Here is a 112,377-nt window from a genome sequence, read left to right as displayed (position 1 = left end):
ACGTAGCGGGATTTATCTGCCGGGAGCTCAAAGTACTCGCCGCGGAAGGGGATGATCTGCACGTCGATATCCAAGCCGGCCAGCTCCGCGAGCCGGTCCGACTGCAGCCCGGCGCAGGCCACAAGTTTGCCGCAGCTGTAGCGTTTTTCGGCGGTCCCCGCCTCAACCCTGTCCACATGTTCGGTGATGGAGGTGACCCTGGCGCCGGTGATGACCTGTCCACCTGCGGCGGTGATGAGCTCCGCGAGCTTCCCGGCTACTGCTTTATAGTCAACAATCCCCGTGCTCGGGATGAACAATGCGGCGAGCCCTGAAACGTTGGGCTCCCGCCGGTGCAGCTCCGCCTGGTCAACGCGAGCGCACTCCAGGTGATGGATACCGGCACGCTCTTCCAGTTGGTCCAGCCGCTCCACCTCCAGGGGAGTGGTGGCGACGAGCAGCTTGCCTGGTTCCCGGTAGGGGATCCCGTTTTCTCGGCAGAATTCCTTGGTCTGCTTGGCGCCGGCCTTGCTGAAGCGCGCCTTGAGGCTGTCCGGCGCATAGTAGATGCCCGAGTGGATCACCCCGCTGTTGTGGCCGGTCTGGTGCGAGGCCAGCGTATCCGCGGCCTCCAGCAGGATCAGCGAAGCTCCGGGCTCCTTGCACAGCAGCTGGTAGGCCGTGGCGAGCCCCACGATGCCGCCCCCAACAATGCAGTAGTCAGCTTGCTCCACGGGTCCACCCATCTGCCAAGGTCCGTCGGCCGCAAAGCGGCCGCTTGTTCCTGCGATTCTGCAACACCACCGGCGCCCCAGCCAGCGTAGGCAGTACTCGATTTTTGTGGATTCGCCGCCGGCGGTTGGCCCGAACTTCAACACGCGGCAGGAGGGCCGTGGGGAATGCCCCGGGTGCCAGGGCAGTTATGGGATGTATGGAGCGCATCGGATTCCTTTCATTCGGCCACTGGGGCCCAGGCCAGGGCTCACAAACGCGGACGGCCGCAGATGCCCTCCTCCAGGCCATTGACCTTGCCGTCGCTGCTGAAGAGTTGGGGGTGGACGGAGCGTTTTTCCGGGTTCACCACTTCGCCCGGCAGCAGGCCTCGCCGTTCCCCTTGCTGTCTGCCATTGGCGCCCGGACCAGCCGGATCGAAATCGGCACCGGCGTGATCGACATGCGTTATGAAAATCCCCTGTACATGGCGGAGGAAGCCGCGGCTGCAGACCTGATCAGCGGCGGCAGGCTTCAACTCGGCATCAGCCGGGGCTCACCCGAACCGGCGCGGCAAGGTGCGGCGGCGTTTGGCTACCGCCCGGAGCCGGGGGAGGCCGACGCCGACATGGCACGCCGGCACACCGCGCTTTTCCGGAAGGCCATCGCCGGTGCGGGAGTGGCCGAAGCGGACCCCCGCTACGCCGGCGGTGCCACCGGATTGCTTCCCATTCAGCCGCAGTCGCCAGGACTGGCCGAACGCATCTGGTGGGGAGCCGGCAGCCGGAAGACGGCCGTCTGGGCCGCCGAAATGGGCATGAACCTGATGAGCTCCACCCTCCTGACCGAGGACACGGGCGTTCCCTTCCATGAACTCCAGGCAGAACAGATCCAGCTCTTTCGGGATGCCTGGGCAGCAGCGGGCCACCGCCACACACCCCGGGTCTCGGTCAGCCGCAGCGTCCTTCCCATCGTTGATGCGGAGGACAGCCGCTACTTTGCCGGCAGTGCGCTGCGGGACAGCCGCGACCAGGTTGGCATCATCGATGGACTGACCGCACGATTCGGGAAAAGCTACGTGGGCGCTCCAGATGCCCTGGCCGAAGAGCTCGCTGCCGATACCGCCGTCCAGGCCGCGGACACGCTGCTGCTCACGGTCCCCAACCAGCTCGGCGTCGAGTTCAACGCCAAGCTCCTGGGCAGCGTGGCCCGCTACATCGCCCCGGCCCTTGGCTGGAAGTCGGCCCGGCCCTGACCCGGTAAGTTCAGGCCGCCATGTCGCCGCCGACCCTTAAGTAATAACCTGCCCATCCGTATCCTTGGGTATGATAAGTATGCTTAGTGAAGTTGAGGGAACCTTCTGCACACCGCAGCCGTTACTCTTAGAGTGCGGCTTTGGGGGCTTAGCGCCCGAATTACAGCGTGACTGCGGAACGGTCATATGACGGAGAGAGAGAAATATGGCCCGCGCCGTTTTAGGCTTTATCGCATGATCCGGCTACGTCAGCTGGCCCAGGCGGCCTCTGTGCTTACTACCCCTTTGGCGCCCGAGGACATCCTGGCGCTGTTCAACCCTGTCTACTCTGCCCGGCAACTCCGCGGCGTCGTCACCCGGGTGGTCCAGGAGACCGCGCAGTCAGCGACCATCTTCTTCCGGCCCGGCCGCGGCTGGCACTCGCACCTCGCGGGCCAATGGGCGCGCATCGGCGTCGAACTCGACGGCGTGCGCCACTGGCGGTCCTACTCGCTCAGCGCCCCTGCAGGCAAGGACCCGGCCATCACGGTCACCGACGTCGGCGCAGTGTCCGGCACCCTGGTGCGCACCACCAAACCCGGCGACGTCCTCTTCCTCGCACCCCCGCAGGGCGACTTTGTGCTCCCGGAGCACCCCCGCCCCCTGCTGATGGTCACGGCGGGCAGCGGCATCACTCCGGTGATGTCCATGATCCGCACCCTTGTTCCGCGGCGTCCGGATGCCGACGTCGTCCTGGTCCACTCGGCCCGCACCCCCGGTGACAGCCTCTTCCGCGAGGAACTCGCCGAGCTCGCCGACCAGTTCCCCAACTTCCGCCTGGCCCACTGGTTTACCGGCGAGCAGGGCCGGATGGACCTGACCAACACGGATCAGCTGGACGAGATCTGCCCGGACTGGAAGGAACGCGCCGCCTACGCCTGCGGCCCGGACAGCTTCCTGGACGACGCCGAGGCGCTGTGGAAGCGCGCCGCGCTCACCACAGCGGCGCCCGGCACTGATGTGGCAGAGGTCGGCGCACCGGGAAACCTCATGATCGAGCGCTTCAACACCACGTTCGAAGGTGGCGTCGGGCACGACGGCGGGCTGGTCACCTTTGAAGCCTCCGACCGGGAAGTGGAAGCCGACGGCGACACACCTATCCTGGACGTGGGCGAGGACGCCGGGGTGCTGATGCCCAGCGGCTGCCGGATGGGCATCTGCCACAGCTGCCTGACCCCGCTCCTGTCGGGGCAGGTCCGCGATCTCCGCACCGGAGAAGTCCATGGCGAGCCCGGCCAATTGATCCAAACGTGTGTCTCGGCAGCCGCCGGACCCGTCAACCTCGAAATCTGAGGAGTACTACGGTATGTCTGTAATTACACCCAGCAAGGCCACCCCTGCCGGAGGCGGTTCAACCAACAGTTCGAGGACGCGCCCCGGGAAGCTTGCCGAATCCGGCAGCCCCACTGTGCGTCCGCCGGCGGCCGCCCACCTCAGTGATGAGCAGGTGGCAGAGCTCGGACGCGAACTCGACGCGATCCGCGACGAAATCCTCGCCAAGCGCGGGGCGGAAGACGCCGCCTACATCCGGCGGATGATCAAGATCCAGCGTGGCCTTGAGATTTCGGGCCGGGCTGCCCTGCTCGTCAGCAAGAACAAGGCCGCCTGGGTCACTGGAACCACGCTGCTGAGCCTGGCCAAGATCCTCGAGAACATGGAACTGGGCCACAACATCCTGCACGGCCAGTGGGACTGGATGCGGGATCCTGACATCCACTCCACCACGTGGGAGTGGGACTTCGTCACCCCCTCACGCTCCTGGCAGCACACCCACAACGACCTCCATCACCGCTGGACCAATGTGGTGGGCAAGGACAACGACGTCGGATACAACCTCCTGCGGATGGACGAAGAACAGCCCTGGAAGCCCATCAACCTGGCAAACCCCCTGTTCAACGCCATCCTGGCCCCGGTCTTCGAGTGGGGCATCGCCATCTACGACCTTGAGCTCACCGAGTACAAGGAAGGCACCAAGTCCAAGGAAGCGCTGCTCAAGGACCTCAAGGCCCTGGGCAAGAAGGTGGTCACCCAGTTCACCAAGGACTACGCCGCCACGCCCGCCGTCGCCATGCTGACCGGCTCCGGGAAGCAGGCGCTCTACGGCACCCTTGCCGCCAACGCCGTACGCAACGTCTGGGCCCACGCAGTCATCTTCTGCGGCCACTTCCCGGAAGGCACCGACACCTTCACCGAGGAAATGGTTGAGGGGGAAACCCGCGGCGACTGGTACGTCCGCCAGATGATTGGCTCGGCCAACATCTCCGGCTCGAAGTTCATGCACCTGATGACCGGAAACCTGTCACACCAGATCGAGCACCACCTCTTCCCGGACCTGCCCTCCAACCGGTATGCCGAAGTGGCGCCGAGGGTCCGTGAAATCTGCCAGCGCTACGGCCTGAAGTACACCACCGGGCCGCTGCTGAAGCAGGTGGGCTCTTCCTGGGCGAAGGTCTTCAAGCTGGCCCTCCCGGGTAAGGCCGCGCGGGCCTAGGCACAGTCCGCCCGGGCCCCGCCCCTACTCGTAAGCACTGACTGCGCCTCCGGCTCCGGTAACCACCGGGACCGGAGGTGCATTCTTTTCTCCGCCGCATCAGACGCTCTCTCACTTTCCGCGCGTTTTCCACGAACGCTCTCTCACTTTCCGCGTCCACCGCGCATAATTGATCCCACAGCCGCTGCGGCCTACGGAGGAATCATGCGGATTCTCGGAGTACTTATCGTCATCTGGCTGATCATCGGCGGCGTCGCCGCCTGGCAGCGCGGCTACTTCGGTTCAGCGCCGGGAAATTGCGCCGAAGCCGGCACCATAGCAATCACTATTGCCGCGGGCGCATTGAACTACATGGGCGCCAACCCCCAAATATCCTGCGAGCTGCCGCAGCCTTCCCAGTAGCCCACGGCACGGCGGACCACCTTGGAGTCGGGAACTTCGCGCCAGGAGTCGGGACCTGCGCGCCTAGAGTAGGAACTGCGCGGGCAAGGCAGCTTCCACGCCCGCTCCGCTCCCACAGTCTCGAAAGGACCGCCGCGATGGCTTTCATCACCGTTGGAACCGAAAACAGCACCGACATCGAGCTTTACTATGAGGACCACGGCTCGGGCCAGCCCATAGTGCTGATCCACGGCTACCCACTGGACGGCGCCTCCTGGGAGAAACAGGCCACCGCCCTTCTGGATGCCGGCTACCGCGTGATCACCTACGACCGCCGCGGCTTCGGGAAATCGAGCAAGACCACGGAAGGTTATGACTACGACACCTTCGCCGCGGACCTCAACACCCTCCTGACCGCCCTGGACCTGAGCGACGCCGTGCTGGTGGGCTTCTCGATGGGCACCGGCGAAGTGGCTAGGTACCTGGGCAATTACGGCTCCGCGCGCGTTGCAAAGGCTGCATTCCTGGGTTCCCTGGAACCGTTCCTGCTGAAGACCGGGGACAACCCCGAGGGTGTTCCACAGGACGTCTTCGACGGGCTGAAAGAGGCTGTCACGGCAGACCGGTATGCCTTCTTCACCGAGTTCTTCAAGAACTTCTACAACAGCGACACGTTCCTCGGCACGCCCCGCCTCAGCCAGGAGGCCGTCAATGCCAGCTGGAACACAGCCTCCAACGCAGGCGCCACAGCATCCGTTGCGGCACCGGCTACTTGGATCACGGACTTCCGCGGGGACATCCCCAAGATCGACGTCCCTGCACTGATCCTCCATGGCACCGCCGACAACATCCTCCCCATCGATTCCACCGGGCGGCTGTTCGCCAAGGCCCTGCCCGTCGCCGAGTACGTGGAGATCGAGGGCGCCCCGCACGGCCTGCTGCTGACCCACGCCGCGGAGGTTAACGAAGCGCTGCTGCGTTTCCTCGCAAAGTAGCCCCTGCTTAACGCTCAAAGACCCGGCGACGGCGGGAGGCCGCCGTCGCCGGAAGTGAGCGAGCGTTGGGTTAATCGTTGCGTTAAGTGAGAGAGCGTTGGGGGTTACCAGCGCGGGCCGCCGCCGCCTACCCCCGGGCCCTGCGCCGCAGCGTACTCGCCGGCTGTGACGGTGCCCTGTTCCTTGGCGCCGTCCAATGAGCCTTCGCCCAGTCCCGCGCTCACTGTTGCGGTGCCTCCGGTGTACACCGTGTATTGCTCGCCATCCGTGATCGCGGCGGAGGAGAACACCAGCGAGGCCGTGGCCTTGGCGGTAACGAACGCGGCGACTACGTTCCCGGTTGAATCGGCAAGCTGGATGACGGTCCCGGCCGGAACCGACGACCCCAGCGTCACCTGGACCCCGGACTGGGTGGAGGACTCGCCGGGCGTGACCACCATCCCCGCGCTTCCGGCGGCGGCAACAGTTCCACCGGTCACGTCCAGCTCGCCGTTGACGTCCAGCGCACCGTTTCCGCTGTTGGTGGGGCCGTTCACCACCACCGTTCCGCCCGAGATGCTGGCGTTGCCGTTGGAATCCAGACCATCGCCCTGGGCGTTGATGGTGAGCAGGCCGCCGGTAACCGCCACGGTGTAGTCGCCCACTTCCATGCCCCCGCCGCCCATTCCGCCGCCGCCCTGTGCGGACGTGCCGGCGGTGGAGCTGCCGCCCGAGGCGTTCACGCCGTCGTCGTTGGATGTGACGGTTGCGATGCCGCCGGAAACCACGATGTGCTGGGCTTCGAGGCCTTCTTCCGATTCCTCCACGGTGGACGTGCCGGCCGCGATGGTCAGGGTGTTGTACGCCTTGATGCCGTCATCGCCGGCGCTGACGTTGATGGTTCCGCCGTTGATCAGGAGCCAGCCGCGGCCCTCTTCCTCGTCGTTGTCCGACTTGAAGCCGTCTCCGGCCGCGGTCACCTGGTAGGCGCCGTCCAGCAGCACGGCGTAGTCCTTGCCCACGATGCCGTCATCAGCGGCGTCCACGGTCACGGTGCCGGCGGCGAGGACCAGGCCGTCCTTCGAAGAGATCCCGTCGTTGTACTTGCCGTCCACGGTCAAGGATCCGCTGCCGGCGATGGTCAGGTCCGCCATGGAGTACAGGGCTGCGTTGGGTGCGTCCGTCCCTTGGTCCGCATAGGTGGCCGCGTCAGTGAGCGTATTGGTGGTGCCGTCCTGGAGGTAGACGATGGCCTCATTGGCGCTCTGCACAACGAAGGGGGAACCGGTGGAGCTGGTGACGTTGGCACCGTCCAGGATGATCCGCACCACGTCCTTTTCACCGGCGGCCACTACCACCTGGCCGTTTGAGAGTGACCCGCTGAGGCGGTACGTGCCTGCCGCGGTGATGGTGACCGTGTCGCCGTCGACCGTTACGGCGTCCGACGACGAGCCGCCGGTTTTGCTGGTACCGTCCGCCAGTGTCACGGCTACTTCGGAGGCGGCGTCCCAGGTGAGGTCGTCGGCGTCGTAATGCGTGTCCTCGGCCAGGGTGTCCAGGGAAACTGCCTGCGTGGTGCTGGAAGTGGTGCCCGAAGTGGCAGCGGACGACGTGCTGCTGATGGCGGAAACACCGGTGGGTGTGGTGCCGGCAACGGAGCAGCCGGTGAGCCCGAGTGCGGTGGCCAGGGCGGCGACAGAGAGGTAGGTACGGAGGTTCTTCATGGCAAGGGTCCTTTGGGAAAGTGGGGAAGCAGTTGAGGTGGTCTAGCGGCGGGGCTGGCTGAGCGGCCGGGCTGGGACTAAGCCGCAGGCCGGAGGGACAGGCTGCACCGCAGCGTCCGGTTCCAGCGGTTGGCGGGCAGGTCCGGGCAGAGTGCCGCCATCCCGGTGGCGAACTTGGAGATCCGGGACGGCCGCACGCCGTGGGCCCAGAGATGCCGGTCGAGCGGACCGGCGGTGGAGCCTGACTTGGTCTCAAGGATTACCGCATCGTCCAGCAGCCAGGCCGGCTGGTCGGGCCGCTGCCAGGTCACGCCACTGTCGATCGTGGCCCGGCTGCCGGACTCCGGGAGGAACAAGGTGGTCCGGTTGTACCTGGTTTCCAGCACCGGCTCAAGGCGGCCGGAAGGCATGGCGCCGACGGAAGCCGTCAGCGTTTCACGGACGTAGTCCAGTCCTTCCTCGGTCAGGCGGGCGCGGTCGGCCAGGTGGTAGGGGATGCGTTCCTTGACGGTTGCCTCGCGGGCGCCTTCGGTCTTGACCTCCAGGAAGCTCACGGCGCTGTCCACATAGGTCCTGGTGCGGATCTTGTAGCGGCGCCGGCGGCCGTGGGCTGCCAGCAGGTAGCTGTCCAAGGCGGCGGTGTCGAAGTAGACGGAGTCATAGGCGAAGCTACGGGCACCGTCCATCTCGAGCACCCGCACGTCCGTGCGGAACGAGACCAGGAGCTGGCGGGCGAGCCCTGAGGGAACCACATACTTCCGGTCCACCCGGATCTGTAGTGCCGCTTCGCTGTTGAGCTCTTCCAGGCCTACCGGGGGAAGGAAGCGGAGGTTGCCGACGACGTCTGTTCCGGTGGTGCTCATGCGGCACCTGCCTGGGAATGGACCATGGATGCGGGCTCAGTGTGGGCGTGTGCGGGTTGGGTGAGCCGGTGGGCTGCCGAAGTAGCCGCCGGGATGGTCACCTGGGTGGGAAAGGCTGCGGGGGAGTAGGCAAACCGGACGTCCACGATGGTTTTGTCATTGACCAGGTCCAGTTGCTGGATGGTGGCGGAGTGGACCTTGCCGTGCAGGACTTCTTCCAGCCGGGCGTAGAGTTCGCCGTCTTCGGCTATGGCGCGGTCCAGGATGACGGTCTGGTGGCGGTAGGCGGGCAGGACGCGGGGGTGGTCTCCCACGAACATCACCAGCAGGATCAGGGCCATGAGGGATACCGTCAGCCAGAGCGGCTCGATGCCAAGGCCGGCGATGAGGCCCATGGCCAGGGCCGAGAAGTAGTAGGCCACCTCGTGCTGGGCCAGCTCGGTGGAGCGGAGCCGGATGATGGACAGGACGCCGAAGAGCCCCAGCCCAAGTCCCAGGCCGGCAGCCGACCCGGACAACGCGGTGGCCACGGCCAGGACGCCGACGTTCATGCCCAGGTAGGACACCACCAGGTCGCGGCGGCGGTGCCGGCGGAGGTACAGGGCGAAGGTCAGGATGCTGATGGCCGCGAGGTCGGCGAGGATAAAAATCAGTGAGTTCATGGGATTCTCCGGGATGTTTTCGGTGGGCTTGTCTTTACTTTCCGGCCCCAAGCTGTGCAGGTGCTGTGCGGCGACCTAGCCGGGTATATGAGTGCGGGCTGGTGTTTCGCTGGGCGTGCTGTCAGTACTTTGACGGGCTGTTTTGCCGGCGAAGAGCCAGCGCTGCTGTGCGGCGAAGCTGGCCGCCAGCAGGAGGACCTCGGCCAGGATCTTGGCCGGCAGGGCAGGCAGCCCGGCGGCTTCGAGCAGCCAGATCAGGCCGAAATTCGCGGCCAGCAGCATGGCAGCCAGGCTGAAATAGCGCACCCCGGCAGTAGCGGCCGGTTTGTCCCTGCCGCGTTCGAAGACGACGTTCCGGTTGACCAGGAAATTCACCGCGGAGCTTACGACGCGGGCGCCCAGCACAGCCAGGAGCAGCGAATCGATGGCCAGCGTGAGCAGCAGGAACAGTACCGTGTCCAGCACGAAGGCCGTGAAGGAGGAAGCGAGGAACTTCAGCAACGGAGCATAGATGCGCACTGAATCTGCAAGGGGCCGGAAATGCGAGCCCGAGTTGTGGTCCAGGTAGAGAGTGGCGATCTCCACCGACTGGATGGAATAGCCGCCGTTCCGGGCTTCCAGCAGCAGGTTCAGCTCATACTCGTAGCGGTCGCCACGGACCGACCTCAGCCAAGGGATCATCGCGGCGGGGTAGCCGCGGAGGCCTGTCTGGGTATCGGCGATGCGCTCGCCGGTGGCAAGAGTGAAGAGTGCCCTGGTGGCGCTGTTGCCGAGCCGGCTCCGTACGGGGACGTTGCCGGTGAAGGACCGGCTGCCGAGGACCATGGTGGCCCAGCGCTGTTCCGCCCGGTTCTCCTGCAAAGCCGCTCCCACGCGGAGGATGTCCACCACCATGTGCTGGCCGTCGCTGTCGGCGCAGACCACATCGTGGCCGGGAAGGTTGTCCGCAATATAGCCGAAACCGGTTTTGAGGGCGAAGCCCTTCCCGCGGTTGCGCCCGTAACTGACGATGTGGCACCCAAGTGCCCTGGCGCCGTCGAACACGTCACGGTAGTCCGGCCCACTTCCGTCATCCACCACCAGGATGGGAACCCAGGGTGCCGCGTCCCGGATGCTGCGGATCAGGGCGGGGAGCTGCTGGTCCGGCTCGTAGGCCGGGATCAGGATGATCATGGCCGGGCCTACTGCCCGATGTACAGGATGTCGGAGGTGCCGCGTTCCTTGTTTTCACCCAGCGGGTTGTTGACCAGGCCGCCGTTGAAATACATCGTGGAGGAGCCGCCGCCGTCAATGTTGTAGGCAGTGGTGGCACCAAGGCCCTGCATGATTTCGGCGAGCCCGGTCATGGTGACGCCGGCGCTGTAGCCGGGGCTGCGGCCGTCCACCACCACAAATACCAGGTGGTTTTCATCAATAATTCCGACGGCGGTGCGCGGCTGTTCGCCCTGGATGGAGTGGTTGCCGAAGTTGGTGTCCACTTCAACGTCCTCGATGTCCGCGGCCACCTCGCCGTTGTCCAGCAGGGAGGGACCGAAGGAGAGGGTGTTCCAGACGCCGTCCGCCACGAGCTGTTCGGCGGTGGTGGCGGTTTCGTCGTAAACCTTTACCGTTCCGTCGCGGTAAAAGGCCAGGCCCTGGCGGGCGCGCTCGTCCCGGAACACCACGCCGTTGCGGATCACGATGCCGGTATCGCGGAAGCCGTAGTAGTCGCCGTTGATGGCGAAAACCGCGTTGTTGGCTTCGGCGATGGCTGACGTGGTTTCGGTGATGTTTTCACCGAAACTGTCATTGGCGAAGGCGGATTGCAGGGTGGTGGCGTCATCGAGTACGACGTCGGCCACGTAGAAGGTGACCATGCTGTCGCCGCTGCCGGTGGTCACGGTCGAGATGTTGATGTTGGAGCTGTCTGACACGTAGGAGGTGTCAGTGGTGACGGCACTCGTGGAGGACGTGTCCGACGTCGTGCTGGTGGAAGTGCCGTTGGACGTTCCTGCGGAGGTGCCCGTGCTGGCCTCGTAGGCGGAGACGTCCGAGATCTCCACATGCTGGATGACGAAGCGGTCCAGGGCCCAAGCGGTGGCGCCGCCGGCTGAAAGGGCGAGGGCAACAGCGCCTGCAACGGCGGCGCGCCGGAAACGGGTGCCTTTACGGGGTTTGTTCTGCTGAGGAGTCATGCCTCATTTCTAGGCAGGCAAACTAGCAGAGGGATTTGCCGGGTATGTGCGGAAGCTGTGAAAGCGGAGCCGGGCACAGCTGTTCGGCCACGTCCCGCAGTTCCCTGGGGCTGAAGGGTTTGGTGAGGTAGGCGGCGGCGCCGGAGACCACGCCTGCCAACACGTCGTCGTTCTCAGACCTGGCCGTGAGGAAAAGGAGCGGAGCCTTGCTCAAGGCGGCTACGGCGCGGGCCACCACGTGCCCGTCCATGTCAGGCAGGCCCAAATCCAGGGTGATCAGTGAGACGGCAGGGTCTGCTGCAGCGGTGATGCCCTCGGCACCGGTGGCCACAGCCTTGACCTCAAATCCTGCGCGTCTCAGGACGACGCTAATCAGTCCGCGGATATCGTCGTCGTCTTCAACCACCACGCAGACGCGTTTCTTTTCCATTGGAGCCCCCGGCGAAAGTTTGCATTAGTCTACCCGTCGTAGTGGGTGCGGGCAGGGCCCTGGCCAAGCGAGTTAACCACTGATGCTGCCACGTCATGCAGCTTGGAATTGCGGGTGCTCGACGCCGTCTTCAGGATCTCAAAAGCGTCATGCTGGCTGCACCTGTTTTGGCCCATGATGATGCCCACGGCCATGTCGATCACTGTCCGTGATTCCAGGGTGGCCCGGAGGTTGGCCGCAGTCTCGCTGTAATTCGCGACGCGCACCGCAAGCCGCAGCGCGAGGGACGTCTGGGAGACGAAGTCCTCAGCAAACTCGAGCACCCGGGACTCAAAGCGGTTGGGGCGGCTCGAGTACAGCAACAGCGCCGCTTTCGTCTCGCCCTCCAGCTCGAACGGAACGGCAAGGACGGAGCGGATGCCCTGGCTCAGCAGGGACGCGGAGTACTCAGGCCAGTGGCCGTCCTCCCGGACGTCGGGCACAGAGACCGTGGCCTGGGACGCGGAAGCCTCCATGCTGGGTGTCTGGCTGAACTCGTACTCAAGCCGCGCGACGGCCTCGGCGGCCGGACTGCTGCTGGTCACCGTGGCAGCCTTCCGTTGCCGCAACAGGGTGATGGCGCAGAGCACCTCGTCGCCGGGCTCGGAGAGATTACGGGCGGACACCTGCGCCAGTTCGTTAAGGAAGTCCTCAACGTCAGAGCTGTTGAGGACGAGTTCATGCAGGTGCTCAGTTATTGAAGTATCGGTTTTTGCTGTTGACTCGCTGGCCACGGTTTCTTGGTGCCATTCGCTCAGGTTAAAACGACCCGGCAACAGAACCCCTTCCACCCGAAGGGGCGGCAAGCGGCTGAAGTCGCTGGATCGAAGAACTTTCCAACGGCCTGCTGCTAAACCGATATGCAGAAGTATATACAGCTCTTGCCTCTGGCAACGCCGCTTTTCGCCACTGGCGCGGCACGTCGCGGGCCTCGTCGATCCCGGTCCGAGGCTGGCATTGTGTTGCCCGTTATGGGCAGAATAGGGCAGCGCCGGGGCTGCCGGCTGCCGACCCGGAAAAGCGCTTGCTGCGCCGCGGAGGGACAGGAACATGACAAGACTGCTCATCATCGGTCCGCCCGGCTCCGGCAAGGGAACCCAGGCCGAACAGTTGGCCCGGCACTTCGGTATTCCAGCGGTCTCCACCGGTGAGATCTTCCGGAGCAATGTCAGCAGGCAGACGGAACTGGGCAACGAAGCTGCCAGGTATCTCGACGGCGGGGATTTTGTGCCGGACCACCTTACCAACGCCTTGGTTAAGGATCGCCTCGAGGATGCCGACGTCCGCGCCGGCTTTCTTTTGGACGGGTACCCCCGCACCGCACCCCAGGTGGTGGAACTGGACAACTTCCTGGTTTCGCAGGGCGGTTCCCTCGATGCAGTGATAGAACTTCGTGCCTCCGACTCCGAGCTGGAACAGCGGATGCTGCAGCGTGCACAAAAGGAGGGCCGCAGGGACGATACGGTGGATGTGTTCCGGCGCCGCCTTGACCTGTATCACCGGGAGACCCACGAAGTGGTGTCTGTCTACGCCGGCCGGGGATTGCTGGTGTCTGTGAACGGCAGCGGAGATCCGGGCGAAATCACCGAACTGGCGATAACCGCCATCGAACGCTTCATCAACGGAAAGGGAGAACGCGCATGAGGGTGGCAGTAACCGGGGGAAGCGGAAAGCTGGGACGGCACGTTGTCCGGCGGCTGGCGGATGACGGACACGAGGTGCTGAACCTGGACCGGGAAGGGGAGCGGAACCCCGGGCTGGTGGTGGTGGACCTGCGCAATTACGGCCAGGTCCTTGACGTCCTGCTGGGCGTCGATGACCGGCACAGCGGATTTGATGCCGTGGTCCACCTCGGTGCCATTCCGGCGCCGGGCATCATCCCGGACGCGGCCACCTTCGAGAACAATATGCTCGCCACCTACAACGTTTTCCAGGCGGCCCGCCGGGCCGGGATCAAGAAGGTGGTGTACGCGTCCAGCGAGACGGTGCTGGGACTGCCTTTCGACGTCGACCCGCCCTACATTCCCGTGGATGAGGAGTACCCGGCACGGCCTGAAAGCACCTACTCCCTGGTGAAGCACCTTGAGGAGCAGATGGCAGTGGAGCTGACCCGCTGGGACCCGGAGCTGAGCATCTCCGGCCTGAGGTTCTCCAACGTCATGGACGCCGGGGACTATGCCAGGTTCCCAAGCTTCGACGCCGACGCAACATTGCGGAAGTGGAACCTCTGGGGCTACATCGACGGGCGCGACGGGGCGCAGGCCGTGGCCCGCGCGCTGGAGAACGGCCAGCCCGGATTCGAGGCGTACATCATCGCAAACGCGGACACGGTAATGAGCCGGTCAAGCGCAAGCCTCGCTGCTGAAGTGTTCCCCGGCGTCAAAGTCACCAAGGAGTTGGGCGAGCACGAGACCATGCTGTCCATTGACAAGGCCCGGCGGCTGCTCGGCTTCGAGCCCGAACACTCCTGGCGGGATCACCTTGCGGGTACCCCCGCAGGCGCCACGAACTAAGGGATTTCTGCCCGGCGCAGGAATAACCCAAGGTTGGCACAGGATCCCGCAAGGACCGGGATCCTGCCCCTTGTGGGGTCCTAATCTCTTGGTAAGGGCGGATGGATGTTTCGCTCACGCAGCCCACAACGCCAAAACAAGGACCCCAAAATTCGTACTCCCGCCTTTGTGCTCTCCGCCGCAGCAGTTCTGGTTTCCGCCGTCGCGCTCGCCGCCACTGCCGTTCCTGCATCGGCAGTCCCACCGGCTGGTACCGGTGCCACCCGCTACATCGTGCAGTACAGCGCGAATGCCGACGTGGCAGCAGAGGCGGCCGGACTGCGGGCGCAGGGCGTCGCCGTCGGCCGTACCTTCTCACACGCCGTCCGCGCCGCGGTGGTCACCGCCAATCCTGCCCAGGCGGCGGCCCTGGCACGTTCCGGCCGCGTGGTCTCGGTGGAAGTGGATCTGCCCGTCACCGTTTCCGCGACCGAGCAGCCGGCACCGTGGGGCCTGGACCGGATCGACCAGAAGTCCTTGCCCCTGTCCGGGTCCTACACCTGGACCTCTTCCGGCGCCGGCGTGACGGCCTACGTGGTGGACACGGGCGTCCTGGCCTCGCACACCGACTTCGGAGGCAGGGTGGCCGCCGGTTGGTCTGCCGTGGCCGATGGCCGTGGATCGAGCGACTGCAACGGACACGGCACGCACGTCGCCGGTTCAGTGGCCGGCTCCACCTACGGTGTGGCAAAGGCTGCCACCGTGGTGCCGGTGAGGGTGCTCGACTGCAACGGTTCCGGCTACAACTCCGACGTGGTGGCCGGGCTCGACTGGGTGGCCGCCAACCACACCGCCGGTACGCCCGCGGTGGCCAACCTGAGCCTGGGCGGCGGCGCGAGCACCACGGTGGATGCGGCCATCCAGGCAGTAATCAACGACGGCGTCACCGCGGTGGTTGCCGCCGGCAACTCCGCCGTGGACGCCTGCAACAGTTCTCCCGCCCGGGTCCCCGCCGCCGTTACGGTGGCTGCCAGCGACTCTGCCGACCGGCAGGCCTCCTTCTCCAACTTCGGCTCCTGCGTGGACCTCTACGCACCCGGTGTTGGCATCACCTCCACCTACTACACCTCGGCCACCGCCACAGCCTCCATGTCCGGGACCTCAATGGCCTCGCCGCACACGGCAGGGGCGGCCGCGCTGCTGCTGTCCCAGAATCCTGCCCTCACCCCGGCCCAGGTGGGTGCTGCGCTGACATCCAACGCCACCGCCGGGGTAATCACCGGTGCCACCAGCGGAACTCCCAACCGCCTGCTGTTCGCCGGCACTGTTGCTGCTGCCCCCGCTCCCGCTCCGGTTGCCCCCGCGCCCACCGTCACCGCGGTTAGGCCGGGGACCGATGCCACAGCCGTGGTGGCCGGAACCAACGTAACGGCCACCTTCAGCGCCGCAGTCCAGGGCGTCACCAGCGGAACGTTCGTGCTCAAAAACGCGGCCGGCAGCGCTATCCCCGCCACCGTCGCTTACAACGCCACCACCCGCACAGCCACCCTCGATCCGGCCGCCAGCCTGGCCGCCGACATGCGCTACACGGCGACACTGGTGGGCGGGACCTCGGCCATCCGTGACAGTGCGGGCACCCCGCTGGCCTCCACCAGCTGGAGCTTCCTGACCGGGCCCGCGCCCCTTGTCACCAGCACCACCCCGGGCAGCAACGCGCTGCTGGTGCGCCGGACCAACAGCATCAGCGTCACCTTCAACGAGGCTGTCCAGGGCGTCACCGGAACCACGTTCACCATCAAGAACGCTGCCACCGGAGCCCTGGTGCCGGCCTCCGTATACCGGAACGGAACCACCAATCAGTGGATCCTGGACCCGTCGCAGTCGCTGGCCGCCAAAACCAAGTACACCGTGACTGTGACCGGCGGCGGCGCCGCAGTGCGCGACCTGGCCGGGAACCCCTTCGCCGGCCGGAGCTGGCAGTTCACCACAGGCTCCTTCTAGGTTCGGTCCAGGCCGTCTCCAGCAGGAACTCGGTGCGCCCGTGCACGGCGCCGTTGATCTGCAGCTCCAGCGCATGCAGTCCTGGATGGTGCACCCGGGTGGTCATCTGCCGGAAGGCGTGGCGTTTGGACAGGCTCCGGCTCTCTCCCGGGGCAAGGGTCAGGGTGGAGATCTTGAAGACCTTCGCGGACAGGCTGCCGTTGGCTTTCCGGTAGTGCACCAGGTAGTCCACCGCGAGCCGCACGTCCTGCGCCCCGGTATTGGAAATCTCAAAGGCGAACGTCAGCTCACCCGGCACGGTGAGTGTTTCCTGGTCAAGCCGCGGCCCGGTAACGGCCACCGACGCCGGGGCGAAGCCCAGCAGTGCCAGCGCGCCGGGATGTCCCTTCTTGACCAGCGTGCGGAGCCCATGGCGGACCACCCACTCTGTGTTGCTGTCCGCTGCGGAGAGCCAGCGCCGGGCGGCGGCAACAACGGCATCCGGGGCGTGCCGGGCAAGGTCGTTGAGGTGGTTCGCCACCGAACGCCGCACGTACTCCGAGGAATCCCGGTAGAGGGCATCAAGGATGGGGAGGGTGGCTTCAGGACGCTGGACGAGGGCGGGAACGCGGACCGCCCACGGCAGATAGGGCCGGGTGCCCTCGCTCGCCAGCCGGCGCACGTGCTCATCCGGGCTCCCCGTCCACGCCTGGACTGCTTCCAGGGCGCGGTCCGGGTCCTTGGCGAGGAGACGCCGGATGGCGAATTCCCCGGTAAGCCTCGGCGTGAGTCCGGCCAGCAGCGCCAGGCTGTCGTCAAAGTCCTCCAAGGCTCCGGAATCCAGGGCGAGGGTGACGGCCGCCTCCGAGACCGGCCACAGGACCCAGCCGGTGAATTCCGGGACGGACAGGGCAGCGCGGAAGCTGCCGGCCGCCGTCGTATACGCCTTGCCGTCGCTGCACTCCCGGATGTCAGCCACGAGCGCCCGGGCCACCAGATCGGTCCGGGCCCGCAAATTGAGGTCACCGAGGCCCGCAGCGGCGGCAGCGGTCCGCTCCCACCGCACTCCCATCGAGGTTTCCCTGAGGATATCGACGAGGTTGGCTATGGCCGGCGGGTCAATCAGTTCGTTCATCACGCCCATGCAGTCAGGCTACCTCCGGGATATGACGATTCCGGCCGCCGCCGAACATCAGCAGGAAAACCGCCTGCCCACTGCCGCCGCGCCATCCCGGCGGAACAGGGATAATCTTCACCCTAGGCAAAATTCACTACCAAGGGATGGACGTGCCGGTGGGACAGCAGGGATCAGCAGGCTCGGGAACCAGCGGGAAGAGTACCGGCAGATGGCGGGCCTTCCACGACAAGTTCGTGGTGGAGGAGCGCTATGTGGACCCGGCCGACAGGCACAGCCTGTACCGCTCGGCTGCCGTCCTGGTGGCGGTGGGGCTGGCGCTCTTCCTCGCCACCCTCATCAGCGTGGTCCAGGCCGACGGACTCTCCGCAGCCGACGTGCCCGTCCGCGACTGGCTGCTCGGGCTGAGGTCCCAGACGCTGACAGTCATCATGATCTTCCTGGCCATAGTCTTTGGTCCGATTGCCCTGCCCATCATCGTGCTGGTGGTGGTTGTCGTATGGGGAATCGCAGCCAAGCACGCCTGGCGTCCCATCGTCCTGGCGTCCGCGATGCTCTCCGGGGTAATCATTTCGCAGATCATCCTCCAGATTGTGCGCCGCTCCCGTCCGCCGGTGGAGCAAATGCTCTTCGGCATAGACCGCACCTTCTCGTTCCCCTCCGGACACGTCCTGGGGGCCTGCGACTTCCTGCTGGTGGGAACGTTCTTGATTTACTCCCGCCGGAAGAACCGGAAGTCCGCGGTTCTGGGGTTCATCGGGGCGGGGATCGGCATTGTGCTGGCCTCCGTCAGCCGGTTGTACCTGGGCTACCACTGGCTTAGCGACGCTCTGGCCTCCCTCTCGCTGTCGCTGGTGATCCTTGGTGGAGTCATTGCCCTGGATACCTGGCGGACGGCAAGGATTCCGGGCGAACGGATCACCGGCGAACTCTCTAAGGCTGAAACTCCGCGGGAATGAATGGCGGCCATTCAGGCGGGCGGCCGGGACCGGGCCCGCTTCAGGGCCCGATGGAGTTTGAGGTTGGCTTCCTCCAGTTCCAGCACTTTGGCGATTCCGGCGAGGTTCAGGCCCTGTTCAAGGAGTTCGCCGATCCTTAGCAGCACGGTGATGTCCGCATCACTGTACTGCCGCGTCCCGCCGGAAGTACGGGACGGGGTCACGAGGCCCCGCGTCTCGTAGAGGCGGATGTTCTGCTGGCCGGTGCCTGCCAGCTTCGCCGCAACGGAAATGGCATACAGTGCACGCCCCTTCGCGGGCACGGGGGCCCGTCCTGCTTCCCGTTCTGCCATCGGTTCTCCAAAATTTCCCTGCGGTGATCTTGCTTCAGTTTCCCATGGGTGCTATAAAAAATCTATATCCACCACTATAGATAAGGACCAGTGGATATGGTACCGAACCGACTTCTGGGAAGCTGAAGGAGTGGGACATGATGTTGAGCCCAACATTCTCACGCTCCGCGCCGAACGCCAGGACCCCACCCAGCCCAAGGTGGAGCTGGTGGCCTCCGAGCGTCCCCGCGATGTTTTCAGCCCCCAGCAGATCCTTGGCGACACGTTGAACACGGACAACATCTAGGCGAGCTGCCACCTGGGCGTCCCGACGCTGAGGGTTCCCATGGCGGAGCAGGCCAAGCCCCGCAAGATCGAAATCCAGGCCAAGCAGAACGAAATGCAACAGACCGGAAGCCAGGACGGTTCCGGCAGCGCGGCGCAACCACGGTGGTTGCCCTGCGCCGCCACCCAATCCGGACAGGTCTGACCGGAAGGCTGACATGAGCGACATCCCGGACTACTACACGGCGTTGCGCGTCCCGCGGGACGCCACGCAACAGCAGATCTCGCGTGCCTACCGGGCCCTTATGCGCAGCCACCACCCGGACCTGTCCGTGGGCCGGGCCAACGCGGCTGAACAAAATCCGGTGGCGGGACTGCCACCACCGGAGGCGGAACTGCTGCGGATTATGCAGGCCTTCGCCGTCCTGCGTGATCCGGCCCGACGGGCAGCCTACGACCGCGAGGTAAAGGCTGCTCCGGTGGCCCGGCCAGCCTCGGCGTCGGAAACTGCGCGGGATATTCCGGTCCGCAAAGTCCAGCGCCGAGGCGGACTTATCGGGAACACGATCAGGATCAGCCCGGTGCATTGGGAAAGCGGACCGTGGGCCTAGCTGCCGGAAGCACCCCGACACCGGGGCGCAACGGCTACCTTCAGCCGCCGCGGGAGCAACCTGTGCGGCGTTTTACCTTGAGGAGGCGGAGAACTGCATGAGCGACTGGCGCCGCTATGATTCACACCTGATGCCGGCGTTCCATGAGCGTTTCGAACAGCGCTGGGGCGAAGGCACCGCGCCGTTCCTGGACCCCGAAGCACATGAGGAACCCCTGCCCCGTGCCCAATGGATCAACCCGGCAACCGGCGCCGCCTTGGCCGTGGTGCCGGTGTGGACAACCGATGAAAAGCAGCAGCGCTCTTTTGGCGTCTTCTATCTTCCGCCCGCGGGAGACATCTGGGTCCTCCGGCCGGGGTACACGGGCTACCTTGAACCGGCCGACGGCGATACCGAGCACCTGGTGACGCTCCGCAACGATGCTTTCCGCAAGGCCGTGGCGCACGCGAAGGACTTCCTGTTCGGCGAGCAGCAGTAGCCGCGCGGGGACCAGCCGCCGCAGGCGGGGAATTGCGTTGAGTCCCCGACCGTGGCAGGACGCCCAGCAAAGAGCCCTGGAATCGTGCGAGGATATGGTCCTGACCTCGCGCGGGCCCTAGCACCGGCGCGGGTACCGTCTGTCCGTAGTAAGGGTTGATTCGATGCATATATCCGCGAGGGACCTCGCTGCACTCATCCCGCAGGGGTTCACGCTTGGCGTGGCCACGGCAGCGTTCCAGATCGAAGGCGCACTGGACGAGGACGGCCGTGGACCCGCCGGCTGGGATGCGTTCGCCGCCAAGCCCGGCGCCATCGTGGAGGACCAAAGCCCTAAGACAGCCTGCGACCACTATCACCGCATGCCCCAGGACGTGGCCCTCATGAAGCAGCTGGGCGTGGACTCGTACCGGTTCTCGTTCGCCTGGCCGCGCATCCAGCCCACCGGCAGCGGTCCGGCGAACCGCGCCGGCCTGGCCTTTTATGACCGGCTCCTGGACGAACTCCTGGCCAACGGAATCTCGCCCATGGCCACCATCTACCACTGGGATACACCGCTGGCGCTGGACGAGGACGGCGGGTGGATGAACCGGGACACGGCCTACCGCCTGGGCGAGTACGCCGCCATCCTCGCCGATGCCTTCGGCGACCGCGTCGCCCGCTGGGTGACCATTAATGAGCCCGCCACGGTGAGTACCAACGGTTACACCCTCGGCCTGCATTCGCCGGGCAAGGAGCTCCTCCTGGGTGCCTTTCCTACCGTCCACCACCAGCTGCTGGGGCACGGACTCGCCGTGCAGGCACTGCGCGCCGCGAAGGTGCCCGGCGAAATTGGCATGACGAACGTCTACTCGCCCATGGTCCCCAACTCCATCAACCCGCTGGACTACCTCAGCGCGGGCCTGATGGACCTGGCCCAGAACCGGCTCTACGCCGACCCCGTGCTCACCGGGAAATATCCGGACCTGATCCGGGCCGCCAAGTTCTTCAGCTCGTTCGAGCACCCCGAAGAGGACATGGAACTCATTTCCCAGCCGCTCGATTTCTACGGGCTCAACTACTACATGCCCACCAAGGTGGCTGTGGGCCCGGGTGGCGGGGCGGTGCCGGCGAGCATGGCGGAGGCCATGGGCAGCGACCTCAGCGCAACGGGCAGCGGCGGCACCCCCTTCCACGTGGAAACCTGGCCGGAAGCGGACATCACGTCCTATGGCTGGCCGGTGAAACCCGAGTACATGGAAGTTGCCCTGAAGGAGATGGCCGAACGGTACCCCAACCTGCCGCCCGTCATCCTCACCGAGGGCGGGGCCAGCTTCGAGGACATCATCGTCCGGGACAAGTCCACCAACACCCGGTTCATCCCTGACGAGCGCCGCCTGAAGTACCTCTCCGACCACCTTCAGGCTGCGCTGCGCGCCACCGCCCCGGGTGGCGAGGCCGAGTCCATCGACCTGCGCGGCTACTACGTGTGGTCGCTGATGGACAATTTCGAGTGGTCCGCGGGCTACAACCAGCCATTTGGGCTGCTGCACGTGGACCGGGAGACCCTGGAGCGGACCCCCAAGGCCTCCTACTTCTGGTACCAGGAGCTCATCGAGGAACGCGACCTTGCCGCCGCGGCGGACGTTGCCATCGCGGCGGCCGCTGCGCCTGACTCACTGGACCGGGAGGTCCTGGATGCGGAATCGCCCGACGACGGCGTCACCCCGTTGGGTGCCAGTGCTTAGGCCGCCGGGTGGGGCTTAGGGCAGCCGCCGCCGGGCCGGGGTGGCCGCCAGAATAGAACTAGAGGACGCCCAGCACGGCCAGCCGTTTGGCGATGCCGGCGCCATCAGGGGAGTAGATCCAGGGCACCCGGGACGTGGTGTGGTCCCCGTCCTCGGAGTGGCCGCCTGCGAATACGGACTCGCTGATGGACAGCTGGCGGATGGCGATGGCGGCCACCTTGTCCGGGTTGTCCTGGGCGAAGCTTGAGTAGATCGCCTCATCGTGCTGGCCGTTGTCGCCGATCAGCAGCCAGCGCATGTCCGGGAATTCCTTGGCGAGCCGCTCGAGGTTGCGCAGCTTGTGGTCCTGGCCGCTGCGGAACCAGCGGTCCTGCGTCAGGCCCCAGTCCGTCAGCAGCAGGGGTCCGGCCGGGTACATGTTGCGGCTCAGGAAGCGGGCCAGTGTGGGCGCTGCGTTCCATGGCCCGGTGGAGAGGTAGATCACCGGAGCGTCCGGGTGCTCAACGGTGAGCCGGTCCAGCAGGACCGCCATCCCGGGCGTGGCCATGCGGGCCCGTTCGCTCAGCACAAAAGTGTTCCAGAGGGCCAGGAAAGGCCGGGGCAGCGCCGTCACCATCACGGTGTCATCAATATCGGAGACGATGCCGAACTTCACGTCCGGCGCAATGACGTGGATCCGCGCCTCGACTGGCTCTGTGCCTTCCGCCCGCAGGATGGCAGTGTGCCAGCCCGGCGAAAGCCGGACGTCCACTTCCGTGTCAACGAGCCCACCCCGGTCCGCACGGACATGGGTGACAACGTCGCCGATGGTGATTTCGACGTCGGTAAACTGCAGCGGGACACTCGTGAAGGCACGCCACCCGCGGATGTTCTGGTTGCCGTTGCGCGCCGCATGATCGGCCTTGCTTCCGGGCAGCGGCTTCTGCGTCAGCAGCACCCGGCCCAACACCCTCACTTGGCTGGTGGAGCCGTAACCCTGGTACGCGACGGTCTGGGGAACGAATTTCCAGCGCCTGGCCAGCCGGATCCGAACCAGGTTAACGGCGTCGGAGAGCCAGTGCGCCAGCCGGAACACCTGGTTCCCGGAGAGCGCGTCCCGAGTCGTGGCGGGCGCTGTGTTCTGTGACGAATCATTCGGAGCCGAGTCCATGGCTCCACTCTGCCACAGGGCGGCACGGGCGGAGGAGAATCCAGGCGCCCGCTGACGCTTCGTGACGTTACCCTTCGCCAAGGATCCCGCGCAGGGTCTCGGCGTTCCGCACGGCGTTCCCGCCGCCGTCGTTGTTGAAATAGGCGAAGACGTCCAGGCCATTGCCCGCCCACTCGCGGATGCGGTCCGCCCACCACTGCAGGTCCGCATCAGAGTAGGAGCCCGCGTAAAGGTGCTGGTGGTCAGGACCATGGAACCGCACGTAGGCGAACGGGGCGGTGGTTCGAAGGATGCAGGGAAGATTCGCACCGCTCATGATGCAGTACGCCGCCTGGTGCCGCTCCAGCAGGGCGAACACCTCCGAGCATTCCCAGCTCGGATGCCGGAACTCCACCGTGACACGTATCCAGTCCGGCGTTGCGGTGAGGAAGTAGTCCAGCCGGGCGTCGTCCCGTTCCATGCCGGGCGGCAGCTGGACTAAAAGGACTGCCCGTTTGTCCCCCAGCACATGCCAGCACCGCGTGATGCGCTCCAGCCAGACGTCCGGCTCGTACAATTTCTTCGCGTGGGTCAGGCCCCGGGGAGCCTTGACGGACATGCTGAAACCGGCGGGCAGGCGCTGGTTCCAGCCGGCAAACGTGGTGTCCCGGGGCCAGCGGTAGAAGCTTGCGTTGAGTTCAACGGTATGGAACCGGGCGACGTAATGCTGCAGCCTGTCCTTCGCGGGCAGCTTGGGCGGGTAGAGGACGTTCTCCCAGTGGTCGTAGCTCCATCCGGAGGTTCCGATGTGGATTGCCATATGTACCTCCGGTCACCGCTGCCGTTATTTGAGGCTACACCCCGCCCACTGGTCCACTCCGGCACTGGCTGTGGCAGGGTAAGGTCATGGCGCGAATTGAAGACTATGCGGTTGTCGGTGACCTCCATACCGGGGCACTGGTCAGCAAGGAAGGTTCCATCGATTGGCTCTGCCTTCCGCGGTTCGATTCGCCTGCCTGCTTCAACGCGCTGCTGGACACACCCGACGCCGGGCGGTGGCTTTTGGCGCCGGCAAGCGGGGGGTCCTGCACCCGCCGCCGGTACCGGGACGGCAGCCTGGTGCTGGAAACGGAGTGGGAAACCGGGGACGGCACGGTGCGGGTCATCGACTTCATGCCGCCGCGCGACTCGGTGGCCGACATTGTCCGCATCGTCGAAGGCGTCACCGGAAGCGTGGAGATGCACGGCGAACTGACCCTCCGCTTCGATTACGGCCACATCATCCCCTGGGTGCGCAAGGACCAGTATGGCCTGCATGCCATCGCCGGTCCGGACGCCGTCTATCTTGTGACCAGTGCTCCGCTGCACGGTGAGAACATGCACACGGTCAGCGATTTCACCGTTAATGCAGGCGAACGTGTCCCATTTGTCCTCACCTGGGCACCGAGCCACGTGGGGCGGCCCCATACCGTCGACGCGGAAGAAGTATTGGGCACCACGTACTCGTTCTGGCGGGGCTGGGCCTCGCAGTGCACGGTGGAGGGAAAGTACGTGGACGCCGTGATCCGCTCGCTGGTAACGCTGAAGGCCCTCACTTATGCACCCACGGGCGGGATCGTGGCGGCCGTGACCACGTCGTTGCCGGAACAGCCCGGCGGCCCCCGCAACTGGGACTACCGTTACTGCTGGCTCCGGGATGCCACCATGACGCTCCAGGCGCTCCTGGCTGCCGGCTACACCGCCGAAGCGGCCGCATGGCGCGACTGGCTGCTCCGGGCCGTGGCCGGCGACCCGTCAGACCTCCAGATCATGTACGGGATCCACGGCGAACGCCGCCTTCCGGAAATGGAGCTGCCCTGGCTGAAGGGCTACGAAAACTCCACCCCGGTGCGCATTGGCAACGGCGCCGCCGAACAGCTCCAGCTGGATGTGTGGGGTGAGGTGCTGGACTGCCTCGCGCTCACCCGAAACTCCCTGCTCACGCACTCCGACGAGGCGTGGGACCTCCAGATTGCGCTGATGGAGCACCTGGAGACCATCTGGGACCAGCCGGACAACGGGCTCTGGGAAATGCGCGGGCCGCGCCGGCACTTCACGCACTCCAAGGTGATGGCCTGGGTTGCAGCGGACCGGATGGTGAAGGGAGTCCGGGACTCGGGGCTTCCAGGGCCGGTGGAGCGCTGGGAGAAGCTGCGGGACACCATCCGCCGGGATGTGATGGCCAACGGGTTCGACGCCGCGCGCAACACTTTTGTGCAGTCGTACGGGCGGCCGGAGCTGGACGCCAGCCTGCTCCTGATTCCGCGGGTGGGCTTCCTGCCACCCGACGATCCCCGGGTGGTCGGGACCATCGAGGCAATCCAACGGGAGTTGACCGAGGACGGGTTTGTGCTCCGCTACCGGCCCGCCGAGTCCGACGACGGCCTGCCGGGCGACGAGGGCGTCTTCCTGGCGTGTTCCTTCTGGCTGGTGGAGGCGCTGCTGGGCGCAGGCCGTCACGAAGAATCCCGGGAACTGTTCGAGCGGCTCCTGGGTTTGCGCAACGATGTGGGGCTCCTGAGCGAGGAATGGGGCGTCCGGCTCGGCCGGCAACTCGGAAATACCCCCCAGGCCTTCAGCCACTTCGCCCTTGTGACTAGCGCTTTGGAGCTGCATCAGGATACGGTTCGGCGAAGCGACATCCCCATTCCGCCGGAAACGGCGCAAACGCGCTGAGGCGGCGCGTTCGGGTTCAGCTTCTCCTTCGCGAAATAGATAAGTATACTTACTAACACCTCATGGAGTGCCCTCAGAAGCACAATCCCGTGACTGATGGAGGAGTGATTGCAATGGCCGGTTATTTTGAGCTCGTGGACGCGCCCGACGGCGGCTACAGGGTCCGGATGATGGACGGTACCGGAAACCTGATGGCCATCTCGGTCACCTTTCCCACTAAGCGGGCGGCCGTTGCCGGGGTGGCAATGGCGCGGGAGATTGCCGGCACAGGCCTCATCAGGGATAAGAGCCACGACGGCGCCGGTACGGTCATCAGGGAACGCGTGCGTCCTGTGAACACTCCCAAGGAGGAGGCCTCCCGGGCTCGGAAAACCGCGGATGCCAAACGGGCTGCGGTCAGCTGATGGCGCCGCAGGAACCCGGATCCCCTGACGGCGGGCGCCGCCGGGGGATTCTCTTTGACGTTGACGGCACCTTGATCGATTCCTCGTACATCCACACCATCTCCTGGTGGGGCGCCTTCCGACAGCAGGGCTACGACATTCCGATGGCGTCGATCCACCATTTTGTGGGTATGGGCGGTGACCGGTTGGTGGACAGCCTCCTGCCGGCCGGCCGGGACAAGTCCCTTGATCCGGAGATCATGGCCAGCCATGCCGCGCTTTACGCCTCGCACTGGCCGGCACTGCGCAGGTTCGATGGCGCTAAGGAGCTGCTGGCCCAGTGCCATGCGGTGGGTCTCGCCGTCGCGCTCGCGTCCTCTGCGCGCAACCAGGACCTGCAGGTCATGAAGTCCACCCTCGACGCCGATGCGTTCATTGATGCCGCCACCAGTGCCAACGACGCCGAGGAAAGCAAGCCGTCCCCCGACATCCTTGCCGCTGCGCTTGAAGCCATCGGCGTTCAAGCAGCGGATGCTGTATTCGTGGGGGACGCCGTGTGGGACATGAAGGCCGCCGCCGCACTGGGGATCCCGGCTATCGGGGTCACCTGCGGCGGGGTCAATGCCGGGGAACTTCGGGAAGCCGGCGCTGTGGAAGTCTACGCGGGGCCGCGCGACCTGCTGGATAACTTGATCACAAGCGCCGTGGGCCGGCTGCTGTCGCCGGCCTCCTGATCCTGCCTCAGAGCGTCTGCCCGCCCGCGACGGCGTCCTCGTCGCCGGCATTGGCCGGCTTGTCCCAGGAAACCGCCACCCGCACGGAACCGTCGTCGCCCCGCTCAATGTCGGTGACGACGTCGGTGGCGCTGGCCCCCATCTCCACAATCCTCTGCCGGTACTCGTTGACGAGCTCCTCCAGGCTGGCCTCCGTCCATTCTCCGGGACGCATCCGCGTGGAAATTTCAACGGGTTCCGGCTGGTAGAGCGACATGGTGTTCCTCTTTCATTCGTCATCTCTGGTGGTCTGGCCCTTCCTACGCTAGGAGCAGCAAGCCGGGACGACAAGACTTTCATCAGCCTGCTTACTTTTTCGTCCGACAGCCGCTAGCGTCGAGGAAAGGGCGTGACGCCCGGATCCAGAGAAAGGGAGACTGTGAAAGCACTGACGTGGCAAGGAAAGCGGTCGGTAAGCGTGGCAGAGGTGCCGGATCCCGTCATCCAGGAGCCCACGGACGCCATTGTCCGGATCACCTCCACGGCGATCTGCGGATCGGACCTGCACCTGTACGAGGTGCTGGGCCCGTACATGCACAAGGGCGATGTGATCGGCCACGAGCCCATGGGCATCGTGGAGGAAGTGGGCAGCGGCGTCAGCAACCTGCGCAAGGGCGACCGCGTGGTGGTCCCCTTCAACATCTCCTGCGGCCACTGTTATATGTGCATGCAGGGCCTGCAGTCGCAATGCGAGACGACCCAGGTTAAGGACAAGGGCTCGGGAGCCGCCCTCTTCGGCTACTCGGAGCTCTACGGTTCCGTTCCCGGCGGCCAGGCCGAGTACCTGCGCGTGCCGCACGCCGACTATGGTCCAATCAAGGTGGGAACAGAGCTTCCGGACGAACGGTACCTGTTCCTCTCCGACATCCTTCCCACCGCGTGGCAGGCCGTTGAATACGCCAACGTCGCCCCTGGCGGCACGCTGGCCGTCTTCGGCCTGGGGCCCGTAGGGCAGTTTTCTGCCCGGATCGGCGTCAACCGTGGTTTCCGGGTAATTGGCGTGGACCCGGTCCGCGAACGGCGCGAGATGGCAGCACGGCACGGGGTGGAAACCCTCGACTACAGCAAGGATGTTGCGGACCAGCTGCGGGACATGACTGCCGGACGGGGACCGGACGCGGTGGTGGACGCCGTCGGCATGGAAGCGCACGGATCCCCTGTGGCCGGGTTCGCGCACCAGGCACTGGGTCTGCTTCCGGATAAGCTGGCGCAGAAGGCGATGGAAACAGCCGGCGTGGACAGGCTGGCAGCGCTGCACACCGCCATTGACGCCGTGCGCCGGGGCGGGACCGTGTCCCTGAGCGGGGTGTATGGCGGCCAGGCCAGCCCAATGCCCATGCTCACCATGTTTGACAAGCAGCTTCAGATGCGGATGGGCCAGTGCAACGTGCGGCACTGGACGGACTACCTGCTGCCCCTGGTGGAGGACGACGCCGATCCGCTGGGTGTGATGGATCTGGTGACCCACCGCTCAGGCCTGGAGGGGGCGCCGGCGCTGTACGAGAAGTTCCAGAAGAAGGAGGACGGCTGCATCAAGGTGGTCCTCAACCCCTAGTTTGCTTCACACAGGCTGTTCAGGGCTTCCTGCGCCACATCCTGCATCTCGTAGATCAACGGGTTGAGCTGGAGGGTTGGCGGCGCGGGCGGGTAGGCGACTGACAAGGTCAGTTGCCTGCTGCCGTCCTCGCTGGTCATGGTGATCATGCCGTAGCCGTCGGTGTCACCGGGCAGGCCGTAGTAGAAACGGTTGTTGCAGGTGTTGTTCCACCGGCGCAGGGCAAAGCCGTAATACTGCGAGTCGCCGCCCTTCATCGCCGTCACCCTGTCCGGCGGGAGCAGGTTGCCCTGCAACAGCGCCGCGTAGAACCTGTTGACGTCCTCCACAGTCGAGACGGCTCCGCCGGAGGGCAGTTCGCCCTGCCAGGCGGGATCCGCCACGTCCAGCCGCTTACCCTCGACGGTGACGTAACCGTGGACCATGGTGGCCGAAGGCCTGCCGCCAAGGCTGGTTTCCGTCAGGCCAAGCGGTTGGGCGATATCTGCAGCCAGCACCCGGCTGATGCTTTGGCCGCGCAGCCGCTCGATCATCAGCCCCAGGGCCGCGTAATCGGACCGCGAGTAGTCGAAAATCTGGGCCAGCCTCCGTTCCCAAGGAATGCTGGCGGCCAGGGCGAGCTGCTGTTCGAGGCTCAGCGGCCGGTTCATTGTCTCCTCCCAGGTGCCGGAGGCCAGAAGGGGGACGGAGAAGTCGGGGAGGCCGGATTCGTGGGTCAGGAGCTGGCGGACGGTGATCGGCCCGGGTGGATGGAGGACGCTGCCGAATTCCGGTAGGTAGTTGCTGGCCTGGCTGTCCAGGTCGAGTTTGCCCTCCTCAACCAGCTTGAGCACCGAAACCGCCACCATGGATTCCGTGACGCCGCCGATGTGGACGGGATCGGACACCATTGCACGCTCACCCGTTTCCACATTCCGGACGCCTGCAGCGTGCGTCCAGCTGTTGCCCTTGTTGCGGACGGCGATCAATACCGCGGGCGCGCCTTCCTCCAGCATCCGGGCGCTGAAGGACTCCAGGAGGGCGAATGCAGCCGGTTTGTCCGGTTCGGGCGGACGCGGTTCCCCGGTGCACCCGGCTGACGGTGCCACCAGCAGGACTGTGCACAGGACTGCTGCGGTCCGCTTCCACTGCCGGCCCTGGGTTGTGCCCATAGGACCCATTTTGCCCCTTGGGGAGGGTTCTAGGTGAGGCGCACCTGCCGGTTCATGTCCTTGTAGAGCAGGTAGCGGAACTCGCCCGGGCCGCCGGCGTAGCAGGCCTGCGGGCAGAAGGCGCGCAACCACATAAAGTCGCCGGCCTCCACTTCAACCCAGTCGTTGTTCAGCAGGTACATGGCCTTGCCCTCCAGGACGTACAGGCCGTGCTCCATCACGTGGGTTTCGGGGAACGGAATGACGCCGCCGGGCTGGAACGTCACGATATTCACCTGCATGTCGTGTGCCAGATCGTTGGAATCCGTGAAGCGGGTAGTCTTCCAGGCGCCGTTGGTGTCCGGCATCGACGTCGGCTCCACGTCTTTTTCATTGGTGACGAAGGACTTGGCCTCGAAACCCTCAAGCCGTTCGTATGCCTTGCGGATCCAATGGAAGGACACGACGTCGTCGGAAACGTTCTCCAGGCCCCACTCTGACCCGGCAGCCAGATAGGCGTAGCCGCCTTCCTCCAGCTGGTGCAGTTCGCCGTCGAGGGTGAGGTTGACCTTGCCCTGGGTCACGAAAATGACGCCTTCCACGCCGGACTCGAACTCAGCCTTGGGTGCGCCGCCACCCGGACCGATCTCCACAATCAGCTGCGAGAACGTGGTGGCGAAGCCGGAGATGGGGCGTGCGATGATCCAGGACCGGGTGTTCGAAAAGCCCGGCAGGTTGGACGTGACGATGTCCGTCATCACGCCCTTCGGGATCACCGTGTACGCCTCGGTGACGATGGCCCGCTCGGTGGTCAGGTGCGTCTGCGGCGGCAGCCCGCCGGTGGGGGAGTAGTACTTGCCCATGGAAGAGATCCTTATCTAGGAGTTGGAAGTGGTGGCGAGCCGCGGGTGCGCCAGTGCCGTGAGCTGGGGGATTCCGACGCCGGCAAGCGCCTGGACTTCCTCGGCACCTACGGCCCCGCACTGGACGCCGCGCAGGACGAAGGCGGCCAGTGCACGGGCAGTGGCCGGTTCGTCCATCACGCCGCCAGCGGTGCCGCCTGCGTTGTCCCGTTCCACGTAGTTCCGCAGGCGGGCGGCGGCGGCCGGAAGGCCTTCCCGGTAGAAGGCGTAGGTGGCGGAGAAGCGGCTGGGCAGCTGGGCCGGATGCAGGTCCCAGCCCTGGTAGAAGCCACGTTCCAGCGACCGGCGGACCAGGCGGCCGTGCAGCTGCCAGGCGTTCTCCACGTTGTCGCCCACAGGAATGATGTTGGTGGAGCCGTCCGAGAGCCGGATGCCGGTGCCGGCCACGGCCAGCTGCATGACTTCCTTCGCGAAGTCCGCCACCGGGTGCTCCATCGACTGGTATTCAGCCGAGATCTGCAGCGATGCCGAGTAATCGTAGGTGCCGTAGTGCAGCCCGCTGATCCGGCCCGGCACGGCGTGCGGCAACTGCGCCACCGGCGATGTCCCGTCCGGCCCGAGAATGAGCTGCGGCGTTTCCACCTGCACCTCGAAACGGAGCCGTCCGGCCGGAAGCGAGTGCACCTCCTCGAGCCGGGACACGGCGTAGTCCATGGCCTGTACCTGGGCCACGGTGGTGACCTTGGGCAGGGTAAGGATCAGCCCTTCGGGCAGTTCGCCGGCCGCGGCCAGGCCGGAGACGAACAGGTCCAGCGTCCGCAGCCCGCGGGCACGGGTGGCCGCTTCGAAGCACTTGAAGCGGATGCCGATGAATGGGGGAGCGGAGCCGGCCGCGGCGGCGGCGGCCACCGCGGAAGCCGCGGCAACCGCGGCGGCGTCCTCGGCGTCGTCGCCCCTGTCCCCGAAACCGTCCTCAAAATCAAGCCGCAGGTCCTCGATCGGTTCGCTGGCGAGCTTGGCTTCGACACGCGAAGCGACCGCCTCGGCCAGTCCGGCGTCCTGGCCCAGCAGCGCGCCGAGCTTTTCCAGCCCGCCCTGGGCGGCAGCCGTAGCCTGTGCCTCCGCGCCCCAGTCCAAGGCGAACGACGGCGTGAACCGGTCCGCGGGAACGTACACCGTGTGCACGGGCTGGCGGGAGCCGTCGTCGCCCGGGTAGTTCTGCTCCAGCAGGCGGTCTGTCGCGGCGAGCTGCCCGTCGATGTGCGCCAGGTCCCCCGGAGACAAAGACGGCTTGGGTGATCCGGCCATGCCTCAGCCCACCAGCTCGTAGGCCGGGGTGGTGAGGAAGTCGGTGTAATCCTCCGAGAGGCAGATGTCCGCAATCAGTTCGCTGGCGGGCTGGTAGTAGCGGCGGAAAGCCTCATCGCCGAACTCCGCGCGCAGCCGTTCGGTTTCCTCACCCAGGATCCGCTCCACCAGTTCGCGGGTGACGGTATTGCCGGTGTCCGCGAGGACCGACTTGTTGCGGATCTGCTGCCACACCTGGGAGCGGGAGATTTCGGCTGTGGCGGCGTCCTCCATGAGGTTGTGGATGGCCACGGCGCCGTTCCCGGACAGCCACACCGCCGTGTAGGCGATGGCCACATAAAGGTTCAGCCGCAGTCCGGCCTCGGTGACCTGGCCCTCAGCGGACGTGACGTCCAGCAGCTGCTCCGCCGTAACGGAAACCTCGGGGCGCTGCTTGTCCAGCTGGTTCGGCTTGTCGCCAAGCACCGCGTCGAACACCTCTCGGCAGGTGGGAACCAGGTCCGGGTGCGCAACCCAGGAACCGTCGAAGCCGTCATTTGCCTCGCGGGTCTTGTCCGCACGGACCTTGGCGAAGGCCGCCTCGGTGACTTCGGGATGCCGGCGGTTGGGGATCACGGCCGCCATGCCGCCCATGGCGAAGGCACCGCGCTTGTGGCAGGTCTTCACCAGCAGTTCGGTATAGGCGCGCATGAACGGCGCGGTCATGGCAACCGAGGCGCGGTCCGGGAGCACAAACTCCTCGCCGGCGTCGCGGAAGTACTTGATGATGCTGAACAGGTAGTCCCACCGGCCGGCGTTCAGGCCGGAGGCGTGATCCCGCAGTTCGTACAGGATCTCCTCCATTTCGAAAGCGGCCGGGATGGTCTCGATCAGCACCGTGGCGCGGATGGTGCCCTGGCCCAATCCCAGGTATTCCTGGGCGAAGACAAAAACATCGTTCCACAGCCGGGCCTCGAGGTGGCTCTCCATCTTGGGCAGGTAGTAGTACGGGCCCTGCCCGTTGAGCACCAGCTGCTTGGCCACATGGAAGAAGTGCAGGCCGAAGTCCACCAGCGCGCCCACGGCAGGTTCACCGTTGAGGAGCAGATGCCTCTCCGGCATGTGCCAGCCGCGGGGACGGGCCACCACGACGGCGAGCGGCGCGTCCGTGCGGAGCCTGTACTCCTTGCCTTCGTCCGAGGTGTAGCTGAGGGTGCCCTGGGCAGCGTCACGGAGGTTCAGGATGGCGTCGATGACGTTGCCCCACGTGGGCGTGCTGGCATCCTCGAGGTCCGCGAGCCACACCTTGGCGCCCGAGTTCAGTGCATTAATGGCCATCTTTGCCGGTGAGGCTGGACCCGTCATCTCAACCCGGCGGTCCTGCAGAGCTGCCGGTGCCGGCGCAACCTTCCAGTCGCCGTCGCGCACGTCCTGCGTCTCCGGCAGGAAATCCAGCTTGCCGGTTTCGGCCACGCGCTGCCGCTTGACGGCACGGGCCGCGAGGAGTTCGTTGCGGGTGCCGGCGAAGCGGTTGTGGAGCTCCTCGATGAAGGCCAGGGCCTTCGGGGTGAGGATTTCCTCCGCGCGGTCAATGGGCCGGGGGTCTGTGACAGTGATGGCCATTTCTGGTCCTTTCCTTGTGCTGAAGTCAGGCGGTGAATCAGGCGCTGGCCAGGGCGGCTTCGGGAACCTGGGCTGCTTCGGCCGAGGTTGCAGCAGCTGCGGTTGCCACGTTTGCGGCGTGGGCGGCAGCGGCAACGGCTGAGGCAACATCGGCGGCGACGTGGGGATCGAAGACGCTGGGGATAATGTAGCTGGCATTGAGCTCGTCGTCAGCTACCCGCTTGGCGATTGCTTCCGCGGCGGCCACCAGCATCTCGGGGGTGATGTCCGAGGCGCCGGCGTCGAGCAGGCCGCGGAAGAAGCCCGGGAAAGCCAGCACGTTGTTGATCTGGTTGGGGAAGTCGCTGCGGCCGGTGGCCACGACGGCGGCGTGCCGGGACGCGATGACGGGGTCGATCTCCGGCGTCGGGTTGGCCATGGCGAACACAATGGCGTCCGTGGCCATGGAGGCCACCTGCTCCTCGCCGATGACGTGCGGGGCGCTGACACCGATGAAGACATCCGCGCCGACGAGTGCCTCGTGGAGCGTGCCGGCGAAGCCTTCCTCGTTCGTGTTGGCCGCGATCCAGCTGCGGTGCTCGTCCCTATAGGTCTCACCGGAATGGATGGCGCCGGCGCGGCCGGCAGCGATGATGTGCTGGGCGCCCTGTGCCTTAAGCAGCTGGATGATGGCGGAGCCGGCTGCGCCCACCCCCGAAACCACAATCTTCACCTCGGCCAGCTTCTTGCCCACCACGCGGAGCGCGTTGACCAGGGCGGCGAGCGTGACGATGGCGGTGCCGTGCTGGTCATCGTGGAATACCGGGATGTCCAGTTCCGCGCGGAGCCGGTTCTCGATTTCGAAGCAGCGCGGGGCGGCGATGTCCTCGAGGTTCACGCCGCCGTAGACGGGTGCGAGGGCCTTGACGATTTTGATGATCTCTTCGGTGTCCTGGGTATCCAGGCAGACCGGCCAGGCGTCCACGTTGGCGAACTGCTTGAACAGGGCCGCTTTGCCCTCCATCACCGGCAGTGCTGCGGCCGGCCCGATGTTGCCCAGGCCCAACACCGCAGAGCCGTCAGTGACCACGGCGATGGTGTTGCGCTTGACGGTCAGGTTGCGCGCCGCCGCAGGGTCCTCAGCGATGGCGAGGCAGACGCGGGCGACGCCGGGAGTGTAGGCCCGGGAAAGGTCGTCGCGGTTGCGCAGGGCTACTTTGGGGACAACTTCCAGTTTGCCGCCCAGGTGCATGAGAAAGGTGCGGTCCGAGACGTGCTGGACCGTGACGCCGTCGAGCGCGTTCAGTGCGTCCTTGACGCGGGCGGCGTGTTCGTCGTCGGTGGTGTTGCAGGTGACGTCCACGACGAGGGTCTCGTGGTGGGATTCGCTGACGTCCAGCGCGGTGATGGCGGCGCCGGCTGCTCCCACAGCTGCGGCGAGCTCGCTGGTGGCGCTGAAGCTCGACGGTGCTTCCACGCGCAGGGTGATCGAATTTCCGGGGCTGGGGTTCGCCATTGAATGTCCTCCTGTTGGGCCTTGCATCGGGCCTTGTCCGGTCTGTCTTTCTGAAACCAAAGTTTTCGTATTATGGATATTATTATCTACAAGATGGAAATACAAGCCTTCGGAATAAGACTGGGATGGATGCATCCCACCGCGTAGCGCCGTGCGGTATGTTGGGTGTTCTAAACACCTCTTTTCACGATGCGGATAAGAGTTGTCGGATTCCGAGCCGTAGGAGACAACGGAATGGCAGAAAAAGCCTCGGGCGGTGTGCAGTCGGTAGAGCGCGTCTTCGAACTGCTGGAGCTCATCACGAACGCGGGCGGGGACGTCACGCTCAGCGAACTGTCCTCGTCCACCGACCTTCCGCTGCCCACTATCCACCGGCTGCTGCGGACGCTGGTGTCCCTTGGGTATGTCCGGCAGCTGCCGAACCGCCGCTACGCACTGGGCCCGCGGCTTATCCGGCTGGGCGAAGGAGCCAGCAAGCAGCTCGGTGCCGTGGCCCGTCCACAGCTGAAAACGCTGGTGGACCGGCTGGGCGAAACCTCCAACATGGCCGTGCTGGACTCGGACATGGTGATCTACGTGGCGCAGGTGCCCTCGCTGCACTCCATGCGCATGTTCACCGAGGTGGGCCGGCGCGCCCATACCCATGCCACCGGCGTCGGCAAGGCCATCCTGGCCCAGCTGGACGACGAGACGGTGCGCGGCATCGTGACCCGTGCCGGGATGCCGACCCCAACCTCCAAGAGCATCGGCGACGTTGACGACCTCCTGGCCGATCTCAAGCTCATCCGGGAACGGGGCTACTCCATCGACGAGGAGGAGCAGGAGCTCGGCGTGCGCTGCTTCGCCATGGCGGTGCCCAATGCTCCCACTCCCACCGCGATCTCGGTTTCCGGACCCGTTTCCCGGGTGGACGAGCACTTCGCCGACAAGGCCGTGCCCGTCCTTCGCCAGGCTGCCGAGGCCATCTCGCTGGAACTGAACCGCACCTGAATCCACTCCTGCGCTGACCACGACGGCGGCCCCCTCCATTCCGGAGCGGGCCGCCGTCGCTATTTTGGTGGTGTTGCTAATGCTCTGAGGCCTTCTCGGACGACTCGACACGGACTTCCTTGCCGTCGCAGTCGATGAGCTTGCCGCCTTCGAAGCGGTCGCCGTCGGCCAGGCATTTCAGGTCCTCTTCCCGCACAACCCGTTCAGTGCCGGCAACAAACACGGACTGGTTCTCGGAGTTGCCGGCCTTGAGGTGGTTGAAGAGCAGGTTCAGCAGGATGGCCATGACCGCCGCGGAGCTGATGCCCGAGTGGAAGATGGTGCCGAACCAGGACGGGAACTTGTCGTAGAAAGCCGGCGCGGCAATCGGGATCATGCCGAACCCGATGGAGGCCGCCACGATGATCAGGTTCATGTTGTTCCGGTACTCCACCTTGGACAGGGTGCGGATGCCGCTGGCGGCCACCGTGCCGAAGAGTACGACGCCGGCACCTCCGAGGACGGGCGTCGGCACCGCTGCCACCACCCGGCCAAGCACCGGCAGCAGGCCGAGGATAACGAGGATCAGGCCGCCGGCGCTGACCACAAAGCGGCTCTTGACACCCGTGATGGCCACCAGGCCCACGTTCTGGGCGAATGCGCTTTGGGTGAAGGAGTTGAACAGCGGCGAGATGGCGCTGGAGAGCATGTCCGCCCGGAGTCCGTCGCCGATCCGCTTGGAATCGACTTTGGTGCCCACGATCTCGCCCACGGCGATGATGTCCGCCGAAGTCTCGGTCAGGGTCACCAGGATGACGATGAGCATGGAGATGATGGCGGCGATCTCGAAGACCGGCGGGCCGAAGGCGAACGGGGTGGGGAAGGCGACGATCTCGCCCTGGCCCACCTTGGAGAAATCGGCCATGCCGAAGGCGAACGCGATCAGGGTGCCCAGGACCATGGCCAGGAGGATCGAGAGGCGCGAGATGGCGGCGCTGCCCACCTTGCTGAGCAGCAGGACGATGGCCATGGTGGCCGCGGCCAGTCCGATGTTGACCATGCTGCCGTAATTATCAGCCTTGCTGTTGCCGCCCATGGCCCAGTTCGCCGCCACTGGCATCAGGGTCAGCCCGATGGTGGTGATGACCGTTCCGGTGACCACGGGCGGAAAGAACCGGATGATCTTCGAAAAGAGCGGTGTGATCAGCAGGCCGATCAATGATGCCGCGATGACGGACCCGAAGACCGCCTGGATCCCGCCGCCGCCGTGAACGATGGCAACCATGGTGGAGACCCCCGCGAAGGAGACGCCCTGGACCAGCGGCAGCTGAGAGCCGAAGAAGCGGATGCCGACGGTCTGCAGGATAGTCGCCAGCCCGCCGACAAAAAGGCATGCCGCGATCAGCAGGCCGATGTCCTGCGAGGACATTCCGGCTGCGGCGCCAATGATCAGGGGCGGGGCGATGATGCCGCCGTACATGGTCAGGACGTGCTGGAAGCCGTAGGCAAATGTGCTGGTGATGGGGAGCCGCTGGTCCTCCGGCCGGGTTGAGCGGGTGCCTTTTCCGGCGGCAGCAGCGGCCGGTTTCTTTCTGATGTTCATGGCAGACTTTCTTGGTTCATGGCAGACGTCATTGTCTGGCTAACGGGGTCTGGCTAACGGTGTGGCTGAAAAGGCGTGGGGTTTCGCTCCCTACCTGCCCCCTAACCTCGCAAGTTCGGTCAGGGAACCCGGCAGGCGGGGCCCCGGTGGTTGAGCTCGTCGAAACCGAGGGATTTCGACGAGCTCAATCATCGGGGGGCGGGTTTAGCAGAAGCCGGCGATGCCGGACCAGGCGATGTCCGCGGGGGTTGCGTCCTCGCGCTGGACGGTGGCCTCGATCAGGCCGTAGGGGCGGTCGGCGGCGTAGAAGACCTCGTTGGGGTTGTCGAGCCCGAACGGCGAGAGGTCCACGAGGAAGTGGTGCTTGTTGGGCATGGAGAACTTGATCTCGTCGATCTCGCTGTGGGCTTCCAGTACCTTGGTGCCCATGTCGAACAGGGTCTGCTGGAGGGCGTGGGAGTACTTCTCCGTGAAGCCTTCGAGCAGGAGTCCCTTGACGTCGTCGTAATTCTTGTTGAAGTCCAGCGCGCTGAAGTCGGTGCCGGTCTTGAACCGCCAGCGGGCCGAGACGTCGGTGGCCAGGATGCGGTCGGTGGTCTCGGGCAGGGTGGTGTATTTGTCCTTCGGGTAGCCCACGAAGCCTGACTGGGTGGATTTGAGGACGGTCAGGTCCTTGAGCCCGGAGATGAGGTGGCTGGCGCCGCCGCCGCGGACCAGGACGGCGGTGCGGACTTCCTGGCCGCTGCGCACGAAGGAGTGGTCGTGCCCGGTGCCGTGGGCCTGGATCCGGTTCCAGCTGTAGGATTCGGCTTCCCAGCGGCCGCCGCTGACCCAGTCGAAGCTGGAGGTGAAGTGCTCGCCGAGGCGAAGCAGGAACGCCTCGGGGGAGCCGACGCCTTCACGGGCGAAGGCGTAGATGGTGTTCTTCTGGGTGTCCGTGGCCACCACGTGGGCGTTGTCGCCTTCGAGGTGGGCGGCCGCGAAGTCTCCGCGCAGTTGCGAGGTGACATTCAGGTCTTCGATTTCGTGGCGGTCGTTGTCGCGGGTGATCTTGACGACCCGGACCTCGGCCTTTCCGTACTGGTTTTCGCCGAGGATGAATTTGCTGCTCATGGTCTGTCCCAACTTCCGGTATGTGGAACCTAGGTTCCATCACTGAGATTAAGCGCGCATTTCAAGCGCGTTTCCGGTGGAGCCGACCCAACAAAAAAGAGCCGGCATCCATTGATGCCAGCTCATTACGACCCTGCCTGCTGCTCCCAGGTTACGTGACATACGCCACGAATTGACATCCAGCGTACCTCCGGATGCCGGTGGTGTACATCACACAGCGAAAATTCACTTTGTGACCGCGGCGGATGCCGACCCTTGACGAAGCGGCGTGGGCCGCCTTAGCCTATTCCACATAGCGAAAGTTGTCTTCCATTTCGCGGAACTATTCCAACGACCTCGAAGGAGGATCGGATGTACCAGCAGGACACCGCGCCGGTTGCACCGGCGCCCGTGGCGGCACCCTCGGTCCAGGAGTTCTACTTTCCCCTCGGCGGCGGGACGGATCCGGATTTTTATCTTCCCGCGGACCGTGAGCACGTTCCCGGACGCTTCTCGCGCTGGGTACATGGGCTCGCGGGGTTCGGCCCGCGCTCGTAGTTGCCGGGGCAGCGACGCAGATATTCATTGGTGATGCCCAAAAGGACTGGCGACACCCAAATTCCGGTGTCGCCAGTCCTTTTCCGCGTCGAAGGCAAATTTGCGCGTCGAGGAAGGTTTCGGCAGCTCCGGAGTCCTACCCGTTCACCAGCCGCCGGGCAGCCGCAGAGTGCTCCGCGATAAGTCTGCCAACATCCAATCCCGGGATCAGGCCGTCCACCACGCGCCACTGCCCGCCCACCATCACCCGGTCGGCCCGATCGGCGGCGCACAACAGCAGTGCGGCAACCGGATCGTGGCTGCCGGAGAAGCGCAGGTCATCGAGCTTGAACAGCGCCAGATCTGCCTGCATTCCGGGAGCAATCTGGCCCAGCCCGGGACGGCCCAGTACTGCAGCCGACCCGCGGGTGGCCCAGGACAGGGCGCGCTCCACCGGCACATCTGCGCCGTAGCGCAGCCGCTGGAGGTAGAGCGCCTGGCGTGCTTCCAGGATCATGTTCGAGGCATCGTTCGACGCCGAGCCGTCCACTCCCAGCCCCACGGGCACTCCCGCGTCCTCCAGTTCCAGGACCCGGGCTGTGCCTGAGGCAAGCCTCATATTTGAGGTGGGGCAGTGCGCGACGGCGGTGCCCGCGGCTCCCAGCCTTGTGATCTCCGCGTCGCTGAAATGGACGCCGTGGCCCAGCCAGGTACGGTCCGTCAGCCAGCCAACGCTTTCCAGGTAGTCCACGGTCCGAAGCCCGAACATCTCCCGGCAAAAGTCCTCCTCATCAAGGGTCTCGGCGAGGTGGGTGTGCAGCCGGACGTCCAGCCGTTCGGCGAGGGCGGCGCTTTCGGCCATGATCTCCCTGGTAACCGAGAATGGCGAGCACGGCGCCAGGGCAACCTGGATCACGGCGTCGTCGCCGCGCTCGTGATACTGCTGGACCAGCCGTTCGCTGTCGGCCAGCACCACCTCTGCTGCCTGCACCGTTGACTGCGGCGGCAGGCCGCCGTCGTCCCTTCCCAGCGTCATGGACCCGCGGGTGAGCGTGGCCCGCATGCCGAGCCGGCGGACCGCCTCCACCTGGATGTCGACCGCGTCCTCAAGGCCCGCGGGGAAGAGGTAGTGGTGGTCGGCAGCCGTGGTGCAGCCGGACAGCAGCAGTTCCGCCAGTGCCACCGTGGTGGCGAGCTCGAGGTCCCGCGGAGTGAGCCGGGCCCACACCGGGTACAGGTTCTGCAGCCAAGGGAATAAGGGGGCGTTCACCACCGGACCCCAGGCGCGGGTGAGGGTCTGGTAGAAGTGGTGGTGCGTGTTGATCAGGCCCGGCAACAGCACATGGTTTCGGGCGTCAAAAGCCTCGTTGCACGGTTCGGACGGCTGCTGCCCGGCCATAAGGACCTCCACGATTTTCCCGCCGCTGACCACCAGTCCGCCCGAGGCGTCGAGATGGTTGGCGGTGAAAGCCGCTTGCGGGTTTTTGATCCACAAGCGGGAATCGGGTGCGTTGGATGGCGTCATGGTTGTCCTTCTCTGAGCGCAATTGATTTATTCCAGCTCAGTGAGACCCTGTCTGCTGATCCAGGTGGCCGCGCCCGCGAAGCAGGCCGCGCCCGCGAAGCAGGCAGTGCCCGCGAAGCAGGAAGTTTCCGGAAGCCGCGCGGCTGGGACCTAGGCTAGAAGGCGCGAGGACCAAGCGTCAACGCCTTGCGGATTATGACCGGGACGGGTGAAGCTCCCGAAACATGGATTTCACATGGCGAAATTAAATTTCCAGAAGACTATGGCGCAGCCCACATTCAGGTGCTAATCTCGATCTTGCCAAAGGCGGGCACCCGGTCACCGGGAAGCTATCTACCAGGCGCAACTTAACCTTCACAGCACATGCTGAAGCCTGGTAACCGTCGCACCTGGTTCTACTGGTCCTGCAAGCGGCATCGGGCTTCCCGGCAAAAGGAAGTCGCATCATGAGTACCACCGTCACGGCCGAACAATTTCTGGCCAGATCCATCAGGTTGGCCACGGCCAACGTCCTGAACAGCGGGGGCCCCTTTGGAGCCATGATCGTTACGGCTGACGGCCGGGCGTTCGAGGGCGTCAACCGCGTCACGGCCGATAACGATCCCACCGCACACGCAGAGGTCACCGCCATCCGCACGGCCTGCCGCGAACTTGGCACCTTCGACCTCACCGGCGCCGTCCTCTACAGCAGCTGCGAGCCATGCCCCATGTGCCTGGCCTCCGCGCTCTGGGCCCGGGTGGGAAAGGTGGTCTTCGCCGCCGACCGGCATGACGCCGCCTCCGCTGGCTTCGATGACGCGGTTTTCTACGAATACTTCGACAACCAGGACAGGGATTCCCTGATGCCGGTCTCGAAGCTGGTGCTGGACGATCCCGAGGCTCCCGCCCCGCTGGAACCGTTCAACAGCTGGAACACACTCGAAACCAGGATCGATTACTAGGCGGCTGGGATGACCATCCTGGACAACTCCCACGAAGAGCATTCGGCTCCCAGTACCCGCACTCGCCAGCCCGCAACAGGCACTCCCAAACCACCGGCGCCGGACTCCTTCCTGGACCGGTTCTTCCAGGTCACCCAGCGCGGTTCCACCCTGGCCCGCGAATTCCGCGGCGGCCTGGTCACCTTCTTCACCATGGCGTACATCGTCATCCTCAACCCCCTGATCCTGGGCGGTTTCAACGCGGACAACGCCCCCACCGACGTCGCCGGGGGATGGCTGTCCGCCGCCCAGGTGGGCGCCGTCACCGGGCTGACCGCCGGTGTGATGACCATCCTCTTCGGGCTCATCGCCAACCTGCCCTTCGGCCTCGCCGCCGGGCTCGGGATCAACTCCTTCCTGGCCGTTTCGGTCATCCAGGAAGTCACCTGGGCCGAGGCCATGGGACTGGTGGTGATCAATGGCATCCTGATCGTGCTCTTCGGGGTCACCGGCGCCCGGACCGCCATTTTCCGGGCGGTGCCCAAGGAGCTCAAGGCCGCCATCACCGTGGGCATCGGCCTGTTCATCGCCTTCATCGGCTTCGTGGATTCCGGCTTCGTGCGGGCGACGGCGGGCGGACCGCCTGTCCAGCTGGGCGACGGCGGCTCCATCACCTCCGTTCCCACCCTGGTGTTCGTCGTCGGCCTGCTGGCCATGGGCATCCTGGTGGCCCGCAAAGTCCAGGGCGGACTGCTGATCGGCATTGTGGCCACCACATTCCTGGCCGCCCTCGTTGAAGCAATATTGAAGCTCGGACCGGCCAGCAGCACCAACCCCGGCGGCTGGCACCTGAACACCCCGGTGCTCTCCGGCCAGCTGGTATCCGCACCGGACCTGGGCCTGGTGGGACAGTTCGACCTCTTCGGAGCATTCGGCCGGATCGGCGGACTGGCGGCCACCATGCTGGTGTTCACCCTGGTGTTCACCAACTTCTTCGACGCCATGGGCACCATGACCGGCCTGGCCAAGAGCGCCGGCGTCGCCCACAAGGACGGAACGTTTCCCCGGCTGAAGTCGGCCTTCATCGTGGAAGGCCTTGGCGCGGTGGCCGGCGGGGCCACCTCGGGCTCGTCCAACACGGTGTACATCGACTCGGCCGCCGGTATCGGCGAAGGCGCCCGGACCGGGCTCGCGTCAGTGGTGACCGGTGTCCTGTTCCTGGGCTCGATGTTCCTCACGCCGCTCACCAGCGTGGTTCCGCTCGAGGTGGCCGCCGCAGCGCTGGTGGTGGTGGGCGCGATGATGATGGCGCAGATCCGGGAGATCAAGTTCAACAAGTTCACGGTTGCGCTGCCGGCGTTCCTCACGATCGTCACCATGCCACTGAGCTACTCGATCGCCAACGGCATCGGCGTGGGCTTCGTCAGCTGGGCCATCATCGGCGCCGCATCCGGCAAGGCGAAGAAGATCCATCCGCTGATGTGGGTGGTCAGTGCCGGCTTCCTGGTGTACTTCGCCCGCGGACCCATCAACCTGCTGCTGGGCGCCTGACCGCACCCGAAACACGGGGGCCGGGCCAAAGCTTGGCCCGGCCCCCGATAGGAACGACAATATGGACACCACCGCAGCGCGGAAGAAGGAGTGCCGCCATGCTTGACCTGATCCCAACACTCGGCGGCTGGGCCCCGGCCCTTGCCCGCCAGCGGTTTGCGGTGGCCACCATCGTGCGGGCCAGCGGCTCCGTTCCCCGGCCGGTGGGCACCTCGATGCTGGTGTCCGAGGATGGCTCGATCCTTGGCAGCCTGTCCGGCGGCTGCGTGGAAGGAGCCGTCGTGGCGGCAGCGCTGGAATCAATGGACGACGGCGCCACCCGCCGTGAGACGTTCGGCTTCAGTGCCGAAGATGCTTTCGCCGTGGGGCTCACCTGCGGGGGAGAGCTGGACGTGCATATTGAACCGGCCAACAGAACCCGTGGATGCCGGCTTGGAGAGGCGGTGCAACAGTTAAGCGCCTGCGCGCCGGACCACCCGGTGGCGCTGGTCCGGAGACTGGACCCGCAGCCCGGTGGTGGCGGCAGCAGCGCCGTCGTGATTCCCGAACCTGGTTCCGCCAGTGTCCCGGGGCATCCGGAACTGGCTGCTCTGCTGGACTCATTGCCGGACACATCGCCGGACACAGGCGGAAACGCCGGCACGCGAAGGGCGCGCGCCGCCCGGCTTGAGTCCTTCCTGCACGCCGGAGGCACCGGCGTCCTGAATCTGGCCGGTGCAGGCCTGTGTGCTGGAGAGGCCATCGTGCTGGTGGAGTCCCGGCTCGCGGCGCCCCGCCTGCTGGTCTTCGGCGCCAACGACTTCAGCGCCGCATTAATACCGGCCGCCAAACCGCTGGGCTACCACGTCACCCTGGTGGACGCCCGCCCGGCCTTTGCCTGCCAGGCACGTTTCGGACCAGCCGACGAAGTAGTCACGGCCTGGCCGCACCAGTACCTTGCAGCAGAAGCGGCCGCAGGACGCGTGGACGGCAGGACCGTCATCTGCGTCCTTACCCACGACCCCAAGTTTGATATTCCCCTGCTCCAAACCGCACTGGCATTGGACACCGCTTTTATCGGAGCACTTGGATCACGGCGCAGCCATGTGCAACGGGTGGACGCACTTCTGGACAGGGGAGTGGGCCCTGAGCGGCTCGCCCGGCTCCATTCACCGCTCGGCCTGGACATCGGGGCAGTAACCCCGGCGGAGGTGGCGGTATCCGTCCTGGCCGAACTCATCGCCGCCCGGAATAAGGCGGCATCGCACCAGCCGTTGAGCGAGACCTCCGGCCCCATCCACCAGCCGGCCGCGCCACCGCTAAACACCCCCGCCCCCGCACCGGCGCCCACCAACGTTAAACAGCAGGAGATCGCATGGACATGAACACCATCGAGGCGGTGGTCCCTACCACCGACCCCGCACAATGGCGCGACGGTGACGCTTGGCTGGCTGGCGGTACCGTGCTGTTCTCCTACGGCAGCTTGGCGTTTGGTCCACGGCCGTTGAGGCGCCTCCTGGACCTGGGCTCCGCCGGCTGGACACCGGTGACTGTTACGGATGCCGGCATCGAGCTCGCCGCCACCTGCACCATTGCTGAGCTTTACAGCCTTCCCGGGCAGCGGGGCCTCTCCCCGGACACCTGGCCGGCACTGGACCTCATCCGCCCCTGCTGCGACTCCTTCGTGGCCTCCTTCAAGGTGTGGAACATGTCCACGGCGGGCGGCAACCTGTGTACGTCCCTGCCCGCCGGCCCCGTCATCTCGCTCTGCGCCGGACTGGATGGCACCGCCACCATCCTCGGCCCCGGCAGCACCACCCGCACCGTCCCGGTGACCGAATTCGTCACCGGCGACGCGACGAACTGCCTGGCACCCGGCGAGCTCCTGCGCAGTATCCGGCTCCCGGCGTCGGCCCTTGCCTCCCGGGTGGCCTTCCGTCGCCTTTCGCTGAGCAACCTCGGCAGGTCCGGGGTGCTGCTGATCGGAAGGCTCGACGCCGGCACCTCCTTTGTCCTCACCGTCACCGCTGCCACCAAGCGGCCCGTGCAGCTGCGCTTCGACGCGCTGCCGAACACGGACACGCTGGCAGGGGCCCTCGACGAGGCGGTCCCCGCCGACCTTTACCACAACGACATCCACGGGCTGCCGGCCTGGCGCAGGGACATGACCTACCGATTGGCCGAGGAGATCCGTGCCGAGCTCGCTGCCCCTGCAGGGGCTCCCGGGTTCCGGGTCTCCGGCGACTTCTGGCCGCCGTCGGACCGTGGACACGACGCCCAGGGACTTTACCCACAGCAGGAAGGGGCCTGATCATGGCCATTGAGATCAACGGCGTATCGGCTGGGATTGCGCCGCGCCCCGGCCAGTGCTTGCGCACCTTCCTGCGGGAGCAAGGCAACCTCGGCGTCAAGAAGGGCTGCGACGGCGGCGACTGCGGAGCCTGCACGGTGCACGTGGACGGCACTCCAGTGCACAGCTGCATCTACCCCGCCATCCGGGCAGAGGGGCACGCTGTCACCACTATCGAGGGTCTGGCTTTAACTGTAGGCGACGGCGCGGAGCTCCACCCTGTCCAGCAGCAGTTTATGGAGCGGCAGGGCTTCCAGTGCGGGTTCTGTACCGCGGGCATGGTGATGACGGCCGCAACGTTCGACGACGAACAGACGGAGAACCTGCCCCGGAACCTCAAGGGAAACCTCTGCCGCTGCACCGGATACCGGGCCATCTCCGACGCAGTCTGCGGACAGGCCGGCCATCCCGATCCGAAAGGGCAGGGCTCAGGGATAGCGGGAGCAGGGCAGCCGGATCCCGAGCCCGGGCAGCTGGGCGACGACGTCCCCGCACCTGCCAGCCGGGCAGTGGTTACCGGCACCGCCCGCTACACCCTGGACGTTCCGGCAGACCAGCTGCAGGGCCTGCTCCACCTCAAACTCCTGCGCTCGCCGCACGCGCACGCCCGGGTGCTGTCCATCAACACTGACGCCGCGATGAAGGTCCCCGGCGTGCTGGCCGTCTTCACCCACCAGGACGCTCCGGAACAGCTGTTTTCAACCGCCCAGCACGAACTGTTTACCGATGACCCTGACGACACGCGTGTGCTCGATGACGTGGTGAGGTTCCGGGGCCAGCGCGTTGCCGCGGTGGTGGCTGAAACAGTAGCCGCCGCCGAAGCTGGAGTGCGGGCACTGGAAGTTGAATACCAGGAACTGCCCGCTGTCTTTACACCGCAGGATGCACTGGTCCCCGGTGCGCCGCTGGTGCACGGGGACAAGGAGGGACCGGTGTCGCGCATTTCCCGCCCGGAACGCAACGTGGTGGCCGAGCTGCACTCCGAACTGGGGAGCGTGGCCGAGGGCTTCGCCCAGGCCGACTTCATCCACGAACAGACGTACCAAACCCAACGCGTCCAGCACGTTGCCCTGGAAACCCACGCGGCCATCGCGTCGGTGGACAGCGAGGGACGCCTTCAGGTCCGCACCTCCAGCCAGGTTCCCTTCTTGGTCCGGCGCACCCTGTGCCGGGTCTTCAAGCTTCCTGAAGAGCAGGTCCACGTGGTGGCTGGCCGGGTGGGCGGCGGTTTTGGCGGCAAGCAGGAAGTCCTGACCGAGGACATCGCGGCGCTCGCGGCCCTGAAATTAGGCCGGCCGGTCCAGCTCGAATTGACCAGGACCGAGCAGTTCACCGCCACCACCACGCGGCATCCGTTCACCATCAAACTCCGCGCCGGCACCAGTAATGACGGCCGGCTGACAGCCCTGGAACTGGATGTCCTGACCAACACCGGCGCCTACGGCAACCACGGGCCGGGTGTGATGTTCCACGGCTGCGGCGAATCCTTGAGCGTCTACAACTGCGCCAACAAAAAGGTGGACGCCCACGCGATGTACACCAACACGGTTCCGGCCGGGGCCTTCCGCGGCTACGGGCTGAGCCAGATGATCTTCGCCATCGAATCCGCCATGGACGAGCTCGCGGCTGGCATCGGGATGGATCCCTCGGAATTCCGCCGCCGGAACATGGTGCGCGAAGGCGACCGGATGCTGTCCACCCAGCCGGACCCCGAGGAGGACGTCCACTATGGGAGCTACGGGCTGGACCAATGCCTGGACCTCGTCCGGGACGCACTGGCCCGCGGCCGCGAGCGTTACCGGGCCGCCGGCCTGGACGAACTGGGGCCGGACTGGCTCACAGGCGAGGGGACGGCGCTGTCCATGATTGACACCGTGCCCCCGCGCGGCCACTTTGCCCACTCCAGGCTCCGGCTCCTGCCGGACGGGACGTACCAGGCTGACGTCGGAACCGCCGAGTTCGGCAACGGCACCACCACCGTCCACGCGCAACTGGCGGCCACGGCGCTGTCCACGGAAGCGGCACGGGTAGCGGTGCGTCAATCCGATACCGACCTGGTGGAGCACGATACCGGTGCGTTCGGTTCGGCCGGGACGGTGGTTGCCGGAAAGGCAACGCTGGCCGCCGCCGAGGAACTGGCCGTGCGGATCCGCGCTTTCGCGGCGGGGATCCACCAGACGCAGGCGTCCGCGTGCGTCCTTGACGGCGACGCCGTCATCATCGACGGAGCGTCCGTGGCACTGGCTGAACTTGCGCGGGCGGCTGCGGAAGCCGGCGTCGAACTCGCAGCGGAAGGGCGCTGGGGCGGGACGCCGAGATCCGTGGCCTTCAACGTGCACGGCTTCCGGGTAGCGGTGAACCGCGGCACCGGCGAGCTGAAAATCCTGCAGAGCGTGCAGGCGGCGGACGCCGGCGTGGTGGTGAACCCGCGCCAGTGCCGCGGCCAGATCGAGGGCGGGATTGCGCAGGCCATCGGTGCGGCTCTGTATGAGGAGGTGGTGGTTGACGACGCCGGCCGGGTCACCACGGACATCCTGAGGCAGTACCACATCCCCACCTTTGCGGACGTGCCGCGCAGCGAAGTGTACTTCGCGGACACCAACGACAAGCTGGGGCCGCTGGGTGCCAAGTCCATGAGCGAAAGCCCCTTCAATCCGGTGGCGCCGGCCTTGGCGAACGCCATCCGCAACGCCACCGGGGTGCGCTTCGCTGCACTGCCCATTGCGCGGGACAAGATCTACCTGGGACTCAAGGAAGCGGGGCTGGTACCCAACCTGCAGCGCTCAGCCATCTGAGGATCAACGTGCGGGCCCGTGCGGCGGCGGCATCATCGGCGCGGCGGGGGCCGTAAGATTCCAGCGGCTGCGCAGCCACACCATATAGTCGAGGGATGGAACATCGGATTTTAGGCAAGACCGGACGGAACATCTCCATCGTGGGGCTGGGAACCTGGCAGCTTGGCGCGGATTGGGGCAATGTGGACCCGGCGCAGGCACAGGCAATCCTGGCTGCTTCCGTTGAAGCGGGAGTGAATTTCTTTGACACCGCCGACGTCTATGGTGACGGCAGGAGCGAGCAGGCTATCGGCAAGTTCCTCGCAGACAACCCGGGGCTGGACATCACGGTAGCCACGAAGATGGGCCGCCGCGTGGACCAGAAGCCGGAGCACTATACGCTGGCCAACTTCCGCCAATGGGTGGACCGGTCACGGAAGAACCTGGGCACCGACACCCTGGACCTGGTCCAGCTGCACTGCCCGCCCACTGCGGTATACAGCAACGCCGAAGTCTATGACGCCCTGGACACCTTGGTGTCCGAGGGCGCCATCCGCAACTACGGCGTCAGCGTGGAGCGCACCGACGAGGCCCTGGAAGCAATCCGCCACGAGGGGACGGCCTCCGTCCAGATCATCCTGAATGCTTTCCGGCTCAAGCCCCTGGATGAGGTCCTTCCGGCGGCGAAGGCAGCCAACGTGGGCATCATTGCGCGTGTGCCGCTCGCGTCCGGCCTGCTCTCCGGCAAATACACCAAAGAGACCACCTTCGCCGAGAACGACCACCGGAACTACAACCGCAACGGCGACTCCTTCGACGTCGGCGAAACGTTCTCGGGCGTGGACTACGAGCTGGGGCTGAAGGCCGTGAAGGAGTTCGAGCAGTTGGTTCCGGCCGGCGCCAGCACTGCCCAGGCGGCCATCGCCTGGATCGCGGCGCAGGACGGCGTCACCACGGTGATCCCCGGGGCACGCAACGTTGAGCAGGCGGCGGCGAATGCTGCCGCGGCATCCGTGGGCGTCACTGAAGAGTTCGACGGCGGCGTCCGCTGGATCTACGACCACTACTTCCGCGAGGCCATCCACCCGCGCTGGTAGCGGAAGGGGTCTCCGGGGCCAGGCGCACGTCGGGGGCGAGGAGGTGACCGGTGACCAAGCGGTCGGATTATCGGGCTGTGCTGGAATCGCTCCCGCCGGGGCAATGGGTGGCCTACCTCGGCGCCGAGTCAGGGCTGCCCGGCCCCCGCGGCAACATCGAACTGGCTGAGGCGTTCGGCGACGTGGCGGATCCTGACCTGATCCGCCTGTTCGCCCAGAGTCCGGACGAGTACCTTGCCGTGTGTGGCGCCGTCGGCTTCGGCCGCCTGGTTGCTGAAGGCGATCCGGACGCTGCCGAAAGCCTGAGGGTGCTGGCCGAAGACGACCGTTGGCGGGTCCGTGAGGGCGTTGCCATGGCCCTCCAGCGGCTGGGGGATGCGGACATGCCGGCGTTGTGGGCTTTAACGGAACAATGGCTGGACGATGGACCCTTGGTGCAGCGCGCCATAGCGGCCGGGATCTGCGAACCCCGCCTGCTCCGCGCGCCGGAAGATGCAGCCAAGGCCGTGGAGGTCCTCGAGCTGATCACGGCTTCAGTCGAAGGAACGGATCCGGCGTCGCGGCGGGCGGAACAGTTCCGCGTGCTGCGCCAGGGGCTCGGCTACTGCTGGAGCGTCGCCGTGGCCGCCTGGCCGGCCACGGGCTTCCCGCGCCTGGAGAGATGGGCAGCCAGCCAGGACAAGGACGTGCGCTGGATCGTGCGCGAAAACCTCCGAAAGGCCCGCCTGGCCAAGGCGGACGCCCCGGCAGCGGACCGCGTGGCCGCCATCCTGAATCACTCCGAAGCATGACCGGCTCTGCCATCGGCGCCTTTATAGACCGGCTGGCGACGGTGGAAACAGGGACTGATTGCAACAACTTTTTTGACCCTGCAGTTCCGGAGAACGCACTGCGCCGTTGGAACCTGGAGCTTTACCTCGAGGAGATGCTGGACCGCTCGCCCAAGGTGCTGCTGCTGGGCGAGGCCCCGGGTTTCAGGGGTATGAGGATCACCGGGGTTCCGTTCACCAACCGCACCATGTTCCAGGGGCCGGCCAACAGCTTCGGCCTGTTCGGCCCGGGCAAGGGCTACTCGCTGCCGCCGGAGGCCGCGGAGGTCGCGGCCGAGCCCACGGCGACCGTGATGTGGGAAGTCCTGGCCGAACTGCAGTTCCTGCCCCTGCTGTGGAGTGCGTGCCCCTGGCATACCCATCTTCCTGGGAAGCCGCAGTCCAGCCGGACGCCGACGGTTGCCGACGCCAGGCTCGGGATCTCGTTCTGGCAGTCGCTCGCGGAGCTGTTCAGCATTAAAACAGTGGTGGCCGTAGGCAACGTGGCACACCGCAGCCTGCTGTCCAGTGGAATGGAGGTGCCAAAAGTCCGGCACCCCTCCCACGGCGGAAGAACCGGTTTCAAGCAGGGCCTGGAGGAGCTGTTAAGCACCGGGGTGATCCGCCGCTAACCCAGGAGGTACAGCTGCGCCGGCGTGTCAACATCCAGTCCGCTGGAGAGGTCGCTGCAGTCCACCTCGTCCACCAGCTCCGGATGGGCCCGTAGGAAGCCGCGCGCCCCGGCGTCGCCCGTTACTGTGACGGCCACGCGGTCCCGGAGCCCGGCGTCGATGACCAGCGGATGCCCCCGGCGGCGGCCTTGGTCGTAAGCGGCTGCGGTGATCCGGCCAGGACGGTGGGCTGCAAGCAGCCGCTCCACCGTCCGGGTGGTTATGCCCGGCTGGTCGACGAGGGCGACCATCAGATGGTCACGGGGATCGGCAAAGGTGTTGCCGAGCAGGAGGGAACTGCCCATCCCTGACGCCCATTCATGGTTCACGACGGTCCGGTAGCGGTCCAGTTCGGCGACGGCCTCGACGTCCCGGGCACCTGCCCCCAGGACCACCACAACCTCCCGGCAGCCGCCGCCGAGCAGCGCCCCGGCGACCGATTCCACGAGCGGCCGGCCGTGATACGGAAGCAGGGCCTTGGGGCCTTTGCCCAGCCTGGTGCCGGCGCCGGCCGCGAGCACAATCCCCGTGGTCCTGGTGGCATCCGTGTTCCCCATAGCTGCACCTTAGCGGAGTTCCTGTCCCTCTAGGCGTCGCCGCCTGCCCCTCCGGTGGTGCCGGCTCTGACGTCCAGTAGCTTGTACCGGTCCATGGCGTACGACGGCGCGCCCTCCTCCACTTCACCCCTCGCCGCGAGCATTTGCAGCGCTTTCACGACGATGGAGTGGATATCGATCTTGAAGAAGCGGCGGGCTGCGGCGCGGGTGTCGGAGAAGCCGAAGCCGTCGGCGCCGAGGGTGGCGAATTCGTTGGGGACGAACTGGCGGATCTGGTCCGGGACTGCCTTCATGTAGTCGGACACGGCGACGACGGGGCCGGTGGCGCCTTCGAGTTGTTGGGTGACGAACGGGACACGGGCGGGCTGGCCGGGGTTGAGGAAGGCTTCCTCTTCGGCGGCGAGGCCGTCGCGGCGCAGTTCGTTCCAGGAGGTGACGGACCAGACGTCGGCGGAGACACCCCAGTCGTCGGCGAGGAGCTGCTGTGCTTCCAGCGCCCAGGGCACCGAAACGCCGGAGGCGAGGATCTGGGTCCCGGGACCGTCGATCTTTGCCGGGTTGAGCAGGTAGATGCCCTTGATGACGCCCTCGACGTCAAGCTCTTCGGGTTCGGCGGGCTGGGTGATCGGCTCGTTGTAGACCGTGAGGTAGTACATGACGTTTTTGTCGGGCGCAGTTCCGGTTCCGCCCTCCCCGTACATGCGTTCCAGGCCGTCGCGGATGATGTGGCCCATTTCGTAGCCGTAGGCGGGGTCGTAGGTGACCACGGCCGGGTTGGTGGAGGCCAGGAGCGGGGAGTGGCCGTCGGCGTGCTGGAGGCCTTCGCCGGTGAGGGTGGTCCGGCCTGCGGTGGCGCCGATGATGAAGCCGCGGGTCATCTGGTCCGCTGCTGCCCAGAAGGCGTCGCCGGTGCGCTGGAAGCCGAACATGGAGTAGAACACGTAGACCGGGACCAGGGGCACGCCGTGGGTGGCGTAGGCGGTGCCGGCGGCGGTGAACGCTGCCACGGCGCCGGCTTCGTTGATGCCGGGGTGGATCAGCTGCCCGGCGGGGGATTCCTTGTAGGCCAGGACCAGGTCACGGTCCACCGAGAGGTAGTTCTGGCCCTTGGGGTTGTAGATCTTCGCGGTGGGGAAGAACGCGTCCATGCCGAAGGTGCGTGCCTCATCCGGGATGATCGGGGCAATGTGCTTGCCGAACTCCTTGTCCCGCATCAGGTCCTTGAGCAACCGCACGAACGCCATGGTGGTGGCGGCCTGCTGCTTGCCCGAACCCCGCTTGGCCACCTCGTAGGACTTCGCATCCGGCAGGGTGATCTGGGCGTGCTTGCTGCGGCGCTCGGGTACCGACCCGCCCAGCGCTGCCCGGCGCTCCAGCATGTACTGGATCTCGGGTGCATCGTTGCCGGGGTGGTAGTACGGCGGCTGGTACGGGTCTTTTTCGAGCTGCTCATCCGTGACCGGAATCCGCAGGTGGTCGCGGAACTTCTTCAGGTCATCGAGGGTGAGTTTTTTCATCTGGTGGGTCGCGTTGCGGCCCTCGAAGTGGGGCCCGAGTCCGTAGCCTTTGACGGTTTTGGCGAGGATGACGGTGGGTTTGCCCTTGAATTCGGTGGCGGCCTTGTACGCGGCATAAACCTTGCGGTAGTCGTGGCCGCCGCGTTTGAGGTTCCAGATCTGGTCATCGGTGAGGTCCGCGACGAGGTCCTTGGTGGCCGGGTCCTTGCCGAAGAAGTGTTCGCGGACGAACCCGCCGGATTCGGCCTTGTAGGTCTGGTAGTCCCCGTCGGGGGTTTCGTTCATGATCTTCACCAGCGACCCGTCGGTGTCGCGGGACAGGAGGTCATCCCATTCCCGGCCCCAGACGACCTTGATCACGTTCCAGCCCGCGCCGCGGAAGAACGCTTCGAGTTCCTGCATGATCTTGCCGTTGCCGCGCACCGGCCCGTCCAGGCGCTGGAGGTTGCAGTTGATCACGAAGTTCAGGTTGTCCAGGTTCTCGTTCGCGGCGAGCTGGAGCAGGCCGCGGGATTCGGGCTCGTCCATTTCCCCGTCGCCCAGGAACGCCCAGACCTGCTGGTCGGAGGTGTCTTTCAGGCCCCGGTTGTGCAGGTACCGGTTGGACTGGGCCTGGTAGATCGCGTTCATCGGCCCGATGCCCATGGACACGGTGGGGAATTCCCAGAACTGCGGCATCAGCCGCGGGTGCGGGTAGGAGGACAGGGCATGGCCCTCGCGGGACTTTTCCTGCCGGAACCCGTCCAGGTCCTCCTCGGAGAGCCGGCCTTCCATAAACGCCCGGGCGTACATGCCGGGGGAGGCGTGGCCCTGGAAGAACACCTGGTCCCCGCCGCCGGGGGCATCCTTGCCGCGGAAGAAGTGGTTGAACCCGACCTCGTACAGGGTCGCAGCACCGGCGTAGGTGGAAATGTGTCCGCCGACGCCGATGTTCGGCCGCTGGGACCGGTGGACCATCACCGCGGCGTTCCACCGCATGTACGCCCGGTACCGGCGCTCGTATTCCTCGTTGCCCGGGAACTCTGCTTCCTGGTCCACCGGGATCGTGTTCACATAATCGGTGGTGGTCACCATCGGCACGCCCACGCTCTGCGCACCCGCGCGCTGCAGCAGGCTCCGCATGATGTATTGGGCACGCTCGGTGCCCTGTTCCCTGATCAGCGAATCCAGGGACTCAACCCACTCGGCGGTCTCTTCCGGATCACGATCAGGCAGCTGGTTAGTCAACCCGCTGAGGATATGGGAGGTATCTTCTCCTGCAGCCATGGCAGCCTCATTTCGTCGTTGAATACTAGGCACTCTTTCTCATATTACGAGAAAACTATTTCGCTTAGTGAGATTAGCTAGACTAGGTGGAATGGTCAATTGTGACCGCGAGAAGGAGAGTGGAATGGGAAGCACGCAGAAGCAGCAGGGCCGGATCGCAGTGGTCACCGGAGCGGGTTCCGGCATCGGCCGGGCGGTCGCCCGCCTCCTCCTGGCCGACGGCTACGCCGTTGCCCTCGCCGGCCGGCGCGAACAGCAGCTGGTGGAGACGGCGGACGGCCATCCGCATGCCCTTCCGGTCACCTGTGACGTCACCCGGCCCGACGACGTCGAGCACCTTTTCCAGGCCACCCGCCAGAGGTGGGGGCGGGTGGACCTGCTGTTCAACAACGCCGGCGTTTTTGGTCCGGCGGCCAGCGTGGACGAGATCTCGCTGGCCGACTGGGACGCTACCCTCGCGGTAAACCTGACGGGGTCCATGCTCTGCGCCGCGGCCGCCGTCCGCGCCATGAAGGCGCAGGATCCGCAGGGCGGCCGGATCATCAACAACGGTTCCATCTCCGCGCACTCGCCGCGCCCACGGACGGTGGCCTACGCCGTTACGAAGCACGCCATGACCGGGCTGACCAAAAGCATCGAACTGGACGGGCGGGGGTTCGGCATCACCTGCGGACAGATCGACATCGGCAACACGGCCACGGAGATCATGGACACCATCGGCGTGGGCGCGGGGGCGCTCCAGGCCGACGGCAGCCGCCGGGTTGAGCCCACTTTCCCGGTGGAGGATGCTGCCCGCGCGGTCCTGATGATGGCCAACATGCCGCCGTCGGCAAGTGTGGGGTCCGTGGTGATCACCGCGGCGGGCATGCCGTTCATCGGCCGCGGCTGACCCCTGGGGCGCAAAACTCCCGCGCTACAGCGGAAGGAGGGCCGAGAGGTCCGCGCGCAGGCCTGAGGCGGCCACCCTGCCGGCCGCGACTGCCTCCGCCCAGTTCAACTGCCCGGTGGCCATCGCAAGCCAGGTGGCGGCGTCGCACTCAATCACGTTGGGCGGTGTTCCGCGGGTATGGCGGGGCCCTTCCACGCATTGCGTGACGCCGAAAGGCGGCACGCGCACCTCCACCGAGTTCCCCGGCGCCCGCGCGGTGACTTCCTCCAGGGTGTACCGCACCGCGGTGGCCAGGACGGCCCGCGGAACGGGAGGAACGTCCGACGACGGCCCGGCAGCATTCCGCCATGCCTCCACCGCCGCAGCGCCTTCCTGGGGGTCAATACGACGGCGGGCTACAGGCATGTTTGCGCGTTCTTTCTTCCAGGCATGAATGGCAAAGGCAGTTGGAGGAAAACCTAGTCGAGGAGCGCGGAAACTGCCGGGCCAAGACGGATCTGGCCAACAGGTTTTCCGCCGCCGAGCACCGGCTCCACCACTTTCTCGAGGACGCTGGCAACCCCCGGAATCTCCACGGCGCCGGCAGCAGCAAGGAGGGTCAGGGCCACCAGGGAAGTGGCACGGACATTCCCGTCCAATATTTTGACGGCCACGGAAACGCCCTGTGGCGTGGCCATGGCGAGGACACCTTCGGCACCAACCTTGGCAATAATCTCCAATTCGTCCATCACCAGGGTGTTGGGCTCGCCTCGGCCTTGCACTGCCCATGGGTAATCAAGCATTGATGTTGCGATGGTGGCGGCCCTGGCGTTGAAGCTCTGGTCGCCGGGCGCCTTGGCCAGCTGTGAGAAACCCCGGGCCAGGCCCTTCAACGAGACGGCGGCCACCGGCGCGCCGCACCCGTCGATTCCCAGGTGGGCTATCTTTTCGCCCGTGTACTCCTCAATAACGCTGCAGACCCGTTGCTGCAGCGGATGATTGGGCTCCAGGTAGCTGTGGGTATCCCAGCCGTTTTCGGTGCAGGCCCACAGGAAGGCGGCGTGCTTTCCCGAACAGTTGAACGCCAGCTTTGATTTGCCGCGTTCGGACCGCACCAGCCAGTTCCGGGCTGTTTCATCCTGCGGCCACCCCTCCGGGCACTGCAGCTGGTCCTCGCGAACCCCGGCCGCCTTCAGCATGCCGGACACCACGTCCATATGGTCCAGTGAACCCACGTGGCTCGCGCACGCCAAGGCCACCTGTGCACCCCGGAGGGGGACGCCGGACTGCATCGAGGCCAGTGCCTGGAACGGTTTTAAGGCGGACCTGGCGAAGATCGGTGTGTTGATGTCGCCAAGCTCTGTGACAACTGACCCGTCCGCTGCAAGCAGTACGGCCGAGCCGATGTGCCGGGACTCCACAAAGCCGCTGCGCTCGATCACGGCCAGTTCGACGGCGGAGTCCACGGTAAAGGTGGCATGCGGGTTATGCGGCATGTTGCCAGTCTATGGGCCTGCATCCCGGATACCCGGCTACTCCACGGTGACCATCACCGACTGCCAGCCGGAGGCGCCGTCAGGAACGGGATCCGCCCGCTGCTCGGTCTGCACCTCGCCGGTGCCGTCCGTGGCACGGACTTTGAGGTAGTGCGGGCCGGGCGTGGCGTCCCACTCATAGGACCATTGGCGCCAGGTGACCAGGGACGCTTCAGCGGAGAGGTCCACTTCCACCCAGTCCGCGTTGTCGATCTGGAGCTCCACCTTGGTGATGCCCCGGGTCTGGGCCCAGGCGGTGCCGCCTACGGCCACCTTCCCCGGGGGTACCTTCGCGAAGGACCGGGGAACATCCAGCCGCGCCATGGTCTTGATGGGCCCCCGCTCGGACCACCCGCGCTCGGTCCAGTAGGCCTTGTTGTCCGCGAACCGTGTCACTTCGAGGTCCACCACCCACTTGGTGGCGGAGACGAATCCGTACAGGCCCGGAACCACCATCCGCACCGGGTAGCCGTGCTCGAGGGGCAGCGGCTCGCCGTTCATCCCGATCGCCAGCATGGCGTCGCGGCCGTCCTGCAGGACCTCCAGCGGTGTGGACGCGCTGAAGCCGTCAATGGAAGTGGAGAGCACCATGTCCGCCCCGTCCTTGGGCCTGGCCCGTGCCAGCACCTCACGGATGGGCAGGCCGAGCCATTTGGCGTTGCCGGCGAGGTTGCCACCCACGGGATTGGAGACACAGGTGAGCGTGACGTGCGATTCGATCAGGTCGGCGTCGAGCAGGTCCCGGAAGGTGAGCCTCACTTCTTCTTCCACCAGCCCGTGCACCCGCAGCTCCCACTCGTCGGCGTTGATTTCAGGGACGCTCAGGGCAGTATCGATGCGGTAGAACTCACCGTTGGGGGTCAGCCACGCAGGCACGCCCGGCACCTGGGATTGGACGCCTGCCGGAAGGGCGGCAGCTGCGTTGGCCGGTGCAGGCAGTTGCAGCGCCTCCCGCGCCTGGGCGATGTTGCTGCGGGCCGCGCCCAGGAGCCGGCCTCCCGTCGCGGCGATGCCGGCAGCAGCCGCGGTGATCCCGGCGGCGGCGAAGAAGCGGCGGCGGGTGGCGCCGCCCGGCACGGCAGAGCCTGTAGTGCCCGCCGGCGCTTCGGGCCACGCCTTCAAGCCCCTCAAACGGGCCACCAGGAGCCGCAGCACAATCAGGCCGGCAATGGTTCCCACAACGGACGGTATGGCATCCGCCGGCCCTACGCCCGCCCGGGTGACCACGCTGGCCACGATGACCGCGCCCATGAACAGGACCCCCAGCACGCCCAGTGCCCACCGCCGGTAAGCCAGCACGCCCAGCACGCACGCCAGGACCGCAATGGTCAGGCCCATGCCCACAAAAAGTGCGGCCTTGTCGTTGGTGCCGAACGTGGCGATCGCGAAGTCCTTCATCCATGACGGCGTGAAGTCGATGAAGGTGGAGCCCAGTGCAAACACAGGGGTGGCGCGGGCCGTAAAAAACGCTCCAACCAGCTCGGCCACGGCAAGCACGACGGCGGCCGCCACCACTCCTGCCAGCGCGGCCATGGCAGGGGAATCCTTGAGCAAGTTGCGAAGCTTTTCCATGCCATGGATTCGGAGCGGACCGCTCCCTGGATTGTTTTGACGGGGCTGACACAGCTTAGGAGCGGGCAGGGTGCACAAAGTACCCTTGGAGACTGTGAAGGTACTCGTCATCGGCCCCGGAGGCCGCGAACACGCCATTGTCCGCTCCCTGCTCGCCGACCCCAACGTGTCCGAGGTCCACGCAGCCCCCGGCAATGCCGGCATCAGCAAGCTGGTCCCCACCCACAGGATCAACGGCAACGATCCCGAAGCCGTTGCCGCCCTGGCCGCCAAGCTCGCCGTTGACCTGGTGGTGGTGGGGCCTGAGGCGCCGCTCGCAGCAGGTGTTTCCGACGCCGTCCGCAGCGCCGGGATCCCGGTGTTCGGCCCCAGCAAGGCCGCAGCCCAACTCGAGGCTTCCAAGGCATTCGCCAAGGAGGTCATGGCGGAAGCGGGCGTCCCCACGGCCATGGCCATGGTGGCCACCAATCCAGACGAAGCCGCATCAGCCCTGGACACCTTCGGCGCACCCTATGTGGTGAAGGACGACGGGCTGGCGGCCGGCAAGGGCGTAGTGGTCACGAAGAACCGGGACGAAGCCATTGCCCACGCACAGTCCTGCTTCGATGCCGGCGGCTCCGTGGTGATAGAGGAGTTTCTCGACGGCCCGGAGGTTTCCCTCTTTGTCCTTTGCGACGGCCAGAACACCGTGCCGTTGTCCCCGGCACAGGACTTCAAACGGATCTTTGACAACGACGAAGGACCCAACACCGGCGGCATGGGCGCCTACACCCCGCTCGAGTGGGCTCCCGAAGGCCTCGTGCAGGAAGTCATTGACCGCGTGGCCCAGCCCACCGTCAACGAGATGGCCCGCCGCGGCACCCCCTTTGTGGGCGTGCTGTTCGTGGGGCTGGCCCTCACCTCGCGCGGCACCCGCGTGATCGAATTCAACGTCCGCTTCGGCGACCCCGAAACCCAGGCCGTGCTGGCACGGCTCCAGACCCCCCTCGGTGCCCTGCTGATGGCAGCCGCCAAGGGCGAACTGGACAAGGCGGAAGAGCTGCGCTGGGCGAAGGAAACTGCTGTCGCCGTCGTCGTCGCTTCCGAGAACTACCCCGGTACTCCTCGCACCGGTGACCGCATCCGCGGGCTGAAGAAGGTGGAGGAACTCGAAGGCGTGCACGTGATCCACGCGGGGACCTCCTTTGACGAGGACGGCAAGGTGATCTCCGCGGGCGGGCGTGTCCTCGCCGTCGTTGCGGTGGGCAGCGACCTGGTGGAGGCGCGTGAAAAGGCGTACGACGGCGTGGAACTGGTTCAGCTTGAAGGCTCGCAGTTCCGCACAGATATTGGCCGCAAGGCCGCGCGCGGCGAGATCAGGGTATCGTCCGGCGCAACCGGATCCCTGCCGATAACGAAGGCGAAGGCATAGCATGAGCGAAACTCCCGCAGCACGCGGATTGAGCACCGGCACCCTGGACCTGCCGGGCTGGAAGCATGTCTACTCCGGCAAGGTGCGCGACCTTTATGAGCCCGCCGACGATTCCATCATCGAACGGGTGGGCCAGGAGTGCGTGCTGGTGGTGGCCAGCGACCGCATCAGCGCCTTCGACCACGTCCTGGCCAGCGAGATTCCGGACAAGGGGCGCATCCTCACCCAGTTGAGCCTCTGGTGGTTCGACCAGCTGGACGTGGAGCACCACGTGCTGGCCTCCACCGTGGAGGCCGGGGTGCCGGCGGCTGTGGAAGGCCGGGCCATGATCTGCAAGAAGCTGGACATGTTCCCGGTGGAGTGCATCGCCCGCGGCTACCTCACCGGATCCGGCCTGCAGGAATACCGCGCGTCCGGAACCGTCTGCGGCATCCCGTTGCCGGAGGGCCTGGTGGACGGTTCGCGGCTGGAGCGCCCCATCTTCACGCCGTCCGCGAAGGCTGAGGTGGGCAAGCATGACGAGAACATCACCTACGACGCCGTTGTGGCCATGGTGGGTGACGACATCGCTGGCCGCCTGAGCGAACTCACTTTGAAGATCTATGCCACTGCGGAGGCAACCGCCCGGGAGCGCGGGATTATCCTCGCCGATACCAAGGTGGAGTTCGGCTACGACGCCGTCTCGGGTTCCATCACCCTTGGTGATGAAGTGCTGACCCCGGACTCCTCGCGGTTCTGGGACGCCGCCACGTACCAGCCGGGACGGGCACAGCCCTCCTACGACAAGCAGTACGTCCGGGACTGGCTCACATCCGCCGAATCGGGCTGGGACAGGTCAACGGACACGCCTCCCCCGGCGCTGCCGGAAGAGGTCGTTTCCCGCACCCGCAGCCGCTACGTTGAGGCGTACGAGAAACTGACCGGGAAAAGCTTCGCCTGACTGATGCCCCACTTGTACGGAGCCCCAGCGGCTCCGGCAAGTGGCGTGCAGCTTAGGCCGTGGCGGCCGCGGCCCGCCGCTGGGCCAGCCGGATTTCCAGCACCGCGTCCAGGGCCTGCTGGACACGGTCCGCTGCTCCTGCCGCGCTGAAGGCCTTCTGGGCTTCCTCAAGGTGGACCAGTGCTTCGTCGGCTTCGCCGGCAGCTTTCAGGGACTTGCCCAGGAGAAGTGAAACCTCGCCTGCCGTGTGCTTGGCGAGGGCGTCGCGTTCAGCGTGGATTTCCCTCAGCTTTTCGACGGCGGCAACAATGTCCCCGGTCAGGTACAGCCAGCGGGCGCGGATGAAGGCGACCTCCAGCTCGTCGCTTTTGGTTCCGCCGACGATGGAGAAGGCGAGCTCTGCCCGTTCGATGGAGGACAGGGTCTCGGGCTCGACAATTCCCGACGACAGGCGGACTGCTGCGGACGCCTTGTTGAACCGCGCCCAGAGCTCGATGTCGTTGGCAGGGGAGAGAAGCTTGGCTGCACGCTCGTGGTGCTTGACCCCTTCGGCGTAGTCATGCCGCATGAAGGCGACGTTGCCAATAACCCAGGCCACCTCTCCGGCCAGCTGCGACATCGCGTGTTCGTCCACCTGTTCGTAAAGGGCCATACAGTACTTCCAGGCTTCGTCGAGCCGCCCGCTTTCAGCCAGTGCTCCAATGAGAATCCGGTGGGCGCCAATGAGCACGGTTGAATTGCGCGGCAATTTAGCTGAAAGTTCTACAGCTTCCAGCCCATGCTGGACCGCCACGGCCAGTTGCCCCTGTCCGTGGCAGACGGCCGCCAACATTTGCCGCGCCCGTACACCCAATCCCACTGATTCTGTCGCCATGGGGTGCTCGAGCAGCCGCTCGACGATCTTCTGGCATTCGAGCAGTTCGCCTTGCTTCATCAGGCACTCGGCCTGCATATAGGTCATGTTCCACCAGGCGCTGGTGTTTTTGCCCTCCAGCGCAATTTGCGCTGCAGTGGCAGCGTGGCTGGCGGCCAAAGGGTAGTCACGCAGATCCCAGGCCTGGCGGGCGTAAAGGCCGGCCAGAACGTACTCTGCGTCACTGACGGTAATTGGCTGGCTCCAGGCTTCCAGGGCCTTTGGCGCCAATTCGAGGCGCCGCGCCAGTTCCTCGATGACCTCGGCCGTCGGTTCCCTCCGACCGGTCTCAAGCAATGAAATATAGCTGGGTGAATACAGGTCTTTGCCCAGTTCGGCCTGTGTTAGTCCCCGTTCGAGCCGCTCCGCCCGGAGCTTCTCCCCGAATCCGTTGCCCACGGGATTTCCTCCTCTTCCGGACAGTCAGTTGACGAATGCTTGACAGTCTCTGTGGAAAACATTTTACAATGGGTGTCAACAAGGACAGTGCTGGCTTTGTAACGAATCCGACTCGTATTGAGGAACTCATATGTTGAAGAAAATTGCTGCTGCCGCCGTGCTGGCGGGGGCGCTGGCATTTTCCGCAGCGGCTCCGGCCGTACTGTCTGCAGGTTCGCTGGCTGACAACTCTCAGACTTCCGTAGCCATTGGGAACTGGCCTGATCCGGCTTCCCAGAAGGTTAAGAAGGAAAAGAGCAACGACACCACGGTCACATACATCGGTAACTGGCCTGATCCTGCGTAACCAGCTTCCTCATCACAGGAGGCGAGGGAGGCCCCGGAGCAACTGCTTCGGGGCCTTTCCCTTTACCAAAAAGTTATCTCTCGCTGTGACCGCCAGGCAGCGCAAAAGAGGGCCTCCCGTGGGAGACCCTCTTCCGCTTTTTGGTCGGGATGACAGGATTTGAACCTGCGACCTCTTCGTCCCGAACGAAGCGCGCTACCAAGCTGCGCTACATCCCGATCCGCTGCAAAAGCAACTTTACAAGGATAGCCGATGCTGGTCCCCGATGCGAAATCCTGAAAGCCCTCGGGTTTCCCCCTGTCAGACCAGCGAGTCCTTCCACGCACCATGCAGGTCCGCGAAACGTCCGCCGCCGCCGATCAGCTCCGCAGGTGAGCCATCCTCGACGATCCGGCCGCCGTGCACTACCAGTACCCGGTCAGCAGTTTCCACTGTGGACAGCCGGTGCGCGATGATCAGTGCTGTCCTGCTGGCCGCGTCCGTCCCCGCCAGAAGGCTGGCCAGCCCGTGCTGCACCAGCCTCTCCGAGGGGATGTCCAGTGAGGACGTGGCCTCATCCAGGATCAGCACGGCCGGGCGGGCCAGGAAGGCCCGGGCGAAACTGATGAGCTGGCGCTGCCCGGACGATACACGGCCGCCCCGCTTATTGACATCAGTGTCATATCCTTCGGGAAGTTCCAGGATGAAGCCATGCGCGCCCACCGCCTTCGCTGCTTCCTCGATTTCGGCGCGCGATGCCTCCGGCCGGCCCAAGGCGATGTTGTCCGCAACGGAACCGCTGAACAGGAAGGCCTCCTGGGTGACCATCACGATGTTCCGCCTCAGGTCGGTGGTGCTGAGGTTGCGCAGATCCACGCCGTCGAGGGTCAAGGACCCGGAGGAAACATCGTAGAAGCGGGCGATCAGCTTGGCGAGGGTGGATTTTCCGGCTCCGGTCTGGCCCACCAGGGCCACTGTTTGGCCGGCAGGTATGTGCAGGTTCAGCTGGGGAACAATGAGCGGGCCGTCGCCGTAGCGGAACTCCACACCCTTGAAATCGATCGCCCCCCTGGCGTTGCCCAAGGCTATCGGGTTCCTGGGCGGGCGGACGGTGGGCACTTCCTCAAGAAGCCCGGACACCTTTTCCAGGGCTGCCTGGGCACTCTGGAAGGAGTTGTAGAACATCGCCATCTGGTCCACGGGCTGGAAGAACCGCTTCGTGGACAGGATGAGCGCCAGCAGCACACCCACCGCAAGGTCCCCGGTGAGGACGCGGAAACCGCCAAAGAGCAGCACCACGGCCACGCAGACGTTTCCGATCAGGACCAGCCCCGGCTGGAAGATGCCGTTGAGGTTGATGGAGCGGACGGTGACCCGGCGGTAGTCCTCGGCAAGCTTCCCGTAGCGGTCAGCATTTTCCTGCTCCTTGCGGAACGCCTTCACCGCGCGGATGCCGGTCATGGTCTCCACGAAGTGCACGATCAGCCGTGCCGAAACCACCCGGGATTCGCGGAACACGATCTGGGAGTGCTTCTGGTACCAGCGGGCCAGGAAGAACATCGGAACACCCGCGGCCAGCACCAGCAGGCCGCTGCGCCAATCCAGGGCGAACACCGTAACGGCAGTGAAGATCATGAACAGCAGGCCTGAGGCCAGTGAGCTGACGCCGGAGTCCAGGAGTTCGCGGAGGGCCTCCAGATCCGAGGTCTGCCGCGCAATGATCCGGCCGGAGGTGTATTTTTCGTGGAACTCCAGGCTCAGCCGCTGCGTCTGGCGGAATACCCGAAGACGCAGGTCCAGGAGCATGGCCTGGCTCAGCTTCGCGGTGGACGTCACGTACAGGGCGGTGAGTCCCGCCGTCGCGATGGCCGCGAGCAGATAAGCGACGCCGGTGAACACCAGGGGGAGGTTGTCTCCGGCCTGCAGGGCGGGCAGCGCGTGGTCGATGCCGAAGGCGATCAGCGCCGGACCGGCCACGCGGGCCGCCTGCGAAAGGATCACCGTGGCTATCGTCAGCCAGAACCGCAGCCGCACCGGCCGGATCAGGCTGCGCAGCAGCGCCAGCGACCGCCGTCGTACAGCCCTGCTGTCACTCTTGCTGAGGTGGGCATTGTCCTCGTTGGCCGTGCCAAAAGTTGTGGTGCTCACCGGGTCACTTCCTCTGCCTGGTCCTCAAGGGCGGACAGTTCGGAATCGAGGTCGCGTGGTTCCTGGTCCAGGCTGGCAATGACGTAGCGGTAGTGGTGGTTGCCCGCCAGCAGTTCGGTGTGGGTGCCGACGGCGGTGATGCGGCCATCTTCCAGCAGCGCCACCCGGTCCGCCAGCGCCACGGTGGACGGGCGGTGGGCCACGATGAGCGTAGTGGTGTCCTTCAGCACGGCCCGGAGCCGCGTTTCCACCAGTTCCTCGGTGTGGACGTCCAGGGCGGACAACGGATCGTCCAGGACCAGTACCCGGGGGCGCGCGGCGATGGCACGCGCCAGGGCGATCCGCTGCCGCTGGCCGCCGGAAAGGCTGAGGCCCTCGTCGCCAATCAGTGTGTCCACTCCCTCGGGCAGGGAGTAGGCGAAGTGCGCCTGCGCCACGTCCAGGGCCTCGTCGAGGACGGCATCAGTGCGCACAGGGGCGCCGAGCAAAACGTTGTCCCGGACCGAATTGGAGAACAGGGTGGTGTCTTCGAAGGCAACTGCGACGATCCGGCGGAGCTCCTCGACTTCGAAGTCCCGCAGGTCCACGCCGTCGATGGTGATGGCCCCGCCGGAGACGTCATAGAGGCGGGGAACGAGCTGGATCAGCGCGCTCTTCCCGCTGCCGGTGATACCCACCAGTGCCATGGTTTCGCCTGGGCGGACGTCGAGATCGATCTCCTTCAGGATGGGCTTGTCCGGTGCATCCTCAAAGGCGAAGGTGGCCTTGTTGAAACGGAGTCCGCCGGCCAGTTGGCCGGGCCGCCGGGGCCCGGGGGGACTGGTGATGGTGTTGGGCGAGTCCATCACTTCGAAGTGGCGGTCCACGGCGGTCTTGGCAGTGAGGGCCATGGCCAGCAGCATTCCCGAAAATTCCACAGGCGAGGCCATGACCGCGGCGGTGGCAAAGAACGCCACGAGCGCGCCAATGCTGAGCTGCCCGCTGGCGCACAGCATCACCCCGACCACCAGGCCGGCGCCGAGGGCGAGCTCGGGAAGCAGGGTGACCACCATGGTGAATGTTGCCTGGTGGCGTGCCTTTTCGATCTCCGTCTGGCGCAGTTCCTCGGCCTGCTCGTTGAAGTTTTCGAGCGCCTCCCGGCTTCGCCCGAACGCTTTGAGCACGCGGATGCCGTGGACTGATTCCTCAACGGTGGTGGCGAGGTCGCCGGCCTGGTCCTGGCTGCGGCGGGTCACCCTGCTGAAGCGGGTCCGGAACCGGAAACTGTAGGCCATGATGGGCACGGCCGCGGCCAGGAAGATGAGGGCAAGCTGCCAGCTCATCACAAACATCACCGTGATGCCGATGATCACCGTGAGGGTGGTGACCACCAGCATGATGGCACCGAACGCCATCCAGCGGCGCAGGAAGTTCAGGTCGGTCATGGCACGCGACAACAACTGGCCGGAGCCCCAGCGGTCGTGGAAGGAGACAGTCAAATCCTGGAGGTGGTCATACAGCGAAACCCGCATCCTGGTTTCCACTGACGTGGCGGGGTTGATGACGAACTGCCGGCGGAGGGCCACCAGTCCTGCCTCGGCCACGCCCAGTACCAGGATGGCGCCCGCGGAAATCCAGACCGCTTCCGATGCACCGCCGGGCTTCAGTGACTCGTTGACCAGCACGCGGAGGACCTGCGGGATGGCGAGTGCAACAACGCTGGCCGACAACGCGCAGAGAAGTCCCAACAGAAGCCGGGGGATGATCGGCCGGACATGCGGGTAGAGGCGACTGATGGATCGAAAAAATGGAGTTTGCTTGGCCATGCCCGCTTCTCAAGCTCTAAAACGAATGTAGTTTCCCGTAGCAACAACCCTATGCCATGGCGTGATCCGATTCACAGGCTTCCGCCCTGCTTGTGAAGCTTGGCCAGTTATTGCAGTCCGCGATGGACCCTTGACCCCCGCCCGCCCACTGCGCTATCAGATGTTGGTGCCCAAAAGCCCTGCTTGGGAACCAAAAGTGATGGCGCAACCGGATCAGTTGGGCGAGGTGAGGGTGAGAAGGACCGCTTCGGGTTTGCAGGCGATACGGACCGGGGCGAAGCGTGAGGTGCCGATACCGCCCGAGACGTTGACCGGCGTCGTACTTCCGTTGCTCTGCCAGTCATTGAGGCCCTTGGCCCGCCAGGTGGGAAGGTCGCAGTTGGACACCAGGGCGCCATACCCGGGGATGCACAACTGGCCGCCGTGGGTATGCCCGGCGAGCAGGAGGTCCGCGCCGTCCTCGGTGAAGTGGTCCAGCACGCGCTGGTAGGGGGCGTGGATAACGGCGACGCGGAGGTGCGCAGCGGCGTTCTGGTTGACGGTGCCGCGGGGCCAGCCGGCGTACCGTTCCCGGTTCAAGTGGGGATCGTCCACACCGGAAAAGTCGAAGCGGATGCCCTTCAGGACCACTGACTGGTGCCGGTTGGTCAGGTCTATCCAGCCGCCCATGCCAAAGCCCGAGCGCAGGCGCGGCCAGTCCAGTTGGGCCGGCTTCGGCTTCACCTGCGAAGGTCCCAGCAGGTAGGACGCCGGGTTCTTCAAGGTGGGAGCGAAGTAGTCGTTGGAACCGGGAACAAAGACGCCAGGGAACTCCAGGAGGGGGCGGAGCGCTGCCAGGAGCGGGTCCACAGCCTTGACGTGGCTGAGGTTGTCCCCGGTGTTGACCACCAGGTCCGGTTCAAGGCCAGCCAGGGACTCCAGCCAGGCTGCCTTCCTGTTCTGCCCCGGGACAAAGTGGATATCACTCAGGTGCAGGATGCGGAACGGTGCCCGCCCGGGTGGGAGGATGCCCAGCGTCTCTTTGCGGAGGACAAACTGGTTTTTCTCCCACAGGCCGTACCCGAACGCAGCCAGTCCCGCTGTCGCTCCTGCCCCGGCGGTGACGGCAAAGCCGCGCCCGATGGTCCGGGCGCGGCTGGCCAAAGCACTGGTCGAGATCATCGGCGGCTAGCCGTTCCCGTTTCCATTGCCGTTACCCTTGTCGTTGTTGCTCGGCGCCGGTGCGGGCTGCGTCGTGGTGGGGGCGGGCGCCTGCGTGGCCTGCGAAGTTGCGGGGCTGGTGCTCCGCGTGGTTCCGTTCAGCAGGTTGCTGGGCGGCGCCGGGAACGGATTGGTGCCGTAGGCCGGTGCGATCTGGGACATGAACCTGGAGAACATGGGCCCGGCGATCATGTAACCGTCAATGCCCTGGTAGAACTTCCCGTTGACCGTGATGTTCTGCCCGGCGCGGCCTTGGTCTCCCAGTGCATCACCGAACCAGGCAGCAGTGGCAAGGCCGGTGGTGTGCCCGACAACCCAAGTGGAGCCGTTGTTGTTTGAGGTACCGGTCTTGGCGCCGATGGGGAAGCTGGTCCGCGTGGAAATCCGTGGCTGGATCAGCGAGCCGGAGCCGCGGTTGAGGACTTCCTGCAGCGCGTGGTTCACACCGCGGGCCACGTCGGGCTTGATGGCGTCCCGGCAGCTGGTGGACTGTGCGGGCAGCTGCTTGCCGCTTCCATCCGTCACCGAGGTGACGGCGATGGCTTCGCAGAATTTGCCGTCGTTCGCGAACGTGGCGAACGCGCTGGCCATGGTCAGCGGGGAGGTCTGCGTGGAACCCAGGAGGTTACCCAGCGTGGACATGTTGACCTTCGGGTTCGGCTCGTCTGCCGACGGCAGGCCGCTGTGGAGTCCGACGGCGTCAACCACCTTCTGGATGCCGCAGAAGTCCAGCTGGGCTGCTGAAGCAAAGGTCACCGTGTTGATGGAGTTGTAGAGGCCTTCCAGGACGGACAGGGGCCGGTACCACTGGGGTTCGGCGTTCTGCAGGTCGTCTGCCGTGCCGAGGCCCTGGTTCTTTTGCGCGGTGCTGTAGCCGCCGGTCACCTTGCCGCAGGTGTTCCGCCACGGGAAGCTCAGGGGGTAGATGCGCTGGGCGGCGTTGACTACCGTGTTCATGGACTTGCCCTCATTGAGCCACTCCGCGAACGTGAACGGCTTCATGGTGGAACCGGGCTGTGCGCCGCCCAGGCCGTTAAGGTCGTTGCCGTCCTTGTCCAGCTTGTCCACGTTGAAGTTCACCTGGGAATCAAAGGAACCCTCGGCCGGCAGGAAGCTGGTGTTCTGCGCCATGGAGATGATCTTGCCGGTGTTGGGCTGCACCGAAACCATGGCAGCACCCCACTTGTCCGGGTTGGCACCGGCGGAGGCGTTGACCTGCTCCTGCGCAACGGCCTGGGCTTTCGGGTCCAGTGTGGTGGTGATGGTGAGGCCGCCGCCATAGATCAGGCGCTGGCGCTCCTTGAGATCCGCGCCGTAGGCCGGGTTGTTCTCCAGCAGGTGCAGCACGTAGTCGCAGAAATAGGGTGCGGTGGACGCGTAGGCACAGCCCTGGCGGGCGGGGGTCACCTTGGTTTCCACCGGAGTGGCGACGGCAGCGTCGTGGTCCGCCTGGTTGATCTTGCCCTGGTTCAACATCAGGCCAAGAACCAGGTCGCGGCGCTCTTTCGAGCTCTCAGGGTTGGAGATCGGGTCGAACGCGGAGGGGCTGTTGACCAGCCCGGCCAGCAGCGCAGCCTGCGGAAGGCTGAGGTCCTTGGCAGAGGTGCTGAAGAAGAACTTGGAGGCAGCCTCGACCCCATACGCGTCACGGTTGAAGAACACGATGTTCAGGTAGCCCTCAAGGATCTGCTCCTTGCTGAACTCCTTCTCCAGGGCAATGGCCAGCTTCATTTCGCGGAGCTTGTCGCCCACGCCCTTGTTGACACCGTTGAGCTTGATCTGGTCCTCGTTGCCCTCGGCGGCGAGATTGGCGTTGAGGACGTTGTTGACGTACTGCTGCGTGACCGTGGAGGCACCCTGCTTGTTGCCGCGCGCGGTGCTGACCAGCGCACGCAGGATGCCGGTGGTGTCCACACCGCCGTGGTCATAAAAACGGCTGTCCTCGACGGCGATGACAGCTTCCTTCATGAACGGCGAAATCTGGTCCAGCGCAACCTTGGTGCGGTTCTCGGTGTAGACGTTGGCTATCTCGCTTCCATCCGCTGCCAGGATCCTGGTGGTCTGGTTGGGCGGGTCAACCTTCAGCTCTGCCGGAAGGGTGTCGAAGAACTCGATCGAACCGCTGGCCGCGCTGCCTGAGACAGCCGCCGCGGGGACCAGCAGGCCTGCTACCAGGACACCACAAATTGCACTCACGCCAAGGAAAACCAGAATCTTTCCGAGGGTGGTGGCAGTGTCGAATAATGGGTTCTTACGAGGAGCCATGTTTTCCACTTTACCGGCAAGGACTAGTCTTTCTCTCATGACCAAATGGGAGTACGCCACGATTCCGCTCATTATCCACGCCACAAAACAGATCCTGGACCAGTGGGGAGATGACGGCTGGGAGCTCGTCCAGGTAGTCCCCGGACCGGACGGAAACGGTTTGGTTGCCTACCTGAAGAGGGAGAAGCAGTAGCATGAGCACCTCCGCAGAAGCCCAGTCCGGCACTGCCGGCGCACCCGTTTCCGCTGTTGAGCAGCGCCTGGCGGATCTTGGGTTGACCCTTCCCGACGTTGCCGCTCCGGTGGCCGCCTACGTTCCTGCCGTGATCTCCGGCAACCACGTCTACACCTCCGGCCAGCTGCCCTTTATTAATGGCAAACTCCCAGCAACCGGGAAAGTTTCCGCCGGCACCGAGGGTTTCGCTGACGAGCCCACAGTTTCCCCCGAAGACGCACAGCAGTACGCCGCGGTCTGTGCCGTCAACGCCCTGGCAGCCGTCAAGAGCGTCATTGGCGACCTCGATCGGATCACCCGCATCGTCAAGGTTGTGGGATTCGTCTCTTCGGACCCGTCCTTCACCGGACAGCCCGGTGTCATCAACGGTGCATCGGAATTGCTGGGCCGCGTCCTCGGTGACGCAGGCCAGCATGCACGTTCCGCCGTCGGCGTTTCTGTGCTGCCGCTCGACTCTCCGGTTGAGGTCGAACTGATCGCCGAATTCAGCTAGGACCGGTCGCTTCCTTTGCCTCACCTTGCCCGACGCCTGTTCGCACTCCCTCAGGACCTTGAAGGGGCAGCGCAGAGCTGGCTCGAACATGGCGAGAGGAGCCCCCGGGCCGCTCGCTTAGCATCATCTGTTGTCCTGCTGCGTGATTCCCCCACCGGCCTGGAAACCTGGCTGGCTTACCGGCCCGGTTCCTCGCCGCTGGGGGTCCTCGCGTTTCCCGGCGGCTCCCTGGACGCCGCCGACGACGACCCTATCGGCTGGCTGGGCCCCTCGCCCCAGCATTGGGCCGAGCAGATGGGAACGGACGACGTCGGACTGGCGCGCCGCCACGTGGTGGGCGCGATCCGCGAACTCTTCGAGGAGACCGGCGTGCTCCTTGCCGGCCCGGACATGGCGACCACGTTTGAAGCGACGTCCACAGCTGAGTGGATGCGGGCCCGCCTCGCCGTGGCCAACCAGGAAAAGACCTTCCCGGAGGTCCTCGGCAAGCGGGGACTGTCCCTCCGGACCGACCTGCTGAAGTCCCTGGTCAACTGGCGCAGCCCGGACTTCGCCCACCGCAGGTTCGATACCCGCTACTTCGCGGCCACCGTGCCGCTGAACCAGCAGCCCGCCCTGCTGGAAGGCAAGGGTGTGTGGGGGCGGTGGGTGAACGCGGCCGACGTCATTGCCGGCCGGGATACCACCGCGCTCGGTGACGAGGTGGGCCAGGAGAACACGGTGGGCCGCACCCTCGGCGAGCTCCTGGTTCCCGGCTCGGAGATCATGCTCGAAAAGATGGCCATGGCCAATGGCTGCATCGCGTACCTCAGTTACAAGCGCAAGGCACACGTGTACCAGCCGCAGCTCGTGGAGGAAGACGGCAAACTGCTGCTCGAGGTCGAAGCCGCCAAGACCGTGGCGGGGGATCCCCAGCGGGAACGCTGAACCGAAGCTGAGCCGGGGGTTGAGCGTGTCGAAACCTGGTGGTTGAGCCTGTCGAAACCCGGTGGTGGGTTTGCGGGAGCCGGGCCGGTGGTTGAGCCGGTCGAAATCCGGTGGTTGAGCCTGTCGAAACCCGGTGGTGGGTTTGCGGGAGCCGGCTTAACCACCAAAGGCCGTCCCCTCGGGACGGCCTTTGTGCTGTGGAATTAGCGGGAGCGCTGGCGGAGGCGCTGCATGTCCAGGATGACCACTGCGCGGGCCTCCAGGCGGAGCCAGCCGCGCTGGACGAACTCGGCGAGGGCCTTGTTGACGGTCTCGCGCGAAGCACCAACCAGCTGGGCCAGCTCTTCCTGGGTGAGCTCGTGGGCCACCAGCACACCATCAGTGGCCGGGCGGCCGAAGCGGTCCGCAAGGTCCAGGAGTGCCTTGGCTACGCGGCCCGGCACGTCGGAGAACACCAGGTCCGACAGGGAGTCGTTGGTGCGGCGAAGCCGGCGGGCGAGGGCCTGCAGCAGCTGCGCGGAAACCTCAGGGCGGGTGCGGAGCAGGTTGTTCAGGCTTTCGTTCTTCAGCCCGGCCAGGCGGGTTTCCGACACGGCGGTGGCGGTGGCGGTACGCGGGCTGGGATCGAACAGGGCCATTTCGCCGAAGAGCTCACCCGGGCCGAGGATGGCAAGGAGCGATTCCCGGCCGTCCGGGGAAGTGCGCCCCAGCTTCACCTTGCCGGAAACGATGAAGTAGAGCTGGTCGCCCTGGTCGCCCTCGCGGAAAACCGAAGCACCGCGGGAAAGGTCCACCTCGGTGAGCTCGTCCGTCAACAAACGGAATGCGTCGTCGTCGAGCGTGGCGAAAAGTGGTGCTCGGCGCAGTACCTCGATGTCCATAAAATCTCCTGAATAAAAGTTTCGGCTGTGGCGCTTGTGCCATTGTTTCAGAATTTTCAAGGTTCTGTGACGAACTTGGCAGCCAAAACGCCCAAACGACGGGCAGGACGGGCAGCAGGGACCACAGAAGATTGTCAGCCTGCGCCACTAGAATGAGCCTACAACTGCTTATAAGGAGCCTTAGTGGTCGGCTTGACTGTCCTGGACCTCGTCCTGATCCTGGCGCTGCTGTCCTACTTCGCCTACGGCCTGCGCAACGGCTTCCTCGTCACTGTCGGCGGCATTGCCGGGTTTGCTGCCGGAGCCATCGCCGCCTTTTTCGCAGTCCCTTTGGTGAGCGGCTTCGTGGCGGACTCCGGTTGGAGGCTGACCGCCATCGTGGCCGCCGCCGTCGCCCTGGTGGTTCTTGGCCATGGCCTCGGAACCATGATCGGCCGCCAAATCCGCGGCGCAGTGCGGATCAGGCCGCTGCGGGCCGTTGACCGGCTGGTGGGCGGCGCAGTGAACCTGGTGGTTTCCGCTCTGGTGATGTCAATGCTGGCCTTCAGCATCGGTTCTTTGGGTGTGCCGTTTGTTTCGCAGCAGCTGGCAGAATCCAAGGTGATCCGCTTCATCGACGGCATGACGCCGGATCCTCTGAAAGCCACCATGGCCCAGTTGCGGTCCGAAGTGATCGGCAACGGCATTCCCACCCTGATTGAAGGCCTGGACCAGGGACAGGCCGTGCCCGTGCCCGACGCCAGCACCGACACCCCTGCCCTGAACCGCGCCGGCGAATCCGTCCTCAAAATTGCCGGAACGGCGTATCAGTGCGGCCAGAACCAGACGGGTACCGGCTTCGTCGTTTCCGAGGACCGGGTAGTGACGAATGCACATGTAGTGGCGGGCGTGTCGGAGCCGGTAGTGGAGATGCCCGACGGCGGAGCGATGCCAGGGCGCGTTGTCTACTTCGACACCCAGCATGACCTCGCCGTGCTTGCCGTGGAGGACCTCCCGGTCCAGCCCCTGCCGCTGAGCACCGATCTGCCCAACGGCAGCCCCGCAGCGTTCGCAGGCTATCCGCACGGCGGCCCCTTCCAGTCCCGGCCCGCCACCATCCAGGACATCACCACGGTGCTGGTGCCGGATATCTACGGCAGCAACCCGTCCCCTGAAGAGATCTACCGGCTGGCCGGAAACGTCCAGCCCGGCAACTCGGGCGGCCCACTCCTGACCACAGAAGGCCAGGTGGCGGGCGTGATCTTCGCGAAAGCGACGTCCGACGCCGAGATGGGCTTTGCCATCACCATGGACGACCTGAGCCCGGTAGCCTCCCAGGCAGGGTCCTTCAGCGCACCCGTGTCCTCGGGGCAGTGCATCCAGAAGTAGCTGGAGCCGGGCCTTAGAGGACTTCCGCGAGGTAGTCGATGGCCAGCTTGTAGCCGAACACCCCTGCGCCCACGATCACGGCGGAGCACACCGGTGACAGGAACGAGTGATGCCGGAATTCCTCGCGCTGGTGCACGTTGGTGATGTGAACTTCCACCGCGGGCAGTTGGACTGCTGCGAGGGCATCGCGAAGTGCCACGGACGTATGCGTGAAAGCCCCGGCGTTGAGAACAATTCCGACGGCGGATCCCCGGGCGGCGTGGATGGCGTCCAGCAGCACGCCCTCGTGGTTTGACTGAACGCATTCGGCGGCGAACCCGTGCGCCTTTGCAGTGCGGGCGGCCAGTTCCTCCACGTCAGCCAGGGTGGACGTTCCGTATTTTTCCGGTTCGCGGGTCCCCAGCAGGTTGAGGTTGGGTCCATTAATTACCAGGATGGTGCCGCGGCCGGCAGCGGTGGTGGCTTCAGTCATGGATGCAAATCTAGTGCTGCGAGGGCTGGGACGCATTTCTTACGGTTCATGCAACAGTCCGCCGGCGGTTGAGCTTGCCGAAATTGGGTTTCGACAAGCTCAACCACCGGGCTGAACCACCAGACTCAACCACCGGTTTCGACAGGCTCAACCGGCGGTTTCGACAGGCTCAACCGGCGGTTTCGACAGGCTCAACCACTACAGCGCGGTGAAGCGCAGCAGCAGCGCGTGCTCAGGGTTGAGGATGGGCATGGGCAGGCCCACCTCGGCCAGGAAGCGGCCGTTGGCCACCGCTCCGTCCGCCAGCCAGGCCGGGGGCTGGACCTGCGTGAAGGTGTGGCCGTAGTCAGCGTCACCGGGTGCCGGGAAGACGGCTTCCACCCGGTAGTCGCGGTCCTGCTCCAGGCCGGGGATGCCCACCTTGCCGGGCTGCTCGGCGAAGGCTGTGCGGGTGCTGACCAAGGCGAACAGGGCCGCCGTCGTACCTGCCCCAGGTGACGTGGCAGCTACGGCGCCGTGCAGCATCAGCGACTCGTCCGGAACGTCCGCCCGGACCATTCGTCCGCTGTGGATGAGGTCCCGGTGCTCCTTGTACAGGCCGATGAACCGCTTGAGTTCCTCCCGCTCGGCACCGCTGACCTGCCGGACGTCCCACTCCATGCCGAAGTGCCCAAAGAGGGCGGTGATGGCCCGGAACGAAAGATCGTGGGTGCGGGCTGTCGTGTGCGAAGTGGTGGGCCCGATGTGCCCGCCCACCAGTTCCGGCGGGACCACCAGGCCGGTCCAGCGCTGGATGCTCTGGCGCTCCAGGGCGTCGTTGCAGTCCGAGGCCCAGATCCGGTCCGTCCGCTCCAGGATCCCCAGGTCCACACGGGCGCCGCCGGAGGAGCAGCTTTCAATTTCGACGCCGGGGTGCGCCTTCTTGAGCTCGTCGAACAGGCGGTAGGCGGCCAGGGTCTGCTCGTGGACGGAGGAGCGGCCGGCGTGGCCGTGTTCCAGCAGGTCCCGGTTCTGGTCCCACTTCAGGTAGCTGATCTTGTTGTCGCGCAGCAGGGCGTCGATGCGGTCAAAGATGTACTGCCAGGCGTCGGGGTTAACGAGGTCGATGACGTGCTGGTTCCGCCATTCCAGCGGCAGGCGGCCGCCGTCCTTGTGGGACAGGGCGGCCGGGCCCACGATCCAGTCCGGGTGCGCCCGGGCAATGTCCGAGTTGAGGTTGACCATTTCGGGCTCCACCCACAGGCCGAATTCCATGCCGCGTGAGGTGACGGCGTCAATCAGCGGGGTCAGCCCGTCCGGCCACAGGGTCTCGTCCACGTACCAGTCGCCGAGTCCGGCGTGGTCGTCGCGGCGTCCGCGGAACCAGCCGTCGTCGAGCACAAAGCGTTCGACGCCGAGCTCCGCGGCGGAGTCGGCCAGCTCGATCAGCGTGGCGAGGTTGTGGTCGAAGTAGACGGCTTCCCACGTGTTCAGCACCACGGGCCGGGGCTTGCCGCCGCCGGCGGTGGGGAGCACGTGGTGGGGACGGGACCTGAACCAGCTGTAGAAGGCTTCGCTGATGCCGTCCAGGCCGCGGTCCGAGTAGGCGGCGAACAGGGCAGGCGTGGTGTACGTCCCCCGGGGTTCAAGGATGACCTCGGCCGGACCCAAAAGCTCCGAACCGCCGATCATGGTGCGGCCATCACCAAGAGTGTCGGTGAACTGCTCGTGGTTTCCACTCCACGCCAGATGCGTGGCCCAGACCCGGCCGTGGCGGTTGCCAAAACCGGCGGTACCGGCGGCCAGCAGGAGGGATGAATCGTGCCCGGTGCGGCCGTGCCGGCCGGTCCGCACCCACGTGCCCTGCTGGATGGCGCGGCGCTGCGGGTGGTTTTCCCGGCACCAGCGGCCGGTCAGGTCGAGGAGTTCGACGGCGTCCGGGGCCACCGGGAGGATGGCCGCCAGTTCGTCCAGCTGGTAAGGGGTGGTGCCGTCATTGGTGATGGTGTGCTGCAGTTCCAGCAGGCCGCCGTCGTGCAGTGTCAGGGTGGACTCAACGCTGAGGCCTGCATCGGCGTCGGCCTGGTTGATGACCGCTGTGTTGCCCTCGGCGCGCGCTGACACCGTGCGCAGGCGCGGGGAGAAGTCGAGTCCGGAGACGCCGTCGGCAAGGCGGTGCCCGCGCAGGCCCGGCCGGCCGCGCCAGCTGGAGGAGGCCTGGGGCAGGAGGCCGGCGGGAACGGTGGCGTCGATGGCGGAGTGCGGGACCGGTTCGCCGAGGATGGCGAGGTCCGGGAGGCTGCTGCCAAGATCCGCGCCCCAATGGATGATCTCGGCCTCCCCGCTGCTGGTGCTGATCACCAGGCTGGTGCCGGCGGAACGGAGGTGGAGGGGGTCCATAGGATCTCTTTCAGTATTCAAGGGGTGCGTCTTAAGTTACGCACGAGCGGAATGCAAGGGAAGGGGTGGCTGGATGCCGCCGCCGCGAGAAGGGGAGCGGCGGCATCCAGCCTGGTGGCTGCGAGCACATACGCAGCTACGAATGGGGGCTACTTGAAGAGGGCGTTGACCTGTTCGTTGGCCTGGGTGAGGGAGCTGGCGGGAGCCTTGCCGGAGACTACGGCGTCCATGGCGGGCTCCATGATGCCCTTGACCTTGGCGGTGTTGTCCGTGATGGGGTACAGGAACGTGGTCTTGTTCTTGACGTGCTCGGTGAAGGCGGTGGCGTCCACGCCCTTGGCGGCGAAGGCTTGCGCAGCCTTGTCCGAGGATGCCTTGAGCGCAGGGAAGACAACGGCCTTGGAGGCTACGACGTCCTGGCAGTCAGCCGACGCAAGGTACTCCACCCACTTGATGGCTGCGTCCTTCTTCTTGGTTCCGGCCCAGATGGAGTCCGCCAGGCCGTTGAACATCGAGGCGCGCTCGCCCTGCGGGCCAACCGGGGTGGGGGCGATGCCAACTTCGATGCCCTTGTAGCCGGTGTACTGGCCGATCATCCACGAGCCGTGTGCGTTGATGGCGGACTTGCCGGCTGCGAAGGTGTCAGCCATGGCGGCGCCCACGGTGGTTTCCAGCTTGGGCATGTAGCCCTTGTCAGCCAGTCCGGCGAACCAGCCCATGCTCTCCTGGAACTTGGGATCGTCGTAGTTGTAGTGCGTGCCCCAAGGGTTCTTGTCCGTGTGGGACCAGCCGGTGGTGTTGGTGAGGTAGCTCCATTCGGTCTGGCCGGAGGAGTCGCCGCCGCCGTTCAGGCCCAGCCCGTATACAGCCACGTTGTTCTTGTCGAAGCCGGGCTCGTCGAGGCGCTTGCCGGCCTTGTCCACGGTGAGGTGGGCAACGACCTTTTCGTAGGTCCCGCCATCTTCGGGGTTCCAGGTGAGGTTCTTCATCTGGTCCTCAGTGACGCCGGCGCCGGCCAGCATGGCCTTGTTGTAGAAGAGGCCGATGGTGTCCCAGTCCTTGGGCAGGCCGTAGCGCTTGCCGTCCTGGCCCACCCAGAGATCGGCGAGGCCTTCGTTGTAGGCGGTCAGGTCGATGTTGTCCTTCTCGACGGCGTCGTCAATCGCCAGCAGCTGCTTGTTTTCTGCCAGTTCGCCGTAACGGCCCAGATGGTTGGTGAACACGTCCGGGGCGGTGCCGCCGACGAAGCCGTTGGTGAGGGTGCTCCAGTAGTCGTCCCAGCCGCGCTGGGTGATCTTGACCTTGATGTCCGGATTGGCCTTGGTGAAGTCGTCAGCGCACTGCTGGTAGGCCGGGAGCTGGTTGGCGTCCCAGAGCCAGTAGCTGACCTCGCCCTTGGACGATTCTGCCGAGGAGGAGGATCCGCCGCAGGCGGACAGGGACAGTGCCACAGCTGCGGCGACGGCGACGGCGCCGAGGGTTTTCTTCATGGTTCTACTTTCCGTTCGGGGGTGGGGTGGAAGGGTGGTCACTTGATGCCGGAGAAGCCGATGGAGTTGACGATCTTCTTTCCGAATGCGGCGAAGAGGATCAGCACCGGCAGGGCGGAGATGAGGGTCGCGGCCATCAGGCCGGACCAGTCCGGCGCTCCCTGCGGAGACTGGGACTTGAAGACGCCCAGGCCCACCTGGAGCACGCGGACGTCGTCCTGGGAGCCCACCAGCAGGGGCCAGAAGTATTCGTTCCACTGGCCGATGAAGGTGAGCAGGGCAAGCGTGGCGATGGGGGCTGCGGCGTTGGGCAGGACGATCTGGAAGAAGATCCGAAGGTGCTTGGCGCCGTCGAGCATTGCTGCCTCCTCCACTTCGCGGGACATGTTCAGGAAGAACTGCCGGAGGAAGAAGATGGCGAACGGCGTCATGAAGAGGTAGGGCAGGACCATGCCGAGCATGGTGTTGAGCAGGTCCAGGTTCTTGATCAGCAGGAAGTTGGGCAGTGCGGTGAAGATCGGCGGCACCAGCATGGTGCCGAGGAAGAGGCTGAAGACGGCGTTCCGGCCCTTCCAGCGCAGCCGGGCGAAGGCGTAGGCGGCCATTGCGCTGAAGAAGACCGCGCCCGCGGTGGTGATGGAGGAAAAGACAATCGAGTTCCGCAGGTAGAGCCAGAAGTCGATCTGTGCCCCGGAGCCGCCTTCTGCCACGGCTTCCGCCGCTGACTGGAGCCCGAACACCCGTTTGAAGGCGCCGAAGCTGAACTCCGCCGGCAGCAGGCTGGCGGCGTTGGTGGCCAAGGCGTTGTTGGTGGACAGTGCCGTGCGCAGTACCCAGAGGAAGGGCAGGACGGAGACGGCGATGGCGAGGACCAGGAGGGCCCAGGCGGCGGCGCGGCGGGGGTTGAAAGGACGACGGCGGCGGCTGGCCGGCTGTGCGAGCGGGGCGCGGCTTGCGGTGGTGGTCATGGGGACTCCTTAGTCCAGGTCCGACTCGTTGCCCTTGAGGAACTTCATCTGGATGAAGGCCACCAGGGCGAGGATGAGGAAGAGGATGACGGCGATGGCGGATCCGTAGCCGAAGTCCGACTCGGTGAAGGCGCGCTGGTAGATGTAGTACTGGATGACCCGGGTGGCGTTGACCGGGCCGCCTCCTGAAGTGACGGCAACGGTATCGAAGACCTGGAAGGAACCGATCACCGTCACCACCAGCACCAGGACCAGGACCGGACGCAGCAGCGGAATGGTGATTTTGCGGAAGGTCTGGAAGGCTGACGCGCCATCCAGTTTCGCTACCTCGTACACATGGCCGGGGATGGCCTGCAGGCCGGCGAAGATCAGCAGCGCGGTGTAGCCCATGTGCCGCCAGGTGTTGATCAGGGCCTGGGTGGGGATGGCCCACGCTTCACTGCCGAAGAACGCCACGCGGGGAAGGCCGCTCCATTCAATGAACTGGTTCACCACGCCGATCTGGTAGTCGAGCATCCAGAACCACAGCAGCGCGGCGATGACGTTGGACATCAGGTACGGCAGCAGCAGGGCTCCCCGGATGATGGTCGATTTGGCCACCTGGTGCATCAGGAGGGCCAGGCCCAGCGCCAGTGCGGTCTGGAGGACGATGTTCAGGAATACGTATTGCCCCGTGACGGCAAGGGAGTTCCAGAAGAGGGGGTCCTTGGCGATGGCCGTGTAGTTCTCCATGCCCACCCACTCGGGGTCTCCCAGGATGTTGTATTCGGTGAAGCTCAGGTACACGCCGCGGAGGGTGGGCACCACGTAGAAAACGATGAACCCGATCATGGCCGGGGCGATGAAAAGCAGTGCGATCTTGAGGTCCCCGAGCCCGCGGAGGCCGCTCTTGGGCCTGGGTTTGACCTCGGCAGGAGCGACAGAGCTTGGGTGTTTGGCAAGGGTGGTCATCTTCGACCCTTTCCTGACTGTGACGGGAGTAACAACTAGGAAAGCAATCTACACGAGTAGATTCGCGGCTGCAAGAGTTAGTTTTTCGGCTGCGGTGAGCCGAATTAGTTTAGGTACTGGCTTATTGACTCGAGTAGAAGCAGGTGTAACACTGGCTTCCTGATGGAGAGTGCCCACCTCGGTGCTCACGCAACGCGGGAAAGGCAGACAATGACGTTTTCGATCGGCGTACTCGGCGCAGGGCAGTTCGGCGGGCAGTTCGCACACCTTTTCAACCTCCACCCCGGCGTCAGTGACGTTTACGTGGTGGACGAGCGTGCTGAGCGGGCGGCCGAGGCCGTGGAGCGGTACCGCCTTGCCGGGTCCAAGGCGAGTTTCGAGGACCTCCTCGCCTCGGACGTGGACGCTGTTGCGATCTTCACGCAGCGCTGGACCCACGGTCCGCTGGTTGAGCAGGCGCTGCGCGCGGGCAAGCATGTGTACTCGGCCGTGCCGATGGCTATCTCCGAAGAAGAGATTGCGCGCATCATCGACGCCGTCCGCGACACCGGCCTGGTGTACATGATGGGGGAGACCAGCTACTACAACCCGGCCACCGTGTACGCCCGCGAGCAGCACGCTGCCGGCCGGTTTGGCCGAATCTTCTATTCTGAGGGCGATTACGTCCACGACATGGACCTGGGCTTTTACGACGCGTACCAGTACAGCGGTGGCGACCGCTGGAAAGAGACGGCCAGTTATCCGCCGATGCTCTACCCCACCCACGCCATCGGGGGTGTGCTCGGTGCCGTCCCTGCGCACGCCGTCAGCGTCAGCTGCGTGGGGGTCCGGGATGACCGGAATGACGGTGTTTTCGATCGGGACGTCAGCATGTTTGGCAACGACTTTTCGAACGCCACCGCGCTCTTTGAACTCAACGACGGCGGCGTGATGCGTACCAACGAGATGCGCCGCGTAGGCTATCCGTCCCACATCCGCGAATCCCGATTCCGGTTCTTCGGGACTGAGGCAAGCTTCGAACAACTCGCCAAGGTCACCGTCTGGCAGGACAAGGTGAACGTCCATGACATTTCGGAGCGGCTGGAAACCCGGCCCAGCATGTCCCTGGATGACCCGTCGCTGGCCAACGTGGCCCCCGAGCTTCGGGACGCCTTCGTCTCCGGGCTCTCACCCGTCCATGACGCGGAGCGGCTGCCGGAAGAGTTCCGGGGCGCGCCCAACGGCCATGAAGGCAGCCACCACTTCCTGGTGGATGACTTCGTTACCTCCGTCAACGCAGGCACGCAGCCGCCGGTCAATGCCTGGGTAGCGGCCCGCTTCACCCTCCCCGGGATCGTGGCCCACCAGTCGGCCCGGCAAAATGGCGCCCGCCTGCCCATCCGCGACTTTGGCGATGCAGCGGGTACTTCTACCTAACATGGACAGCATGACTTCTCCGGCAGCACAAGCCACACGGGGCCCGGTGACCCGCAAGGACGTGGCCAGGTACGCCGGCGTCAGCACCGCCGTCGTAAGTTACGTGGTGAACGGCGGGCCCAAAAAGGTGGCGCCCGCCACCGAGGCGAAGGTCCAGGACGCCATCCGCGTCCTGGGCTACCGTCCCAACGCTGCGGCAAGGGCGCTGAAGCTGGGCTCCAGCGAAACGCTGGGGCTCGTGGTCCCGGATATCTCCAACCCCTTCTTTTCCCTTTTTTCGCACGCGGTGGAGGATGCCGCGGCAGAGTTGGGGTACGCCTTGCTGCTGAGCAACTCGGACGGAAACCTCGCCAAGGAGCGGCGTAACATCCGCAACCTCGCCGCCCGACAGGTGGACGGCGTCCTGCTGGCCAGCGTCCTCTTCGAACCCGACCTGGAGGTCCTGGAAACGGCGGACATCCCTTCGGTCCTGCTGAACCAGGAACGGGATGCCCCCGGGTTCAACAGCATCGGCGTGGATCTTGCAGCCGGCGCCCGGATGGCGGTGGAGCACCTGATCGGCCATGGCCACACCAACATCGGACTGGCAATGGGAACCAACGTTTCCGGCATTACAGACGGCCGTGAAGTGGGCTGGCGGGAGGCTTTGCAGGAGGCGGGCCTGCCGGAGGGGCCGATTGTCTACAATGCCTTTACCCGGCCGGGCGGCTACCTTGCCGGCCAGCGGCTGCTGGCGTCGATCAACCGGCCAACAGCTATCTTTGCCACCTCCGACATGCAGGCGATCGGCCTGTTGCGGGCGGTGCACGAAGCAGGACTCTCCATCCCCGGCGGGATTGCCGTGGCTTCCTTTGACGGTTCCGCTGAATCCGAGTACTCATGGCCCCCGCTGACCACGGTGGAGCAGCCCGTGGCCGCCATGGCGGAAGCTGCGGTGGAAGCGCTGGTGGGAGCCAGCCGCGGCGAGAAGCCCCGTCACCGGATCTTCCCCACCAAGCTGCGTGTCCGGCAATCCTGCGGCTGTCCCTAGGATTTGTCGCCTAGAGGGCGGCGAGCCTCAGTCGGCCCACCTTTTCCTGCAGGATGCGCTGCGCTTCGGTGCCAAGGCCCGGATCGCTGATGAGTTCGTCCACTTCCTCCAGCGAGGCGATGGAGCTGATGCCCAGCACGCCCCACTTGGTGTGATCTGCCAGGACCACGGTTTTTCGCGCGGCCGCCACGAAAGCCCGGTCCGTTTCCGCCTCCAGCAGGTTGGGCGTCGTGAATCCCGCGTCGGCGTCCATTCCATGCACGCCGAGAAACAGCACGTCGAGGTGCAGCTGTTTCAGCGCACCTGTGGCGATGGGACCGACCAGGGCGTCCGACGGCGTGCGCTCGCCGCCGATCAGGATGACAGTGGAAGCGAAGCGGGCGGTGCCGGCGGAGGCGCCATGGTGGAAAAGGTCAGCGATTCGTACCGAGTTGGTGACCACGGTGATCCTGGGCCCGTTGGTGAGTTCCTTCGCCAGAGCCCACGTGGTGGTTCCGGCGCTGAGCCCCACAGCCATGCCCTCCTGCACCAGGCCGGCCGCCTCGACCGCTATGGCACGCTTCTCGGCGGTGAGCTGTGTGGACTTCAGGTCGAATCCGGGCTCGTGAGTGCTGGTGTCGCCCGGGATCTTGGCGCCGCCGTGGATACGCTCGAGGCGCCCGCCTTCCTCCAGCACCTCGATGTCCCGCCGCACCGTCATCAGGGACACTCCCAGCTGCTGGGCCAGGTCCGAGATCCGAACAACCCGTTCGCGCTGGAGAGCGTCCAAAATGGCCTGGTGGCGGGCGACGGCGAGCATCTGGGCGGTTCCTTCGGGGCAGGGATTAGGGCTGCTCCCAGCATACGGCGACGGCGGCGCTGCCCAAGGTGGGCAGCGCCGCCGTCGTAATCCGAAACCCTGTTACTTTCTGAGCGACTGTGCGATCTGCTGCATGATCGTCGGGTCCGAGAGGGTGGTGGCATCGCCCGGGTCGCGGCCTTCTGCGACGTCCTTGAGCAGGCGGCGCATGATCTTGCCGGAGCGGGTCTTGGGCAGCTCGGGGACCACCAGGATGTTCTTCGGCTTGGCGATGGGGCCGATCTCCTTGCCTACGTGGTTGCGGAGTTCCTGGACGATGTCATCCCCGGAGTCCACGGCGTCGCCGCGGAGGATGACGAACGCGACCACGGCCTGCCCGGTGGTTTCGTCCGACGCGCCCACAACGGCGGCTTCGGCCACGGCGGGGTGGGAGACCAGGGCGGATTCGATTTCGGTGGTGGAGAGCCGGTGGCCGGAGATGTTCATGACGTCGTCCACCCGGCCCAGGAGCCAGATGTCGCCGTCCTCGTCCTTCTTGGCGCCGTCGCCGGCGAAGTACATGTTTTCGAAGCGGGACCAGTAGGTGTCCTTGTACCGTTCCGGGTCGCCCCAGATGCCGCGGAGCATCGCCGGCCAGGGTTCGCGGATCACCAGGAAGCCGCCGTGTCCGTTGGGTACGGAATGGCCCATCTCGTCCACCACGTCCACGGCGATGCCCGGCAGCGGGACCTGGGCGGAGCCTGGCTTGGTGGCGGTGACGCCGGGGAGCGGGGCGATCATCTGGGCGCCGGTCTCGGTCTGCCACCAGGTGTCCACGATGGGGGTCTTGTCCCCGCCGATGACCTTCCGGTACCACATCCAGGCCTCGGGGTTGATGGGTTCGCCCACGGAACCGAGCACGCGCAGGGAGGACAAATCGTACTTGTCCGGGATCTCCCGGCCCCACTTCATGAACGTCCTGATCGCGGTGGGGGCGGTGTAGAGGATGGAGACCTTGTACTTCTCCACGATCTCCCACCAGCGGCCCTGGTGCGGGGAATCGGGGGTGCCTTCGTACATCACCTGGGTGGCGCCGTTAATGAGCGGCGCATAGGTGACGTAGGAGTGGCCGGTGACCCAGCCGACGTCGGCCGTGCACCAGTAGACGTCCGTTTCAGGGTGCAGGTCGAAGACGGCCTTGTGGGTGTACGCGTTCTGGGTGAGGTACCCGCCGGTGGTGTGCAGGATGCCCTTGGGCTTGCCCGTGGTGCCGGAGGTGTAGAGGATGAACAGCGGGTGCTCGGAGTCGTGCCCGACGGCCGTGTGCTCGGCGGAAGCTGCCTCCACGGTGTCGGCCCACCAGTGGTCCCGGCCCTCGGTCCAGTCCACGTCCTGGCCGTTGCGCTTGACCACCACCACGTTCTGCACGCTGTGGCCGCTTCCATCTCCGGCGCGGGACAATGCGTCGTCAACGGCACTCTTGAGGGCGCTCGGCTTTCCGCGGCGGTACGTGCCGTCCGCCGTGACCACCAGTTTGGCCTCGGCGTCCTCGATCCTTGACCGCAGCGCGTCCGCGGAGAAACCGCCGAACACCACGGAATGCACGGCCCCGATCCGGGCGCAGGCCAGCAGAGTGATCACGGCCTCCGGAATCATCGGCAGGTACACCGCAACCCGGTCACCCTTGGCCACACCGAGGGACTCGAAGGCATTTGCGGCCTTCTTCACCTCCTCGGTTAGCTGGGCATAGGTGTAAGTTCGGCTATCGCCGGGCTCGCCCTCGAAGTAGATGGCCACCCGGTCACCACGGCCGGCCTCCACATGCCGGTCGAGCGCGTTGTAGGCCGCGTTGACTTCCCCGCCCACGAACCACTTGGCAAACGGCGGGTTGGACCAGTCCAGTGCCTGGTCAAAGTCTTTGCTCCAGGTCAACAGCTCCCGGGCCTGCTTTGCCCAGAAAGCGGGCCGGTCAGCGGCGGCCTCTTCGTATTCCGATGCCTTGACGACGGCGTCAGCGGCGAACTCGGGAGTGGGCGGAAACGTCCGGGTCTCGTGCAGCAGGTTCTCGAAGGCATCGCCCTGCTGGCCGGCCTGCCCGCTTTGTCCGGAGCCGGTGGAAGCGGTGGCCGTGGAGCTTGAAGTGTCCTGGGACATGTGAACCTCATCATTCATCGATCTTTGCTGCGCGGACATCCGCCGCCGGCCCGGCTCCGCCGCCTGCACGGCACCGGGCATCGGCTGGTCACGGATATTCCGCAAAGAGCTGTTCCGGAATCAAGACTAATGCTTGCCCGGCGGCAGGTGTGTGCGCTGTCACAGACGGGCCCGCGAACGGCCTTTATTAAGCGGTGAATGGACATGCTGCGACAGGCAGCTGTCCGCGCCCAGCTAGTGATCGGTCAGGCTCTTGACTAGGCTGAGATGGAATTGTGACTTCACTTCGGACCCTCCCGTCCGGGCCCCCCAGCGGCCGGGACGGAAGGGAACCGCTGTACGACGGCACGGTTTCGGGGCCGCCGTGGCCCCGGTGCCGCCACGCTAAGGAGAACAGAATGAACCAGCAGATCGTCGGCCAGAAGACAGGCCCTGACACCGTGGCGGGTTCCGGCAGCACCACCGCCCCGGCAGCCGGGGCAGGCAAGCCGGCTACGTCCGATGGCAAGGGCGCGAGCGCCCACCAGGCAGTGCTGGGTCCGTTCACCATCCGGGACCTGGCCGTGTTCGCCGCCACCCTCATTTTGTTCATCGCGTCCCTGCTGCCCATATTCGGTGGCAGGTACAACCTCTGGAACCTGAACAACCTCTTCTTCCTGGGCCTGGGAATTGTCCTGCCCCTGGTGGTGAGCGCGCTCTTCGCCGCGCGCAGGCTGTCCCCCGGCACGCAAATCCGGATCGGATCGCTGTCCATTGACCAGTTTGCCTCCGTGGTCGCGTCCTTCGCCGTCGCCTTCTTCTTCCTGTCCGTAGCGGGCGCCTATGTTCCCAGCCTGCTGGTGGGCCTGATCGGCGCCCTGGTCCTGTTCGCCGCGACGGTCCTGGGCCGCTTCCTTCCATACGTCTCACCTGACTTCCAGGGCCGCGCGGAAGCCCCAGCGCATGTGGTGGCGCGGGACGCCGCCGTTCCTGTACAGAAGCCCCGCGCTCCCAAAAAGCCCAAGGCCGGGTCCGCTGCTTCCAAGCCTGCCTCCAGCGGGGGCCTGTTCAGCGGCGCCGGTGCCGGATCTTCCGCCGTCCAGCCCAGTGCTGCGCACCACACGCCCGCCACCGCAGCAGTTCCCACCACCGGTGTTGCTGCTGCCGGGGCACCGGCGGCCGGGCCCGCACCTGTTTCCACCGCCCCCGAAGCCTCCGATTCCGGTGCAGCCAGTGACCTTGGCCCCGCAACCCAGGCGTCCGACGACGTCCGGCCTGCTTCGGCGCCGGCCGCGGAGGAGACGCAGCTGGGAGATGTCCCTTCCGCCAGCGCCGTTGCCACCGGTCCTGCTCCCGGTGCCGGTGCTTCACCGGCTGTCGGTGCCGCGTCGGCTGCGGGCCAGAGGGCGGCCGGCAATCACGACGGCGGTACGGCCCCTTCCGCTGCCTCGGATGCGCAGGGCTCCTGGGAGCCGCCCGCCGCTACGGCCGTCCACCCGCAGGTCCGCGCCGATGTTCCGATCGGGGCAACTGTGGATCCGGCAAGCCGGCCCGAGGAGTCGGACGATCAGCCCATCCATGAAGCCTTCTGGTTCGCCGTTGCACAGCACCGCACCGCGTTCGATCCCCGCACCGGCGCCCCGGCCTTCGTTATCGAGCCCGGCGGCTGGGTGCTGGCTTTGGAGGACCGCGGGCACGAGTTCCTCGTCCAGCACACCGACGGCCGGCTGGGCGTGCTGCGCGACCTCAGCAATATCGAGCGCGGCTAGCACATGGCCCCGCCCCCGGCGGCCAGAGCCCCACGGGCCGCCGTTGCCTCCCAGGCCTCCAAGTCCGGCGCTGTGGCGGCATCTGATGGCCAGTCCGCGGGCATGCCTGTGATTTCCTCGGAGTCCACGCTCGGGCTGAAGAGGCGGGCGCGCCGGATCAACAGGGCGCTGGCCGAGAAGTATCCCTACGCCCATGCGGAACTTGATTTCCGCAATCCGTTCGAACTGCTGGTGGCCACGGTCCTGTCGGCCCAGACCACCGACGTCACCGTTAACCAGGTCACCCCGTTGCTGTTCGCGCGCTATCCGGACGCGAGGTCCATGGCGGAAGCGGATCCGGCCGCGATCGAAGAAATCATCAAGCCCACGGGTTTCTTCCGGGCCAAGACGCGCAGCCTTGTCGCGTTGTGCACCCGGCTGGTGGATGAGTACAACGGCGTGGTTCCCGGCCGGCTGGAGGATCTGGTCACACTGCCGGGGGTTGGCCGGAAGACCGCCAACGTGGTGCTGGGCAACGCCTTCGGCGTCCCGGGCATCACGGTGGACACCCACTTTGGCCGCCTGTCCCGCCGGTTCGGCTGGACCCAGTCCGAGGACCCGGTCCAGATCGAACACGACGTCGCCGAGCTTTTCGAGAAGAGGGACTGGACCATGCTGTCCCACCGGGTGGTGTTCCACGGGCGGCGGGTGTGCCACTCCCGCAAGCCGGCGTGCGGGGCGTGCCCCGTGGCTAACTGGTGCCCCAGCTATGGGATGGGCGAAACAGACCCGGCGAAGGCAGCCAAACTGCTGAAGTACGAACTCGCTCCCGGCAATGAAGCCCTCCTTGCCCAACTGCTGGCCGAAACCCACAGAGCAGCTGAAATCAGGATGGAATCCCAAAAGAGGGCTCCGTGAGCGCGCGCGAAGACCTGATCCGCCTGGCGAAACGGGCGGCGTCCGGATCGGCGTCGGCGCCCGACCCCCTCTGGGCAGCCCTGACCGTTGATGCGCAAACGGCCCGCAGGGCTGCCGTCCTGATGCTGTTCGGGGCGCTCGATGACATTCCGGCTGCCTCGGACAAACCCCTGGCTCCGGCAGACCTGGACGTCCTGCTCCTGGAGCGCGCCCACACGCTGGGTTCCCACCCCGGGCAGGTGGCATTTCCAGGAGGCAGCATTGACGCGCAGGAAACGCCGGTACAGGCAGCACTGCGCGAGGCCGCAGAGGAAACGGGAGTCGAGGCGGGCGGCGTCGAAGTCCTGGGCACCCTGCAGGAGCTGGGCCTGGCCCACAGCAACTTCCTCGTCACCCCTGTCCTGGGGTGGTGGCGCTCGCCGTCGCCCGTCGGGGTGGTGGATTATGCCGAGTCTGCGCAGGTGTTCCGGGTCCCCGTCCGGGACCTGCTCGACCCGGACAACAGGGTCATGGCCACAGTCCACCGGGCCGGGCGTACCTTTGACAGCCCGGCCTTCACCGTCAACGGCGTGGTGGTCTGGGGCTTTACCGGAATCGTCCTGAACGGCCTCTTTGAACAGCTCGGCTGGGCCGTCCCGTGGGATCGGAGCCGGGTGCACCCCATGGGTGTCTAGTTGTTGCCCGGGTTGCACCGGGCCGGGTGTTCCAGGCGTTTTTTCTAGGCCTGTTGTTGGCGGAGATCCACCACTATCCCGGTGGCCGCGTTCTCACGCATGGCCTTGATGCCTTCCAAAAGTGTGTTTACTGACTTGAAGTTTGGCGAAACGGCAACGATGTTGCCTTCGCCGTCCGTAAGCCGAAGCCTGTACGACTCGTCCCCAACCCGATGTATTTCAAACCTGCCCGCCATGTGCCGGACCTCCCCTGGTGTTTGCGTCGTTGCATCAACCTCTGGACCGATCTGTTTCAGTCACCACAAGACTGTAACCCGCCTCACGGGGCCCGAGCGAGCTACTACCGGGTAGGTTACATCTCTCGACAATCGTCGCGCCGGAGGGCCCGCGCGCCTTGCAGAAGGCTGCTCCTACTTGGCGTGGTTGTAGGAATCCACCACCGCCACGCTCACCGGAAACTCGACGGGGATGCGTCCGAACAGCAGTTCCTTTGCTGCGCTGGCGGCATCCTCGATCGCCTTGATGCAAGCCTCCACCTGGTGTACAGGTGCGTGGACCATCACCTCGTCGTGGAGGAAGAAAACCAGCTCCGCCCCCGCTTGGCCTTCCGTGCGCAGGGTGCGCAGCCGCCGTCGTAATTCCGCCAGCCAGCAGGCCGCCCAGTCCGCCGCGGAACCCTGGACCACGAAGTTGCGCGTGAAACGCCCCCTGGAACGGGCTATCGATTCCGCGCGCCGCTGTTCCTCGGCCGACGCCGGGCGCTGGCTCTGGAACCACCGCTCCGATGGGGGAGGACTGCTGCGGCCCAGCCGGGTGGTGACGGTCCCGCCGGACTCGCCGGCGCGGGCGGCCTGCTCCACAAAATCCACTGCCCGCGGATACGTCCTGGCGAGCTGCGGCATGAGGCGCCCGGCCTCGCCCGAGGTGGCGCCGTACATGGCACCGAGCAGCGCCACCTTCGCCTTCGCCCGGTCGCCGCCGAAGCCCTTGGCGGCGATTCCCGCGTACAGGTCCTGGTCCCGGGCGGCCTCGGCCATGATCGAGTCCTGGGCCAGTGCCACCAGGACGCGCGGTTCAAGCTGGGAAGCGTCCGCCACGATCAGCTTGTGTCCGGGATCGGCATGGACGGCGCCGCGGATCTGGCGGGGAATCTGCAATGCGCCTCCGCCCCGCGATGCCCAGCGGCCCGAAACCACCCCGCCCACCACGTATTCCGGCCGGAACCTGCCGCCGGCAACCCACGCGTCGAGCCAGGCCCACCCGTTCGCGCTGTGGAGGCGTGAAAGCTTTTTGTAGGCCAGGAGCGGACCGATGGCCGGGTGGTTTGACTCCTTCAGCTCCCACTGACGGGTGCTTTTCACTTCGATGCCGTTCCGGTGCAGGGCACGGATGAGTTCCTGCGGGGAATCCGGGTTGAGCGTTGGCGCGTTCAGCAGCCCGCGCAGTTCGAGGTTCAGGGCCTCAAGTTTTGCCGGGCGGTGCCCCACGGGCGGGCGCGGGCCCAGGTAACCGGCCAGGATTTCTTCATGCAGGTCCTCCCGCCAGGGAACTCCGGCGTGCTGCATTTCAGCCGCGATCATGGCGCCGGCGGATTCGGCGGCCAGCAGGAGCTGAAGCCGGTTTCGGCGGTTCTCCTCCGGACGGACGGCGGCCAGGGCTTCCTGCTGGGCGGCGTATTCCGCGCGGAGGTCTTCAAGGGTGAGGCGGGGTTCGGAGCCCGGGCGGGGATTATCGAACAGGGCGTCCTGTTCCGGTGGCGGCGGTGGCGGCTGGAGTGCCCTTGGCGGCTGCTGCGGGTCATCAAGGGTGATCTTCTCGGCGTTGCGCGCGTAGCCGGTGTGGGCGGTGAACTGGGAGAGGGCCAGGATGTTCCCGCAGAGGCTGAGGTCGTAGCACCGCTCGAGTTCCACTCCGTGTGCCAGCAGGGAGGGGTACCAGTCCTGGGTGCGGTGCCAGATCCAGCGGGGAGGTTGCCCGGCGCGTGGCCTGCGTTCCAGTCCGAGGACGACGTCGGCCAACTCGCTTGCGGATACCAGCCTGGGTTCCGGATTGGCGGGGTGGGGGTGGCCTCCCTGTGTGAGTTCCTGCAGGGCCGCACCGGAGGGGTGGGCTGCGAGCAGGAGGTACATGCTCCAATTCTGCCTTGTCTTTTCCGGGCGTCTTGCCGCCAGGACTCTTCCTGCACAGGGCTTGTTGCCGCCGGTTTTGTGCACATACGGCTGGGATCTCCTTATCCTTGCCTGGCCGGGGGTGGACAGTGGCTCCATGAGCAGGCACCAGTCAACCCCCTCCCACCCTGATCCGGTCCTTGCCCGGCGTTTATCCCGGAGCCCCGATGAGGAGCTCCTGTCCGGCGCTGCGGGTTTCGCGGCGGGCCTTGCGGCGGGTTTAGGAGGGCCAGCCGATGCCTGGCTGCCGGACAGCGGGGAAGAGGTGCTCCTGGTGACTTCGTCTGCTGTTGTGCGCGCCGAGGTGGAGCGTATCGTCGCGGCGGCGGGTGCCCATCTTCGCGTTGTTGCCGATGCGTTGGAAGGGGCCAGATACTGGGATGGCTCAGCCGCGGTCCTGGTGGGCAGTGACATCCGGGAGCTGCCGCCCCGGCGGCGGGCACCGGCCGTCCTCGTGGGTTTGGACGGTGAAGGCGACAGCCTCTGGCACCTGGCTGCGGCCCTGGGAGCTGAGCGGGTGGCCGTGCTCCCTGATGCCGCGGCCTGGCTGGCGGACCACCTCAGCCGCTCCCGGGCGCCCGGGCCCGGCGGGATCATCCTGGGCGTGACCGGCGGGTGCGGCGGGGCCGGAGCCACCACGGCTGCGATCTGGATAGCCCAGGCGGCGTCCGGAATGGGAGCCCGGGTGCTGCTCGTTGACGGCGACCCCTGGGGCGGCGGGCTGGAACTCGCCATCGCCGCGGAGGAAAGACCGGGCCTGCGCTGGCCCGACCTTTCCGAGGCGCGGGGCAGCATCGATTCCGGCCAGCTGTCCGACTCACTGCCCGTCTCCGGGGGATTCTCGTTCCTCTCCTGGCCGGCCAGCCGTGAACAGCCCGTTCCGGTAGCCGCCCCAACCACCACCGGCGTGCTCGATGCGGCGCGCCGGGGGTATGAACTGGTGGTGCTGGACATCGGCAGGGGTCCCGGGCCGCTTCAGTCCTATGCCTGGGACTGCGACCGCATCATGATGGTGGTTCCCGCGCAGCTGAAGGCTGCCGTGGCGGCGGTGCGGCTGCTCCACGAGTTCCCGCCCGTTGAGGCGGGGCTCCTGGTCCGGGGGCGGCCGGGGGCTGCCCTGGATGGCCCGCTCATTTCCGAGGCCATCGGCCTTCCCGTGCACGGCCGGGTCCCTGAGCTGCGCGGTGTGGGTGGCGCCATGGATTCCGGCCGCCTCCTGGAACTCGGCAAGCGGCGCAGCATCCGGAATTTTGCCGCCTCGGTACTCGATTCCCTCGGCGACGAGCTGCCGGAGGGGGAGTTTGGATGAAACAGCAATCGGCACGAGGATCGGGAGCAGCCGACGGGCTGCGGCGGCGTGCCCGGCTCATGGAAGGCCAGGTCGTGGAAGGCCAGCGCGCGGAAGGCCAACGCCGGGAAGGCCAACGCCGGGATCCACGCCAGGTGGAGCGGCAGGTTGTTGACGCCGGGCTGCTGGAATCGGTTCGCGAGTCCATGATGGCGGAAGCCGGCGTTGTAACGCCTTCACGGGTGGCTGCCGCGGTGCAGGCCACCGGCAAGCTGCTGGGCACGGCCGGCTCGCTCGCGGCGGTGGAACGCATCAGCGCCGAGCTCAACGGGCTGGGACCGCTGCAATCGCTCACCCGGGATCCCGCAGTCACAGACATCTTCGTCAACGCTCCTGACTCCGTATGGGTGGACCGCGGCCGGGGCATCGAGCGCGTCCCGGTGGCTTTCGGCGATGAAGCCCAACTGCGGGCACTGGCCTGCAGGCTGGTTGCCGCCGGAGGGCGGCGTCTTGATGACGGTTCACCCTGCGTGGATGTGCGACTGGCGGGCGGGTACCGGGTCCATGCAGTACTGCCGCCGGTTTCCACGGCGGGAACACTGCTCAGCGTCAGGATCCGCCGGGAGCGGGTATTCAGCATGGACGAACTGGAGGCAGCCGGCATGTTCGGCCCCCTCGTCAAGGACGTCCTGGAACGGGTGCTGGAACTTCGGCTGAGCTTTTTGATCAGTGGTGCCACCGGTTCGGGGAAGACGACCCTGCTGTCCACCTTGCTGGGGCTGTGTGCCCCGGCGGAGCGGCTGGTCCTCATTGAGGATGCTTCCGAGCTGAACCCGGTCCATCCGCATGTGGTCTCCCTCGAATCCCGGCACGGAAACCTTGAAGGCGGCGGGGAAGTGGGGCTCGGCGAGCTCGTCCGGCAGGCCCTGCGCATGAGGCCCGACCGGCTGGTGGTCGGCGAGTGCCGCGGTGCCGAGGTCCGCGAATTGCTGACAGCAATGAACACCGGCCACAGCGGAGGAGGCGGAACGATTCACGCCAATGCTGCGGGTGCCGTCCCTGCCCGTCTCACGGCTTTGGGTGCCCTCGCCGGGTTGAGCCCTGACGGTGTGCGGCTCCAGGCGGCCAGTGCCCTCGACGTGGTGATCCATGTCGAAAGGACCAGCCGCGGCAGGGAAGTGACCTGCCTCGGCGTCATCGAGGACGGTCCTGACGGGCTTCGCGTGCTGTCCGCCCTGGAAGCCTCGGAAAGCGCGGCCGTTCCGGGTCCGGCATGGCAAGCCCTCGCCAACCGGCTGGGGCTTGAACCAGGGCAAGGCCTGTGACTATTTTCCTGGCAGCCGCATTGGTGCTGGCCGCGCTGTTGATTCTCCGCCCGCAGCAGCGTGCGGCAGCAAGGTTCCGCCGCGCAACCGGTGGTGTTGCTTCATCAGCCGCCATCAGGACACGCCTGTTCGGCTGGGCCAGGCCTGGGGCCGGGAAGGCAGCAATCTCCGGCTCGGCGGTACCCATGACTCTGGTGGTGCAGCAACTGGCCGCGCTGCTCAAAGGTGGCCGGACGCCCGCGCACCTATGGGACGAGCTGTGGTTTGTCTACGGCGCGAACAGCCAAACCCGGCCGGACGGACCAACCCCATCGCAGCACGCTGGCGGGCTTACACAGGGGTCAGTCGCCATGCTGGCTGCCGCCCGCGCCGCTGCGGGGACCGGGGCTCCTGTATCGGAGGCCATCACGCGCTCCTTGGCCACGGCTTTTCCCCGGACGGACAGGGAGTGCCGGATCTGGTCCCAGCTGGGTGCCTGCTTCGACATCGCAGAAGCAAGCGGCTGTCCCTTGGCCGACGTTCTGACAAGGTTCGCCGCACAGCTGGAAGCAGAGGACGATGCCGATGCAGCCCGGCAGACGGCACTGGCAGGGCCCAAAGCGACAGTCCGGCTGCTGACCTGGCTTCCGCTGATGGGGCTAGGCCTCGGAATGGCCCTCGGCGTGGATCCGCTGGCCATCCTGCTGGGTACGCCGCTGGGACTGGCAGCGCTCGCGGCCGGGACTGCCCTCACCGTAGCGGGGCGGTTGTGGTCCGCCCGGCTGGTGGCGGCAGCAGCAGGTGCGGGACTGCCATGACCGAACCATTGCTGCAGGCGCTCGCGCTCCTGGCCATATTGGCCACCGCGGCCTGTCTCATAGGCACCGGGAAGGGCCGCGCACGGAAGCGGCTGATCGCGTCCACGTCGCAACACTCTCATCCGCTGAACTATCCAAGGTCGGCAGGCAAACGGCCACGCAACAGGGATGGTCCGGGCGGCCTGCAGGACACCGCCATGATGCTCGAACTCGTCGCCGCGATGCTGGACGCCGGGTCCGGCATTGGCCGTTCCCTCGATCTCGTCTCTGCTTCCGCCTCCTCCCAGTACCGGGACTCGCTCCGTCCGGTCGTTTCCGCACTGGCGATCGGGACGGACTGGGAAACAGCGTGGCGAAGCTCTGCCGTCAGGTTGCCCGGGATTCTGGAGCTGCGGGATGCCTTGGGGTTTGCGGCGCTGACAGGCGCCCCGTCGTCGGCGATCCTCTACGCCCAGGCTGCAACGCTTCGCCGGGAGAGGTTCCGGAAAGCCGAAAAGCGCGCTGCGTCCCTCGGCGTCAAGCTGGTGGTGCCGCTGGGACTGTGTTCGCTGCCTGCCTTTATCTGCCTCGGCGTAGTTCCCGTTTTACTGGCCCTGGTTCCGTCGGGATCGTAAGGTTCCGTCGGGATCGTGGAGTCCCGTCGGGATCGTGGGGTTCCGTCGGGATCGTGGGGTTCCGTCGGGATCGTAGGGTTCCGTCGGGCGCATAGCCCTTCGGCCGCCCTCGCCGGCAGAGGCTTATCACGGCGCGGATTCCGGCAGGACCATAAGGCCCGCTCTTGTCCTCCACAGCAGCCCAAGCGCCCCAACTTTTCCACTTACGCAACAGCCGGCCTTACCGCTTGCGGCAGGGCCCGGAAGAGTCAGACCAGCCGGTAACCCTGCCGGCCCACAGAAAGGAACCACCGCATGTCCATCAACCAGGACCGCGACTACGCCGCCGGAACCGCAGTGCTCGCAGCAGCCCCGTCAAACATCAGACGGCGCGGGGCCGCAGCCCAATCAGCTGATGCATCCCCGACCCGGGCTACATCACTGCCAGCCAACGTGGTGGAGCTCTACCCGGGCATCACCGCCCGGCACCGCACAGGCATCCGAAGACTGTTGGGATCAGAAGCAGGCATGGCAACGGCCGAGTATGCCATCACCACTTTGGCGGCCGTCGGTTTTGCCGGGCTGCTGGTCTTCATCCTTCGCAGCGAGGAAGTGCGCGGCTTCCTGCTGAACCTGATCCGCACGGCGCTGGCCTTGCCATGACCGGTGTCCCGGAGGCGGTGCGCCTTCGGCGAGCGAGAGAGCGCGGCGCCGTTACCGCAGAGTTTGCCGTGGCACTGCCTGCAGTCCTGCTGCTCCTTGCCATGCTGCTCACAGGTGCAGCGGCCGGTGTCACCCAGTTGCGGCTGGAGGAAGGAGCCCGGGCGGGAGCCCGCGCACTGGCCCGCGGGGACGATGCCGCCGCCGTGGAAAGGATCGTGAGGACCCTTTCGGGAGCATCGGTGTCCGCGGCTGTTGCGGCGGAGGGCGAATGGCTCAGCGTCACAGTCACCGGCCGGGTAGGGGGCCCGCTGGGGTCATCGATTCCGTGGACGCTGACGGCCCGCGCCTCAACCCGTAGCGAGACAGCTGCAGCGGGCCCGGCCACGCCGTCGGCGGCTGCGGCTGCGGCAGGCGCCGGATGACTGGGCCCGCCCCCTGCAGCCAAGCGGAACAACAGGAAGGAGCGCTCAGGTGAGAACGACTGTGGAGGCCAGGCACGCCCCGGACGGCACGGAACGCGGCTCGGGCACCGTCCTGGCGGCGGGTCTCGCGTTGATGGTGATGATAGTGATGGCGCTTCTGCTGCTCCTGGCGCAGTCGGCCGTTCTGGCCAGCAGGTCCGCCGCAGCTGCTGATCTTGCTGCACTCGCCGCGGCGGACGCGCTGCGCGGGGTCACTCACGGGGAACCGTGCGGTGCAGCAGCGGAAGTCGCGGCACGCCATGCCGCCACAGTGGTCAGCTGCTCCGAGGGTGCGGGCCAGACTGTGGAAGTCCGGACGGAGCTGATCGAACGGACCATGCTGGGGACGGCAAGCGGCCACGCCCGGGCCGGGCCTCCACCCTGAGCAGGCGAAGGACGGGCGTCAGCGCAGGGCTTCGGCGCTGTCGGAGCTGGCCTCGGTGGAATCTTTCAGCAGGACATCGAGCAGCGTGACCGCGGCCGCCTTGTCCAGCGGGTTGTTCTTGTTCCCGCACTTGGGCGACTGGACGCAGGAGGGACAGCCGGACTCGCATTCGCAGGCCTTGATGGCATCCCGCGTCGCGGCCAGCCACACCTTCGCCTTGTCGAAACCGCGCTCGGCAAAGCCGGCCCCGCCAGGGTGCCCGTCATACACAAAAATGGTGGGCACCCCGGTGTCGGCATGCAAGGCAGTCGAAACACCCCCGATGTCCCACCGGTCGCTCGAAGCCACCAGTGGAAGCAGGCCGATTGCCGCATGCTCCGCCGCATGCAGGGCGCCAGGGAACTGGGCTTCGATCAGGCCGGCGGCAGTGAGCGACCGGTTGTCCACCACAAACCACACTGCCTTCGTGAACAGCTCCCGGGCGCCGAGGTCGAGGGGTTCCTCGCCAAGGATCTCGTTGGAAATCAGGGCCTTGCGCTGGAAGGAAACCACCTGGGTGGTGACCTTTACGTCGCCGAAGTGCAGGGAAACGTTACCCCACATGGCGGTGCGCTGGGTTTCCAGCACCTCGATCTGGGTCACGTCGCGGGCGGTGGTGTAGTAGTCGGGATTGGCGCGGCGGACCACCACACAGTGATCGTCTTCGTTGAGCTCCTCCACCACGTAGCTGTCCCCCTGGTGGATGTAAACGGCGCCGGTGTGCGCCTGGTAGTGGGTCTGGGGCGAGTCCATCGTCCCGAGGAGGGAGCCGGTATCGGCATCAACAATACTGACCGGCCCGCCGCCGTCGGCCCGCAGGTTCACCATGGCGGCCGCACTCTGGGAATGGGTCCAGAACCATCCCGCAGGGCGGCGCCGGAGATACCCCTGGGCCACCAGGCGGTCGAGAAGCATCCCGGCCGTGCTCCCGAACAGGTCCAGCTCAGCCGGTCCAAGCGGCAGTTCGGCGGCCGCAGCGCAAAGATGGGGTCCCAGCACGTAGGGGTTGCCGGGGTCGAAAACAGTGGCTTCCACCGAGACGTCGAAGATGGCCTCCGGATGGTTCACCAGGAAGGTGTCCAGCGGATCGTCACTGGCAACAAAGGCCGCGATAGCGTCCTGTCCTGCCCTGCCGGCCCGCCCGATCTGCTGGAACAGTGAGGCCCTGGTGCCGGGCCAGCCGGCTACCAAAACAGCGTCCAGCCCCGAGATGTCGATCCCCAGTTCCAGCGCTGACGTGCTGGAAACACCCAGCAGCCTGCCGGAGCGCAGCGCCTTCTCCACGGCCCGGCGTTCCTCGGGCAGATACCCGGAGCGGTAGGCCGCCACCCGCTGCGGCAGGCTCGGGTCTACCTCGTCCAGCAGGCGCTTTGTGATGGAGGAGATGGTCTCCGCTCCGCGGCGCGACTTGATGAAGGCAATGGTGCGGATGTGTGCCGACACCAGGTTCGCCAGCAGGTCGGAAGTCTCAGCCACCGCCGTCCGCCGTTCCTTGGCGCCGTTCTCGCCGCGGATTTCCGTCAGCGCCGGTTCCCAGAACGCCACGGTGGTGGCGCCATGCGGCGAACCGTCCTCAGACACGGCCTTCACCGGGGCGCCGATGAGCCGTGCGAAGGAGACGTCCGGTTCAGATGCTGTGGCTGAAGCGGCAATGAACACCGGCTCGGGGAAGGTGGAGCCGGCCCCGTAGTAAGAGCAGATCCGCCGCAACCGGCGCATCAGGTTGGCCACGTGCGAGCCGAAGACGCCCCGGTAGCTGTGGGCCTCGTCCACGATCACATAGCGAAGGCGCCGGAAGAACCCCGCCCACCAGGCGTGGTTGGGAAGGATGCCGAAGTGCAGCATGTCCGGGTTGGCGAGGATGAAATTGGCGTGGTCCCGGATCCATCGCCGGGACGCCGGGTCGGTGTCGCCGTCGTAGGTTTCCGCGCGGACGGTGGGCAGTTGCAGGGCCCGGATGGCGTTCAACTGGTCGGCTGCGAGGGCTTTGGTGGGGGACAGGTAAAGGGTGACGGCGCCGTCGTCATGGATCTTCCCGGGATCGGCGAGAACCCGCAGCTCGGAACGGTGGATGGCATCCAATGCCGGCAGCTGGTAGGCGAGCGACTTTCCGGAAGCCGTGCCGGTGGCCACCACAACGTGTTCGCCGCCGTGGGCGATGTCAGCGGCTGCAACCTGGTGGCGGTAGGGCTGCTGGACGCCGAGCGCACCGTAGGCAGCAACCAAATCCGGGTGGACCCATGACGGCCACGCCTCGTGCACCGCCTCGCGGGCAGGGATGGTGCGGACATGACGCAGCTGTTCCGGGTCCGGGCCGCGGCCCAGCAAGGGAATCAGGGAGTCATGGGGGTTCACCACAACATTGTTTCACCCGCCAGGAGCCGGGCACGCAGGGTTCGCCCTCGGGGGAAACAGGGAAACCGGGAAACGAGGGATACGCCGGGCGTTTAGCTCGACAGGTCGGAGCCCTCGTGGGATGCCGAAAGCATCAGCACGCGCGAAACAGTGCTCCAGCCAAGATGCGAATAAAGCTTCTGGCCGTCAACGGACGCCAGCAGCAGCCCGCTCTGGACATCGTGCCCAAAGGCCTGCGCCGCCAGCGCCCGCATGATGAAACTTCCAAGGCCGCGCCGCTGGAAGGCCGGCTCGGTGATGATTTTGTCGAACACGGCGGTATCGCCCACCACATAAACCCGGCCGCTGGCGGCCACAGTGTCAGCGGAGCGCACCTCCGCGTAGTGCACGCCGTCCTGCTCGTAGGTCGCCAGGGAAAGGTCGTCGTCTGAAAGCCACGGATCTTCGGCGTCCTGGGTTTCCATGTCCACGATCATCATGGCCTGGGAATCGGAGGTCACATTCAGCCCGTGCTGCCGGGCAAGGTCCGAATAACGGGCGGGGTCGTTGGTCAGGACCGTGAGGACCCTGGCCGGCACTTCCGCCGTCTTGGCCGCGAGAACGGCAAACTCGGTATCCGTTGGCTCGGACGCGAAAAATTCCCATTCACCGGTGGTGTCAGAGCGGAGCGCGGCGGGAAAGCGGCCTTCGGAGGATGTCCGGTAACCGCGACAGCCCGCCCAGCCGGCCACCCACACTTCGAGAAGGCCAGTGATGTCGTTAACCATGGTTTCCGGGCTCATGCGATGAGACTATTCCACCCCGATCACAAGCAACAGGGGTTGGCAGGCCGGAAGCCCGGTGCTTATGCAATTGTGATGCAGCACCGTCGCGCGGCTGCCCAGGGAACCGGGGCAGGCCCGGCGAATCCAAGCCGGTACCCTTAAATACGTGGCTTTGAACCGAATCGTCCTTTTTTACGGATTTACCCCCATCGCTGATCCCGACGCCGTGCGGCTCTGGCAGCGTGCCCTCTGCGAAAAGCTGGGACTGACCGGCCGCATCCTGATCTCCACGGACGGCATCAACGCAACTGTCGGCGGCGAGATCGGCGCCGTGAAGCAGTACGTCAAGACCACCCGTGAGTACAAAGGTTTCCACGGCATCGACGTTAAGTGGTCCGACGGCGGCGCGGATGACTTCCCGCGGCTCAGCGTCAAAGTGCGCGACGAGATCGTCTCCTTCGGCGCCCCCGGCGAACTCAAGGTGGACGCCAACGGCGTGGTGGGCGGAGGCAAGCACCTCAAACCCGAAGAGCTGCACGAACTCGTCGACGCCAGGAAACAGGGCGGGGAAGACGTGGTCTTCTTCGACGGCCGGAACGCCTTCGAAGCACAGATCGGCCGCTTCAAGGACGCCATTGTCCCGGACGTCACCACCACCCATGATTTCATCAAGGAGCTCGAGTCCGGGAAATACGACGCCCTCAAGGACAAGCCCGTGGTCACCTACTGCACCGGCGGCATCCGCTGCGAGGTGCTGTCCAGCCTGATGGTCAACCGCGGCTTTAAAGAGGTGTACCAGCTGGACGGCGGGATCGTGCGCTACGGCGAAACCTTCAAGGACCAGGGCCTCTGGGAAGGCTCGCTCTACGTGTTCGACAAACGCATGCACCTCGAGTTCAGCGAGGATGCCAAAACTATCGGCCAATGCACCCGCTGCGCGGCTCCCACCAGCAAGTTCGAAAACTGCTCCAACCCGAGTTGCCGCACCCTCACCCTGTACTGCGCGGAGTGCGCGGCCAGCCCGGACACCCTGCGGTGCCCCGAAGGCTGCACGGCCTAAAGTCCGCGCACCGGCAACAGTCATCACAGACGCCGGAGGCGGTAGGCGTAGTTGGCGCCCGTCCTGGCCTCCACGGTGATGGTCAGCGCAGTTTCGGCGGAGAGATAAATGACGTTCTCCCGGTTGATGCCGCACCGCAGCCCAAGGTCAACCATCGTGAGCGCGTTGCTCCGCACAGTGAAGTTCACCCTGCGCTGGCTCCGGCAGGCCAGCGCCAACGCATAGGTTCCCGTCCCCACCACCGGGGTCGTTTCGCTGCGAAGCTCGCCTGCGGCCAGCAGCCCGGCCGCCGAATGGAGCACCGGATCGCCGGTGTCGGGCAGGGTGCGGGCCACCCAAGACCCCAGCTCGGCCTCGCTGACAGGCTCGCGCTGCAGCGGGTCCCGGGTAAATGCCGGAGCCGGGGCCACGGTCTGCTCCGCATCAGCGGGATCGGCCCAGCGGCCGTCGTCGTACGTGTATTCGCAGCCGCCCAGCGCCAGCCCCGCCGCGAGCACAAGGCCGAGGACGACGGCGGCCGCAGGGTTTCGCGTCAGCGGCGCCGAAGCTGTCCGCACCGGACTGGGCGCGGAGGACTTCCGCACACTGGGCATAGTCCGACTTTAAGCCCGCACGCCCCTGCGGGCCATAGCTATTGGGCCGGCGTCAGCTGGTAGGCGTAAATGAGGGGCGCGTCCACGCTGGAGGTGCTGATTTCCAGTGTCCCTGATCGCGGCAGCGTGATCCTGGTGACCTCTTTGCTGCCGTTGCAGGCCGCTCCGGCATCCACGACGTCTTCCCCGTCCAGCGACACCGCGAAGAAGGCTTTGCCCCCGCCCTCGCAGGTCGCCGTCAGGGTGTAGCGGCCGGCGCTGACGCTGGAAGCCTCCTGGATAATCCGGTCCCGGTTGAGGATTTTTCCGGCATCTTCCAGCACGGCGCCCGGGGCTGGCGGCAGCGCGGTGGCCCGCCATCCGGGCACATCGGCGTTCTCAATCGACACCACCGGCGAGCACCCCGCCAGGGCAACAGCCGCCACGCCGGCCAGCGCCAATGCTTTGCGTGGGAAGCGCCTCGGGTTGGCGGACTGCTTCCGGGCGCGCGGAAGGACGGAAAGCGGTGTTGGCATACCTCAACGCTACCCCGTCCGGCCGGGCGGAATGTTCCACCTGCCGCCCGACCGAATCCGGACCGAAGCCGCCGCACTAAACTTGAGCGGTGCCTAATTCCCCGTACGAGTTCACTGCCGGCAACACCCCCGACGCGCCCCGCAGCGACCTTCCGGACCTGCTCGCCGCCCTTGCCGCGGACCTGCGCGCCGTGGAGTACACGCTCGACGGCGTAGCCAACCTCCTGGGCGAATCGGCCTACACCGCCTTGAACCGGGACCAGACCATCCCCGCACTGCTGGCTGCCGAGCGCGCCGTGCGGCGGGATGACGGCGCGAAGGCGCTTGCCGCCGTCGTCCGCCTGTGGCTCCTCGCCGAGCCGCAGCTGGAGGAAACGCTCGACGCCGCCCTGCCAGGTATCCGCGCCGAAGGCCTGCTGGCACTGGGGCTGGCAGAGCCCGTTCCCGGCAGCGCGCTCCTGGCCGCCAAAGCCGACCTGCGGCCCTACGGCTGGGACGTAAATGAAGACGGCAGCGGCGGCGCCGAACTGTGGGTGGCCAGCGACCTCGCGGCGCACCAGCAGGAAGGGGTGCTCCGGCACGACCACGTCCTGGGCATCGGGCAGGCCTCCACCACCCTGGTGCAGACAACGTTCCGCCGCCACACAGTGCGGGCACTGGATCTAGGCACGGGCTGCGGCATCCAGGCCTTCCACCTGCTGCACCACTGCGAGCACGTGACGGCGACGGACATTTCCGAACGGGCCCTCGCCTTTACCCGCTTCAATATCCTGCTGAACGCAGAGGCCCTGTCCGTGGACCCGGACCGGCTGGAGGACCGGGTAAGCCTGCGCCTCGGCTCGCTGCTGGAGCCGGTGGCCGGCGAGGAATTCGGACTGGTGGTCTCCAACCCGCCCTTCGTCATCACGCCGCGCAGTGCGGGGGAGGACACCTCCGAACAGTTCACCTACCGCGACGGCGGCCTGCCGGGCGATGAAATTGTCTCCTCGCTCGTCAGGACACTGCCGTCCGTCCTCGCCCCTGCCGGAACGGCCCAGCTTTTAGGCAACTGGGAGGTTATAGCGGGAACGTCATGGCAGGAACGGCCGCAAAGCTGGGCCGGTTCGGGCGTGGACGCCTGGTTCATCCAGCGCGAACTGGTCAGCCCGGAGGAGTACGCCGAGACGTGGCTGCGCGACGCCTCCGAGGGCCGGGACCGCCAACACTACCGGGACGCATACGCGGCCTACCTTGCAGACTTCGAGTCCAGGAACGTCGCGGGGATCGGCTTCGGCATGGTGCTGCTGCGCCGGCCGCCCTTGCCGGGGCAAGCCCCCTTTCACCGGTTCGAGGAAATCACGTACCCCATTGAGCAGCCCATCGGCCCGCACCTGGGTGCCGCTTTGGAACGCCAGGACTGGCTGGCGGCCAACAGGATCGAGGACGCGCACCTGCTGGTGGCGGACGACGTGACCGAGGAAAGGCATCAGCGGCCCGGCGCCGAGCACCCGGGCGTGATCCTGCTGCGCCAGGGCGCCGGCCTGCGCCGGACCAACCTGCTCAGCACCGAACTCGCCGGGTTCGTCTCCGCCTGCGACGGTGACCTCACCGCCGGGCAGATCGCCGGTGCGCTGGAGGCGCTGCTGGGCGGGGAGGGAGCGTTCGACGCCGGCACATTCCGGAGCGGTTTGCTCACCGAAGCAGCCAACCTGGTCCGGGACGGCTTCCTGATTCCAGCCACGTATTAAGGAAAGGACGGAGGGGCGGGAGGCAGCCCGGCCAACCCCCCTCTTTTCCACATGGATGCGCACATTTCCCCAAAATATGGTGAACTAGGCCAGTATGGGCGCATCTGCCCGAGCAACCTTTTTCTGTAGGAGCACCGTGCCAAGCAAGGCCAAAACCGGCAAGAAACTCGTGATTGTGGAGTCTCCGGCCAAGAGCAAGACCATCGCCAAGTACCTGGGCGAGGGCTTCATCGTAGAGGCCTCCATTGGTCACATCCGCGACCTGCCGCAGCCGTCCGAACTCCCCGCGGAGCTGAAGAAAACCTCGGTGGGCAAGTTCGCCGTCGACATTGAACACGACTTCAAGCCGTACTACGTGGTGTCCCCGGACAAAAAGAAAAAGGTGACCGAGCTCAAGGCTGCGCTCAAGGACGCCGACGAACTTTACCTCGCAACCGATGGGGACCGCGAGGGCGAAGCCATCGCGTGGCACCTGCTGGAAGTACTCAAACCCAAGGTCCCGGTGTACCGGATGACGTTCGGTGAAATCACCAAGGAAGCCATCCAGCGCGCCATGGGCAATCTGCGCGACGTCGATTCCGCCCTGGTGGACGCGCAGGAAACCCGCCGTGTGCTGGACCGCCTGTACGGCTACGAGATCTCCCCGGTGCTCTGGCGCAAGGTGGCGCGGGGCCTGTCCGCCGGCCGCGTGCAGTCAGTGGTCACGCGCATGGTGGTGGACCGCGAACGCGAGCGCATGGCGTTCAAGGCAGCCTCCTACTGGGACCTCACCGGCCAGTTCGGCGCCGACGCCGGCTCCTTCAAGGCCAAGCTCGCCTCCGTTGACGGCGCCAAGGTGGCCAGCGGCCGGGATTTCAACGACGACGGCGTCCTCACCTCCAAGAACGTCGCGCACCTCAACGAGGAGCTGGCAACGTCGCTGGCCGCCGGGCTGCAGGACGCCGAGTTCCGCGTCCGCTCCGTCGACACCAAGCCCTACACCCGCCGCCCGGCCGCGCCCTTCACCACCTCCACCCTTCAGCAAGAGGCGGGCCGCAAGCTGCGTTTCTCCTCGAAGAGCACCATGCAGGTGGCCCAGCGGCTGTACGAAAACGGCTACATCACCTATATGCGTACGGACTCCTCCTCGCTGAGCGACGAAGCCGTCACGGCTGCCCGGCGCCAGGCCTCCGAGCTGTACGGCCCCGAGTACATCCCGCAGTCGCCCCGCGTGTACACCGGCAAGGCAGCCAACGCCCAGGAAGCCCACGAGGCCATCCGCCCCGCCGGGGACTCCTTCCGCACCCCCGCGCAGGTGGCCAAGCAGCTGTCAGGCGACGAATTCCGGCTCTACGAGCTCATCTGGAAGCGTACGGTCGCCTCGCAGATGGCTGACGCCAAGGGTTCGACGGCGACCATCCGCCTGGGCGCCGTGGCTTCCGACGGGCGCGACGCCGAGTTCTCCGCCTCCGGCACCGTGATCACGTTCCCCGGTTTCCTGGCAGCCTACGAGGAAGGCAAGGACGAGACCCGCGGCGACGACGACTCCGACGAAGCCCGCCGCCTGCCCAACGTTGCCAAGGGCGATGCGCTCACGGCCGCCGACATCATCGCCATCGGCCACGAAACGTCACCGCCGCCGCGCTACACCGAAGCATCACTCACGGCGGAGCTGGAGAAGAAAGGCATCGGCCGCCCCTCCACCTACGCCTCCACTATCTCCACCATCCAGGACCGCGGCTACGTCCGGAAGCAGGGCTCGGCACTCGTTCCCAGCTGGATCGCCTTCTCCGTGATCCGGCTGCTGGAACAGCACTTCAGCGACTACGTGGACTACGAGTTCACCGCTGACATGGAAGGCGACCTGGACAAGATCGCCAACGGCCAGGCCGTGGGAGCCTCCTGGCTCCGGCACTTCTACTTCGGCGAGGACTCCGATCCGGGCCTGCTGAGCATCGTCAACAACCTTGGCGAGATCGACGCGCGGGAAATCAACTCCATTCCCATCACGGACGAGATCACCCTCCGGGTGGGCAAATTCGGGCCGTACCTGGAAAGCTCCGCCGCCACCGTGGACGCCAAGACGGGGGAGATCGTGGAGTCGGCGCGTGCCAACGTGCCGGAGGACCTTGCCCCCGATGAACTGACCGCCGCCAAGGCCATTGAGCTGATGGAGACGGCCGCTCCCGAGGAGCGCGTGCTGGGTACGGACCCGCACACCGGGCACACCGTCGTCGCCAAGAACGGCCGGTACGGTGCGTACGTCACCGAGGTCATCCCGGAGATGACCGAGGAACAGATCGCCGCCCAGCCGGTGGAGTACTACAAGAACGGCAAGCCCAAGCCGCCTAAGAAGCCGGTCAAGGCCAAGCCGCGCACCGGCTCGCTGTTCAAGTCAATGACCGTTGAGTCCGTGACCCTGGACGAGGCACTTCAGCTGATGAGCCTGCCCCGCGTGCTGGGGGAGGACGCCGAAGGCAACCTCATCACCGTGCAGAACGGCCGGTTCGGTCCGTACCTGAAGAAGGGCACCGACTCCCGCTCGATCGGTTCGGAGGAGGAGATCTTCACCATCACGCTGGACCAGGCGCTGGAAATCTACTCGCAGCCGAAGCAGCGCGGCGCCCGTGCCGCCGTCGCGCCACTGGCGGAGTTCGGCCCGGATCCGGTGTCGGAGAAGAACATCGTGGTGAAGGAAGGCCGCTTCGGCCCCTACATCACTGACGGGATCACCAACATCACCGTTCCCCGCGCCACCTCCCTGGAGGAACTCACCCGCGAGCAGGCCGTTGAGCTCCTGGCCGAGAAACGCGCCAAGGGCCCGGTCAAGCGCACCGCCACCCGCAAGGCTCCCGCCAAGAAGAAGGCCGCGGCGAAGAAGTAGGGGCTGGCCCCGGCTGGGCTTGTGACGGTGGTTGAGCTTGTCGCCGATGGTTGAGTTTGTCGAACCCCTCGTTCGACAAGCTCAACCACCGGGGTTTGCATGCGGCACTGCATCATGATCGGGTAGATGTATGACAGAACAGCCTGGAATTGCCGACACCGCTCCGCTGAACGACCTCGAGGAGAAGCTCGCCCAGGGCGGACAGCCTGACGCCAGTCCTGTGGACGTCATCCTGTCCTTCCTGAACAGTGAGGTCTACATCGTGAGCTCGGACAATATCGAAGGCGTCGATTCCCAAGTGGAACCGCTGGTCCTCGCCAACGCCGACGGCGACCCCGTCCTGGCCGTCTTCTCGCACCCCAGCCGCGTTGACCAGCAGTACCTTGAGGCAGCACCCAACGTCCTCGGAACGCAGGGCGCGGCGATCATCGCGAACATCGGCGACGAGCTGGGAATGGTCATCAACCCGGGGGCAGCCTACGGCTTTGAGATCAATCCCGAGGGCGTGGCCAACATCAAGCGCGACTTCAAGCGCGCCGACGGGGAATAATGTCAGCATGCGGCTAGGCGTCCTCGATATCGGGTCCAACACTGTCCATCTTCTCTTGGTGGATGCCCACCCCGGCGCGCGGCCAGTGCCCTTCGCCTCGCACAAGCGTCCGCTTTCCCTGGTCCAGTACCTGAAACCGGACGGCAGCATCAGTGACGCCGGCCAGCACGAACTCACCGAATTCGTCCTGGAAGCCTGGGAATTCGCGGCACGGCACCAGGCCGAGGACCTCCTGGCGTTCTGTACCTCCGCCATCCGCGAAGCCACCAACGGTCCCGAAGTCCTGGCACGCGTTAAGCATGAAACCACCGTTACGCTGCAGGAACTGACGGGAAGCGAAGAAGCGTCCATGACCTTCTTCGCCGTCCGGCGCTGGCACGGCTGGGGCGCGGGACCCATCCTCAACCTCGACATCGGCGGCGGCTCCTTCGAAATGGCTTTTGGCCAGGACGAGCTGCCGGAAGTTGCCACGTCCGTGCCGTTGGGCGCCAGCCGGCTCACCCGGGACTGGCTTGCCGAGGACCCGCCGTCCGCCAAGAGCGTCAAGGAACTCCGGCGCTACATCCGGGCCACACTCAAGCCCGCGGTTCGGGAATTCGACGGGCTGGGCCGGGCAAACGTCGTCGCAGGAACCTCCAAGACCTTCCGGTCCCTGGCGCGGATCGCCGGTGCGGCCCCCAGCGCAGCCGGCCCTTACGTAAAGCGCGAGCTGCACGGGTCCGACCTCGGGGTGTGGGCACAGCGCATCTCGGCCATGAAAGCCGAAGACCGCTTGCATCTGCCCGGCGTATCCGAAGCCCGCGCCCACCAGCTGCTTGCCGGGGCCCTGGTGGCGGAGGCAGCACTGGAGTTGTTCAAGTTCAAGAAGATCAAGATCTGTCCATGGGCGCTGCGGGAAGGACTGATCCTCCGCCGCCTGGACCAGCTGGTGTTCTCCGGGCCCCCGGAGCTGGCACCGCACGTTACGCCGCCGGCCGTCCAGGCAGCCGTCTGAACCCGGAGCTAAGGCAAGGAAGCCGTCTCAAGTACGGGTCTCAAGTATGCGGACAGCCCCAGGGTAAGAAGGCAGCTTTAAAAGCGGAAGCACCGGCGGCCGCGACAGGAAAATGGGGGAAAACCTGTTGCGTACGCCGGTGCCCTGGCAGACATCCCCATGCCTGCCGCATCACTCGCACCCTCAATGAGGTACTAACTACAGTAGGGGCCCTAGTTGTGAAGTACCTGCGCCCAACATGTGAGCCAGCTGTGAAAGCCTTTCGGGAAGTTCCCGGCCGGCAGGAATTGGTGTCTGAAAGCGGCGGGAACGCTTCGCTTAACGCATTTCTGCGCCTGCCGGATCAAACTGCAATGATGGAGCCATGAGCAACCGAATCGCATTCCTTGGCTGTGGGTCCATGAATGAAGCCATCCTCGGAGGTCTGCTGGAAGCCGGGACGGATCCGGCTGACATCGTGGCCACGGTCCGGCGTGCGGAACGTGCCGCGGAACTGGCGGAGCGCCACCACGGCATCACCGCGATCGCCGGAGAGGAGGAACCGGACAACAACAAGCAGGCCAGCAAGGGGTCCGCCGTCGTCATTCTGGGCGTTAAGCCGGTTGGCATCACCGATCTGGCGCGCGAGATCAGTCCGGCACTGTCGCCGGACACAGTAGTGGTAAGTGTGGCGGCGGCCGTTTCGATCGCCCAGCTGGAGGCTGCCCTTCCGGCCGGACAGCCGGTGATCCGCACCATGCCCAACACCCCCGCCAAGCTGGGGCGCGGTGTTGTATCGGTCTCGCCGGGCAGCAACTGCACGCCCGAACAGTTGCAGAAGGTCAAGGGCATCCTGCAGGGCGCCGGAACCGTTGTTGAAGTGCCGGAGGAACAGGTGGACGCCCTTTCCGCCATCAGCGGCTCAGGACCGGCCTACGCCTTCTATCTTGCGGAGGCGATGGCAGCGGCGGGAGAGGAGCTGGGCCTGGACGCGGAACTGTCCCTGCTCCTGGCGCGGGAAACCGTGGCCGGCGCCGGGTTTATGCTTGCGGAACCCGGGGCGGACCCGGCGGCCTTGCGGAAAGCGGTGACCAGCCCAAACGGCACCACCGAGCGGGCTATCGCAACCTTTGACGAGCGCGGCATCCCGTCGATCATCGCCGCCGGCGCGCGCGCAGCGGCGGACCGCGCAGCGGAGATCACCAAACAGCTTGGTTGATCCGGGGGTTTCGACAGGCTCAACCACCGGGGTTTGGACAGGCTCAACCACCTGCCCTTACGGACGGGCGGCGAAGCGTTCCAGCAGGTCCACGTGGCCGGACACGATCAGCATGTCCCGGGAGGACACCTTGGTTTCCGGCCGCGCGTAGGTGAAATCCTCGCCCGGCGACTTGACGCCCACGATCGTGACCCCGTACTTGGACCGGACCTTGGACTCGTCCAGGGTGAACCCCACCGTTTCGCGCGGCGGGTACATCTTCACGATGGCGAAGTCGTCGTCGAACTCGATGAAGTCCAGCATGCGCCCGGAAACCAGGTGGGCGGCGCGGACACCGGCATCGGCCTCCGGGTAGATCACGTGGTTGGCGCCGATCCGGGTGAGGATTTTGCCGTGCGAGGGCGTAATAGCCTTCACCCACAGGTGCTCGATGCCCAGATCCACCAGGTTGACCGTAATGAGCACCGAGGATTCGATGGACGTGCCAACGCCCACCACGGCCGAGCTGAACTCCTGTGCCCCGAGCTGGCGGAGCGCGTCGATGTTGGTGGCGTCGGCCTCCACCACGTGTGTCAGCAGCGGGGCGAACTTCTGCACGAGGCTGCGGTCGCGTTCGATGGCGAGCACTTCCCGGCCTTGCTTGACCAGCTGCTCGGCCGTCGAGGAACCGAACCGGCCCAGGCCGATGACCAGCACTGGAGCGTTGTGGGCGGGCCGCCGGGGGGCGTCTGGGGAACTAGCCAATGATTGGCCTCTCTTCCGGGTAGTGGTACAGCTGGCTGCGCTGGCGCAGGGCCAGGGCGGCGGCGAGGGTTACAGTGCCCACGCGGCCGGCGAACATCAGGGCTGTGAGGACATAAACGCCCGACGGCGGCACTTCGGCACTGAGGTTCGTGCTGAGGCCGCACGTGGCAAAAGCAGAAATGGTTTCGAACAGCACCCGGTCCAGTGATGCACCGCTGATGTGCAACAGGAGGAACGCGGAGACGGAGACCAGGGTGGCGCCTGCGACGATCACCGAGATGGCCACCCTCATGGTGCCCTGCGGGATCGTCCTGCCGTAGACCTTGACGTCGGCGTCACCGCGCGCTTCGGCAATGATGGCCAGGAACATCACCGCGATGGTGGTGACTTTGATGCCGCCCGCCGTCGAGGCTGAGCCGCCGCCGGCGAACATCAGCGCGTCAGTCAGCAGCATGGTGGTGGATTCCATCTGGTTCTGGTCCACCAGGTTGAAGCCGCCGGAGCGCATCATGACGGAAGCAAACAGGGAGTGGGTGATCTTGTCCCCCAGGTCCATCGCCCCAATGGTCCGAAGGTTGTCCCACTCCATCGAGGCCCACAGGAAGGTGCCGGCCAGCAGGAGGATGAGGGACACCTGGATGGTGAGCTTGGTGTGCAGGTTCCACTTTTTCCAGTTCAGGCCGTTCTGCTGCAGGACCATCACCACGGGAAAACCGAGGCTGCCCAGGAAGACGCCCAGCATCAGGGGAACCAGGATCCACAGGTCCGTTTCGTACGGCACGATGCCGTCCGAGTGCGGAGTGAAGCCGGCGTTGTTGAAGGACGAGATGGCGTAGAAGATCCCGTGCCACACCGATTGCCAGAACGGCTCGCCGAGGGCGAGGAACCGGGGGATAAGTGCCAGTGCGAGGATGCCTTCAATGACCACTGACGTGGTGATGACGATCCGCAGCAGGGTGCCCACCTCGCCCAGGCGCCCTGCGTTGTTCATGGATTCCGCTGCAATGATCTTGCCCCGGACCCCGAGGCGCTTACTCACCATCAGCGCGAGCAGTGAGGCCAGGGTCAGGGTTCCGAGTCCACCGATGAAGATGCCGATCAGGATTACCAGCTGGCCGAAGAAGGACCAGTGCACCGCCGTGGAAACCACGGTCAGGCCTGTGACACAGACCGCGGAGACGGCCGTGAACAAAGCCTGGTGGGGCGGTGTGACAGCGCCGGTGGCGGACGAGACGGGCAGGGAGAGCAGGAACGTGAACACCAGGCATACGGCGGCGAATGCGCTCAGCGCGAGCCGGGCCGGCGAGGTGTTGGCAATGTCGTCAATGAAGTCGCGGAGCCGCGTGAGAACCCAGAGGCCCTCCCGCTCCTGGGCAGGATGCCAGCTGGCCGGGTTCCGGGGCCTCGACTGGCTTTGCGTCATGTGTGGCTTTTCCTCGGTTGAATCTGCTTCCCTCAGTAGTAAACCACTTATGCCCACGTAATGGCCGGGCGGGAAGGGCTGTGGGCTCGGGTAGCCTGTGATTGATGACATACCTGCCCGGTCTCAGCCAGCCCGCGCCCCCAACGACGGTGGCGTGGGGCGCTGACATGACTGCCTACAATTTCGGTCCGGGCCACCCGATGGCACCGGAGCGCATGGACCTCACAGCACGCCTGGCCCGCAGCCTGGGACTCTTCGACCTCGACCACGTCACCGTGGAAGCCCCCTACGTCGCAACTGACGCCGAGCTCGAGTCCGTGCACTCTGCTGAATTCGTGGCAGCGGTCCGCAGGGTCAGTGATGACCCCTACGCAACCGACGAATCGCGCGGCCTGGGCACTGAGGACGATCCTGCGTTCGCCGGGATGCATGAGGCCGCCGCCAGGCTGGCCGGCGGCTCGCTGCTCGCCGCTTCAAAAATCCTGGACGGCTCGGCCCTGCACGCGGTTAACTTCGGCGGCGGCATGCACCACGCCGCCCGCGACCGGGCCAGCGGATTCTGCATCTACAACGACGCCGCCCTCGCCGTGCAGAAGCTGCTCGACGGCGGGATCGGCAAGGTTGCGTACCTCGACGTCGATGCCCACCATGGGGACGGAACCGAAAGTATTTTCTGGGATGATCCCCGCGTGCTCACGGTATCCCTGCACGAAAGCGGGCTCACGTTGTTCCCGGGCACCGGGTTCGCCAACGAAATCGGCGGACCCTTAGCGGAAGGAACGGCCGTCAACATCGCCCTGCCCTCAGGGACGGGCGACGCCGGGTGGCTGCGCGCCTTCCACGCGGTGGTGCCGCAGCTTGTGGCAGCGTTCCAGCCGGAGGTGATCGTCAGCCAGCACGGCTGTGACTCCCACCGGACGGACCCGCTCACGCACCTCAACCTCAGCGTCGACGGGCAGCGGGAGGCGGCCACCGCCGTCGGGAACCTTGCCGCCCGCTACTGCGACAACCGCTGGATTGCCACCGGCGGCGGCGGGTACAACGTCCTGCAGGTGGTTCCGCGGTCGTGGAGCCACCTCGTTGCCATCGCAGCGGGCCGGCCGGTGCCGCTGCGGACCGCGGTCCCCGAGGACTGGCGGATGTACGTTGAGGAGAAGTTCGGTGCGTCGGCGCCTGACCTGATGGGCGACGACGTGGAGCTCTGGTGGCGGTCCTGGGAAGTGGGATTCGACCCCAACGACGCCGTGGACCGCACCGTGATGGCTACCCGCAAGGCAGTCTTTCCGCTGCACGGACTGGACCCCTGGTTCGACTAAAATCCCCCTCCGTCCTGCCCTCTTCCCAATGGCTTTGCCCGGCGAAATAGTTGATGCCTTTCGGCGTATATGTCGCTAGGGTGGGAGGCATGGTGACAGACGACGTATTTGCCGTCATAGCGGAATCGACCCGGCGGGACATCCTGACCTCCCTCCGCTCAGGAGACAAGGCCGTAGGGGAGCTCGTGGAGGAACTGGCGGCGAGCCAGCCCACCATTTCCAAGCACCTGAAAGTCCTGCGTGAAGCGCAGCTGGTGAGCATGCGGGCGCAGGGCCAGAAGCGCTACTACGCGCTGAACCGCAAACCGCTGGAGGGGATCGCCAGCTGGCTTGAAACGTTCGACGTCGGCTCGGCAGCGATCGCGGCGAAGTCACCTGCCGCCCCTGCCGCCGTCGCGGGGAGCCGGGACCAGATTCCGGCATTGTCCGCAGGGGAAGCGCCACG

At 65.9% G+C, this 112,377-nt stretch carries 103 protein-coding genes and 1 tRNA gene (2 of these 104 running past the window's edge); 56 read left to right on the top strand and 48 right to left on the bottom strand.

Annotated features, from left to right (window positions below; translation table 11 throughout):
- A protein-coding gene (gene lhgO / locus FBY31_RS10430; RefSeq protein ID WP_235013010.1) for an L-2-hydroxyglutarate oxidase crosses the window boundary here: on the bottom strand, nucleotides 1-713 show its 5' portion. It extends 490 nt beyond the left edge of the window; the window shows 713 of its 1,203 coding nt (coding positions 1-713); the start codon lies at nucleotides 711-713; the stop codon falls past the left edge of the window.
- A gap of 197 nt (nucleotides 714-910) precedes the next feature.
- Here lhgO and FBY31_RS10425 point away from each other — a divergent pair, with 197 nt between their 5' ends.
- The 5 genes from FBY31_RS10425 (at nucleotide 911) to FBY31_RS10405 (ending at nucleotide 5,851) form a co-directional block, all read left to right on the top strand.
- Nucleotides 911-1,945, top strand: coding sequence for an LLM class flavin-dependent oxidoreductase (locus tag FBY31_RS10425; RefSeq protein WP_142040269.1), 1,035 nt, complete (start codon nucleotides 911-913; stop codon nucleotides 1,943-1,945).
- Nucleotides 1,946-2,179: 234 nt separating this feature from the next.
- On the top strand, nucleotides 2,180-3,277 hold the full coding sequence (locus tag FBY31_RS10420) for a ferredoxin reductase (protein WP_142040265.1): 1,098 nt from the start codon (nucleotides 2,180-2,182) through the stop codon (nucleotides 3,275-3,277).
- Between the two features lie 13 nt (nucleotides 3,278-3,290).
- Entirely contained in the window at nucleotides 3,291-4,475 is a 1,185-nt protein-coding gene (locus tag FBY31_RS10415; protein WP_142040263.1) for a fatty acid desaturase family protein, read from the top strand.
- Nucleotides 4,476-4,679: 204 nt separating this feature from the next.
- Nucleotides 4,680-4,877, top strand: a complete 198-nt coding sequence (locus FBY31_RS10410; protein ID WP_142040260.1) for a hypothetical protein — start codon at nucleotides 4,680-4,682, stop codon at nucleotides 4,875-4,877.
- A gap of 137 nt (nucleotides 4,878-5,014) precedes the next feature.
- On the top strand, nucleotides 5,015-5,851 hold the full coding sequence (locus FBY31_RS10405; RefSeq protein WP_142040257.1) for an alpha/beta fold hydrolase: 837 nt from the start codon (nucleotides 5,015-5,017) through the stop codon (nucleotides 5,849-5,851).
- 104 nt (nucleotides 5,852-5,955) lie between these two features.
- Here FBY31_RS10405 and FBY31_RS10400 read toward each other — a convergent pair whose 3' ends face one another.
- The 7 genes from FBY31_RS10400 to FBY31_RS10370 all read right to left on the bottom strand — a co-directional run bounded on the left by FBY31_RS10400 (nucleotide 5,956) and on the right by FBY31_RS10370 (nucleotide 12,456).
- The gene (locus FBY31_RS10400; RefSeq protein WP_142040254.1) at nucleotides 5,956-7,554 is read right to left on the bottom strand and encodes a carbohydrate-binding domain-containing protein; all 1,599 of its coding nucleotides are present in this window, start codon (nucleotides 7,552-7,554) and stop codon (nucleotides 5,956-5,958) included.
- Nucleotides 7,555-7,631: 77 nt separating this feature from the next.
- Nucleotides 7,632-8,417, bottom strand: coding sequence for a polyphosphate polymerase domain-containing protein (locus FBY31_RS10395; RefSeq protein ID WP_142040251.1), 786 nt, complete (start codon nucleotides 8,415-8,417; stop codon nucleotides 7,632-7,634).
- Entirely contained in the window at nucleotides 8,414-9,079 is a 666-nt protein-coding gene (locus FBY31_RS10390; RefSeq protein WP_235013009.1) for a DUF4956 domain-containing protein, read from the bottom strand. The genes FBY31_RS10395 and FBY31_RS10390 overlap by 4 nt, the downstream gene beginning before the upstream one ends.
- Nucleotides 9,080-9,154: 75 nt before the next feature.
- Complete coding sequence (locus tag FBY31_RS10385) at nucleotides 9,155-10,252, bottom strand: bifunctional glycosyltransferase family 2/GtrA family protein (RefSeq protein ID WP_142040249.1); 1,098 nt, start codon at nucleotides 10,250-10,252, stop codon at nucleotides 9,155-9,157.
- An 8-nt stretch (nucleotides 10,253-10,260) separates the two neighbouring features.
- A complete protein-coding gene (locus FBY31_RS10380; protein WP_142040245.1) occupies nucleotides 10,261-11,253 on the bottom strand; it encodes a phosphodiester glycosidase family protein in 993 nt (330 codons plus the stop codon).
- A gap of 22 nt (nucleotides 11,254-11,275) precedes the next feature.
- Entirely contained in the window at nucleotides 11,276-11,683 is a 408-nt protein-coding gene (locus FBY31_RS10375; protein WP_142040242.1) for a response regulator transcription factor, read from the bottom strand.
- Nucleotides 11,684-11,712: 29 nt separating this feature from the next.
- Entirely contained in the window at nucleotides 11,713-12,456 is a 744-nt protein-coding gene (locus FBY31_RS10370) for a GAF and ANTAR domain-containing protein (protein WP_142040240.1), read from the bottom strand.
- A 316-nt stretch (nucleotides 12,457-12,772) separates the two neighbouring features.
- Here FBY31_RS10370 and FBY31_RS10365 point away from each other — a divergent pair, with 316 nt between their 5' ends.
- The 3 genes from FBY31_RS10365 to FBY31_RS10355 all read left to right on the top strand — a co-directional run bounded on the left by FBY31_RS10365 (nucleotide 12,773) and on the right by FBY31_RS10355 (nucleotide 16,215).
- Complete coding sequence (locus FBY31_RS10365; protein ID WP_142040237.1) at nucleotides 12,773-13,366, top strand: adenylate kinase; 594 nt, start codon at nucleotides 12,773-12,775, stop codon at nucleotides 13,364-13,366.
- The gene (locus FBY31_RS10360; RefSeq protein ID WP_142040234.1) at nucleotides 13,363-14,235 is read left to right on the top strand and encodes an NAD-dependent epimerase/dehydratase family protein; all 873 of its coding nucleotides are present in this window, start codon (nucleotides 13,363-13,365) and stop codon (nucleotides 14,233-14,235) included. Before FBY31_RS10365 ends, FBY31_RS10360 begins: the two co-directional genes overlap by 4 nt.
- A gap of 105 nt (nucleotides 14,236-14,340) precedes the next feature.
- Nucleotides 14,341-16,215, top strand: a complete 1,875-nt coding sequence (locus FBY31_RS10355) for a S8 family serine peptidase (RefSeq protein ID WP_235013008.1) — start codon at nucleotides 14,341-14,343, stop codon at nucleotides 16,213-16,215.
- Here the strand turns inward: FBY31_RS10355 and FBY31_RS10350 are convergent.
- Nucleotides 16,196-17,338, bottom strand: coding sequence for a DNA alkylation repair protein (locus tag FBY31_RS10350; protein WP_142040231.1), 1,143 nt, complete (start codon nucleotides 17,336-17,338; stop codon nucleotides 16,196-16,198). The genes FBY31_RS10355 and FBY31_RS10350 overlap by 20 nt on opposite strands.
- 137 nt (nucleotides 17,339-17,475) lie before the next feature.
- Here FBY31_RS10350 and FBY31_RS10345 point away from each other — a divergent pair, with 137 nt between their 5' ends.
- A complete protein-coding gene (locus FBY31_RS10345; RefSeq protein WP_142040228.1) occupies nucleotides 17,476-18,288 on the top strand; it encodes a phosphatase PAP2 family protein in 813 nt (270 codons plus the stop codon).
- Between the two features lie 11 nt (nucleotides 18,289-18,299).
- Here the strand turns inward: FBY31_RS10345 and FBY31_RS10340 are convergent, their stop codons facing one another.
- Nucleotides 18,300-18,620: a MerR family transcriptional regulator gene (locus FBY31_RS10340; protein WP_142040225.1), complete on the bottom strand. Its 321-nt coding sequence runs from the start codon at nucleotides 18,618-18,620 to the stop codon at nucleotides 18,300-18,302.
- 130 nt (nucleotides 18,621-18,750) lie between these two features.
- Here FBY31_RS10340 and FBY31_RS23795 point away from each other — a divergent pair, with 130 nt between their 5' ends.
- The 5 genes from FBY31_RS23795 (at nucleotide 18,751) to FBY31_RS10320 (ending at nucleotide 21,699) form a co-directional block, all read left to right on the top strand.
- Nucleotides 18,751-18,906, top strand: coding sequence for a hypothetical protein (locus FBY31_RS23795; protein WP_442858171.1), 156 nt, complete (start codon nucleotides 18,751-18,753; stop codon nucleotides 18,904-18,906).
- A gap of 39 nt (nucleotides 18,907-18,945) precedes the next feature.
- Complete coding sequence (locus tag FBY31_RS23790) at nucleotides 18,946-19,089, top strand: hypothetical protein (protein WP_442858170.1); 144 nt, start codon at nucleotides 18,946-18,948, stop codon at nucleotides 19,087-19,089.
- Nucleotides 19,090-19,102: 13 nt separating this feature from the next.
- Nucleotides 19,103-19,495 carry a J domain-containing protein gene (locus FBY31_RS10330; RefSeq protein WP_142040222.1) on the top strand — a complete coding sequence of 131 codons (393 nt, stop codon included), beginning with the start codon at nucleotides 19,103-19,105 and terminating at the stop codon, nucleotides 19,493-19,495.
- A 97-nt stretch (nucleotides 19,496-19,592) separates the two neighbouring features.
- On the top strand, nucleotides 19,593-19,973 hold the full coding sequence (locus tag FBY31_RS10325; protein ID WP_142040210.1) for a hypothetical protein: 381 nt from the start codon (nucleotides 19,593-19,595) through the stop codon (nucleotides 19,971-19,973).
- A gap of 163 nt (nucleotides 19,974-20,136) precedes the next feature.
- Nucleotides 20,137-21,699, top strand: coding sequence for a glycoside hydrolase family 1 protein (locus FBY31_RS10320; RefSeq protein ID WP_142040207.1), 1,563 nt, complete (start codon nucleotides 20,137-20,139; stop codon nucleotides 21,697-21,699).
- A 58-nt stretch (nucleotides 21,700-21,757) separates the two neighbouring features.
- Here FBY31_RS10320 and FBY31_RS10315 read toward each other — a convergent pair whose 3' ends face one another.
- Together FBY31_RS10315 and FBY31_RS10310 are read right to left on the bottom strand one after the other, a co-directional pair.
- The gene (locus tag FBY31_RS10315) at nucleotides 21,758-22,849 is read right to left on the bottom strand and encodes an App1 family protein (protein ID WP_142040204.1); all 1,092 of its coding nucleotides are present in this window, start codon (nucleotides 22,847-22,849) and stop codon (nucleotides 21,758-21,760) included.
- A 67-nt stretch (nucleotides 22,850-22,916) separates the two neighbouring features.
- Nucleotides 22,917-23,648, bottom strand: a complete 732-nt coding sequence (locus FBY31_RS10310; protein ID WP_142040201.1) for a DUF72 domain-containing protein — start codon at nucleotides 23,646-23,648, stop codon at nucleotides 22,917-22,919.
- Between the two features lie 86 nt (nucleotides 23,649-23,734).
- Here FBY31_RS10310 and FBY31_RS10305 point away from each other — a divergent pair, with 86 nt between their 5' ends.
- The 3 genes from FBY31_RS10305 (at nucleotide 23,735) to FBY31_RS10295 (ending at nucleotide 26,660) form a co-directional block, all read left to right on the top strand.
- On the top strand, nucleotides 23,735-25,543 hold the full coding sequence (locus FBY31_RS10305) for a glycoside hydrolase family 15 protein (protein ID WP_142040199.1): 1,809 nt from the start codon (nucleotides 23,735-23,737) through the stop codon (nucleotides 25,541-25,543).
- A gap of 113 nt (nucleotides 25,544-25,656) precedes the next feature.
- Nucleotides 25,657-25,947 (top strand): hypothetical protein, encoded by a 291-nt coding sequence (locus FBY31_RS10300; protein WP_142040196.1) that lies wholly within the window; start codon nucleotides 25,657-25,659, stop codon nucleotides 25,945-25,947.
- Entirely contained in the window at nucleotides 25,947-26,660 is a 714-nt protein-coding gene (locus FBY31_RS10295; RefSeq protein ID WP_142040194.1) for an HAD family hydrolase, read from the top strand. Before FBY31_RS10300 ends, FBY31_RS10295 begins: the two co-directional genes overlap by 1 nt.
- Nucleotides 26,661-26,667: 7 nt before the next feature.
- On the opposite strand, the gene FBY31_RS10290 is transcribed toward FBY31_RS10295, so the two are convergent.
- Complete coding sequence (locus FBY31_RS10290; protein ID WP_142040191.1) at nucleotides 26,668-26,916, bottom strand: hypothetical protein; 249 nt, start codon at nucleotides 26,914-26,916, stop codon at nucleotides 26,668-26,670.
- A gap of 162 nt (nucleotides 26,917-27,078) precedes the next feature.
- On the opposite strand from FBY31_RS10290, the gene FBY31_RS10285 reads away from it, so the two are divergent.
- Complete coding sequence (locus FBY31_RS10285; protein WP_142040187.1) at nucleotides 27,079-28,254, top strand: zinc-dependent alcohol dehydrogenase; 1,176 nt, start codon at nucleotides 27,079-27,081, stop codon at nucleotides 28,252-28,254.
- Here the strand turns inward: FBY31_RS10285 and FBY31_RS10280 are convergent.
- Genes FBY31_RS10280 through FBY31_RS10260 form a run of 5 tightly spaced genes read right to left on the bottom strand, consistent with a single transcriptional unit; the run spans nucleotide 28,251 to nucleotide 34,652 of the window.
- On the bottom strand, nucleotides 28,251-29,405 hold the full coding sequence (locus FBY31_RS10280; RefSeq protein ID WP_142040184.1) for a serine hydrolase domain-containing protein: 1,155 nt from the start codon (nucleotides 29,403-29,405) through the stop codon (nucleotides 28,251-28,253). The two genes, FBY31_RS10285 and FBY31_RS10280, sit on opposite strands and share 4 nt — an antisense overlap.
- Nucleotides 29,406-29,434: 29 nt before the next feature.
- Nucleotides 29,435-30,247, bottom strand: coding sequence for a bifunctional allantoicase/(S)-ureidoglycine aminohydrolase (locus FBY31_RS10275; RefSeq protein WP_142040181.1), 813 nt, complete (start codon nucleotides 30,245-30,247; stop codon nucleotides 29,435-29,437).
- 15 nt (nucleotides 30,248-30,262) lie between these two features.
- Nucleotides 30,263-31,555, bottom strand: a complete 1,293-nt coding sequence (locus FBY31_RS10270; RefSeq protein WP_142040178.1) for a DUF6986 family protein — start codon at nucleotides 31,553-31,555, stop codon at nucleotides 30,263-30,265.
- A gap of 3 nt (nucleotides 31,556-31,558) precedes the next feature.
- A complete protein-coding gene (gene aceB, locus FBY31_RS10265; protein WP_142040175.1) occupies nucleotides 31,559-33,157 on the bottom strand; it encodes a malate synthase A in 1,599 nt (532 codons plus the stop codon).
- Between the two features lie 37 nt (nucleotides 33,158-33,194).
- A complete protein-coding gene (locus FBY31_RS10260; RefSeq protein ID WP_142040172.1) occupies nucleotides 33,195-34,652 on the bottom strand; it encodes an NAD-dependent malic enzyme in 1,458 nt (485 codons plus the stop codon).
- A gap of 234 nt (nucleotides 34,653-34,886) precedes the next feature.
- On the opposite strand from FBY31_RS10260, the gene FBY31_RS10255 reads away from it, so the two are divergent.
- On the top strand, nucleotides 34,887-35,642 hold the full coding sequence (locus FBY31_RS10255) for an IclR family transcriptional regulator (RefSeq protein ID WP_142040170.1): 756 nt from the start codon (nucleotides 34,887-34,889) through the stop codon (nucleotides 35,640-35,642).
- Between the two features lie 76 nt (nucleotides 35,643-35,718).
- Here the strand turns inward: FBY31_RS10255 and FBY31_RS10250 are convergent, their stop codons facing one another.
- Nucleotides 35,719-37,224 (bottom strand): nucleobase:cation symporter-2 family protein, encoded by a 1,506-nt coding sequence (locus FBY31_RS10250; RefSeq protein ID WP_142040167.1) that lies wholly within the window; start codon nucleotides 37,222-37,224, stop codon nucleotides 35,719-35,721.
- Nucleotides 37,225-37,428: 204 nt separating this feature from the next.
- Complete coding sequence (gene pucL, locus FBY31_RS10245; RefSeq protein ID WP_142040164.1) at nucleotides 37,429-38,337, bottom strand: factor-independent urate hydroxylase; 909 nt, start codon at nucleotides 38,335-38,337, stop codon at nucleotides 37,429-37,431.
- 351 nt (nucleotides 38,338-38,688) lie between these two features.
- On the opposite strand from pucL, the gene FBY31_RS10240 reads away from it, so the two are divergent.
- Nucleotides 38,689-38,874, top strand: a complete 186-nt coding sequence (locus tag FBY31_RS10240) for a hypothetical protein (RefSeq protein ID WP_142040161.1) — start codon at nucleotides 38,689-38,691, stop codon at nucleotides 38,872-38,874.
- 136 nt (nucleotides 38,875-39,010) lie between these two features.
- Here FBY31_RS10240 and FBY31_RS10235 read toward each other — a convergent pair whose 3' ends face one another.
- Entirely contained in the window at nucleotides 39,011-40,378 is a 1,368-nt protein-coding gene (locus tag FBY31_RS10235) for an 8-oxoguanine deaminase (RefSeq protein ID WP_142040158.1), read from the bottom strand.
- 446 nt (nucleotides 40,379-40,824) lie between these two features.
- Between FBY31_RS10235 and FBY31_RS10230 the strand changes: the two genes are divergently transcribed.
- From FBY31_RS10230 to FBY31_RS10195, 8 genes are all read left to right on the top strand, one after another.
- Nucleotides 40,825-41,319, top strand: a complete 495-nt coding sequence (locus FBY31_RS10230) for a nucleoside deaminase (RefSeq protein WP_142040155.1) — start codon at nucleotides 40,825-40,827, stop codon at nucleotides 41,317-41,319.
- 9 nt (nucleotides 41,320-41,328) lie between these two features.
- Complete coding sequence (locus tag FBY31_RS10225) at nucleotides 41,329-42,849, top strand: NCS2 family permease (RefSeq protein ID WP_142040152.1); 1,521 nt, start codon at nucleotides 41,329-41,331, stop codon at nucleotides 42,847-42,849.
- A gap of 98 nt (nucleotides 42,850-42,947) precedes the next feature.
- Nucleotides 42,948-44,213: an XdhC family protein gene (locus tag FBY31_RS10220; RefSeq protein WP_142040149.1), complete on the top strand. Its 1,266-nt coding sequence runs from the start codon at nucleotides 42,948-42,950 to the stop codon at nucleotides 44,211-44,213.
- Nucleotides 44,204-45,139, top strand: coding sequence for an FAD binding domain-containing protein (locus FBY31_RS10215; RefSeq protein WP_142040147.1), 936 nt, complete (start codon nucleotides 44,204-44,206; stop codon nucleotides 45,137-45,139). The genes FBY31_RS10220 and FBY31_RS10215 overlap by 10 nt, the downstream gene beginning before the upstream one ends.
- A gap of 2 nt (nucleotides 45,140-45,141) precedes the next feature.
- Nucleotides 45,142-47,973, top strand: a complete 2,832-nt coding sequence (locus tag FBY31_RS10210; protein WP_142040144.1) for a molybdopterin-dependent oxidoreductase — start codon at nucleotides 45,142-45,144, stop codon at nucleotides 47,971-47,973.
- Nucleotides 47,974-48,068: 95 nt separating this feature from the next.
- A complete protein-coding gene (locus FBY31_RS10205) occupies nucleotides 48,069-49,049 on the top strand; it encodes an aldo/keto reductase (protein WP_142040141.1) in 981 nt (326 codons plus the stop codon).
- A gap of 50 nt (nucleotides 49,050-49,099) precedes the next feature.
- On the top strand, nucleotides 49,100-49,840 hold the full coding sequence (locus tag FBY31_RS10200) for a HEAT repeat domain-containing protein (protein WP_142040138.1): 741 nt from the start codon (nucleotides 49,100-49,102) through the stop codon (nucleotides 49,838-49,840).
- Complete coding sequence (locus tag FBY31_RS10195; protein WP_142040135.1) at nucleotides 49,837-50,490, top strand: uracil-DNA glycosylase; 654 nt, start codon at nucleotides 49,837-49,839, stop codon at nucleotides 50,488-50,490. Before FBY31_RS10200 ends, FBY31_RS10195 begins: the two co-directional genes overlap by 4 nt.
- Here the strand turns inward: FBY31_RS10195 and nboR are convergent.
- Both nboR and aceE read right to left on the bottom strand, forming a co-directional pair.
- The gene (gene nboR / locus FBY31_RS10190) at nucleotides 50,487-51,086 is read right to left on the bottom strand and encodes a nicotine blue oxidoreductase (RefSeq protein WP_142040132.1); all 600 of its coding nucleotides are present in this window, start codon (nucleotides 51,084-51,086) and stop codon (nucleotides 50,487-50,489) included. The two genes, FBY31_RS10195 and nboR, sit on opposite strands and share 4 nt — an antisense overlap.
- Nucleotides 51,087-51,115: 29 nt before the next feature.
- Nucleotides 51,116-53,869, bottom strand: coding sequence for a pyruvate dehydrogenase (acetyl-transferring), homodimeric type (aceE, locus tag FBY31_RS10185; RefSeq protein ID WP_142040130.1), 2,754 nt, complete (start codon nucleotides 53,867-53,869; stop codon nucleotides 51,116-51,118).
- A gap of 124 nt (nucleotides 53,870-53,993) precedes the next feature.
- On the opposite strand from aceE, the gene FBY31_RS10180 reads away from it, so the two are divergent.
- The gene (locus FBY31_RS10180; RefSeq protein WP_142040127.1) at nucleotides 53,994-54,758 is read left to right on the top strand and encodes an SDR family oxidoreductase; all 765 of its coding nucleotides are present in this window, start codon (nucleotides 53,994-53,996) and stop codon (nucleotides 54,756-54,758) included.
- Between the two features lie 24 nt (nucleotides 54,759-54,782).
- On the opposite strand, the gene FBY31_RS10175 is transcribed toward FBY31_RS10180, so the two are convergent.
- From FBY31_RS10175 to FBY31_RS10165, 3 genes are read right to left on the bottom strand one after another with little or no spacing between them, the layout of a single operon-like run.
- On the bottom strand, nucleotides 54,783-55,163 hold the full coding sequence (locus FBY31_RS10175) for a sterol carrier family protein (protein ID WP_142040124.1): 381 nt from the start codon (nucleotides 55,161-55,163) through the stop codon (nucleotides 54,783-54,785).
- A gap of 53 nt (nucleotides 55,164-55,216) precedes the next feature.
- Nucleotides 55,217-56,233 carry an asparaginase gene (locus FBY31_RS10170; RefSeq protein ID WP_142040121.1) on the bottom strand — a complete coding sequence of 339 codons (1,017 nt, stop codon included), beginning with the start codon at nucleotides 56,231-56,233 and terminating at the stop codon, nucleotides 55,217-55,219.
- 36 nt (nucleotides 56,234-56,269) lie between these two features.
- The gene (locus FBY31_RS10165; protein ID WP_200833348.1) at nucleotides 56,270-57,844 is read right to left on the bottom strand and encodes a molybdopterin-dependent oxidoreductase; all 1,575 of its coding nucleotides are present in this window, start codon (nucleotides 57,842-57,844) and stop codon (nucleotides 56,270-56,272) included.
- 94 nt (nucleotides 57,845-57,938) lie between these two features.
- On the opposite strand from FBY31_RS10165, the gene purD reads away from it, so the two are divergent.
- Together purD and FBY31_RS10155 are read left to right on the top strand one after the other, a co-directional pair.
- Nucleotides 57,939-59,255 carry a phosphoribosylamine--glycine ligase gene (purD, locus tag FBY31_RS10160; RefSeq protein ID WP_142045244.1) on the top strand — a complete coding sequence of 439 codons (1,317 nt, stop codon included), beginning with the start codon at nucleotides 57,939-57,941 and terminating at the stop codon, nucleotides 59,253-59,255.
- A 1-nt stretch (nucleotide 59,256) separates the two neighbouring features.
- Complete coding sequence (locus FBY31_RS10155; protein WP_142040115.1) at nucleotides 59,257-60,195, top strand: phosphoribosylaminoimidazolesuccinocarboxamide synthase; 939 nt, start codon at nucleotides 59,257-59,259, stop codon at nucleotides 60,193-60,195.
- A 52-nt stretch (nucleotides 60,196-60,247) separates the two neighbouring features.
- Here the strand turns inward: FBY31_RS10155 and FBY31_RS10150 are convergent, their stop codons facing one another.
- Nucleotides 60,248-61,507, bottom strand: coding sequence for a helix-turn-helix domain-containing protein (locus FBY31_RS10150; protein WP_142040113.1), 1,260 nt, complete (start codon nucleotides 61,505-61,507; stop codon nucleotides 60,248-60,250).
- A gap of 130 nt (nucleotides 61,508-61,637) precedes the next feature.
- On the opposite strand from FBY31_RS10150, the gene FBY31_RS10145 reads away from it, so the two are divergent.
- Entirely contained in the window at nucleotides 61,638-61,853 is a 216-nt protein-coding gene (locus FBY31_RS10145) for a hypothetical protein (protein WP_142040110.1), read from the top strand.
- Nucleotides 61,854-61,994: 141 nt separating this feature from the next.
- On the opposite strand, the gene FBY31_RS10140 is transcribed toward FBY31_RS10145, so the two are convergent.
- From FBY31_RS10140 to FBY31_RS10120, 5 genes are all read right to left on the bottom strand, one after another.
- Nucleotides 61,995-62,071 (bottom strand) — tRNA-Pro (locus tag FBY31_RS10140).
- A gap of 82 nt (nucleotides 62,072-62,153) precedes the next feature.
- Complete coding sequence (locus FBY31_RS10135) at nucleotides 62,154-63,980, bottom strand: ABC transporter ATP-binding protein (protein ID WP_142040107.1); 1,827 nt, start codon at nucleotides 63,978-63,980, stop codon at nucleotides 62,154-62,156.
- Nucleotides 63,977-65,785: an ABC transporter ATP-binding protein gene (locus FBY31_RS10130; protein WP_142040104.1), complete on the bottom strand. Its 1,809-nt coding sequence runs from the start codon at nucleotides 65,783-65,785 to the stop codon at nucleotides 63,977-63,979. Before FBY31_RS10130 ends, FBY31_RS10135 begins: the two co-directional genes overlap by 4 nt.
- A 213-nt stretch (nucleotides 65,786-65,998) precedes the next feature.
- Nucleotides 65,999-66,946 carry a metallophosphoesterase gene (locus FBY31_RS10125; RefSeq protein WP_142040102.1) on the bottom strand — a complete coding sequence of 316 codons (948 nt, stop codon included), beginning with the start codon at nucleotides 66,944-66,946 and terminating at the stop codon, nucleotides 65,999-66,001.
- A 6-nt stretch (nucleotides 66,947-66,952) separates the two neighbouring features.
- The gene (locus FBY31_RS10120) at nucleotides 66,953-69,250 is read right to left on the bottom strand and encodes a transglycosylase domain-containing protein (RefSeq protein ID WP_142040099.1); all 2,298 of its coding nucleotides are present in this window, start codon (nucleotides 69,248-69,250) and stop codon (nucleotides 66,953-66,955) included.
- Between the two features lie 37 nt (nucleotides 69,251-69,287).
- Here FBY31_RS10120 and FBY31_RS10115 point away from each other — a divergent pair, with 37 nt between their 5' ends.
- The 3 genes from FBY31_RS10115 to FBY31_RS10105 are packed head-to-tail and all read left to right on the top strand — an operon-like array spanning nucleotide 69,288 to nucleotide 70,905.
- Entirely contained in the window at nucleotides 69,288-69,443 is a 156-nt protein-coding gene (locus tag FBY31_RS10115; protein WP_003797879.1) for a DUF4177 domain-containing protein, read from the top strand.
- 1 nt (nucleotide 69,444) lies between these two features.
- Nucleotides 69,445-69,978, top strand: a complete 534-nt coding sequence (locus tag FBY31_RS10110) for a RidA family protein (protein WP_142040096.1) — start codon at nucleotides 69,445-69,447, stop codon at nucleotides 69,976-69,978.
- Between the two features lie 15 nt (nucleotides 69,979-69,993).
- Entirely contained in the window at nucleotides 69,994-70,905 is a 912-nt protein-coding gene (locus FBY31_RS10105; protein ID WP_142040093.1) for an NUDIX hydrolase, read from the top strand.
- Nucleotides 70,906-71,108: 203 nt separating this feature from the next.
- Here FBY31_RS10105 and FBY31_RS10100 read toward each other — a convergent pair whose 3' ends face one another.
- Nucleotides 71,109-71,786 (bottom strand): Crp/Fnr family transcriptional regulator, encoded by a 678-nt coding sequence (locus tag FBY31_RS10100; RefSeq protein ID WP_009359192.1) that lies wholly within the window; start codon nucleotides 71,784-71,786, stop codon nucleotides 71,109-71,111.
- 183 nt (nucleotides 71,787-71,969) lie between these two features.
- Between FBY31_RS10100 and FBY31_RS10095 the strand changes: the two genes are divergently transcribed.
- Complete coding sequence (locus tag FBY31_RS10095) at nucleotides 71,970-73,154, top strand: MarP family serine protease (protein WP_142040090.1); 1,185 nt, start codon at nucleotides 71,970-71,972, stop codon at nucleotides 73,152-73,154.
- A gap of 13 nt (nucleotides 73,155-73,167) precedes the next feature.
- Here the strand turns inward: FBY31_RS10095 and aroQ are convergent, their stop codons facing one another.
- The 5 genes from aroQ to FBY31_RS10070 all read right to left on the bottom strand — a co-directional run bounded on the left by aroQ (nucleotide 73,168) and on the right by FBY31_RS10070 (nucleotide 79,414).
- A complete protein-coding gene (gene aroQ, locus FBY31_RS10090) occupies nucleotides 73,168-73,626 on the bottom strand; it encodes a type II 3-dehydroquinate dehydratase (RefSeq protein WP_142040086.1) in 459 nt (152 codons plus the stop codon).
- A 198-nt stretch (nucleotides 73,627-73,824) separates the two neighbouring features.
- Entirely contained in the window at nucleotides 73,825-76,005 is a 2,181-nt protein-coding gene (locus tag FBY31_RS10085; RefSeq protein WP_142040084.1) for an alpha-galactosidase, read from the bottom strand.
- A 149-nt stretch (nucleotides 76,006-76,154) separates the two neighbouring features.
- On the bottom strand, nucleotides 76,155-77,495 hold the full coding sequence (locus FBY31_RS10080) for an ABC transporter substrate-binding protein (protein ID WP_142040081.1): 1,341 nt from the start codon (nucleotides 77,493-77,495) through the stop codon (nucleotides 76,155-76,157).
- Nucleotides 77,496-77,533: 38 nt separating this feature from the next.
- Nucleotides 77,534-78,463: a carbohydrate ABC transporter permease gene (locus FBY31_RS10075; protein ID WP_142040077.1), complete on the bottom strand. Its 930-nt coding sequence runs from the start codon at nucleotides 78,461-78,463 to the stop codon at nucleotides 77,534-77,536.
- A 9-nt stretch (nucleotides 78,464-78,472) separates the two neighbouring features.
- Nucleotides 78,473-79,414 (bottom strand): carbohydrate ABC transporter permease, encoded by a 942-nt coding sequence (locus tag FBY31_RS10070; RefSeq protein WP_142040069.1) that lies wholly within the window; start codon nucleotides 79,412-79,414, stop codon nucleotides 78,473-78,475.
- 210 nt (nucleotides 79,415-79,624) lie between these two features.
- Here FBY31_RS10070 and FBY31_RS10065 point away from each other — a divergent pair, with 210 nt between their 5' ends.
- Both FBY31_RS10065 and FBY31_RS10060 read left to right on the top strand, forming a co-directional pair.
- Nucleotides 79,625-80,830, top strand: a complete 1,206-nt coding sequence (locus tag FBY31_RS10065; protein ID WP_142040066.1) for a Gfo/Idh/MocA family protein — start codon at nucleotides 79,625-79,627, stop codon at nucleotides 80,828-80,830.
- 10 nt (nucleotides 80,831-80,840) lie between these two features.
- Nucleotides 80,841-81,860 carry a LacI family DNA-binding transcriptional regulator gene (locus FBY31_RS10060; RefSeq protein WP_142040063.1) on the top strand — a complete coding sequence of 340 codons (1,020 nt, stop codon included), beginning with the start codon at nucleotides 80,841-80,843 and terminating at the stop codon, nucleotides 81,858-81,860.
- A 10-nt stretch (nucleotides 81,861-81,870) separates the two neighbouring features.
- Here FBY31_RS10060 and FBY31_RS10055 read toward each other — a convergent pair whose 3' ends face one another.
- Complete coding sequence (locus tag FBY31_RS10055; RefSeq protein WP_142040060.1) at nucleotides 81,871-82,659, bottom strand: DeoR/GlpR family DNA-binding transcription regulator; 789 nt, start codon at nucleotides 82,657-82,659, stop codon at nucleotides 81,871-81,873.
- A gap of 102 nt (nucleotides 82,660-82,761) precedes the next feature.
- Nucleotides 82,762-84,792, bottom strand: a complete 2,031-nt coding sequence (acs, locus tag FBY31_RS10050) for an acetate--CoA ligase (protein ID WP_142040057.1) — start codon at nucleotides 84,790-84,792, stop codon at nucleotides 82,762-82,764.
- Nucleotides 84,793-85,190: 398 nt separating this feature from the next.
- Between acs and FBY31_RS10045 the strand changes: the two genes are divergently transcribed.
- The 3 genes from FBY31_RS10045 (at nucleotide 85,191) to FBY31_RS10035 (ending at nucleotide 88,111) form a co-directional block, all read left to right on the top strand.
- The gene (locus FBY31_RS10045) at nucleotides 85,191-86,540 is read left to right on the top strand and encodes a hypothetical protein (RefSeq protein ID WP_142040054.1); all 1,350 of its coding nucleotides are present in this window, start codon (nucleotides 85,191-85,193) and stop codon (nucleotides 86,538-86,540) included.
- 102 nt (nucleotides 86,541-86,642) lie between these two features.
- Nucleotides 86,643-87,437 (top strand): endonuclease III, encoded by a 795-nt coding sequence (gene nth / locus FBY31_RS10040; RefSeq protein WP_142040051.1) that lies wholly within the window; start codon nucleotides 86,643-86,645, stop codon nucleotides 87,435-87,437.
- Nucleotides 87,434-88,111, top strand: coding sequence for an NUDIX hydrolase (locus FBY31_RS10035; protein WP_200833347.1), 678 nt, complete (start codon nucleotides 87,434-87,436; stop codon nucleotides 88,109-88,111). The genes nth and FBY31_RS10035 overlap by 4 nt, the downstream gene beginning before the upstream one ends.
- Before the next feature lie 44 nt (nucleotides 88,112-88,155).
- Here FBY31_RS10035 and FBY31_RS10030 read toward each other — a convergent pair whose 3' ends face one another.
- Both FBY31_RS10030 and FBY31_RS10025 read right to left on the bottom strand, forming a co-directional pair.
- Entirely contained in the window at nucleotides 88,156-88,347 is a 192-nt protein-coding gene (locus FBY31_RS10030; protein ID WP_142040048.1) for a YegP family protein, read from the bottom strand.
- A 174-nt stretch (nucleotides 88,348-88,521) separates the two neighbouring features.
- A complete protein-coding gene (locus tag FBY31_RS10025; protein WP_142040045.1) occupies nucleotides 88,522-90,240 on the bottom strand; it encodes a bifunctional 3'-5' exonuclease/DNA polymerase in 1,719 nt (572 codons plus the stop codon).
- A 136-nt stretch (nucleotides 90,241-90,376) separates the two neighbouring features.
- Here FBY31_RS10025 and ssd point away from each other — a divergent pair, with 136 nt between their 5' ends.
- The 7 genes from ssd (at nucleotide 90,377) to FBY31_RS09990 (ending at nucleotide 95,791) form a co-directional block, all read left to right on the top strand.
- Nucleotides 90,377-91,588, top strand: coding sequence for a septum site-determining protein Ssd (gene ssd, locus FBY31_RS10020; RefSeq protein ID WP_142040042.1), 1,212 nt, complete (start codon nucleotides 90,377-90,379; stop codon nucleotides 91,586-91,588).
- A complete protein-coding gene (locus tag FBY31_RS10015; RefSeq protein ID WP_235013007.1) occupies nucleotides 91,585-92,892 on the top strand; it encodes a TadA family conjugal transfer-associated ATPase in 1,308 nt (435 codons plus the stop codon). Before ssd ends, FBY31_RS10015 begins: the two co-directional genes overlap by 4 nt.
- Nucleotides 92,889-93,689 carry a type II secretion system F family protein gene (locus FBY31_RS10010; RefSeq protein WP_142040039.1) on the top strand — a complete coding sequence of 267 codons (801 nt, stop codon included), beginning with the start codon at nucleotides 92,889-92,891 and terminating at the stop codon, nucleotides 93,687-93,689. The genes FBY31_RS10015 and FBY31_RS10010 overlap by 4 nt, the downstream gene beginning before the upstream one ends.
- Entirely contained in the window at nucleotides 93,686-94,303 is a 618-nt protein-coding gene (locus tag FBY31_RS10005) for a type II secretion system F family protein (protein WP_142040036.1), read from the top strand. The genes FBY31_RS10010 and FBY31_RS10005 overlap by 4 nt, the downstream gene beginning before the upstream one ends.
- Nucleotides 94,304-94,597: 294 nt before the next feature.
- Complete coding sequence (locus tag FBY31_RS10000; protein WP_142040033.1) at nucleotides 94,598-94,945, top strand: DUF4244 domain-containing protein; 348 nt, start codon at nucleotides 94,598-94,600, stop codon at nucleotides 94,943-94,945.
- Nucleotides 94,942-95,367, top strand: a complete 426-nt coding sequence (locus tag FBY31_RS09995; protein ID WP_142040029.1) for a TadE family type IV pilus minor pilin — start codon at nucleotides 94,942-94,944, stop codon at nucleotides 95,365-95,367. The genes FBY31_RS10000 and FBY31_RS09995 overlap by 4 nt, the downstream gene beginning before the upstream one ends.
- Nucleotides 95,368-95,416: 49 nt before the next feature.
- Nucleotides 95,417-95,791 (top strand): Rv3654c family TadE-like protein, encoded by a 375-nt coding sequence (locus FBY31_RS09990; RefSeq protein ID WP_235013006.1) that lies wholly within the window; start codon nucleotides 95,417-95,419, stop codon nucleotides 95,789-95,791.
- An 18-nt stretch (nucleotides 95,792-95,809) separates the two neighbouring features.
- Here the strand turns inward: FBY31_RS09990 and FBY31_RS09985 are convergent, their stop codons facing one another.
- Nucleotides 95,810-98,185 carry a DEAD/DEAH box helicase gene (locus FBY31_RS09985; protein ID WP_142040026.1) on the bottom strand — a complete coding sequence of 792 codons (2,376 nt, stop codon included), beginning with the start codon at nucleotides 98,183-98,185 and terminating at the stop codon, nucleotides 95,810-95,812.
- A gap of 92 nt (nucleotides 98,186-98,277) precedes the next feature.
- On the bottom strand, nucleotides 98,278-98,967 hold the full coding sequence (locus FBY31_RS09980; protein WP_142040023.1) for a GNAT family N-acetyltransferase: 690 nt from the start codon (nucleotides 98,965-98,967) through the stop codon (nucleotides 98,278-98,280).
- A 148-nt stretch (nucleotides 98,968-99,115) separates the two neighbouring features.
- On the opposite strand from FBY31_RS09980, the gene trhO reads away from it, so the two are divergent.
- Nucleotides 99,116-100,009 carry an oxygen-dependent tRNA uridine(34) hydroxylase TrhO gene (trhO, locus tag FBY31_RS09975; protein WP_142040021.1) on the top strand — a complete coding sequence of 298 codons (894 nt, stop codon included), beginning with the start codon at nucleotides 99,116-99,118 and terminating at the stop codon, nucleotides 100,007-100,009.
- 23 nt (nucleotides 100,010-100,032) lie between these two features.
- Here trhO and FBY31_RS09970 read toward each other — a convergent pair whose 3' ends face one another.
- Both FBY31_RS09970 and FBY31_RS09965 read right to left on the bottom strand, forming a co-directional pair.
- Nucleotides 100,033-100,602, bottom strand: a complete 570-nt coding sequence (locus tag FBY31_RS09970) for a hypothetical protein (RefSeq protein ID WP_142040019.1) — start codon at nucleotides 100,600-100,602, stop codon at nucleotides 100,033-100,035.
- A gap of 38 nt (nucleotides 100,603-100,640) precedes the next feature.
- Nucleotides 100,641-101,117 (bottom strand): hypothetical protein, encoded by a 477-nt coding sequence (locus tag FBY31_RS09965; RefSeq protein WP_142040015.1) that lies wholly within the window; start codon nucleotides 101,115-101,117, stop codon nucleotides 100,641-100,643.
- Between the two features lie 89 nt (nucleotides 101,118-101,206).
- Between FBY31_RS09965 and FBY31_RS09960 the strand changes: the two genes are divergently transcribed.
- The 5 genes from FBY31_RS09960 to proC all read left to right on the top strand — a co-directional run bounded on the left by FBY31_RS09960 (nucleotide 101,207) and on the right by proC (nucleotide 108,449).
- A complete protein-coding gene (locus tag FBY31_RS09960) occupies nucleotides 101,207-102,844 on the top strand; it encodes a DUF7059 domain-containing protein (protein WP_142040010.1) in 1,638 nt (545 codons plus the stop codon).
- Nucleotides 102,845-102,980: 136 nt separating this feature from the next.
- Nucleotides 102,981-105,707, top strand: coding sequence for a type I DNA topoisomerase (gene topA, locus FBY31_RS09955; protein WP_142040006.1), 2,727 nt, complete (start codon nucleotides 102,981-102,983; stop codon nucleotides 105,705-105,707).
- Between the two features lie 130 nt (nucleotides 105,708-105,837).
- On the top strand, nucleotides 105,838-106,257 hold the full coding sequence (locus FBY31_RS09950; protein WP_142040003.1) for an SseB family protein: 420 nt from the start codon (nucleotides 105,838-105,840) through the stop codon (nucleotides 106,255-106,257).
- A gap of 7 nt (nucleotides 106,258-106,264) precedes the next feature.
- A complete protein-coding gene (locus FBY31_RS09945) occupies nucleotides 106,265-107,251 on the top strand; it encodes a Ppx/GppA phosphatase family protein (protein WP_142040001.1) in 987 nt (328 codons plus the stop codon).
- 364 nt (nucleotides 107,252-107,615) lie between these two features.
- Nucleotides 107,616-108,449, top strand: coding sequence for a pyrroline-5-carboxylate reductase (gene proC / locus FBY31_RS09940; RefSeq protein WP_142039998.1), 834 nt, complete (start codon nucleotides 107,616-107,618; stop codon nucleotides 108,447-108,449).
- 57 nt (nucleotides 108,450-108,506) lie between these two features.
- On the opposite strand, the gene FBY31_RS09935 is transcribed toward proC, so the two are convergent.
- Both FBY31_RS09935 and FBY31_RS09930 read right to left on the bottom strand, forming a co-directional pair.
- A complete protein-coding gene (locus FBY31_RS09935; protein ID WP_170850877.1) occupies nucleotides 108,507-109,145 on the bottom strand; it encodes a potassium channel family protein in 639 nt (212 codons plus the stop codon).
- Nucleotides 109,146-109,185: 40 nt separating this feature from the next.
- On the bottom strand, nucleotides 109,186-110,616 hold the full coding sequence (locus tag FBY31_RS09930; protein WP_142039995.1) for a TrkH family potassium uptake protein: 1,431 nt from the start codon (nucleotides 110,614-110,616) through the stop codon (nucleotides 109,186-109,188).
- A gap of 104 nt (nucleotides 110,617-110,720) precedes the next feature.
- Here FBY31_RS09930 and FBY31_RS09925 point away from each other — a divergent pair, with 104 nt between their 5' ends.
- Complete coding sequence (locus FBY31_RS09925; RefSeq protein ID WP_142039992.1) at nucleotides 110,721-111,932, top strand: acetoin utilization protein AcuC; 1,212 nt, start codon at nucleotides 110,721-110,723, stop codon at nucleotides 111,930-111,932.
- An 89-nt stretch (nucleotides 111,933-112,021) separates the two neighbouring features.
- Nucleotides 112,022-112,377 carry the 5' portion of an ArsR/SmtB family transcription factor gene (locus tag FBY31_RS09920; protein ID WP_142039990.1) on the top strand. 247 nt of this gene lie beyond the right edge of the window, so 356 of the gene's 603 nt are visible here — the first part of the coding sequence; it begins with the start codon at nucleotides 112,022-112,024; the stop codon falls past the right edge of the window.

Source organism: Arthrobacter sp. SLBN-100 (assembly GCF_006715305.1).
GTDB lineage: Bacteria > Actinomycetota > Actinomycetes > Actinomycetales > Micrococcaceae > Arthrobacter.
This window is presented reverse-complemented; position numbering and strand designations above follow the sequence as displayed.

Excerpts from the sequence above, each read along its gene's own strand:
- FBY31_RS10425 (WP_142040269.1), top strand. The coding sequence starts at position 911 with ATGGAGCGCATCGGATTCCTTTCATTCGGCCACTGGGGCCCAGGCCAG.
- FBY31_RS10420 (WP_142040265.1), top strand. The coding sequence starts at position 2,180 with ATGATCCGGCTACGTCAGCTGGCCCAGGCGGCCTCTGTGCTTACTACC.
- FBY31_RS10415 (WP_142040263.1), top strand. The coding sequence starts at position 3,291 with ATGTCTGTAATTACACCCAGCAAGGCCACCCCTGCCGGAGGCGGTTCA.
- FBY31_RS10410 (WP_142040260.1), top strand. The coding sequence starts at position 4,680 with ATGCGGATTCTCGGAGTACTTATCGTCATCTGGCTGATCATCGGCGGC.
- FBY31_RS10405 (WP_142040257.1), top strand. The coding sequence starts at position 5,015 with ATGGCTTTCATCACCGTTGGAACCGAAAACAGCACCGACATCGAGCTT.
- FBY31_RS10400 (WP_142040254.1), bottom strand. The coding sequence starts at position 7,554 with ATGAAGAACCTCCGTACCTACCTCTCTGTCGCCGCCCTGGCCACCGCA.
- FBY31_RS10395 (WP_142040251.1), bottom strand. The coding sequence starts at position 8,417 with ATGAGCACCACCGGAACAGACGTCGTCGGCAACCTCCGCTTCCTTCCC.
- FBY31_RS10390 (WP_235013009.1), bottom strand. The coding sequence starts at position 9,079 with ATGAACTCACTGATTTTTATCCTCGCCGACCTCGCGGCCATCAGCATC.
- FBY31_RS10385 (WP_142040249.1), bottom strand. The coding sequence starts at position 10,252 with ATGATCATCCTGATCCCGGCCTACGAGCCGGACCAGCAGCTCCCCGCC.
- FBY31_RS10380 (WP_142040245.1), bottom strand. The coding sequence starts at position 11,253 with ATGACTCCTCAGCAGAACAAACCCCGTAAAGGCACCCGTTTCCGGCGC.
- FBY31_RS10375 (WP_142040242.1), bottom strand. The coding sequence starts at position 11,683 with ATGGAAAAGAAACGCGTCTGCGTGGTGGTTGAAGACGACGACGATATC.
- FBY31_RS10365 (WP_142040237.1), top strand. The coding sequence starts at position 12,773 with ATGACAAGACTGCTCATCATCGGTCCGCCCGGCTCCGGCAAGGGAACC.
- FBY31_RS10360 (WP_142040234.1), top strand. The coding sequence starts at position 13,363 with ATGAGGGTGGCAGTAACCGGGGGAAGCGGAAAGCTGGGACGGCACGTT.
- FBY31_RS10355 (WP_235013008.1), top strand. The coding sequence starts at position 14,341 with ATGTTTCGCTCACGCAGCCCACAACGCCAAAACAAGGACCCCAAAATT.
- FBY31_RS10350 (WP_142040231.1), bottom strand. The coding sequence starts at position 17,338 with ATGGGCGTGATGAACGAACTGATTGACCCGCCGGCCATAGCCAACCTC.
- FBY31_RS10345 (WP_142040228.1), top strand. The coding sequence starts at position 17,476 with ATGGACGTGCCGGTGGGACAGCAGGGATCAGCAGGCTCGGGAACCAGC.
- FBY31_RS10340 (WP_142040225.1), bottom strand. The coding sequence starts at position 18,620 with ATGGCAGAACGGGAAGCAGGACGGGCCCCCGTGCCCGCGAAGGGGCGT.
- FBY31_RS23790 (WP_442858170.1), top strand. The coding sequence starts at position 18,946 with ATGGCGGAGCAGGCCAAGCCCCGCAAGATCGAAATCCAGGCCAAGCAG.
- FBY31_RS10330 (WP_142040222.1), top strand. The coding sequence starts at position 19,103 with ATGAGCGACATCCCGGACTACTACACGGCGTTGCGCGTCCCGCGGGAC.
- FBY31_RS10325 (WP_142040210.1), top strand. The coding sequence starts at position 19,593 with ATGAGCGACTGGCGCCGCTATGATTCACACCTGATGCCGGCGTTCCAT.
- FBY31_RS10320 (WP_142040207.1), top strand. The coding sequence starts at position 20,137 with ATGCATATATCCGCGAGGGACCTCGCTGCACTCATCCCGCAGGGGTTC.
- FBY31_RS10315 (WP_142040204.1), bottom strand. The coding sequence starts at position 22,849 with ATGGACTCGGCTCCGAATGATTCGTCACAGAACACAGCGCCCGCCACG.
- FBY31_RS10310 (WP_142040201.1), bottom strand. The coding sequence starts at position 23,648 with ATGGCAATCCACATCGGAACCTCCGGATGGAGCTACGACCACTGGGAG.
- FBY31_RS10305 (WP_142040199.1), top strand. The coding sequence starts at position 23,735 with ATGGCGCGAATTGAAGACTATGCGGTTGTCGGTGACCTCCATACCGGG.
- FBY31_RS10300 (WP_142040196.1), top strand. The coding sequence starts at position 25,657 with ATGGCCGGTTATTTTGAGCTCGTGGACGCGCCCGACGGCGGCTACAGG.
- FBY31_RS10295 (WP_142040194.1), top strand. The coding sequence starts at position 25,947 with ATGGCGCCGCAGGAACCCGGATCCCCTGACGGCGGGCGCCGCCGGGGG.
- FBY31_RS10290 (WP_142040191.1), bottom strand. The coding sequence starts at position 26,916 with ATGTCGCTCTACCAGCCGGAACCCGTTGAAATTTCCACGCGGATGCGT.
- FBY31_RS10280 (WP_142040184.1), bottom strand. The coding sequence starts at position 29,405 with ATGGGCACAACCCAGGGCCGGCAGTGGAAGCGGACCGCAGCAGTCCTG.
- FBY31_RS10275 (WP_142040181.1), bottom strand. The coding sequence starts at position 30,247 with ATGGGCAAGTACTACTCCCCCACCGGCGGGCTGCCGCCGCAGACGCAC.
- FBY31_RS10270 (WP_142040178.1), bottom strand. The coding sequence starts at position 31,555 with ATGGCCGGATCACCCAAGCCGTCTTTGTCTCCGGGGGACCTGGCGCAC.
- aceB (WP_142040175.1), bottom strand. The coding sequence starts at position 33,157 with ATGGCCATCACTGTCACAGACCCCCGGCCCATTGACCGCGCGGAGGAA.
- FBY31_RS10260 (WP_142040172.1), bottom strand. The coding sequence starts at position 34,652 with ATGGCGAACCCCAGCCCCGGAAATTCGATCACCCTGCGCGTGGAAGCA.
- FBY31_RS10255 (WP_142040170.1), top strand. The coding sequence starts at position 34,887 with ATGGCAGAAAAAGCCTCGGGCGGTGTGCAGTCGGTAGAGCGCGTCTTC.
- FBY31_RS10250 (WP_142040167.1), bottom strand. The coding sequence starts at position 37,224 with ATGAACATCAGAAAGAAACCGGCCGCTGCTGCCGCCGGAAAAGGCACC.
- pucL (WP_142040164.1), bottom strand. The coding sequence starts at position 38,337 with ATGAGCAGCAAATTCATCCTCGGCGAAAACCAGTACGGAAAGGCCGAG.
- FBY31_RS10240 (WP_142040161.1), top strand. The coding sequence starts at position 38,689 with ATGTACCAGCAGGACACCGCGCCGGTTGCACCGGCGCCCGTGGCGGCA.
- FBY31_RS10235 (WP_142040158.1), bottom strand. The coding sequence starts at position 40,378 with ATGACGCCATCCAACGCACCCGATTCCCGCTTGTGGATCAAAAACCCG.
- FBY31_RS10230 (WP_142040155.1), top strand. The coding sequence starts at position 40,825 with ATGAGTACCACCGTCACGGCCGAACAATTTCTGGCCAGATCCATCAGG.
- FBY31_RS10225 (WP_142040152.1), top strand. The coding sequence starts at position 41,329 with ATGACCATCCTGGACAACTCCCACGAAGAGCATTCGGCTCCCAGTACC.
- FBY31_RS10220 (WP_142040149.1), top strand. The coding sequence starts at position 42,948 with ATGCTTGACCTGATCCCAACACTCGGCGGCTGGGCCCCGGCCCTTGCC.
- FBY31_RS10215 (WP_142040147.1), top strand. The coding sequence starts at position 44,204 with ATGGACATGAACACCATCGAGGCGGTGGTCCCTACCACCGACCCCGCA.
- FBY31_RS10210 (WP_142040144.1), top strand. The coding sequence starts at position 45,142 with ATGGCCATTGAGATCAACGGCGTATCGGCTGGGATTGCGCCGCGCCCC.
- FBY31_RS10205 (WP_142040141.1), top strand. The coding sequence starts at position 48,069 with ATGGAACATCGGATTTTAGGCAAGACCGGACGGAACATCTCCATCGTG.
- FBY31_RS10195 (WP_142040135.1), top strand. The coding sequence starts at position 49,837 with ATGACCGGCTCTGCCATCGGCGCCTTTATAGACCGGCTGGCGACGGTG.
- nboR (WP_142040132.1), bottom strand. The coding sequence starts at position 51,086 with ATGGGGAACACGGATGCCACCAGGACCACGGGGATTGTGCTCGCGGCC.
- aceE (WP_142040130.1), bottom strand. The coding sequence starts at position 53,869 with ATGGCTGCAGGAGAAGATACCTCCCATATCCTCAGCGGGTTGACTAAC.
- FBY31_RS10180 (WP_142040127.1), top strand. The coding sequence starts at position 53,994 with ATGGGAAGCACGCAGAAGCAGCAGGGCCGGATCGCAGTGGTCACCGGA.
- FBY31_RS10175 (WP_142040124.1), bottom strand. The coding sequence starts at position 55,163 with ATGCCTGTAGCCCGCCGTCGTATTGACCCCCAGGAAGGCGCTGCGGCG.
- FBY31_RS10170 (WP_142040121.1), bottom strand. The coding sequence starts at position 56,233 with ATGCCGCATAACCCGCATGCCACCTTTACCGTGGACTCCGCCGTCGAA.
- FBY31_RS10165 (WP_200833348.1), bottom strand. The coding sequence starts at position 57,844 with ATGGAAAAGCTTCGCAACTTGCTCAAGGATTCCCCTGCCATGGCCGCG.
- FBY31_RS10155 (WP_142040115.1), top strand. The coding sequence starts at position 59,257 with ATGAGCGAAACTCCCGCAGCACGCGGATTGAGCACCGGCACCCTGGAC.
- FBY31_RS10145 (WP_142040110.1), top strand. The coding sequence starts at position 61,638 with ATGTTGAAGAAAATTGCTGCTGCCGCCGTGCTGGCGGGGGCGCTGGCA.
- FBY31_RS10130 (WP_142040104.1), bottom strand. The coding sequence starts at position 65,785 with ATGGCCAAGCAAACTCCATTTTTTCGATCCATCAGTCGCCTCTACCCG.
- FBY31_RS10125 (WP_142040102.1), bottom strand. The coding sequence starts at position 66,946 with ATGATCTCGACCAGTGCTTTGGCCAGCCGCGCCCGGACCATCGGGCGC.
- FBY31_RS10120 (WP_142040099.1), bottom strand. The coding sequence starts at position 69,250 with ATGGCTCCTCGTAAGAACCCATTATTCGACACTGCCACCACCCTCGGA.
- FBY31_RS10115 (WP_003797879.1), top strand. The coding sequence starts at position 69,288 with ATGACCAAATGGGAGTACGCCACGATTCCGCTCATTATCCACGCCACA.
- FBY31_RS10110 (WP_142040096.1), top strand. The coding sequence starts at position 69,445 with ATGAGCACCTCCGCAGAAGCCCAGTCCGGCACTGCCGGCGCACCCGTT.
- FBY31_RS10100 (WP_009359192.1), bottom strand. The coding sequence starts at position 71,786 with ATGGACATCGAGGTACTGCGCCGAGCACCACTTTTCGCCACGCTCGAC.
- aroQ (WP_142040086.1), bottom strand. The coding sequence starts at position 73,626 with ATGACTGAAGCCACCACCGCTGCCGGCCGCGGCACCATCCTGGTAATT.
- FBY31_RS10085 (WP_142040084.1), bottom strand. The coding sequence starts at position 76,005 with ATGGACCCCCTCCACCTCCGTTCCGCCGGCACCAGCCTGGTGATCAGC.
- FBY31_RS10080 (WP_142040081.1), bottom strand. The coding sequence starts at position 77,495 with ATGAAGAAAACCCTCGGCGCCGTCGCCGTCGCCGCAGCTGTGGCACTG.
- FBY31_RS10075 (WP_142040077.1), bottom strand. The coding sequence starts at position 78,463 with ATGACCACCACCGCAAGCCGCGCCCCGCTCGCACAGCCGGCCAGCCGC.
- FBY31_RS10070 (WP_142040069.1), bottom strand. The coding sequence starts at position 79,414 with ATGACCACCCTTGCCAAACACCCAAGCTCTGTCGCTCCTGCCGAGGTC.
- FBY31_RS10065 (WP_142040066.1), top strand. The coding sequence starts at position 79,625 with ATGACGTTTTCGATCGGCGTACTCGGCGCAGGGCAGTTCGGCGGGCAG.
- FBY31_RS10060 (WP_142040063.1), top strand. The coding sequence starts at position 80,841 with ATGACTTCTCCGGCAGCACAAGCCACACGGGGCCCGGTGACCCGCAAG.
- FBY31_RS10055 (WP_142040060.1), bottom strand. The coding sequence starts at position 82,659 with ATGCTCGCCGTCGCCCGCCACCAGGCCATTTTGGACGCTCTCCAGCGC.
- acs (WP_142040057.1), bottom strand. The coding sequence starts at position 84,792 with ATGTCCCAGGACACTTCAAGCTCCACGGCCACCGCTTCCACCGGCTCC.
- FBY31_RS10045 (WP_142040054.1), top strand. The coding sequence starts at position 85,191 with ATGAACCAGCAGATCGTCGGCCAGAAGACAGGCCCTGACACCGTGGCG.
- nth (WP_142040051.1), top strand. The coding sequence starts at position 86,643 with ATGCCTGTGATTTCCTCGGAGTCCACGCTCGGGCTGAAGAGGCGGGCG.
- FBY31_RS10030 (WP_142040048.1), bottom strand. The coding sequence starts at position 88,347 with ATGGCGGGCAGGTTTGAAATACATCGGGTTGGGGACGAGTCGTACAGG.
- FBY31_RS10025 (WP_142040045.1), bottom strand. The coding sequence starts at position 90,240 with ATGTACCTCCTGCTCGCAGCCCACCCCTCCGGTGCGGCCCTGCAGGAA.
- ssd (WP_142040042.1), top strand. The coding sequence starts at position 90,377 with ATGAGCAGGCACCAGTCAACCCCCTCCCACCCTGATCCGGTCCTTGCC.
- FBY31_RS10015 (WP_235013007.1), top strand. The coding sequence starts at position 91,585 with ATGAAACAGCAATCGGCACGAGGATCGGGAGCAGCCGACGGGCTGCGG.
- FBY31_RS10005 (WP_142040036.1), top strand. The coding sequence starts at position 93,686 with ATGACCGAACCATTGCTGCAGGCGCTCGCGCTCCTGGCCATATTGGCC.
- FBY31_RS10000 (WP_142040033.1), top strand. The coding sequence starts at position 94,598 with ATGTCCATCAACCAGGACCGCGACTACGCCGCCGGAACCGCAGTGCTC.
- FBY31_RS09995 (WP_142040029.1), top strand. The coding sequence starts at position 94,942 with ATGACCGGTGTCCCGGAGGCGGTGCGCCTTCGGCGAGCGAGAGAGCGC.
- FBY31_RS09980 (WP_142040023.1), bottom strand. The coding sequence starts at position 98,967 with ATGAGCCCGGAAACCATGGTTAACGACATCACTGGCCTTCTCGAAGTG.
- FBY31_RS09970 (WP_142040019.1), bottom strand. The coding sequence starts at position 100,602 with ATGCCCAGTGTGCGGAAGTCCTCCGCGCCCAGTCCGGTGCGGACAGCT.
- FBY31_RS09965 (WP_142040015.1), bottom strand. The coding sequence starts at position 101,117 with ATGCCAACACCGCTTTCCGTCCTTCCGCGCGCCCGGAAGCAGTCCGCC.
- FBY31_RS09950 (WP_142040003.1), top strand. The coding sequence starts at position 105,838 with ATGACAGAACAGCCTGGAATTGCCGACACCGCTCCGCTGAACGACCTC.
- FBY31_RS09945 (WP_142040001.1), top strand. The coding sequence starts at position 106,265 with ATGCGGCTAGGCGTCCTCGATATCGGGTCCAACACTGTCCATCTTCTC.
- proC (WP_142039998.1), top strand. The coding sequence starts at position 107,616 with ATGAGCAACCGAATCGCATTCCTTGGCTGTGGGTCCATGAATGAAGCC.
- FBY31_RS09930 (WP_142039995.1), bottom strand. The coding sequence starts at position 110,616 with ATGACGCAAAGCCAGTCGAGGCCCCGGAACCCGGCCAGCTGGCATCCT.
- FBY31_RS09925 (WP_142039992.1), top strand. The coding sequence starts at position 110,721 with ATGACATACCTGCCCGGTCTCAGCCAGCCCGCGCCCCCAACGACGGTG.